Annotated in this window: 94 protein-coding genes, 3 tRNA genes, 3 rRNA genes and 1 other RNA gene (1 of these 101 running past the window's edge); 52 read left to right on the plus strand and 49 right to left on the minus strand. The window is 69.1% G+C overall.

Annotated features, from left to right (window positions below; translation table 11 throughout):
• Positions 1-111: 111 nt before the first annotated feature.
• The gene (locus KF903_RS03755; protein WP_291211195.1) at positions 112-450 is read left to right on the plus strand and encodes a hypothetical protein; all 339 of its coding nucleotides are present in this window, start codon (positions 112-114) and stop codon (positions 448-450) included.
• Between the two features lie 89 nt (positions 451-539).
• Entirely contained in the window at positions 540-941 is a 402-nt protein-coding gene (locus tag KF903_RS03760; protein ID WP_291211198.1) for a GFA family protein, read from the plus strand.
• Between the two features lie 45 nt (positions 942-986).
• Here KF903_RS03760 and KF903_RS03765 read toward each other — a convergent pair whose 3' ends face one another.
• Positions 987-1406 carry a CBS domain-containing protein gene (locus tag KF903_RS03765; RefSeq protein WP_291211201.1) on the minus strand — a complete coding sequence of 140 codons (420 nt, stop codon included), beginning with the start codon at positions 1404-1406 and terminating at the stop codon, positions 987-989.
• A gap of 176 nt (positions 1407-1582) precedes the next feature.
• Between KF903_RS03765 and KF903_RS03770 the strand changes: the two genes are divergently transcribed.
• The 7 genes from KF903_RS03770 to KF903_RS03800 all read left to right on the plus strand — a co-directional run bounded on the left by KF903_RS03770 (position 1583) and on the right by KF903_RS03800 (position 9373).
• Complete coding sequence (locus tag KF903_RS03770; protein ID WP_291211203.1) at positions 1583-2596, plus strand: ATP-binding protein; 1014 nt, start codon at positions 1583-1585, stop codon at positions 2594-2596.
• Complete coding sequence (gene ntrC, locus KF903_RS03775) at positions 2593-4014, plus strand: nitrogen regulation protein NR(I) (RefSeq protein WP_291211205.1); 1422 nt, start codon at positions 2593-2595, stop codon at positions 4012-4014. The genes KF903_RS03770 and ntrC overlap by 4 nt, the downstream gene beginning before the upstream one ends.
• A gap of 103 nt (positions 4015-4117) precedes the next feature.
• Entirely contained in the window at positions 4118-4597 is a 480-nt protein-coding gene (locus tag KF903_RS03780) for a GNAT family N-acetyltransferase (RefSeq protein ID WP_291211207.1), read from the plus strand.
• Between the two features lie 79 nt (positions 4598-4676).
• A complete protein-coding gene (locus KF903_RS03785; RefSeq protein ID WP_291211209.1) occupies positions 4677-5885 on the plus strand; it encodes a class I SAM-dependent methyltransferase in 1209 nt (402 codons plus the stop codon).
• The gene (locus KF903_RS03790; protein WP_291211211.1) at positions 5882-6799 is read left to right on the plus strand and encodes a hypothetical protein; all 918 of its coding nucleotides are present in this window, start codon (positions 5882-5884) and stop codon (positions 6797-6799) included. Before KF903_RS03785 ends, KF903_RS03790 begins: the two co-directional genes overlap by 4 nt.
• A 73-nt stretch (positions 6800-6872) precedes the next feature.
• The gene (locus KF903_RS03795) at positions 6873-8159 is read left to right on the plus strand and encodes an acetyl-CoA C-acetyltransferase (RefSeq protein WP_291211212.1); all 1287 of its coding nucleotides are present in this window, start codon (positions 6873-6875) and stop codon (positions 8157-8159) included.
• A 26-nt stretch (positions 8160-8185) separates the two neighbouring features.
• Positions 8186-9373, plus strand: a complete 1188-nt coding sequence (locus tag KF903_RS03800; protein ID WP_291211214.1) for an RDD family protein — start codon at positions 8186-8188, stop codon at positions 9371-9373.
• A gap of 54 nt (positions 9374-9427) precedes the next feature.
• On the opposite strand, the gene KF903_RS03805 is transcribed toward KF903_RS03800, so the two are convergent.
• From KF903_RS03805 to KF903_RS03830, 6 genes are all read right to left on the minus strand, one after another.
• Positions 9428-10006 (minus strand): YkvA family protein, encoded by a 579-nt coding sequence (locus KF903_RS03805; protein WP_291211216.1) that lies wholly within the window; start codon positions 10004-10006, stop codon positions 9428-9430.
• An 87-nt stretch (positions 10007-10093) separates the two neighbouring features.
• Entirely contained in the window at positions 10094-11938 is a 1845-nt protein-coding gene (locus KF903_RS03810; RefSeq protein ID WP_291211219.1) for a phospholipase D family protein, read from the minus strand.
• Positions 11935-12543 (minus strand): YceI family protein, encoded by a 609-nt coding sequence (locus tag KF903_RS03815; RefSeq protein WP_291211222.1) that lies wholly within the window; start codon positions 12541-12543, stop codon positions 11935-11937. The genes KF903_RS03810 and KF903_RS03815 overlap by 4 nt, the downstream gene beginning before the upstream one ends.
• Positions 12544-12556: 13 nt before the next feature.
• A complete protein-coding gene (locus KF903_RS03820) occupies positions 12557-13036 on the minus strand; it encodes a histidine phosphatase family protein (RefSeq protein WP_291211224.1) in 480 nt (159 codons plus the stop codon).
• Positions 13037-13177: 141 nt separating this feature from the next.
• Positions 13178-13675, minus strand: a complete 498-nt coding sequence (locus KF903_RS03825) for a hypothetical protein (protein WP_291211228.1) — start codon at positions 13673-13675, stop codon at positions 13178-13180.
• 122 nt (positions 13676-13797) lie between these two features.
• Positions 13798-14430, minus strand: coding sequence for a ParA family protein (locus tag KF903_RS03830; RefSeq protein ID WP_291211229.1), 633 nt, complete (start codon positions 14428-14430; stop codon positions 13798-13800).
• Between the two features lie 112 nt (positions 14431-14542).
• On the opposite strand from KF903_RS03830, the gene KF903_RS03835 reads away from it, so the two are divergent.
• On the plus strand, positions 14543-14851 hold the full coding sequence (locus KF903_RS03835) for a hypothetical protein (RefSeq protein ID WP_291211232.1): 309 nt from the start codon (positions 14543-14545) through the stop codon (positions 14849-14851).
• Between the two features lie 221 nt (positions 14852-15072).
• On the opposite strand, the gene KF903_RS03840 is transcribed toward KF903_RS03835, so the two are convergent.
• Together KF903_RS03840 and speE are read right to left on the minus strand one after the other, a co-directional pair.
• Positions 15073-15981 carry an AEC family transporter gene (locus KF903_RS03840; RefSeq protein ID WP_291211235.1) on the minus strand — a complete coding sequence of 303 codons (909 nt, stop codon included), beginning with the start codon at positions 15979-15981 and terminating at the stop codon, positions 15073-15075.
• 108 nt (positions 15982-16089) lie between these two features.
• Entirely contained in the window at positions 16090-16959 is an 870-nt protein-coding gene (speE, locus tag KF903_RS03845; protein ID WP_291211238.1) for a polyamine aminopropyltransferase, read from the minus strand.
• Positions 16960-17072: 113 nt separating this feature from the next.
• Here speE and speA point away from each other — a divergent pair, with 113 nt between their 5' ends.
• The 4 genes from speA to KF903_RS03865 all read left to right on the plus strand — a co-directional run bounded on the left by speA (position 17073) and on the right by KF903_RS03865 (position 22928).
• Positions 17073-18977: an arginine decarboxylase gene (gene speA / locus KF903_RS03850; RefSeq protein WP_291211240.1), complete on the plus strand. Its 1905-nt coding sequence runs from the start codon at positions 17073-17075 to the stop codon at positions 18975-18977.
• A gap of 50 nt (positions 18978-19027) precedes the next feature.
• The gene (locus KF903_RS03855; protein ID WP_291211242.1) at positions 19028-19894 is read left to right on the plus strand and encodes an NAD(P)-dependent oxidoreductase; all 867 of its coding nucleotides are present in this window, start codon (positions 19028-19030) and stop codon (positions 19892-19894) included.
• Positions 19895-19969: 75 nt separating this feature from the next.
• Entirely contained in the window at positions 19970-21277 is a 1308-nt protein-coding gene (locus tag KF903_RS03860; RefSeq protein ID WP_291211244.1) for a PQQ-dependent sugar dehydrogenase, read from the plus strand.
• 121 nt (positions 21278-21398) lie between these two features.
• On the plus strand, positions 21399-22928 hold the full coding sequence (locus KF903_RS03865; RefSeq protein ID WP_291211247.1) for a PQQ-dependent sugar dehydrogenase: 1530 nt from the start codon (positions 21399-21401) through the stop codon (positions 22926-22928).
• 6 nt (positions 22929-22934) lie between these two features.
• Here the strand turns inward: KF903_RS03865 and KF903_RS03870 are convergent, their stop codons facing one another.
• From KF903_RS03870 to radC, 4 genes are all read right to left on the minus strand, one after another.
• Positions 22935-23561, minus strand: a complete 627-nt coding sequence (locus tag KF903_RS03870) for an SPOR domain-containing protein (protein WP_291211250.1) — start codon at positions 23559-23561, stop codon at positions 22935-22937.
• The gene (gene argS, locus KF903_RS03875) at positions 23561-25246 is read right to left on the minus strand and encodes an arginine--tRNA ligase (RefSeq protein WP_291211253.1); all 1686 of its coding nucleotides are present in this window, start codon (positions 25244-25246) and stop codon (positions 23561-23563) included. Before argS ends, KF903_RS03870 begins: the two co-directional genes overlap by 1 nt.
• 100 nt (positions 25247-25346) lie before the next feature.
• On the minus strand, positions 25347-26411 hold the full coding sequence (locus KF903_RS03880) for a hypothetical protein (RefSeq protein ID WP_291211255.1): 1065 nt from the start codon (positions 26409-26411) through the stop codon (positions 25347-25349).
• A 135-nt stretch (positions 26412-26546) separates the two neighbouring features.
• Positions 26547-27209 (minus strand): DNA repair protein RadC, encoded by a 663-nt coding sequence (gene radC / locus KF903_RS03885; protein WP_291211257.1) that lies wholly within the window; start codon positions 27207-27209, stop codon positions 26547-26549.
• 161 nt (positions 27210-27370) lie between these two features.
• On the opposite strand from radC, the gene coaBC reads away from it, so the two are divergent.
• Genes coaBC through KF903_RS03900 form a run of 3 tightly spaced genes read left to right on the plus strand, consistent with a single transcriptional unit; the run spans position 27371 to position 31473 of the window.
• Positions 27371-28588 (plus strand): bifunctional phosphopantothenoylcysteine decarboxylase/phosphopantothenate--cysteine ligase CoaBC, encoded by a 1218-nt coding sequence (coaBC, locus tag KF903_RS03890; RefSeq protein ID WP_291211720.1) that lies wholly within the window; start codon positions 27371-27373, stop codon positions 28586-28588.
• Positions 28585-29040 (plus strand): dUTP diphosphatase, encoded by a 456-nt coding sequence (gene dut / locus KF903_RS03895; RefSeq protein WP_291211258.1) that lies wholly within the window; start codon positions 28585-28587, stop codon positions 29038-29040. The genes coaBC and dut overlap by 4 nt, the downstream gene beginning before the upstream one ends.
• Before the next feature lie 42 nt (positions 29041-29082).
• Positions 29083-31473 carry a phosphomannomutase/phosphoglucomutase gene (locus tag KF903_RS03900; protein WP_291211260.1) on the plus strand — a complete coding sequence of 797 codons (2391 nt, stop codon included), beginning with the start codon at positions 29083-29085 and terminating at the stop codon, positions 31471-31473.
• Between the two features lie 111 nt (positions 31474-31584).
• Here the strand turns inward: KF903_RS03900 and KF903_RS03905 are convergent, their stop codons facing one another.
• Both KF903_RS03905 and pyrE read right to left on the minus strand, forming a co-directional pair.
• Positions 31585-32235, minus strand: a complete 651-nt coding sequence (locus KF903_RS03905; protein WP_291211263.1) for a DUF4124 domain-containing protein — start codon at positions 32233-32235, stop codon at positions 31585-31587.
• Between the two features lie 61 nt (positions 32236-32296).
• The gene (pyrE, locus tag KF903_RS03910; protein ID WP_291211265.1) at positions 32297-32938 is read right to left on the minus strand and encodes an orotate phosphoribosyltransferase; all 642 of its coding nucleotides are present in this window, start codon (positions 32936-32938) and stop codon (positions 32297-32299) included.
• A gap of 157 nt (positions 32939-33095) precedes the next feature.
• Here pyrE and KF903_RS03915 point away from each other — a divergent pair, with 157 nt between their 5' ends.
• Positions 33096-33908: an exodeoxyribonuclease III gene (locus KF903_RS03915; RefSeq protein ID WP_291211268.1), complete on the plus strand. Its 813-nt coding sequence runs from the start codon at positions 33096-33098 to the stop codon at positions 33906-33908.
• A complete protein-coding gene (locus KF903_RS03920; protein WP_291211270.1) occupies positions 33905-35194 on the plus strand; it encodes an MFS transporter in 1290 nt (429 codons plus the stop codon). Before KF903_RS03915 ends, KF903_RS03920 begins: the two co-directional genes overlap by 4 nt.
• On the opposite strand, the gene KF903_RS03925 is transcribed toward KF903_RS03920, so the two are convergent.
• Together KF903_RS03925 and KF903_RS03930 are read right to left on the minus strand one after the other, a co-directional pair.
• Positions 35161-36270 carry an anhydro-N-acetylmuramic acid kinase gene (locus tag KF903_RS03925; protein WP_291211273.1) on the minus strand — a complete coding sequence of 370 codons (1110 nt, stop codon included), beginning with the start codon at positions 36268-36270 and terminating at the stop codon, positions 35161-35163. The genes KF903_RS03920 and KF903_RS03925 overlap by 34 nt on opposite strands.
• A gap of 28 nt (positions 36271-36298) precedes the next feature.
• A complete protein-coding gene (locus KF903_RS03930) occupies positions 36299-37660 on the minus strand; it encodes a peptidoglycan DD-metalloendopeptidase family protein (RefSeq protein WP_291211276.1) in 1362 nt (453 codons plus the stop codon).
• A gap of 254 nt (positions 37661-37914) precedes the next feature.
• Here KF903_RS03930 and tyrS point away from each other — a divergent pair, with 254 nt between their 5' ends.
• From tyrS to KF903_RS03965, 7 genes are all read left to right on the plus strand, one after another.
• Positions 37915-39129: a tyrosine--tRNA ligase gene (gene tyrS / locus KF903_RS03935; RefSeq protein ID WP_291211279.1), complete on the plus strand. Its 1215-nt coding sequence runs from the start codon at positions 37915-37917 to the stop codon at positions 39127-39129.
• A 492-nt stretch (positions 39130-39621) separates the two neighbouring features.
• Positions 39622-41160, plus strand: a 16S ribosomal RNA gene (locus tag KF903_RS03940).
• An 81-nt stretch (positions 41161-41241) separates the two neighbouring features.
• Positions 41242-41317: transfer RNA gene (locus tag KF903_RS03945), tRNA-Ala, on the plus strand.
• Between the two features lie 41 nt (positions 41318-41358).
• Positions 41359-41435 (plus strand) — tRNA-Ile (locus KF903_RS03950).
• A gap of 172 nt (positions 41436-41607) precedes the next feature.
• Positions 41608-44482: ribosomal RNA gene (locus KF903_RS03955) — 23S ribosomal RNA — on the plus strand.
• Between the two features lie 182 nt (positions 44483-44664).
• Positions 44665-44779: ribosomal RNA gene (gene rrf, locus KF903_RS03960) — 5S ribosomal RNA — on the plus strand.
• The 16S, 23S and 5S rRNA genes sit together here with 2 tRNA genes alongside, the layout of an rRNA operon.
• Positions 44780-45123: 344 nt before the next feature.
• Positions 45124-48528, plus strand: coding sequence for an ankyrin repeat domain-containing protein (locus KF903_RS03965; protein ID WP_291211281.1), 3405 nt, complete (start codon positions 45124-45126; stop codon positions 48526-48528).
• Between the two features lie 22 nt (positions 48529-48550).
• Here KF903_RS03965 and KF903_RS03970 read toward each other — a convergent pair whose 3' ends face one another.
• The 3 genes from KF903_RS03970 to KF903_RS03980 are packed head-to-tail and all read right to left on the minus strand — an operon-like array spanning position 48551 to position 52417.
• Entirely contained in the window at positions 48551-49282 is a 732-nt protein-coding gene (locus tag KF903_RS03970; RefSeq protein WP_291211284.1) for an SDR family NAD(P)-dependent oxidoreductase, read from the minus strand.
• Positions 49279-50625: an FAD-binding oxidoreductase gene (locus KF903_RS03975; RefSeq protein WP_291211287.1), complete on the minus strand. Its 1347-nt coding sequence runs from the start codon at positions 50623-50625 to the stop codon at positions 49279-49281. Before KF903_RS03975 ends, KF903_RS03970 begins: the two co-directional genes overlap by 4 nt.
• The gene (locus KF903_RS03980; RefSeq protein WP_291211290.1) at positions 50609-52417 is read right to left on the minus strand and encodes a monovalent cation:proton antiporter-2 (CPA2) family protein; all 1809 of its coding nucleotides are present in this window, start codon (positions 52415-52417) and stop codon (positions 50609-50611) included. Before KF903_RS03980 ends, KF903_RS03975 begins: the two co-directional genes overlap by 17 nt.
• A gap of 119 nt (positions 52418-52536) precedes the next feature.
• Between KF903_RS03980 and KF903_RS03985 the strand changes: the two genes are divergently transcribed.
• The gene (locus tag KF903_RS03985) at positions 52537-52989 is read left to right on the plus strand and encodes a hypothetical protein (protein ID WP_291211292.1); all 453 of its coding nucleotides are present in this window, start codon (positions 52537-52539) and stop codon (positions 52987-52989) included.
• 46 nt (positions 52990-53035) lie between these two features.
• On the opposite strand, the gene KF903_RS03990 is transcribed toward KF903_RS03985, so the two are convergent.
• Together KF903_RS03990 and KF903_RS03995 are read right to left on the minus strand one after the other, a co-directional pair.
• Positions 53036-55267 carry a hypothetical protein gene (locus KF903_RS03990; protein WP_291211294.1) on the minus strand — a complete coding sequence of 744 codons (2232 nt, stop codon included), beginning with the start codon at positions 55265-55267 and terminating at the stop codon, positions 53036-53038.
• A gap of 6 nt (positions 55268-55273) precedes the next feature.
• On the minus strand, positions 55274-56758 hold the full coding sequence (locus tag KF903_RS03995; protein ID WP_291211296.1) for a RimK family protein: 1485 nt from the start codon (positions 56756-56758) through the stop codon (positions 55274-55276).
• 157 nt (positions 56759-56915) lie between these two features.
• Between KF903_RS03995 and KF903_RS04000 the strand changes: the two genes are divergently transcribed.
• The gene (locus tag KF903_RS04000) at positions 56916-57410 is read left to right on the plus strand and encodes a GNAT family N-acetyltransferase (protein WP_291211299.1); all 495 of its coding nucleotides are present in this window, start codon (positions 56916-56918) and stop codon (positions 57408-57410) included.
• Here the strand turns inward: KF903_RS04000 and KF903_RS04005 are convergent.
• Together KF903_RS04005 and KF903_RS04010 are read right to left on the minus strand one after the other, a co-directional pair.
• Positions 57389-57793 (minus strand): YbaN family protein, encoded by a 405-nt coding sequence (locus KF903_RS04005; RefSeq protein ID WP_291211302.1) that lies wholly within the window; start codon positions 57791-57793, stop codon positions 57389-57391. The genes KF903_RS04000 and KF903_RS04005 overlap by 22 nt on opposite strands.
• Positions 57790-58476, minus strand: coding sequence for a hypothetical protein (locus KF903_RS04010; protein WP_291211305.1), 687 nt, complete (start codon positions 58474-58476; stop codon positions 57790-57792). Before KF903_RS04010 ends, KF903_RS04005 begins: the two co-directional genes overlap by 4 nt.
• A 221-nt stretch (positions 58477-58697) precedes the next feature.
• On the opposite strand from KF903_RS04010, the gene dapF reads away from it, so the two are divergent.
• From dapF to KF903_RS04045, 7 genes are all read left to right on the plus strand, one after another.
• The gene (gene dapF / locus KF903_RS04015) at positions 58698-59546 is read left to right on the plus strand and encodes a diaminopimelate epimerase (protein WP_291211307.1); all 849 of its coding nucleotides are present in this window, start codon (positions 58698-58700) and stop codon (positions 59544-59546) included.
• A 55-nt stretch (positions 59547-59601) separates the two neighbouring features.
• Positions 59602-60318: a DUF484 family protein gene (locus KF903_RS04020; RefSeq protein WP_291211310.1), complete on the plus strand. Its 717-nt coding sequence runs from the start codon at positions 59602-59604 to the stop codon at positions 60316-60318.
• Position 60319: 1 nt separating this feature from the next.
• Positions 60320-61219 (plus strand): tyrosine recombinase XerC, encoded by a 900-nt coding sequence (locus KF903_RS04025; RefSeq protein ID WP_291211313.1) that lies wholly within the window; start codon positions 60320-60322, stop codon positions 61217-61219.
• 89 nt (positions 61220-61308) lie between these two features.
• Positions 61309-61842, plus strand: a complete 534-nt coding sequence (hslV, locus tag KF903_RS04030) for an ATP-dependent protease subunit HslV (RefSeq protein ID WP_291211316.1) — start codon at positions 61309-61311, stop codon at positions 61840-61842.
• 136 nt (positions 61843-61978) lie between these two features.
• Positions 61979-63316 carry an ATP-dependent protease ATPase subunit HslU gene (gene hslU, locus KF903_RS04035; protein ID WP_291211319.1) on the plus strand — a complete coding sequence of 446 codons (1338 nt, stop codon included), beginning with the start codon at positions 61979-61981 and terminating at the stop codon, positions 63314-63316.
• A 37-nt stretch (positions 63317-63353) separates the two neighbouring features.
• Positions 63354-63968: a hypothetical protein gene (locus KF903_RS04040; RefSeq protein WP_291211321.1), complete on the plus strand. Its 615-nt coding sequence runs from the start codon at positions 63354-63356 to the stop codon at positions 63966-63968.
• A gap of 25 nt (positions 63969-63993) precedes the next feature.
• Positions 63994-64377 carry a DUF971 domain-containing protein gene (locus KF903_RS04045; protein WP_291211324.1) on the plus strand — a complete coding sequence of 128 codons (384 nt, stop codon included), beginning with the start codon at positions 63994-63996 and terminating at the stop codon, positions 64375-64377.
• A gap of 30 nt (positions 64378-64407) precedes the next feature.
• Here the strand turns inward: KF903_RS04045 and KF903_RS04050 are convergent, their stop codons facing one another.
• The 3 genes from KF903_RS04050 to KF903_RS04060 all read right to left on the minus strand — a co-directional run bounded on the left by KF903_RS04050 (position 64408) and on the right by KF903_RS04060 (position 68831).
• A complete protein-coding gene (locus KF903_RS04050) occupies positions 64408-66324 on the minus strand; it encodes a DUF2207 domain-containing protein (protein WP_291211328.1) in 1917 nt (638 codons plus the stop codon).
• Positions 66321-66857 carry a LemA family protein gene (locus KF903_RS04055; protein WP_291211331.1) on the minus strand — a complete coding sequence of 179 codons (537 nt, stop codon included), beginning with the start codon at positions 66855-66857 and terminating at the stop codon, positions 66321-66323. Before KF903_RS04055 ends, KF903_RS04050 begins: the two co-directional genes overlap by 4 nt.
• A 69-nt stretch (positions 66858-66926) precedes the next feature.
• Positions 66927-68831 (minus strand): DUF2207 domain-containing protein, encoded by a 1905-nt coding sequence (locus KF903_RS04060; RefSeq protein WP_291211334.1) that lies wholly within the window; start codon positions 68829-68831, stop codon positions 66927-66929.
• Between the two features lie 175 nt (positions 68832-69006).
• Between KF903_RS04060 and KF903_RS04065 the strand changes: the two genes are divergently transcribed.
• Positions 69007-70866, plus strand: coding sequence for a M1 family metallopeptidase (locus tag KF903_RS04065; protein ID WP_291211337.1), 1860 nt, complete (start codon positions 69007-69009; stop codon positions 70864-70866).
• A gap of 30 nt (positions 70867-70896) precedes the next feature.
• Here the strand turns inward: KF903_RS04065 and KF903_RS04070 are convergent, their stop codons facing one another.
• Entirely contained in the window at positions 70897-72111 is a 1215-nt protein-coding gene (locus KF903_RS04070) for a metal-dependent hydrolase (RefSeq protein ID WP_291211340.1), read from the minus strand.
• Positions 72112-72185: 74 nt separating this feature from the next.
• Between KF903_RS04070 and gpmI the strand changes: the two genes are divergently transcribed.
• The 4 genes from gpmI to KF903_RS04090 all read left to right on the plus strand — a co-directional run bounded on the left by gpmI (position 72186) and on the right by KF903_RS04090 (position 77315).
• Positions 72186-73712 carry a 2,3-bisphosphoglycerate-independent phosphoglycerate mutase gene (gene gpmI, locus KF903_RS04075; protein WP_291211343.1) on the plus strand — a complete coding sequence of 509 codons (1527 nt, stop codon included), beginning with the start codon at positions 72186-72188 and terminating at the stop codon, positions 73710-73712.
• Positions 73713-73719: 7 nt separating this feature from the next.
• Complete coding sequence (locus KF903_RS04080) at positions 73720-74883, plus strand: peptidoglycan DD-metalloendopeptidase family protein (RefSeq protein ID WP_291211346.1); 1164 nt, start codon at positions 73720-73722, stop codon at positions 74881-74883.
• A 69-nt stretch (positions 74884-74952) separates the two neighbouring features.
• Positions 74953-75843, plus strand: a complete 891-nt coding sequence (locus KF903_RS04085) for a hypothetical protein (RefSeq protein WP_291211349.1) — start codon at positions 74953-74955, stop codon at positions 75841-75843.
• A 110-nt stretch (positions 75844-75953) separates the two neighbouring features.
• Positions 75954-77315 carry a S41 family peptidase gene (locus KF903_RS04090; RefSeq protein WP_291211352.1) on the plus strand — a complete coding sequence of 454 codons (1362 nt, stop codon included), beginning with the start codon at positions 75954-75956 and terminating at the stop codon, positions 77313-77315.
• Positions 77316-77434: 119 nt separating this feature from the next.
• On the opposite strand, the gene KF903_RS04095 is transcribed toward KF903_RS04090, so the two are convergent.
• The 5 genes from KF903_RS04095 to crp all read right to left on the minus strand — a co-directional run bounded on the left by KF903_RS04095 (position 77435) and on the right by crp (position 81983).
• Positions 77435-78118 carry a rhomboid family intramembrane serine protease gene (locus KF903_RS04095; protein ID WP_291211355.1) on the minus strand — a complete coding sequence of 228 codons (684 nt, stop codon included), beginning with the start codon at positions 78116-78118 and terminating at the stop codon, positions 77435-77437.
• Between the two features lie 8 nt (positions 78119-78126).
• Positions 78127-78987 carry a general secretion pathway protein GspB gene (locus tag KF903_RS04100; RefSeq protein WP_291211359.1) on the minus strand — a complete coding sequence of 287 codons (861 nt, stop codon included), beginning with the start codon at positions 78985-78987 and terminating at the stop codon, positions 78127-78129.
• A 20-nt stretch (positions 78988-79007) separates the two neighbouring features.
• Positions 79008-80612, minus strand: coding sequence for an AAA family ATPase (locus KF903_RS04105; protein ID WP_291211362.1), 1605 nt, complete (start codon positions 80610-80612; stop codon positions 79008-79010).
• A 35-nt stretch (positions 80613-80647) separates the two neighbouring features.
• A complete protein-coding gene (locus tag KF903_RS04110) occupies positions 80648-81286 on the minus strand; it encodes a hypothetical protein (RefSeq protein WP_291211363.1) in 639 nt (212 codons plus the stop codon).
• 82 nt (positions 81287-81368) lie between these two features.
• Positions 81369-81983, minus strand: a complete 615-nt coding sequence (crp, locus tag KF903_RS04115; protein ID WP_291211722.1) for a cAMP-activated global transcriptional regulator CRP — start codon at positions 81981-81983, stop codon at positions 81369-81371.
• A gap of 340 nt (positions 81984-82323) precedes the next feature.
• Between crp and speD the strand changes: the two genes are divergently transcribed.
• From speD to KF903_RS04135, 4 genes are all read left to right on the plus strand, one after another.
• Positions 82324-83109 carry an adenosylmethionine decarboxylase gene (gene speD / locus KF903_RS04120; RefSeq protein ID WP_291211366.1) on the plus strand — a complete coding sequence of 262 codons (786 nt, stop codon included), beginning with the start codon at positions 82324-82326 and terminating at the stop codon, positions 83107-83109.
• A 209-nt stretch (positions 83110-83318) separates the two neighbouring features.
• A complete protein-coding gene (gene rplM, locus KF903_RS04125; RefSeq protein WP_291211369.1) occupies positions 83319-83753 on the plus strand; it encodes a 50S ribosomal protein L13 in 435 nt (144 codons plus the stop codon).
• Positions 83754-83820: 67 nt separating this feature from the next.
• Positions 83821-84213, plus strand: coding sequence for a 30S ribosomal protein S9 (gene rpsI / locus KF903_RS04130; RefSeq protein ID WP_291211372.1), 393 nt, complete (start codon positions 83821-83823; stop codon positions 84211-84213).
• A gap of 15 nt (positions 84214-84228) precedes the next feature.
• Positions 84229-84302 (plus strand) — tRNA-Gln (locus KF903_RS04135).
• 495 nt (positions 84303-84797) lie between these two features.
• On the opposite strand, the gene KF903_RS04140 is transcribed toward KF903_RS04135, so the two are convergent.
• The 8 genes from KF903_RS04140 to KF903_RS04175 form a co-directional block, all read right to left on the minus strand.
• Positions 84798-86300, minus strand: coding sequence for a choice-of-anchor Q domain-containing protein (locus KF903_RS04140; protein WP_291211375.1), 1503 nt, complete (start codon positions 86298-86300; stop codon positions 84798-84800).
• Positions 86297-86941 carry a ribose-5-phosphate isomerase RpiA gene (gene rpiA / locus KF903_RS04145; RefSeq protein ID WP_291211378.1) on the minus strand — a complete coding sequence of 215 codons (645 nt, stop codon included), beginning with the start codon at positions 86939-86941 and terminating at the stop codon, positions 86297-86299. Before rpiA ends, KF903_RS04140 begins: the two co-directional genes overlap by 4 nt.
• Entirely contained in the window at positions 86938-87423 is a 486-nt protein-coding gene (locus tag KF903_RS04150; protein WP_291211381.1) for an EVE domain-containing protein, read from the minus strand. The genes rpiA and KF903_RS04150 overlap by 4 nt, the downstream gene beginning before the upstream one ends.
• A 57-nt stretch (positions 87424-87480) precedes the next feature.
• Positions 87481-88095: a 5-formyltetrahydrofolate cyclo-ligase gene (locus KF903_RS04155; RefSeq protein ID WP_291211383.1), complete on the minus strand. Its 615-nt coding sequence runs from the start codon at positions 88093-88095 to the stop codon at positions 87481-87483.
• 127 nt (positions 88096-88222) lie between these two features.
• Positions 88223-88409: non-coding RNA, 6S RNA (ssrS, locus tag KF903_RS04160), on the minus strand.
• 7 nt (positions 88410-88416) lie between these two features.
• Positions 88417-88719 carry a cell division protein ZapA gene (locus KF903_RS04165; protein ID WP_291211386.1) on the minus strand — a complete coding sequence of 101 codons (303 nt, stop codon included), beginning with the start codon at positions 88717-88719 and terminating at the stop codon, positions 88417-88419.
• Positions 88716-88934 carry a TIGR02449 family protein gene (locus KF903_RS04170; RefSeq protein WP_291211388.1) on the minus strand — a complete coding sequence of 73 codons (219 nt, stop codon included), beginning with the start codon at positions 88932-88934 and terminating at the stop codon, positions 88716-88718. Before KF903_RS04170 ends, KF903_RS04165 begins: the two co-directional genes overlap by 4 nt.
• Positions 88935-89035: 101 nt before the next feature.
• Positions 89036-93667: an EAL domain-containing protein gene (locus KF903_RS04175; RefSeq protein WP_291211391.1), complete on the minus strand. Its 4632-nt coding sequence runs from the start codon at positions 93665-93667 to the stop codon at positions 89036-89038.
• Between the two features lie 167 nt (positions 93668-93834).
• On the opposite strand from KF903_RS04175, the gene pepP reads away from it, so the two are divergent.
• From pepP to KF903_RS04195, 4 genes are all read left to right on the plus strand, one after another.
• Positions 93835-95148: a Xaa-Pro aminopeptidase gene (gene pepP / locus KF903_RS04180; protein WP_291211394.1), complete on the plus strand. Its 1314-nt coding sequence runs from the start codon at positions 93835-93837 to the stop codon at positions 95146-95148.
• On the plus strand, positions 95145-96542 hold the full coding sequence (locus tag KF903_RS04185) for an AcvB/VirJ family lysyl-phosphatidylglycerol hydrolase (protein WP_291211397.1): 1398 nt from the start codon (positions 95145-95147) through the stop codon (positions 96540-96542). The genes pepP and KF903_RS04185 overlap by 4 nt, the downstream gene beginning before the upstream one ends.
• A gap of 113 nt (positions 96543-96655) precedes the next feature.
• Positions 96656-97102, plus strand: a complete 447-nt coding sequence (locus tag KF903_RS04190; RefSeq protein ID WP_291211400.1) for an LSm family protein — start codon at positions 96656-96658, stop codon at positions 97100-97102.
• Positions 97103-97127: 25 nt separating this feature from the next.
• A complete protein-coding gene (locus tag KF903_RS04195) occupies positions 97128-98138 on the plus strand; it encodes a DUF2167 domain-containing protein (RefSeq protein WP_291211402.1) in 1011 nt (336 codons plus the stop codon).
• On the opposite strand, the gene mprF is transcribed toward KF903_RS04195, so the two are convergent.
• From mprF to KF903_RS04215, 4 genes are all read right to left on the minus strand, one after another.
• On the minus strand, positions 98135-100753 hold the full coding sequence (gene mprF, locus KF903_RS04200) for a bifunctional lysylphosphatidylglycerol flippase/synthetase MprF (RefSeq protein ID WP_291211404.1): 2619 nt from the start codon (positions 100751-100753) through the stop codon (positions 98135-98137). The genes KF903_RS04195 and mprF overlap by 4 nt on opposite strands.
• A 121-nt stretch (positions 100754-100874) precedes the next feature.
• Positions 100875-102206, minus strand: coding sequence for a Xaa-Pro dipeptidase (gene pepQ, locus KF903_RS04205; RefSeq protein ID WP_291211407.1), 1332 nt, complete (start codon positions 102204-102206; stop codon positions 100875-100877).
• Between the two features lie 112 nt (positions 102207-102318).
• Positions 102319-102852 (minus strand): DUF3016 domain-containing protein, encoded by a 534-nt coding sequence (locus KF903_RS04210; RefSeq protein ID WP_291211410.1) that lies wholly within the window; start codon positions 102850-102852, stop codon positions 102319-102321.
• A gap of 143 nt (positions 102853-102995) precedes the next feature.
• Positions 102996-103649 (minus strand): aspartyl/asparaginyl beta-hydroxylase domain-containing protein, encoded by a 654-nt coding sequence (locus tag KF903_RS04215; protein ID WP_291211413.1) that lies wholly within the window; start codon positions 103647-103649, stop codon positions 102996-102998.
• Positions 103650-103781: 132 nt separating this feature from the next.
• Between KF903_RS04215 and KF903_RS04220 the strand changes: the two genes are divergently transcribed.
• Positions 103782-105596, plus strand: coding sequence for a sulfotransferase (locus tag KF903_RS04220; protein ID WP_291211416.1), 1815 nt, complete (start codon positions 103782-103784; stop codon positions 105594-105596).
• An 82-nt stretch (positions 105597-105678) separates the two neighbouring features.
• On the opposite strand, the gene KF903_RS04225 is transcribed toward KF903_RS04220, so the two are convergent.
• Both KF903_RS04225 and KF903_RS04230 read right to left on the minus strand, forming a co-directional pair.
• On the minus strand, positions 105679-107085 hold the full coding sequence (locus tag KF903_RS04225) for a hypothetical protein (protein WP_291211418.1): 1407 nt from the start codon (positions 107083-107085) through the stop codon (positions 105679-105681).
• A 108-nt stretch (positions 107086-107193) separates the two neighbouring features.
• On the minus strand, positions 107194-108612 hold the full coding sequence (locus KF903_RS04230) for a nicotinate phosphoribosyltransferase (RefSeq protein ID WP_291211420.1): 1419 nt from the start codon (positions 108610-108612) through the stop codon (positions 107194-107196).
• A 339-nt stretch (positions 108613-108951) separates the two neighbouring features.
• Between KF903_RS04230 and KF903_RS04235 the strand changes: the two genes are divergently transcribed.
• From KF903_RS04235 to KF903_RS04245, 3 genes are all read left to right on the plus strand, one after another.
• Positions 108952-109962 carry a hypothetical protein gene (locus tag KF903_RS04235; protein ID WP_291211423.1) on the plus strand — a complete coding sequence of 337 codons (1011 nt, stop codon included), beginning with the start codon at positions 108952-108954 and terminating at the stop codon, positions 109960-109962.
• A gap of 158 nt (positions 109963-110120) precedes the next feature.
• The gene (locus KF903_RS04240) at positions 110121-111116 is read left to right on the plus strand and encodes a DUF2333 family protein (protein WP_291211425.1); all 996 of its coding nucleotides are present in this window, start codon (positions 110121-110123) and stop codon (positions 111114-111116) included.
• 78 nt (positions 111117-111194) lie between these two features.
• Positions 111195-112904, plus strand: coding sequence for a glycosyltransferase family 39 protein (locus tag KF903_RS04245; protein WP_291211428.1), 1710 nt, complete (start codon positions 111195-111197; stop codon positions 112902-112904).
• Between the two features lie 23 nt (positions 112905-112927).
• On the opposite strand, the gene ppa is transcribed toward KF903_RS04245, so the two are convergent.
• Together ppa and KF903_RS04255 are read right to left on the minus strand one after the other, a co-directional pair.
• Positions 112928-113461 carry an inorganic diphosphatase gene (gene ppa / locus KF903_RS04250; protein ID WP_291211431.1) on the minus strand — a complete coding sequence of 178 codons (534 nt, stop codon included), beginning with the start codon at positions 113459-113461 and terminating at the stop codon, positions 112928-112930.
• 99 nt (positions 113462-113560) lie between these two features.
• On the minus strand, positions 113561-114443 hold the end of the coding sequence (locus KF903_RS04255; protein ID WP_291211723.1) for a prolyl oligopeptidase family serine peptidase. The gene runs 1202 nt beyond the window's last position; 883 of the gene's 2085 nt are visible here — the last part of the coding sequence; its start codon lies beyond the right edge, outside the window; the stop codon is at positions 113561-113563.

Raw genomic sequence — 114443 nt, forward strand, 5'->3', positions numbered from 1 at the left:
GCTTGAAGCCGCGCCGCCAGTGGCGTGACGATGGCAGCGCACCGCCGCCGGCGTTCGATGCAGGTGGCGGTGCGCAGGTGAATCCGCGTTGCGAGCCGGCCGCTGCATGCCATGAAGCCAGCCACTGCCCTCGTCCTCATCAAGCTCGTGCACACCACGGCATGGGCGTTCTTTGCCGCGTGCATCCTCGCGCTGCCGTTCGCCGCCGCGGCCGGCCGCTTCGACGTCGCGGCCGTCCTGATCGGGTTCGTGCTGATCGAGATCCTGCTGCTTGCCGGCAATGGCTGGGCCTGTCCGCTCACCGCGGTCGCGGCGCGCTTCACCGGCGATCGCCGCGACAACTTCGACATCTACCTGCCGCGGCTGCTGGCCCGCTACAACAAGCAGGTATTCGGCACGCTGTTCGTCGCGGCGACGCTCTACACTGCCTGGTGCTGGTGGCAGGCCTGAGCGTCGCGACTGCGCGGGGCGCGCTGATCGGCGCGCTGGTGCGGCCCCGACGTCGTCCCGGCGGCATGCGTCCTGACTGGAGGTGCACGATGCTCAAACCCTACCGCGCCAGCTGCCACTGCGGTCGCGTCGCCGTCGAAGTCGACCTCGACCTGGCGCAGCCCAGCTACCGCTGCAACTGCTCGATCTGCCGGCGCACGCGGTTCTGGCCCGCGATCGCGCGTCCCGAGGGGTTCCGGCTCGTTGCCGGTGAGGATGAACTCACGCGCTACACGTTCGGCGCGCACCGCAACCATCACTACTTCTGCCGCCACTGCGGCGTGCGCGTGTTCGGGGTCGGCAACGACACGCCGATCGGCACGATGTACGGCATCAACATCGGTTGCCTCGAGGGCGTGTCGGAGGCCGAACTGGCGCGCATGACGGTGACCTGCGTCGATGGCCTGCACGACCGCTGGGGAGACGTGCCCGAGTTCCACCGGCATCTGTGAGGCGCCGGCGGCGCCGAGCGTCGGCGCCGCCATGCCGGGCTGGCCTCAGGCACCCGCCGCACCCTCGCCGCGCGCGATCTCGATCAGCGCATTGAGTGCGTCGCTGGCGGTGAAGATGCCCAGGAAACGCCCATTGGCCTCGGTGACGATCGCGCTGCCGACCTTGCGTTGGGCCATTGCATAGGCCACCTCGTCGAGCGAGGCGCGCGCCGATACCGTGAGCGGATCGTCGGCCATGATGTCGGACGCGCACACCTGCAGCTTCTCGGCCACGCTGAGGCCGACCACCGCGCGCACGTCACGATCGCTCACCACGCCGACCACGCGCCCGTCGCGCAGGACCGGCAGGTGGCGGATGCCGTGCTGGTCCATGAGCCGGCGCAATTCCTCGATGCCGGTGTCCTCACGCACGGTGATCGGGTCGGGGGTGGTGAACTCTTCCACGGAAACGTCGATGCGCTGCATGTCGGGGCTCCTCGTCTGCGGGGCGAAGGTTGCCGGCGATGGACGGCGCGCCGTGCATCCTCATCGCAGGCATGGGGGCGGCTGGCGGCACAGTCAACGGCGGGCGCTGGCGGTGCGGCCGGCGCCGCGCCACCGCCCGGCGCCCCGCGACACCGCGGTTGCACTAGACTGGTGCAATGAGCGATCCGCGCCGCCCGCCAGCGCACGCCACCAGCGCCTTCGAATCCTGCGCCACGCCGATGGCGCACATCGATGGTGCGTTCATGCTGGGCCGCATCAACGAGGCTCTGTGCGACTGGCTCGGGCTCGACCCGGCCGGCCATCATGCGCTGGCGCTGGCCGCACTCGACGCACAGCCGCCAACCCTGGTCGGCGCCGCGCGCCGCGCGCTCGAGCAGCAACACCGCGTCTGGCTGCGCGAGGCGCGCCTGCGCGGCGCGCTGGCCGACCGCATGGCCGATGCGGTGCTCACGCCGCTGGGCGACGGGCTGCTGCTCGAGGTGCTGCCGGCGACGCCCGAGGCCGCTGCGGGGGCGCGCCTGTCGGAGACGTTGCGCGGTTTTGCCCACGAGGTGCGCGGACCGCTGGCCGGCATGCGCGGCGCCGCGCAGCTGCTGCAGCGCCGCGCCGACACTGCGGCGCAGCGCGAACTGGCCGAGCTCATCATCGTCGAGTCCGACCGCCTTGCCGCGCTCGCGCAGCGCCTGCTCGACAGCGGCGGCAAGCCGCATCTGGCGCCGCACAACGTCCACGAGATCCTCGAACGGGTCGCGGCGCTGGCCAGCGCCGACGATGCGGCGTTGCAGGTACGGCGCGACTACGATCCGAGCCTGCCGCTGGTCTATGTCGCGGCCGATCGCCTGCAACAGGCCCTGCTCAACCTGGCGCGCAACGCGCAGGAAGCGGGCGCGCGCACGCTGGGCTTGCGCACGCGCATCGAGCATGGCCTGCGGCTGGGTGGACAGGCCGCGCGGATGGCGCTGCGCATCGACGTCAGCGACGACGGCTGCGGCGTGCCGGCGGCGCTCGCGGCCAGCGTGTTCGAGCCACTGGTGTCGGGGCGCGCCGACGGCAACGGGCTCGGGCTTGCGATCGCGCGCGAGATCGCGCACGAGCACGGCGGCGAACTCGACTTCGTCAGCCGTCCGGGCGCGACCGCATTCAGCCTGTTGCTGCCGGTCGTGCCATGAAATCCGCACCACCGCCGACCCAGGTGTGGATCGTCGAGGACGATCGCAGTCTGCGCCTCGTGCTGGCCGCGGCGCTGCGCGAGGCCGGCCACGCGGTGCGCGAGTTCGCGACCGCCGAGGCCATGCTCGCGGCCTTGGCCGACGCGGTACCCGACGTCGTGTTCAGCGATGTGCGCATGCCCGGCGCCGACGGACTCGACCTGCTGCAGCGGATCGGCGCACTGGCGCCGCAGCTGGCGGTCATCATGATGAGCGCCTACACCGACATCGCCACCACCGCGGCGGCCTATCGACACGGCGCGTTCGACTACCTGCCCAAGCCGTTCGACCTCGACCAGGCTGTGGCCGCGGTGCGTCGCGCGCTGGCGCGACAGGCAACCCCGCCCGCCGCCGCTGCGGTGGCGCCGCCGCCGCCGGCCCTGCTCGGCCACAGCGCGCCGATGCGTGAGCTGTTCCGCGCGATCGGCCGGGTGGCGGCCAGCGGCCTGGCGGTCCTCATCGTCGGCGAGACCGGCACCGGCAAGGAACTCGTCGCCCGCGCGCTGCATCGCGAAAGCGCACGTGCCGGCGGGCCCTTCGTCGCCCTCAATACCGCCGCAATCCCCGCCGAACTGCTCGAATCGGAGCTGTTCGGCCACGAGGCCGGCGCGTTCACGGGCGCCACCCGGCGCCACGCCGGACGCTTCGAGCAGGCCGCTGGCGGCACGCTGCTGCTCGACGAGATCGGCGACATGCCGCTGTCGCTGCAGACGCGCCTGCTGCGCGTGCTGGCGGCCGGTGAGTTCTACCGTGTCGGCGGCCGCGAACTGCTGCGCGCCGACGTGCGCGTGATCGCCGCCACCCACCAGGATCTCGATGCCCGCGTCGCGCGCGGCGAGTTCCGCGCCGACCTGCTGCACCGGCTCGACGTGGTGCGGCTCGAAGTGCCGCCGCTGCGCGCGCGCGGCGAGGATGTGCCGTTGCTGGCTGCGCGCTTCCTCGCCGACGCATGTGCGCAGTCCGGCATGGCCGGCAAGAGCTTTGCGCCGGCCGCGCTCGAGGTGCTGCGCGCACATCGCTGGCCCGGCAACGTGCGCGAGCTGGAAAACCTGTGCCGCCGCCTGGCCGTACTGTCGAGCGCGCAGCGCATCGAGGCGGAGGAACTGCCTGCGGCGATGACGCGCCGCGGTGGCGACCCCGCCGACGGCACGCGACAGGACTGGGAAGCGGCGCTCGCGACCTGGGCCAGCGCGCAACTGGCCGCGGGCAGCAGCGACCTGCATCGCCATGCGCGCGAGCGTTTCGATGCCGTGCTGCTGCAGGCCGCGCTCGCTGCCCACGGCGGCCACCGCCAGCATGCGGCGCAGGCGCTCGGCCTGGGTCGCAACACGCTCACGCGCAAGCTCGGCAGCAAGCGGCGCCGGCGCGATCGCGAGTAGCGGGCGGCGCGCAAGGCGCCGCACCGATGCCGACGCACCGGCTCGCCAGGCGGCCCGGCTTGCCGCTATCGTCGCGCGCTGCGCCGTCCGCCGGAGTCCGTCCATGGCCAGCCTCATCACGATCCGCGATGCCAGCGAGGGCGATCGCGATTTCCTCGTCCACAGCAATGCCGCGATGGCGCAGGAGACCGAGGCCAAGGTGCTCGATCGGGCGATCCTCGCGCGCGGCGTCGCGGCCCTGCTGGCGGCACCGCAGCGCGGCTTCTATCTCATCGCCGAGCGTGCCGGCGAGCGCGTCGGCTGCCTGCTCGTGACCCACGAATGGAGCGACTGGCGCAACGGCGACTGGTGGTGGCTGCAGAGCGTGTACGTGACACCGCCGGCGCGCCGCAGCGGCGTGTTCCGCGCGCTGTACGCCGAGGTCGAACGCCGCGCACGATGCGCTGCCGAGGTCGTCGGGCTGCGCCTGTACGTGGAGCGCAACAATCGTGCCGCGCAGGCGACCTACGCCGCGCTCGGCATGCGCGACGCAGGCTACGCCATGCTCGAAGCGGCCTGCCCGCGGCCGCCGGCCACCGGCTGAAGCGGGCGCGGCCGGCCGCGCCGCGGTGGCGCCGACGCGGGCTGATACCATCGCCGCTTTCTCCTCGCCGCAACCTGCAATGTCCGACCTGAGCCTGAGCGATGCCAAACTGACGGCGAGCGCTGCCGCTGCGCCGGTGGCACTGACGCTGCGTATCGACGTGCAGGCCGACGTGGTGTTCGACGTCGACGTCTCGCTCGACATCGTCGCCAGCACCGGCACCGCGCCGCCGCTGCACTGGCAACTGGCCGCGGCAGGCTGGGACGTGAGCTGGCTGCCGCGCGGCAGCTACGAGGTCCACGCGCTGGCAGCGCGTCTGGCACTGCCGGAAGGGCGCTACTGGGTCGATGTCGCGCTGTGGCATCGCGTGGCCGGCGAAGCGCTCAAGGCCGGTCAGGTCCGGCTCGAGCTCGTGGTCGGCACGGCGGCGCCCGGTGCCATGGAGTTCTCGTGGCAGCTGCACAGCCTGCCCGGCACGCCGCCGATCGACCGCTTGTCGTGGCGGGCGGGTCCGCAGGGCTGGTTCTTCAAGCACTTCGACCATGCCGCGCGCACCACCGCGAGCTACCTGCTCGGCGACTCGCCGCTGCTCAAGGGGCGCATCCTCGACGTCGGTTGCGGCGACGGGATCACCGACCTGGGGATCGCCTTGCGCTGGCGCCCCACCGAGCTGGTCGGGATCGATCCGTTCCGGGGTTATGAACGACTGCCGCAGGTGCTTGCCCAGACCGCGCTGGCCGGCCTGCCGATGCCGCCGGGTCTGCGTTTCCTCGCCGCCAGCGCCAACGACATCCCGTTCGCCGACGACTACTTCGACGTCGTCATCTCGTGGGGGTCGCTCGAACACATCGTCGGCGGTTACGCGCAGGCATTGGCGCAGATCCGGCGCGTGTTGCGTCCGGGAGGCCTGTTGATGGTGCATCCGGGCCTGTTCTACTCCGATATCGGCAATCACCTCGGGGAATTCCGCTTTGCCCGCGACGAGCCTTACGTGCACCTCAAGCACCCGCACAGCTGGCTGCGCGAGCAGGTGTTGCGCGGTGACATCGAGCGCATCGATCGCTGCGGCGATGACGCCACGCCCGAGCAGTACTGGCAATGGTTCACCGAGCTCAATCCGATCACCGTGACGGCGTTCGAGCGCGAATTGCGCGAGCTCGGTTTCGAACCGTGGCGCGTCGCCCTGCGCACGCACGATCGGGTCGAGTACACGCCGCAGCTGCAGGGCTACTCGTTCGTCGATCTGGCGGTCGGGGAGCTCTACGTGTCGGCATGGAACCGCAAGTGAGCGCGTGGCGCCGGAATCTGCTGGATTGGTGGACCCTGTACCTCGCACCGTGGCTGCCGTCCTGGCTGCCGTGGCGCTGGGCCTATCCCTGCTACCGATGGTTCGCCCGCAGTGCCTGCCTGCATCGCGAGCGGGCGGTGGCCGCGGCCGGGATTGCGCCGCTATACGTGCCCGTCGCCGACCAGCGGGCCTTCATGCACGACTTGCGCACCGTGTGGCTGCTCGATGCGGCGGATCTCGCGCTGTCGCGGCGCGGACCGGTGGATCGGTTGCCCGCGCATGTCACGGTCGAGGGCAGCTGGCCGGCGCGCGGCGGCTTCATTGCGGTCGGGTTCCACCACGCGGCGGCGTTGTGGGCGTTTCACGACCTGCGCCGGCATGGTCACGCCACCACCATGGTGCTGGCGCGTCTGGACGAGCGGGAATTCGGCGCCGACCGCGTGCGCTACCGCTACGCGCGCGACCGCATCGCCGAGCTCGAGCGCGTCGGCGGCGAAGCCTGCATCCACCGCCCGCATGCGCGCGCCAAGCTGCTCGATGCGCTGGCGCGGGGCGTTGCGGTGATCAGTCTCATCGACGTCCCGCCGCGGTTGGCGCCGCGTGGGCAGCAGCCGGTGCAGTTGCTCGGTCAGCCGGCCAGCCTGCCCGTGGGCGCGCTGGAACTGGCCTGCGAGAGCGGGGTGCCGGTGGTGCCGTTCTGGGTCGAGCTCGACCTGCACAGCGGGCGCCGCCGGCTCGTGATCGGCGCCGCGCACGCGCCGGTGGCAATCGACGCACTGCGCGACGCCCTCGCCGCGCTGCTCGATCGGCTGGTCCGTACCCAACCGGCGGCCTGGCACATGTGGCAGGAATGGCCTGCGTGGCTGCAGGCGGCGGCCGCACTGCACGGTACTGCACAGCCGTCCGAGGCGTGATCGTGGTTCCTTAACAAAGCCGGCGGCAAGGGTTAGGCTGTCCGCCAATCAGACGTTCGCAGGAAAGCGCTTCATGGAACAGGTTCCGCGTCGAGTGGGCATCGTTGGCGGGGTACGCATCCCGTTCTGCCGCAACAATACGGCCTATGCCGAGGTCGGCAACTTCGGCATGGCCGTCAAGGTGCTCGGCGCGCTGGTCGAGCGCTTCGGCCTGCATGGGCAGGAACTGGGCGAAGTCGCCTTCGGCGCCGTCATCAAGCATGCTTCCGACTGGAATCTGGCCCGCGAGGCGACGCTGTCCTCGGGCCTGGCGCCGACCACGCCCGGCATCACCACCGCGCGCGCCTGCGGCACCTCGCTCGACAATGCGATCCTCATCGGCAACAAGATCGCGCAGGGGCAGATCGAGGTCGGCATCGCCGGTGGCAGCGACACCACCAGTGACGTGCCGATCGTCTATTCGCGCGCATTGCAACAACGCCTGCTCGCGGTCAACCGCGCCAGGAAGCCGCTCGACAAGCTCAAGGCCGCGCTGCGCGGCTTTTCGCTGGGCCAGCTCAAGCCGTCGTTTCCGGGCGTGGCCGAGCCGCGTACCGGCAAGTCGATGGGTGATCACTGCGAACTCATGGCACGGCAGTGGCAGGTGTCGCGCGAGGACCAGGACCGCCTCGCGCTGACCAGCCACCACAAACTCGCCGCCGCCTACGAGCGCGGCTTCTTCAAGGATCTCGTGGTGCCGTTCCGCGGGGTCGAGCGCGACAACATCCTGCGCCCCGACACCACCATGGAGAAACTCGCCAGCCTCAAGCCGGCGTTCGACAGGAGCTCGGGCAAGGGCACGCTGACCGCCGGCAACTCGACCGCACTGTCCGATGGCGCGGCGGCGGTGCTGCTGGCCAGCGACGAATGGGCGGCGGCCCATGGCCTCAAGGTGCAGGCCTACCTGAGCCATGCGCGCGTGGCGGCGGTCGACTTCGTGCACGGCGAGGGCCTGCTGATGGCGCCGACGATCGCGGTGCCGCGCATGCTGGCCGAGGCGGGCCTCAAGCTGCAGGACTTCGACTTCTACGAGATCCACGAAGCCTTCGCCGCCCAGGTGCTGTGCACGCTGCGCGCGTGGGAGTCGGCCGACTACTGCCGCGAGCGGCTCGGGCTGGCCGAGCCGCTGGGCAGCATCGACCCGGCCCGGCTCAACGTCAACGGCTCGAGCCTGGCCGTTGGTCACCCGTTTGCGGCCACCGGTGCGCGCATCCTCGCCACGCTGGCCAAAATGCTCGAAGATCGCGGTACGGGGCGCGGGCTGGTGTCGATCTGCACCGCAGGTGGCATGGGCGTGACGGCGATCCTGCAACGGCCTTGATGCCGGCGGTGGGCGAGGGGGGACGCATGGCGAGTGGTAGTTATGCACTGGTGCTGACCGGCGAGGTGCTGCCGGCTTTCGATGCGCAGGCGGTGTGGCCGCGGCTGGCGCAGTACTTCCGGCTCGATGCGGCCAAGCTGCAGGCGCAGCTGGTGGCGCGCGCGCCGCTGACGATCAAGCAGGGCGACGACCTGGGCAAGCTGCAGACGCTGGCCGCCGGCATCGGCGCGATCGGTGCCGAGGCCGAGATCTGCGCACCCGACGGCCAGGCCGACCTGTTCGTCGTCCTTGGCGGCAGCGCGCGCGGCCCGATGCCGCGGGTATTTGCCGACGACCGCATCGAGCGCGGCCTGTGGTCGCGCCAGGTGCAGGTGGCGGAAGTGGGAAGCAACGTCTGGCAGGCCTACGCCGAGCGCGCCGACAGCGCGCCGCCGCCGGCGGCGGGCGAACAGGAACCGGCCCGGGCCTTCGACGCCGACGTCGACAACGTGCGCGACACGCTGCGCAGCTATCGTCCGACCGCGACCGCCGACAGCGGCCACAGTCTGGCCGCGACCGCGACCGCGACCACCGACGAGCTCGGTGCGCTGCCGCTGCCGCCGGGTGCGGCGATCCACGCCGGCTTCTGGCGCCGCTGCGCGGCGCTGGGCATCGACAGCGTCATCATCGGCGCGGTGGTTGCCGCGTTGCAGGGCGCGTTCATGGTCGGCTCGCTCGGCATGTTGACTTCGCTGCGCACGGGCGAGGCGGCGATCGGTGCGCTGCTGTCGACCTTCATGTTGCTGTTCACGCTGGTGTTCGTCGGCCAGTGGCTGTATTTCGCGCTGTTCGAGTCGAGCGCGATGCAGGCCACGCCGGGCAAGCGTGCGATGGGTCTCAAGGTGGTGGGCGAGACGGGCCGGCGCATCGGTTTCGGCAAGGCGACCGGGCGCTACTTCGGCAAGATCGTGTCGGGCATGATCTTCAACATCGGCTATCTCATGGCCGGCCTCACCGCGCGCAAGCAGGCCCTGCACGACCTGATGGCGGGCACCCTGGTGGTGTTCCGCGCGGTCGAGCCCGGCAGCCCGCCACCGGCGCAGCGGCCGCCGATGCCCTGGTACGGCTGGATCGTCAACCTGCTGATGTTCGGCCTGCCGTTTGCGATCATCGGCGTGGCGCTGCTGCTGGGCGGGGCCTCGTCGGGACTGCTGTCGGAGCTGTCGACGCACTGATGCGACAAGGGCCGCTTGCGCGGCCCTCGTGTGCGGGTGCCCGGCGGCGGGTGTTCAGGAGCGGAACGAGAACAGCGTGGGCTTCCAACTGCTGCTGCTGTGGTAGCTCTGGCCGCGACGCTTGCGCATGCGATCGATCACCTCGATGCGGCGTGCCTCGGCCCATTCCACACGCTCGGTCCTGAGCGAGGCCGGATCGACGCCGCGCGCGGCGGCCTCGCGGTTGCGGAAGTCGACGAAATCCTCGTAGGCCTCGATTTCGTAGCGCAGTTCGCGCACGCACAGCTCGATCATGATCGCGTCGTCGAGGAAGCCGAGCACCGGCACGTCGTCGGGGATGATGTCCTGCGGATTGGCGAAATAGGTCAGGCAGGCCAGCACGCGCTGCTTGTCCTCGTCGGGCAGCGCGAAGCCCTCGTCGTTGACCATCGCGATCATCTCGTCGAGCTTGTGCAGGCGCTCGGCGATGAAGTCGGGAAGTGCCACATCGCGGCCTGCGCCGAGCAGCTTGCTGGCGGCATCGGCGATCTGCCTGGGCGACAGGTGCCGGGCGTCCGCCTGCGCCTTCTTCATCGCGTCGATGAAATGCTGCAGGTCGGCATCGCCGAGTTCGATGGTGATGGCCAATGCCATGGCGGAACTCCGTGGACAGGAGCGCAAGAGACTATCCAGCCCGGGCCGGGCCCGTCAATCACCGGCGCGGCACAGAACCGGGCGTTGCTAGAGGATGCCGACCAGGCCGGCGCCGAACGCGGTGACGATGCGCGTGTAGATCGTCTTGAGCGGCAGGTCGACTTCGGGAAAGTCGCCGACGTCCTGGTGGCAGGCGTAAAAGCCGGCCGTGCCCGGCGGTGTCGGCACGCAGCCGGGCTTGAGCTCGAAGCTCGATGCGTAGCGGAACGGCCACAGGTCGAACAGCGGCAGCGCCGCCGACACGTCGGCGATCGATTCGTTGAGGCGAGCCAGCATGCCGCTGCGCTGGCGCGGCGCGATCACCCACGCGTTCTGCGGCGCCGCATCGAGCAGGACCGCCGCGCGCACGCGCGCGGCCAGCGCGCGGTCGCTGACGATGAACCCCGACTCGGTGTTGTAGTCGTCCGAGCGTGGATCGAAGTTGTGCGAGCCGATGATCGTGGTGCTGCCGTCGATGACGAGCGACTTGGCGTGCAGGCCCAGGCGCACGCCGCCGCGCTTGAGCGGCGTCTGTGCGTAGCGCCCGTAATGGCCGCGGTTGGCGCCGCCCGACAGCGCATCGTAGTCGGCAACGAACTGCGCCGCATCGGCCGGGAACGGCTTGAACTCGTGGATCTGGAAGCCATAGCGGCGCAGGTAGCGCTTCTTGTACTTGTACGACAGTGCGTAGACGTAGAACGCGTCGGTCGCCGCCAGCGAGTTCGTCGAGACGATCACGCGCACCGGCTCGGGACGCTTGTGCAGGCTACGGAACACGCGTCGCGCCGAGCGACTGAACACGAGGTAGGGTGTTTCCAGCACGACCTCGTCGCGCGCCTGCTGCAGCAGCTCGCCGATGCGAGCCGTGAGTGCGCGCAGCGCCGGGTCGTCGGCGCGCGCGGTCTTGCCCGGCGCGTCGGAAAAGTAATGCACGGTGCCGACCTGCAGTACGCGCCGCGCCAGCGCGGCCAGCGCCGTGGCATCGAGCGCACGCGCGCGCAGGGCCTCGATGCGCGTCATGTCGGTGCCGGCCGGCGCGGCCAGGGCCGGTGCCGGTGCTGCCGCTGCCGCGCGCATGATGCGCGCGTTGACGTCGTTGAGACGGGTCAGCGGTACCGCGCGCGGATGGTTCCAGAAGCGGTCGAACGAGGCCTGCATCTGGGCGCCGGCCTGCGCTCCGGCCACCAGCAGTTCACGGTCGCGGTAATCGAAGCGCTGGTCCCAGTCGAAATAGCGGTTCTCGTAGTTGCGGCCGCCGGCGATGCCGATCGCGCCGTCGATCAGGAACAGCTTGTTGTGCATGCGCTGGTTGAAGCGCGAAAAGCAGCACACGATGCTCGCCGCAAACTCGACCGGTTGCGTCACCGCCTCGTCGAAGGTGGGGTTGTAGAGGCGGAACTCGAGGTTGACGTGGGTGCGCGCGATGCGCGCCAGCCAGTCCACGTCATCGAGTGCGAACAACTGGTCGGCGAGGATGCGCACCTTGACGCCGCGTCGCGCGGCGCGGATCAGCTCGTCGAGCACGAGCCAGCCGGCGTCGTCCTCGGCCCAGATGAAGGTCTGGATGTCGATGCTGTGGCGCGCCGCGCGGATCAGGTGCAGGCGCAGCAGCAGTGCTTCGTTGCCCTGTTCGAGCGCGTCGACGTAGTGCACCGGCGCTGCCTCGGTGCTGGCGGCGCGGGCGCGCTCGGCAAGCTCGACATAGGGCGAGGCCTGCGCGCAGTGGTCGGCGCGCGCGCAGTCCAGGTCACGCGCCTGTTCCTGCGCCACGCGCGCGAGCGCCTGGCGCGCGAGCGGTCGATTGACGCCACAGGCGCCCAGCAGGACACCGAGGACGAGCAGCAACAGGCGTGCCGGTCGACACGGTGCGGGCCAATCCAATGCGGCGCTCATCCCGGTGCCAGCGTCTCGTTGGCGGGCTCGTCCTGCACGTAGATGCGGAAGTCGAGCTCGACCTTGTCGGCGAGCGTGGCCCGGTGGCCGTCCATGCCGAATTGCGAGCGGCGGATGGCGCCATTGACGCGCAGCGGGCAATCGCGCGCCGGGCGGGCACAGTCGGCCGGTAGCAGGTTGAAACGCACTGGCTGCGAGATGCCACGCACCGTGAGCCGGCCCGGCAGCTCGCCACCGCTGTACAGGCGCTGGCGCGCGAAGGCGTCCGAGGCAAAGTCGATCTGCGGGTATTGCGCGACGTCGAAGAACTCGCTCGAACGGGCCAACGCTTCCTGGCGCGGACTGCTCATGCGCAGACTCGCGGCATCGATGTGCGCATCGACCCGCAGCGTGTCGCGGAAACGATCGCGGCGCACCTCGCCGTCGATGCGGCCGAACTCGCCGCTGATGGCGAGCAGCCAGACCACGCGCACGCGAAAGCCGCCGCTGGAACGCTGGGTGTCCAGCCGCACCATGTCGATGGCGCGCTCCTGCGCCGCGGCTTCGCGCCAGGCGCCGGCCGCCACCGCGAGCAGCGCCAGCAGCAGCGTGGCCTTGCGCCTCATCGCCGGTCGTCGCTCAAGGCCACCAGAAGTGGCGCACCGTGGCGGCGCCGGGCTCGATCTCGCCCTGCGGCAGCGTGAGCCACGCCACCGCGCCGGGTGGCATGCCGCGGCCGCCGTCGGAAACGCCGCTGCTCAGCAGCGCGACGAGGGTTTCAAAGCCCGGGTTGTGACCGACCAGCAGCAGGCAGGGCGCCTGGGCGTTCTCGTCGAGTACGCGCAGCAGCGTGGCCGGGGTGGCGTCGTAGATGCGCGCGTCCTCGCGCAGGTCGGTGCAGGCGAGCGCCTGCGCCAGGCATTCGCCGGTGGCACGCGCGCGCTGCGCCGCCGATGTGAGGATGTAGGCCGGCGCGGCGCCATGCTCGCGCAGCCAGGCGCCGGCGGCGGCGGCGGCGGCTTCGCCCGCGCTGGTGAGCGCCCGGGCGGCGTCGCCCTGTCCGGGCGCGGCGTGCTGCGCCTGGGCGTGACGTACAAGGATGATGTCGCGCGTGCTCATGAACCGCTCCGGGGGCTGGCCAGTGGCGATCATGCCGCAATCGGCAGCATCGTGGTCAAGCGGTCGGCTCGGCCCGCTACAGCGGCGCGCGATCGTGCGGGGGCGGGCGGCGCCGCAGCCAGGCGGCGCCGCCCCGTGGGTTCACTGCGCCGGATCGGCGGGGCCCTGGCGTCGACCCTTGCCGGCGCCGCGATGCATCGGCAACAGCGCGTCCGTCGCCACGCTATCGGCGCCATTGGCGAGCTTGTCGAAGCGCCGGAGCTGGCTGGCCTCGAAATCGGCCCTGCTCACCTGGTCGCTGCCGGGCTGGGCGTGGCGTTTGATGAAGCGCTCGGCGCGGCGTTGCGCGCGCTGGCGCGCCGCCGGCGATTGGGCGATCTCGTCGGCCGTGACCACGCCGTCACCATTGCTGTCGAGCTTGGCGAAGCGCGCATCGAGCCAGGCCTGGTATTCGGCGCGGCTGATCCGGCCGTCGTGGTTGGTGTCGATCGCGGCGAGCATCTGCTGGCGCTGCTGGGCACGCTGGCTGGCGCCCGCGGCAGGCTGGCCGGCGGGGTCGGCGGCACTGGCCAGCGTGCTGCCGAGCAGGCAGGCGACGGCGAAGCCGCCGGTGGCGAGAAAACGGGGGGTACGCATCATGTTCGATCTCCGGTTGGGGCCGGAATGGCCTTGCGCAGTTGGAACGCGGCAAGGGCGTCGCGGCTTACCGTGACCGTGCAAAGACAGGCAAATTCGCCGTGAGATCGTGCAAACGCCCGTGCTCAGGCGCTCTTGCGCAGCCAGCGCAGGAGCCGGCTCCAGTCCTCCTGGTGCGAACGCACCTGTTCGGAGTGGTAGTCGAAGATGCTCTTGCCGAGCGCGTTGGCGAGCACGTAGCCCTGGGTGTCGCGCAGCTGCGCGACGAGCGGGAACGACAGGCCCTGCATTTCCTCCACCGCGGCCTGCGAGGCGTTGGTCCAGGGCTTGAGCCGGTTGGCGATCAGGCCGACCGCAGCCTTGCCCTTGCGTACGCGGGCGAGGTCGGCGACTTCGGCGAGAAACGGCGCGGTGGCTTCGAGGTCGATCGCCGACGGCAGGATCGGCACCAGCAGCACGTCGGCGTACTCGAGCCATTCGGCGACCTCGCTGGCCCGGATGCCGGCTGGCGTGTCGATGACGACGCACTCGGCATCGGCCGGCACCTGCCTGGCCCAGTCCCGGCGCAGCCCCGCGATGCCCAGCACCGGATCGGCCTGCAGCGCGCGGCGCTCGCTCCAGTGCAGGCTCGAACCTTGGCGGTCGGCATCGACCAGTACGGTGTTCTTGCCGCCGACCGCGTAGTGGGCGGCGAGGTTGGTCGCGATCGTGCTCTTGCCCGCACCGCCCTTGGAACTTGCAACCAGGACCTTCAGCATGTCGCCTCCGATGGATTGCACCGCGCGCGAAGCCTACACCGCGCGGCGGCGGCGATGAAGCTCAGGGCGCCCGATCCGTCACGCGATCTTCGCAAGCGCGTCGCCTTCGAGGATGTCGAACATTTCGCGCGCGGCGGGATCCCTGGGCGTTGGGCGGCGGTTTCCGGACATCACAGCCGCGGTCGTTGGGCGGGATCGGTTCGACCCATTCGCCGTGGTGCGCGGCGCGGTCGGCGTACGACAGGACACCGTCGTTGGCCCTGAAGCAATCGCCGCTCAGATGGGCGATGCAGCCCTTGTGGAACACGCCGCGGCCGCCGATGTCGATCCGACACCGGCTCCATGCGGCCGAGCGCCGCGTCGGCCCGGTGCCAACGGCCTTGAGCACGTCGAGCCCGGCCTGCGTCGCCAGTGGATGTGAGGTGCGCCGATGCCGTGCTGCGTGATGACTTGCGAACGCATCGCAAAGGACCGTCCGGTGGTGCGATCGCCGGCGCGCGCCTCGCAGGCGAGGGCGCCGGGAAGCGATGCGACGGGCCTGGGCAACAGGGCGAGTTCGGGGCCGGCCGGCCGCCGCATACGGCGCGGCTCGCGCGTGCGCGTCGCGCGCGCAGCGGTCTGCGATCGGCGCGGCGCAGCGCTTCAGCCCGCGAGCAGCCAGTGCCACAGCGGCAGCGTCGCCATCGAAGCGACGAGACCGAAGCCGACCATCGCCGCGGCCAGTTCGGCCTCGAGCCCGGCCAGCGACAGCAGGGCACCGGCGGTGATCATCGGCGGCATCGCGCTCTCGTAGACGGCCGCCGCACGCAGTTCGCCGCCGAGACCGAACAGCGCGCTCAGACCGAGCGCGAGCAGCGGCAGCAGCACGAGCTTGGCGCCGAGGCCATAGACGAGCGGCAGGCGGTGGTGGCCGGGCAGGCGCAGCCGCAACTGCATGCCGCTGGCCAGCGCCACCAATGGCAGCAGGCTGTCGGCCAGCAGTTTCAGCGGCTTGGCGATCGCATCGGGATACTCGTCCGGCATCAGCGTCAGCGCGATGACGAGCGCGATGAACGGCACGAAGCCGACGATGCGGCGCAGGATCGCGCCGACGCTGGGTCGCTCGCCGCCATACAGGCCCAGCGTGATGAGGCCGAACGTCGACAGCATGATGAAGCTGCCGAACTGATCGTAGACGACGGCATAGCGCAGCGCGCCATCGCCGGCCAGCGCCGGCATCAGCGCAAAGCCGAGAAATGAGGTGTTGCCCAGCGGCACCAACAGCAGCAGTGCCGCCGTCACCGCGCGCGGCAACCGTGCGACGCGCGCCAGCGCGAGCGTGAGCGCGGTGCTCGCGACCAGCAACGTCCACGGCACCGCCAGCAGGCCCAGCAGTTCGCGCTCGAAGCGCAGGCGTGGTGCGTAGAGCAGGATCGCCGCGGGCAGGCACACGTAGAGCACGACGAGGTTGAGCGCGTCGGGCGCTGCCGGCGGCACGATGCGGCGCCAGGCCAGCAGCTTGCCGACCACGAGCATGGCGAGGATGAGGCCGAAGGCGGAACTGGCGCTCATGCGATGGGCGAGTGCAGGTGGCGTCGTGCGGCGTGGCTATGGACGGCAGACGCGCGTCGGCGCCGCGGGCTCAATGGCACGCGGCCGCGGCCGGGCCGGCCGGCGCGCTCATTCGCCGAGTGCCTCGCGCATGAATGGCGGCAGCGCCAGTGCCGCCTTGTGCGTTTCCACGCTGTAGTAGCGCGTGTCGAACTGGCGCGTGGCGGCGCCGCGCTCGCGGAAATCGGTCAGGTCGGCCTGCTTGCGCGCCATCGTGCAGCTCCACCAGCCGGTCGGATACACCGGTTGCGGGAAGGTCAGCGTGCGCACCGCCTGGAAGTGCGCCATGCGCATCGCGGTGCGCATCGACTTGATGAGATCCAGGTGCACCAGCGGCGATTCGCTCTGCTGCACGAGGATGCCGCTCGGGCGCAATGCGCGGTGGCAGCTGGCGTAGAAGGCGGCGTTGAACAGCCCTTCGGCGGGGCCGACCGGATCGGTCGAATCGACGATGATGAGGTCGATCGAATCGGGCTCCTGTTCGGCCATGTAGGCGATGCCGTCGATGAACAGCAGTTGCGCGCGCGGATCGTTGTTGGCCGAGCACAGCTCGGGGAAATACTGCTCGGCCAGCCGGGTGACGCGCTCGTCGATCTCGACCTGCACCGCGCGCTCGACCTCCTCGTGCTTGAGCACCTCGCGCAGCGTGCCGCAGTCGCCGCCGCCGATGATGACCACGCGCTTGGCGCGGGCGTGCGTGAACAGCGCCGGGTGCGACATCATCTCGTGGTAGAGGAAGTTGTCGCGGCTGGACACCATCGTGCAGCCGTCGATGACCATGAGCTTGCCCCAGTCGGTGGTGTCGTAGATCTCGATCGACTGGAACGGGGTCTGTTCGGCGTGCAGGCGCGCCGTGACGCGCAGGCCGAAGGCCGAGCCTGCGGGGGCGTGCTGTTCGGTGAACCATTGCGCGTCGGCGGCGGCTCCGGGTGCGGTCATCGTGTGGGTCCTTGGCTGCGGTTGTTCCGGATGCGCCGGGCCGCTGATTGTAGCCGTTCGCCGTGGCGCCGACACGCACGAACGGTCACGCCTCGTTACACTACGCGGCTCGCATGCGCACGCTGGAGACGAGGGTGGCCAATCCGCAGTGGAATCCCGATGCCGCACGCCACGCCTGGGCCGTGCCGCACTGGAGCCAGGGTTATTTCGACGTCGGCGACGACGGCAATCTGGTGGTGCGGCCGCGCCGCGAGCAGGGTCCGGCACTGGCCTTGCCGGCGCTCGTCGATGCGGCGCAGGCCAGTGGCGCGCGCCTGCCGTTGCTGCTGCGCTTCGCCGACATCCTGCACGATCGGCGTGAACGCCTGCAGCGTGCGTTCGCGCAGGCCATCCGCGACTGGGATTACGGCGGTCGCTACACGCTGATCTACCCGATCAAGGTCAACCAGCAGAACAACGTCGCCGGTGCGCTGGCGGCGACCGGCGACGAAGGGTTTGGCCTCGAGGCCGGCTCCAAGCCCGAGCTGATGGCTGTGCTGGCGCTGGCCCAGCCCGGCAGCACGGTGATCTGCAACGGCTACAAGGATCGCCAGTACATCCAGCTCGCGTTGATCGGCCGACGGCTCGGGCTCGAGGTGTTCATCGTCATCGAAAAGCCTTCCGAGCTGCGCCTCGTGATCGAAGAGGCGCGTGTGCTCGGCGTGGATCCGCTGCTGGGCGTGCGCATGCGTCTGAAGAGCCTGGGTGCCGGCAAGTGGCAGAACTCCGGCGGCGACAAGGCCAAGTTCGGCCTCACCCCGCGCCAGCTGCTGACGTTGCTCGACGAACTGGCGGCAGCCGGGCTGTCGCATGCGCTCAAGCTGCTGCACTTCCACATGGGCTCGCAGATGTCCAACGTGCGCGACATCGCCAATGGCATGCGCGAAGCGGTGCGCTATTTCGTCGAGCTGTCGCGCATGGGCCACACGATCACCCACATGGACGTCGGCGGCGGCCTCGGTGTCGACTACGAAGGCACGCGCTCGCGCTCGGATTGCTCGATCAATTACGGCCTGGGCGAATACGCCTCGGCCATCGTCGGCGCGCTGGCCGAGGCCTGTGGCGCGCACGGACTGGCCGCGCCGCGCATCCTCACCGAGTCGGGACGTGCGCTGACCGCGCACCACGCGGTGCTGGTCACCAACGTCAGCGAGGTCGAGCCGGCGCCAACCGGCGCGGTGCCGCCGCTGCGCGCCGACGAGCCGGCCGCGCTGCGCCGGCTGCGCGAGGTGCTGGCCGAGATCGACCGCACGCCGCCGACCGAGTCCTACCATGAAGCCATGTACCAGCTCGCCGAGGGCTACGCGCTGTACACGCATGGCCAGTTGTCGCTGGCCGATCGCGCCAATCTCGATGACCTTTACTACGCGGTGATCCATGCGGTCCGCGCGCGCCTCAAGCCCGACGAGCGCATGCACCGGCAGGCACTGGACGAGATTGCCGAACTGCTGGTCGACAAGTATTTCGTCAATTTTTCGGTGTTCGAATCGATTCCCGACGTGTGGGCGATCGACCAGGTGTTCCCGATCATGCCGATCGAGCGGCTCGACGAGGCCCCCGACCGCCGCGGCGTGATCGCCGACCTCACCTGTGATTCGGATGGCCGCATCGACCGCTACGTCGAAGCCGATGGTCTCGACGTGAGCCTGCCGCTGCATGCGCCGCGCGCCGATGCGGCGTATCGGCTCGGCATCTTCATGGTCGGCGCCTACCAGGAGACGCTGGGCGACATCCACAACCTGTTCGGCGACACCGACGCGGTCAACGTCAAGCTCGATGGCACGGGCTACGAGTTCGAGCACCTGCGCTACGGCGACAGCACCGACCTCATGCTCGACTATGTCGGCTATGACCCGGCCGCGCTGCGCGCGGCATATGCGGCGAAGATCGCCGCTGCCGGGCTCGATGCGACCGCGGCGACGCAGTTGCGCGATGCGCTCGAGGCCGGGCTCACGGCCTATCCCTACCTGGCCGAGTGAGGCGCGCAGCCGCGGCTGGCACTTTTCCCCATTGCATCTGGACGACCGACATGAGCGACATCAAGGCAGGTTTCATCGGCATGGGCGCGATGGGTGTGCCGATGGCCGGGCACCTGGCCCGCGCGGGTCTGCTGGCGGCGGTCTGGAACCGCACGCCGGCCAAGGCCGCCGCCGCCGCGCGCGAGCACGCGGTGGCGGCGCCGGCAACCGTGGCCGACCTCGCGCGCGACTGCAACGTGATCGCGCTGTGCGTGTCGGCCGATCGTGACGTGCTCGAACTCGCCCACGCGATCGCGGCCAGCGCAGCAGCGGGCAGCGTCGTCATCGACCATTCGACGGTGTCGTCGGTCACGGCCAGGGCCGCCCACGAACTGCTCGCCGCGCGTGGCATCGGCTTCATCGACGCGCCGGTGTCGGGCGGCGTGGAAGGCGCCCGCAACGGCAAGCTGTCGGTGATGGCCGGAGGCGATGCCGCCACGCTCGCGCGGGTGCGGCCCGTGCTCGAGTGCTATGCCGCCAAGCTCAACCACATGGGCCCGGTCGGCGCGGGACAGAACACCAAGGCGGTCAACCAGGTGCTCGTCGCCGGCATCGCCCAGGCGGTGTGCGAAGGGCTTGCGCTGTCCGAGCAGCTCGGGCTCGACCCCGCCGTGCTGCTGCCCACGCTCGGCGCCGGTGCGGCCGGCAACTGGTTCCTCGACAAGCGCGGCGCCAGCATGCTCGCCAGCCAGTTCGGCGTCGGCTTCAAGCTGGCCCTGCTGCACAAGGATCTGGGCATCGTGCGCGAGCTGGCCGTGGCGGCCGGCACCGATCGTTCGGTCATCGAAAAATCGCTCGCCGACTACGCTGCGCTGATGGTCCAGGGGCATGGCGACGAGGACATTTCGGCACTGATCCGCCTCAAGCGGCGGCATTGAACTGAGTACGCCGTCGCTGTTTTGGCGGGGCGGTTGGGTGGTACAAAGGCGCATGTCCCTTGGGAGATCGCCACGATGAGCCATCGCCGAAAGGTGTGGGTGCTTGCGGCCGCGCTCGGCGCGGGCGTGGCGCAGGCCGCAATCAGTCCCGCGGACCTGCACCTGGAACGCTGGCCCAATGCGACGACCGTGTTCAACAAGCCGATCGGAGTGCGCCACGCCAACGACGGCAGCGGTCGCGCCTTCGTCCTCGAGAAGTGCGGCAAGATCAAGATCGTCAGCAACGGCAGCGTGCTGACCACGCCGTTCGCGACCATCAGCGTCAATTGCAATGGCAACGAGCAAGGCCTGCTCGGGTTGGCGTTCGATCCGGGCTACGCCAGCAATGGCGAGTTCTATGTTTCCTACACCGCGCCGTCGACGGGACAGCACACGCTGGAGCGCTACACCGTATCGGCCAACCCCGACGTGGCCAATCCGTCCGGCACGCTGATCATGAGCGTCCCCGACATTGCCAGCAATCACAATGGCGGCGATGTGCAGTTCGGCGCCGACGGGTACCTGTACTGGTCGATCGGCGATGGCGGCGTGCAGGGTGATCCCAATGGCTTTGCGCAGTGCACCGGGCGCAAGAAGGCCGACGGCAATCCGGCGAGCTGTTACGACCTGAGCGGCTCCGGCGTCACCTACTACCTGCTCGGCAAGATCCTGCGTCTGGATGTGCATGCCACGACCGCCTCGGCGCAGAACCTGTGCGGCGTGGCGTCGGGCGCTTCGGCTCCCTATGCGATTCCGCCGTCGAACCCGTTCGCCAATGCCGGTGCCCATCCCAATGACTGCGCCGAAGTGTTCAACTGGGGTTACCGCAATCCGTTCCGTTTCAGCTTCGATCGGCAGACCGGCGACATGCTGATCGGCGATGTCGGCCAGGATCGCTACGAGGAAATCGACTTCCAGCCTGCGGGCAGCGCTGGCCAGAACTTCCAGTGGAATGCCTGTGAAGGCTTTCACACCTATCCCGGCAATGCGGCCAATTGCGCGGGACCGGCAGGCAGCGTGCCGCCGAAGATCGAGCTGTCGCATTCGGGTGACGGTGTCTGTGCGGTGATCGGTGGCTATGTCTACCGCGGCCCGATCGGCCCGCTGCGCGGCCAGTACCTGTTCAGCGACAACTGCAGCCGCAAGATCTACGTGGTCGCCAATCCCGCTGCCGCGGTCAGCCCATGGAGCTTCGAGATTCTGCCCGGCGCCCCCGGGATTTCGGCCTATTCGTTTGGTGAAGATGGAGCCGGCAATGTGTTCGTGACGGACGGTGCCGGTCCGATCTTTCGTTTCGCGTCGGACATCATCTTCGCCAACGGTTTCGACGGCGCCGCGCACTGAGCGATAGTCGTGCGGGATGGGCGACCCGCACGACCGGCATGGCTGCCGGCATCGGCGGTGCAGGCAACCGCGTGACGCGTGGGCGGCGCCGGAGCGCGCTGCCGCACGCTCGGAGGCAGGCATGAAGATCGCAAGCGGCAAGGTCCTTTGCGGCGTGGTGCTCGTCGCCGCCGCGACTGGATGGTCGACGATCGGGGTGGCCGATGCGCCCATCGCGCGGCTCACGCGCGTCGCCGCAGGCCTGTCCGGCCCCACGGCCCTGGTCGCGCCCGCGGACGGCAGCGGCCGGCTGTTCATCGTCGAGAACAAACGTGGCGAGGGCCGCGTGCGCATCATCGATGCGCAAGGCAAGCTGCTCGCCGCGCCTTACTACACCCACGCGATCACGGGTGGCCCGGGCAGCGAGCAGGGCATGCTCGGGCTTGCCTTCGATCCGCAGTTCGCGAGCAACGGCACGCTCTACATCACCTACACCGCGCCGGGCAGCGACCCCAGGCTCGGCGACATTGCCGACCAGGTATTGCTCCGCCTCACCGCGCGCAAGCCGGCCAGCAACGTGTTCGCCGGCAGCGAACAGGTGGTGCTGCGCATTCCCGACATCTACTCCAACCACAACGGCGGTGGCATCGCCTTCGGTCCCGACAACGACCTGTACTGGGGCATGGGCGACGGCGGCAGTGGTGGCGATCCGAACAACTTCGCGCAGAACCTGTGGAAGAAGTCGGTCGGCGGCAAGAGCTATTACCTGCTCGGCAAGATGCTGCGCCTGGACGTGCGTACGCCGACCACCTCGGCGGCCGCCAACCAGTGCGGTGCCGCCGCGGGGCAGCCGGCGCAATACTCGATTCCGGCCGACAACCCCTACGCGGGCGCCAGCGACAAGTGCGGCGAGATCTGGCTGTACGGCCTGCGCAATCCGTGGCGCTGGAGCTTCGACCGCCAGACCCATGATCTCGTCATCGGCGACGTCGGCCAGAACGCCTGGGAGGAAATCGATTTCCGCAGCCACGGCTCGACCGCCAGCCGCAACTACGGCTGGAGCCTGTGCGAGGGCAACCACTACTACGCTGCCGGCGGCAGCGGCACCACCTGCCCCGCGACCACCAATACCGTCGCGCCGGTCATCGAAGTCGCCCATGGCGGCAGCTCATGCTCGATCACGGGCGGCTACGTCTACCGCGGGCCGGTTGCCGAGCTGCAGGGCAAGTACCTGTTCTCCGACTATTGCGGCGGCGACATCCGCATCGCCACGCCGGGCGGCGCGTCGTGGAGCTACACCACGCTCGCCGGCGCGCCGACACAGAACGTGTCGAGCTTCGGCGAGGACAGCGTCGGCAATCTTTACGTGGTCGATCTCGGCACCAATGCGGTGTACCGCTTCGACGGTCCTGCCGGCACCACCCACGTGGTGACGCCGCAGGCCGGAGCGGGCGGAAGCCTCACGCCGGGCACGCCGCAGACCGTGCCGCACGGTGCGACCGTGGGCTTCACCGCCACGCCCGCAGCGGGTCATCTCATCGGCACGGTCACCGGCTGCGGCGGGACCTTGGCCGGCAGCCAGTACACCACCGCGCCGGTGACGGCCGATTGCACGGTCAGCGCGAGCTTCACGCTCGATGACCTCATCTTCGCCGACGGGTTCGACGGCTGAGCGCGCTTACTGCCCGCCCTGCTCCTTGAGCGCGATCGCGTTGATGCCATTGTCGGCCAGCGCGCGCTTGGCCGACTCCAGCTCGCTGGCGGTGGCATAGGGGCCCACGCGCACGCGATGCCAGGTCTTGCCGTTGATCGTGACCGGCAGCACCTGGGCGCTGAAGCCGACCAGTGCGAGGCGCGCCTTGGCTTCCTCGGCGCCCTTGGGGTCGGGGTACGAGGCGGTCTGCAGGATGTAACGCCCGCCCGCGCTCGGGCTCGGCGCGGCGCCCGCCGGCAGCGTCGGCGCCGGCGGCGCACCCGCTGCATTGGCGGCACGCGCCTGCTGCTCGGCCTGGGCCTTGGCCGACAGCTCGGCGTCGGGGATGACCACCTCGGCCTCGGGCAACACCTGGTAGAAGTCGTAGTTCTTCTTCGGCTTGGCCTCGGCCACGGGCGGTTCGCTTTCCTTGGGCGCGGTGGCCTGCGCATTGGGCTGCGGGCCGTCCTTCTTGCGCAGCAGCGGCAGCCAGTTGTTGGTCATGAGCAGCGCCATCAGCGCGGCACCGATCACGATGCCGCCGATGAGCCAGGCCCAACCCGGCGAGCCGCCGCCGCCGCGCGTGGCCTGTCGTCCCTTCTTCGCTGCCATCACATGCTCTCCGGCGCCGCAACGCCCAACAGGTCGAGGCCGTTCGCCAGCCCCTGCCGCACCGCGACCGCCAGGGTCAGGCGCGCGTCGCGCAGGTCGGCGTCGTCGACGATGAACTGGCTGGTGTTGTACCAGCCGTGGAAGGCCGCGGCCAGATCGCGCAGCCAGTTGGCGATGAGGTGCGGTTCGAGGCTCGCGCCGGCCGCCTCGACGACTTCGCCCAGTCGCGACAGTTCGGTCAATACGAGCTGCTCGGCCTCGCCGTCGAGCCGCGCGAGCTGGGCCAGGCCATTGGCCTGGTCCCAGCCGAGGCCGCGCTCGCCGAGCTGGCGCAGCACGCTGCACACGCGGGCGTGGGCGTACTGCACGTAGTAGACCGGGTTGTCGTTGGTCTGCGCACGCGCCAGGTCGATGTCGAACACGAGCTGCGAATCGGCCCTGCGCGCGGCGAGAAACCAGCGCGTGGCGTCGCGGCCGACTTCGTCGATGAGATCGCGCAGCGTCACGTAGCTGCCGGCGCGCTTGGACAGCTTGACCTCCTCGCCGCCGCGCATGACCGTGACCATCTGGTGCAGCACGTATTCGGGCCAGCCCTTGGGGATGCCGCAGTCGAGCGCCTGCAGGCCCGCGCGCACGCGCGCCAGCGAGCCGTGGTGGTCGGAGCCCAGTTCGGTGATCGCGCGCTCGTAGCCGCGCTGCCACTTCGAGCGGTGGTAGGCCACGTCCGGCACGAAATAGGTGTAGCTGCCGTCGGACTTGCGCATCACGCGGTCCTTGTCGTCACCGAACTGCGTACTGCGCAACCACAGCGCGCCACCGTCCTCGTAGGTGTGGCCGCGGGCGACGAGCTCGCGCACGGTCTCGTCGACCTTGCCGTCGGCGTACAGCGAGGATTCGAGGAAGTAGACGTCGAAGTGCACGCCGAACGCTGCCAGGTCCTCGTTCTGCTCACGGCGCAGCCAGGCCACCGCGAAGCGGCGGATCGCGTCGAGATCGTGCACGTCGCGCGCGGCCTTGATCGTGTGGCCGTCGACTTCGACGCTGGCGCCGTCGAGGTAGGCCTGCGCCACTTCCTTGATGTACTCGCCGCGATAGCCGTCGTCGGGCCAGCCGGCATCGTCGGGGCCGTTGCCGAGCGCGCGTGCCTGCACCGAGATCGCGAGGTTGTTGATCTGCGCGCCGGCATCGTTGTAGTAGAACTCACGCTTGACCTGCCAGCCGTTGGCGGCAAGCAGGCGCGCGATGCAGTCGCCGAGCGCCGCCGCGCGACCGTGGCCGACATGCAGCGGTCCGGTCGGATTGGCCGATACGAACTCGACACCGGCCGTGTGGCCGGCGCCACCGGCGTTGCGGCCGAAGGCCGCGCCCTGCGCGAGCACTTCGCGCACCTGCGCGTGGTAGGCGGCGGCGCCGAGGAAGAAATTGATGAAGCCGGGGCCGGCGATCTCGACGCGGGCGATGCCGGCGTCGGGTGGCAGCGCGGCCACCAGTGCGGCGGCCAGGTCGCGCGGCTTGCGGCCGGCCGCCTTGGCCAGCAGCAGGGCCACGTTGCAGGCGAAATCGCCATGCTCGCGGTTGCGGGTGCGCTCGATGACGAAGGCGGCCGTCGCGTCGGCCGGCAACTCGCCGGCAGCGCGCAGCGCGTCGATCGCGCGATGGACGAGGTGACGCAGGGAGTCTTTCAAGAGCGGAAATTCGAGGCTTGCGGGACCGCGCATTGTAAGCCCTGCACGGCGTGTCGCGAGTTGCGTTGTGTGACAGCCGCGCGGGCCGGCGGGCGCCGCTTCAGGCGCCGACCTGCTCGACCGTGAGGCGGTAGGCGTCGAGCACCTGCGCGCCGCTGCGTGGCGGCCCCTGCAGCGCGATGCGCGCCCGCAGCCCCATGTTGAGCGCCTTCAGGCGCGGCGCATTGGCCGCCTTGCCGGCAGCGAAGGCGGTGATGCCGGCCTCGGAATTGAAGCGGTGCAGCTCGAAGAAGAAACGGCTCTGGCCATCGCCGAGGAAACTCAGCACCGGCATCGCACTGGCCGCATCGTCGAGCGAGCGTCCAGCCAGCATCTCGCGCTCGCGGCACAGCGCCTCGCCACTTTCGGCAAAGCGCGCGAACGGTTCGGCCACGTTGGCCGTGTCGAGGTCGGCGGCGAGCAACGCCAGCGGCAGTGCCTCGCCGATGCGCGGATCGCCGCGCCAGTCGGGCCGGCGCTGGTCGAGCACCTGCTCCAGCCGCGCCGCCAGCGCGCCGCCGCTGTGCACGAGGTCGGCCGCGTTGAGCGCGGCCTGGCTCGGCAATGGCCGCGCATCGAAGGTGCTGCCGGCGATCGCGAGCTCGAGCGCGATGTACACCCCGGTGTCGTGCTCGGGCGTGAACCCGCAGGTGGCCAGGATGCGCAGGCATTCGGCCCAGCTCGCGCGCTCGTTGGCGCCCACGCCGGCCACCGTGCCTGGCGCTTCGCGCTGGCGCAGGTCGTGGCAGGCGCCGAACAGCAGCAGGGCGCACCAGCCGCGCAGGTCGAACGCGTCGATGCCGGCGCTGGCGATGATGCGGCTGAGGCGCTCGCCGCACAGGTCGAGGATATGGGCTTCGTTGTGGTACGGGTGCAGGTCGCTGCCGAGCTGGCCATGGCGCAGCGCCAGCCGCGCGTAGGCGAGCACGGCGGCGTCCTCGCTGCGCCTGAGCAGGGCCTGTTCGGCGGCGCCGTGGAGCAGCGGCGCCAGCGCGGCGCGCCGCTGCGCAAACAGCGCCTCGAGCGCGCCGACGCGGTCGCCGAGCAGGGCGCGCGCCGCGGCGAGGTCGGGCAGTTGCTGCTCGCACTCGTCGGGCGGGTACTGCTGCGCAAATCCCAGGATCACGAGTGCCGGTCCGTCCCCATCGGGTCCGCGCCGAGTATAGGACAGGGCGCCAGCGGCGCAGGGCACCGGCGGCGTGCACGGTCGACACTGCAAACGTGATCGAGCGCACGCTCGTTGCCGCGTCGCGGTTGCGGCTCAGAGCCAGCCGCGTTGCGCCAGCGAGGTCGGCTCGCCGTGGCCGATCACGAAATGGTCGAGCAGGCGCACGTCCACCAGAGCCAGGCTGTCACGCAGGCGTGCGGTCAGATGGCGATCGGCTGCGCTGGGCTCGGCCACGCCCGAGGGATGGTTGTGGGCTGCAATGACGGCGGCGGCATTGTGAGCCAGGCAGCGCCGCACCACCTCGCGCGGGTGCACGCTGGCGCCGTCGATGGTGCCGCGGAACAGCTCCTCGAACGCGATCACGCGATGGCGGTTGTCGAGGAACAGGCAGGCGAACACCTCGTAGGGATGGCCGGCCAGGCGCGCCTTGAGGTAGCGCGCGCTGTCGTGCGGACTGCCCAGCACGTGCTGCGCGCGCAGTTCGGCTTCGAGGTAGCGCTTGCCGAGCTCGAGCGCCGCGCACAGCCGGCACCAGGCGACCGCGCCCAGGCCGCTGGGACTCGCCGCCGACTCCAGCAGCGCGCGGAGGCCGCCGTGGCGTGCGAGCAGGTCGCGACCGAGCCCCACCGCATCGACGCCGCGGCGGCCGGAACCGATGAAGATCGCCAGCAGCTCGGCGTCCGACAGCGCACCGGCACCGCGCTGACGCAGCTTTTCGCGCGGTCGTTCAGCGCTGGGCCAATCACGGATGCTCATCGGGGTTCGCTCACGGTGGAGAGGGGCGCCGGTGCGGCGCGGCGGCATGTCGATATGCCGGCCATGAGGGCACGATGCGCGCGCCCAATGGCCGCCGCGAGCGGCGGCTGGCGCGAATTTCAGTAAGCTAGCGATCCTTTGTCGTGTACGTGGTTTCCTACATGAACCAGAGCCTGCCCGGCGTGCGCGTCCTGCTCGGTGTCAGCGGCGGTATTGCCGCCTACAAGGCGGCCGAGCTGCTGCGGCGCCTGCGCGATGCGGGTGCGCAGGTGCGCGTGGTGTTGACGGCCAACGCCGAGCGCTTCGTCACCGCGCTGACGTTCCAGGCGCTGTCGGGCAATCCGGTGCGCTCGAGCCTGTGGGACGAAGCCGCCGAAGGCGCGATGGGGCACATCGAGCTGGCGCGCTGGGCCGACCAGGTGCTCATCGCGCCGGCATCGGCCGACTTGCTTGCGCGGTTGGCGCAGGGCCGGGCCGACGACCTGCTCAGCACGCTGTGCCTGGCCACTGCGGCGCCGCTGGCGGTGGCGCCGGCAATGAACCAGCAGATGTGGGCGCATGCGGCAACCCAGGCCAATCTCGCCATCCTGCGCAGTCGTGGCGTGCAGGTGTTCGGACCGGCCGCAGGCAGCCAGGCCTGCGGCGACGTCGGCAGTGGCCGCCTGCTCGAACCGCCCGAGCTGGTGGCGGCGCTGGCCGCGGCGCGCGCGCCGGGCGAGCTGGCCGGCCAGCGCTGGCTCGTCAGCGCCGGACCCACCTATGAGGACATCGATCCAGTGCGGTTCGTCGGCAACCGCAGCTCGGGCCGCATGGGATTTGCGGTCGCGGCGGCGGCACATGCGGCCGGCGCGCAGGTGACGCTGGTCGCCGGGCCGGTGGCCCTGCCCACCCCGCACGGCGTGACCCGCATCGATGTGCGCAGCGCGCGCCAGATGCGCGAGGCCGTGCTGGCCGCCGTCGCCGACAGCGAGGTGTTCGTGTCGGCCGCCGCGGTCGGCGACTTCCGCCCGGCCGCGGTGGCGCCGCACAAGCTCAAGAAGGCCGATGGCGACAGCGGCCTGGAGCTGTCGCTGGTGCAGAACCCCGACATCCTGGCCGAAGTGGCGGCGCGCTCGCCGCGGCCGTTCGTGGTCGGCTTCGCCGCCGAGACCGAACAGGTCGAGGCGCATGCGCGGGCCAAGCTCGAACGCAAGCGACTCGACCTCATTGCCGCCAACGAAGTCGGCCACGAGCTCGGCTTCGAGCGTGACGACAATGCCTTGCTGCTGCTGTGGCCGGGCGGTCGCGAGGCACTGGCGCGCACCGACAAGGGCGCGCTCGCACAGGCGCTGGTTGCCCGCATCGCGCGACTGCGGGCGCCACAAGGAGCGCGGCCATGACCACCATCGCGATGAAGATCCTCGATCCACGGTTGGGGCGCGAGTTTCCGCTGCCGGCGCCGGCTACCGCAGCTTCGGCCGGGGTGGATCTGCGCGCGATGCTCGATGCGCCGCTCGAACTCGCGCCGGGGGCGAGCGCGCTGATACCGAGCGGCATCGCGATCCACATTGCCGATCCCGGCCTGTGCGCGGTGCTGCTGCCGCGTTCGGGACTGGGCCACAAGCATGGCATCGTGCTTGGCAATCTGGTCGGCCTCATCGACGCCGACTACCAGGGGCCGCTGATGATTTCGTGCTGGAACCGCTCGGGCGAGGCATTTACCATCAGCCCCGGGGAGCGTATCGCCCAGCTGGTGATCCTGCCGGTGGTGCGCGCACAGTTCGAGACGGTGGCCGAGTTTCCCGCCAGTGCCCGGGGCGAGGGTGGGTTCGGCAGTTCCGGGCGACATTGAGGTCGGCGCAGGCTGTACGCGCCGCAGCGACGGGGACACCAGATGAGCGACGCCGCCAACACGCCGGAACCAGCCAAGCGCAAGCCATGGCAGCAGGTATCGTGGTCACCGGTGCTGTCGTTCGCGCTGGCCGCCGTGCTGCTCGTGATTGGCCTGTTCGGCCTGTGGCAGGCCTGGCTCGTGTGGCAGGTGCAAAGTGGCATGGCTGCGGCCGACTCGGCGCGCACGCGCGTGATCGGTGCCTTGGCCGAAGTCGTGCGCGGCAAGCAGCAGGCGATCGCGCAGGCGCTGCAGGACCCATCGGTGCAGCAGCCGCTGCGCGAGGCGGACGGCTTCGCGGCCGCGGCCAGCGCACTCAAGCAGCTCGTGCCCGATGCGTTCGACGTGGCGTTCTTCAGCCCCAACCTCGACGAGATCCTCAAGGGTGATCTGCGCGCAATCGGCTATGCCAAGGCCGCCGCGTTGATGCAGGCCAAGATCAACCCGGCCCAGCCGCTGGCCGAGATGCGCCGCGAGAAGGAGGGCAGCGAGCGGCTCATGATCGCGATGCCGGCGCACGTCAATGACCGCGTGGTCGGCTTTGTGGTGGTGGAGGAGTCGTTCCAACCGCTGCTCGACATCTTCGGCCGCGTCGGCGTGCACGATGTGCGCCTGGACCTGCGTCAGGGTGACGGTCGCGGCGACGTGGTGATCGCCAGCAGGGGCGTGTCCGCAGCCTCGACGACCGCGGATCTGGGCGAATCGATCCCGGGCACGCGGCTGCGCATCGGCACCGGCGAGGCCGAGTACTTCCTGCCGCTCACGCGCAACTTCATCGTGCTGCTGCTGGTGGGCCTGCTGGCCACCCTGGCGGGCCTGGCCGCACTGTGGGTACGCCATGTCGGCATGCGCCAGGCGCTGGAGAAGCTGCAGCGTCGGCCCAAGGACGAGGGCGATGCGATCACGCTCGCGCAGGCGATCCGCCAGCAGGCCGCCGATGACGCCGGTGCCGGCGCCAGCGCGCCGGCGACGAGCGTGGTGGCGGCCGCGCCAGCCAAGCCGGCGCAGGGGCCGATCAGTGTCGACCGCAGCATGTTCCGCGCCTACGACATCCGCGGCGTGGTCGGCAAGTCGCTCAGTGCCGAGGTGGCACACCTGATCGGCCGCGCGATCGGCAGCGAGGCGCGCGAGCGCGGACTTGAGGAGATCGTGGTCGGGCGCGACGGCCGCCTGTCGGGACCGGAGCTCGCCGCGGCGCTCATCGACGGCCTGCGCGCGACCGGTCTGCGTGTGTTCGACATCGGCCCGGCGCCGACACCGCTGACCTACTTCGCCTGCTACCACCTGCGCACGGGCTCGGGGGTCTCGTTGACCGGCAGCCACAACCCGCCCGACTACAACGGTTTCAAGATCGTGCTCGGCGGCGAGACGCTGTCGGAGGACGCGATCCAGGACCTGTACCGGCGCATCGAAGCGCAGCGCTTCACCAGCGGCGAGGGCAGCGTGCAGCAGATCGACATCGGCGCCGACTACGTGCAGCGCATCGCCGACGACGTGCAGCTCGGGCGCCGGCTCAAGGTTGTGGTCGATTGCGGCAACGGCATCGCCGGGGCATTCGCGCCCGCCGTGCTGCAGGCGATCGGTGCCGAAGTCACGCCGCTGTACTGCGACGTCGATGGCAACTTCCCCAACCACCACCCCGATCCGTCCGATCCGCACAACCTCGAAGACCTGATTGCGGTGGTCAAGCACGACAAGGCCGATCTGGGCCTGGCCTTCGACGGTGACGGCGACCGCCTCGGCGTGGTCACCGCCAGCGGCGAGGTCATCTATCCCGATCGCCTGCTCATGCTGTTCGCCAGCGACATCCTGCAGCGCAATCCGGGCGCCACCATCATCTACGACGTCAAATGCACTGGCCACCTGGGGCCGCTCATCCTGCAACAGGGCGGCAGCCCGCTGATGTGGCGTACCGGCCACTCGTTGATCAAGGCCAAGATGCGCGAAACCGGCGCCGCGATGGCCGGCGAGATGAGCGGGCACTTCTTCTTCGGCGAGCGCTGGTACGGCTTCGACGATGGCATCTACTCGGCCGCCCGCCTGCTCGAAATCCTCGCTGGCGATCTCGAGGAGCGCAGGCCCGAGGAGATTTTCGCCACCCTGCCCAAGGGCGTGTCCACGCCCGAGCTCAAGATCCCGATGCGCGAGGGCGAACACTATCGATTCATGGAAGCGTTCAAGGACAAGTCACGCTTCGATGGCGCGCGCCTGACCACGATCGACGGCGTGCGTGCCGACTGGTCCGACGGTTGGGGTCTGGTACGCGCGTCCAACACCACGCCGGTGCTGGTGCTGCGCTTCGATGCCGACAACGCGGCCGCACTCGAACGCATCCAGAACGTGTTCCGCCAGCAGATCGTCGCGCTCGACGCTTCGCTCAAGCTGCCGTTCTGAACCGCGGGCGTCGCTGCGCGTCACCGCGTCGCCGCGGCGGCGCAGCCAGCATCCCAAGCGCAAGATGCGCCGCCGACATGACGTTGCCGACGAGCAGGGGCCGCGGCATCCTCAGTGCGATGCCGCGGCACGTGCCGCGGCGCGCTGGGCTTTGATCTCGCGGTAATGGGCGATCTCGGCCTGGAAGCCGGTGACGGTGCTGTCGCGTTCGCGTTCGCGGCGGCGGATGGCCTGCTGCTGCTCTTCCACTTCGGTGCGCAGCGTCGCGAGCTGCTTGGCCTGCGGCGCCGGCAAGGTCTTGCCTGCGCGCTCGAGCTCGGCCGCATGATCGAGCATCTGCGCGAGCGTCTGCTCCTGGGTCCGCAGGCTCATCTTCGAGGTCTTGAGCTCCTGGTCGATCGCGTCGAGCCGATCCTGCTGGGCACGCTTGAGGTCGGTTTCTTCGGGATAGGTCGACAGCATGCGGTCGTCGTCACGCGCCTGCTGTTCGGCCAGGACACGCTCGCTCCTGGCCTTGGCTTCGGCTTCCTTGGCCGCGGCCAGTTCCGCGGCGGTCTTGGCGCGCTCGACGCGCTTGATGACGAGCCCTTGCCCGTTGACGACCTCGTAGCCGAACTTGGCCGCTTCCGGCGGCAGCGCATCGCTGTAATGCAATGCGCCCTCGGCGTCACGCCACTTGTACTGGGTATGACCGGTGCCCGCGGCGTGGGCGAGCGGGGCGGCGATCGCCGCAGCCAGGGCAATGACGAGGGTGGCGCGCATGACGGGATTCCTCCTGCGCCGAGTATAGGTCAGCGCCGACGCCGGCGACGCATGGCGGTCGTCAAATCCCGTAACGGGCGCGGTAGGCGTGCAGGGCCTGGCGGTGCACCGTCAGCTCGGGCCGGGCGTCGGCCCAGGCCAGCAGATCACGCAGGCGCGCGATCGCGATGGTCGGCACGCCATGGTCGCGCGCCAGTTCTTGGGTGGCCGACAGCTCGCCCTGGCCGCGTTCCTCGCGGTCGAGCGCGATGAGCACGCCAGCCACTTGCGCGCCGGCCGCGCGGATCAGCGCCAGCGATTCGCGGATGGCGGTGCCGGCGGTGATGACGTCGTCGACGATGAGCACGCGCCCGCGCAGTGGCGCGCCGACCAGATTGCCGCCCTCGCCGTGGTCCTTGACTTCCTTGCGGTTGTAGGCGAACGGCAGGTCGAGTCCGTGGCGCTGGGCCAGCGCGGCGGCGGTCAGCGCGGCCAGCACGATGCCCTTGTAGGCCGGGCCAAACAGCATGTCGAAGGCCAGGCCGGACTGCACCGCCGCGTCGGCATAGGCCGTGCCGAGCGTGGCCAGCGCAGCGCCCGAGTCGAACAGCCCGGCGTTGAAGAAGTACGGGCTCACACGGCCCGACTTGAGCGTGAACTGGCCGAAGCGCAGCACGTTGCGGGCCACGGCAAGTTCAAGGAAGGCGCGTTGGCTGGGCAGCATCGATCGCAGGCAGAACGTGGGTGAGTGGCCCGGTTGGTGCGGCGCAAGGGTTGCATGGCCGATGCGTGAAGTGCAATGCGCGGCCGCCGCCACCATCCGTTAGGCTTGGCAGCGGCGCCAGCGCGCCAGTCCCTTTCCAACTCGACCTGCCTTGCACATGCGCATCATCTCGTTCAACGCCAACGGTATCCGCTCGGCGGCCAGCAAGGGCTTCTTCGACTGGCTGCAACGGCAGCAGGCCGATGTGGTGTGCGTGCAGGAGACCAAGGCGCAACGCGAGCAGCTCGTCGATCCGTGCTTCCATCCGGCCGATCATCACTGCTTCTACCGCGATGCGAGCACCAGGAAAGGCTATTCGGGCGTGGCGATCTACTCGCGGCGCGAACCCGACGAAGTGCGCACGCAGCTCGGGTGGGCTCCATTCGACGACGAAGGGCGCTACATCGAGGCGCGCTATGGCTCGCTCAGCGTGGTCTCGCTGTACCTTCCGTCGGGATCGTCGGGCGAGCCGCGTCAGGCATTCAAGTTCGAGGTGATGGCGTGGCTGCGGCCGATCCTTGCCGGCTGGCTCGAGTCGGGGCGTGACTACGTGCTGTGCGGCGACTGGAACATCGTGCGCAGCCGGCGTGACATCCGCAACTGGAGTTCCAACCAGAAGAACTCGGGCTGCCTGCCCGACGAGCGCGCCTGGCTCAACGGCCTCGTTGGCATCGACGAGGGCAGCGATGGCACGGCGCCGGCGTCGCCGGGCTGGGTCGATACCTACCGGAGTCTGCACCCACGCGGTGAGGACTACACCTGGTGGAGCCAGCGTGGCGCGGCGCGCGCCAACGACGTTGGCTGGCGCATCGATTACCAGCTCGCCACACCCTCGCTGCGCGCGCGTGCCTGTGCGATCGCGGCCGATGTGCGGTTTTCCGATCACGCACCCTATCGGGTCGACTACGACCACGCCACGGGTGCGGCGTGAGCGTGGCACGCGCAGCCAAGCCATCGATCTGGCAGGCCTTCACGCAGCCGGCGGCGGGGACGATGTTCGTGTTCGGGTTTTCCTCGGGACTGCCGTTCCTGCTGGTCGCCGGCACGCTCGCCTACTGGCTCAAGCAGCACGGCGTGGTCCTCAAGGAGATCACGGTGATCGCCAGCGCCGGCATGTTGTACGCATTCAAGTTCCTGTGGGCGCCGCTGCTCGATCATTGGCAGGTGCCGTGGTTTGCGCGTCTGGGGCGCCGTCGCGGCTGGCTGCTGCTGGCGCAATGCGGCGTGATCGCCGGACTTGTCGCGATGGCGTGGTTGACCCCCGCGCAGCTGGCCCCATTCATCGCGGCGACCGTGTGGGTGGCGTTCTTCGGCGCGACCCAGGACATCGCCGTGGATGCCTATCGCATCGAGATCGCGCCGCCGGACCAGCAGGGCGCGCTCGTGGCCACCTATTCGCTGGGCTATCGCATCGCGCTGATGGTGGCGGGTGCCTTTGCGCTGATTCTGGCCGACCATGTCGCCTGGGCACAGGTCTACCTGCTGCTGGCCGCGATCATGCTGATCCCGATCGGCGCCAACCTGTTCGCGCGCGAGCCCGTTGCCGACCTGCAACCGGCGCTGCCCTGGCGTGTGGCGATGCGGCACGCGCTGGTCGATCCGTTTGCCGACTTCTTCCGCCGTTACGGCATCGTGCTGGCGCTGGTGACGCTGGCTTTCTTGCTGCTGTTCAAGATTCCCGAGCAGGCCACGATCGGCGGCATCATGGGGCCGTTCTATCGCGACATGCAGTTCAGCCAGACCCAGATCGGCGCGATCACCAAGATTTACGGCATCTGGATCGGCATCGCCGGTGCGTTTGTTGGCGGCGCGATGGTGGTGCGCTGGGGTCCGTGGAAGCCGTTGTGCGCAATGGTCCTCCTCTGTGGCAGTTGCAACCTGCTGTACCTGCTGTTGATCGCGCATCCGGGCAACTTGTGGGTGCTGGCGGCGGTGATCTCGGCCGAGAACCTCACACTCGGCATGCTCGGGCCGCCGACCGTGGCGTTCCTGTCGGCGCTGGTCAACCGCGAGCACACGGCCACCCAGTACGCACTGCTGAGCTCGCTCGTGAACCTGCCGGGCAAGCTGCTCGGCATCTTTGCCGGTGGCATTGCCACGGCGGTCGGCTACGGCGCCTATTTCGTGATCACGGTGCTGGCGTTGGTGCCGGCGACCCTGTTGCTGATCTGGCTGTGGCCGCGCTACCGCGACATTGGCAGGGAGGGCGCGGCGTAGATCGCGCCGAGCAGGCGCGCGCCGCGTGCGCCGGTGACGCTGGGCAGGTTGCCGGGCTCGCCAGCCAGACGCGCCCGCGCCAGCCACGCAAAGCCGATCGCTTCGACGTGGTCGGGATCCACGCCGAGCACCTGCGTGGTTTCGATCGCGACGCCGGGCAAGGCACTGCGCAGCGCGGCCATGAGTGCGGTGTTGTGCACGCCGCCGCCGCAGGCGTAGAGCTCGCGCACGTCGGCTGCATGGCGCTGCAGCGCCGCAGCGATCGACTGCGCGGTGAGGGCGAGCAGGGTCGCCTGCACGTCGACCGCGGCGATCGCGGCAGGCAGGCGCGGCTCGAGCCAGCCCAGGTTGAAGTGCTCACGCCCGGTGCTCTTGGGGGCGGGTCGGGCAAACCAGGGGTCGGCGAGCAGTTGCGCGAGCAGTGCAGCATCGACGCGTCCGCTGCGCGCCCAGGCGCCGTGGTCGTCATGCGGCGTGCCGCGGTGGCGCTGCACCCAGGCGTCGAGCAGGCAGTTGGCCGGACCGGTGTCGAAGCCGACCACGGGGCGACCGGGTGCGAGCAGGGTCAGGTTGGCGATGCCGCCGAGATTGAGGATCGCGCGCGGGATCGAGGATGAGGCGAACACTTCGGCGTGCAGGGCAGGCAGCAGCGGCGCGCCCTGGCCGCCGGCAGCAACGTCGGCGCGGCGGAAATCGGCGACCGTGGTGATGCCAGTGCGCTCGGCGATGACGCTGGGATCGCCGATCTGCAGCGTGAAGGGCTGTTCGCCGCCAACGCGGTGGCGCACGGTCTGGCCGTGCGAACCGATTGCGCGCACGCGGCTCGGATCGACTCCGCAGGTACGCAACAAAGCGCTGGCAGCACCGGCAAAGCACGCGCCGATCGCCACGTCGAGGCGGCCGTAGTCGTCGAGCGCGAGCGCGCGATCGGTCTGCGCCAGGCTCAGCACGCGCTCGCGCAAGGTCGCAGGATAAGGAGTGCTGGCGGCAGCAATCACGCGCGGCACGCGGCGCCTGCCGGCGGCGGTGAACTCGACCAGCGCGGCATCGATGCCGTCGGCGCTGGTCCCCGACATCAGGCCCAGGTACAGGCCGGCGTCGCGCTCAATGGCCGACGCGCGCAAGCTGGGTGCCGTCGACGAGTCTGAGCTTGGCCAGCATCGGCGCGGTCGCCGCCTTGAACTGCGCCAGTTCGCCGGCGGGCAGCGGTTCGGGTGGCGGCAGCGTCACCGTGAGCGGGTTGCGGTGGCCGCCATCGACGCGGAACTCATAGTGCAGATGTGGCCCGGTGGCGAGGCCCGTCATGCCGACGTAACCGATCACCTGGCCTTGCGACACATGCTGACCGACCTTGGCGTTGGCGAAGCGCGACATGTGGCCGTAGGCGGTGGTGATGTGCGCGTTGTGCTGGATCATCACGAAGTTGCCGTAGCCCGACTGCCAGCCACGGAACACGATCTTGCCGTCGCCGGCGGCGCGGATCGGCGTGCCGCTGGGCGCCGCGTAGTCCACGCCCTTGTGGGCGCGCATCTTGCCGAGGATCGGGTGCATGCGGCCGGTCGAGAACAGCGAGGAGATGCGCGTGAACTCGACCGGCGTGCGCAGGAACGACTTGCGCAGCGGGCGGCCATCTTCGCTGTAGAACATCGACTCGCCGCGCGCGTTGACGTAGCGCACCGCGGTATAACGCTTGCCGTCGTTGATGAAGGTGGCGGCGATGATGTCGCCGCCGCGCAGCAGTTCGCCATCGCGGTACAGGTCGTCGTAGACCACGCTGAAGCTGTCGCCTTCGCGCAGGTCCTGGGCGAAATCGATGTCGTAGCCGAACGCGTCGGCGAGCTTGAGCACCATCGCGTCGCTGAGCCCGGCGCGCTCACCCGCATAGAACAGCGAACGCGTGACCACGCCATGCGCAATGTGGACGCGGCGCTCGACCGCGCGATCCTCGACCTGTTCGCGGATGCCGTCGGCGGCAAAGTGCAGCACCACGCGGGTGGCGTCACCGCGCTCGAAGCGCATCGCGACCAGCGCGCCGCTGGCGTCGGTGGTGAACGCGAACTGCTGCCCGGGACGAATGCGGCGCAGCGCCGAGGCATCACTCTGCGAGTCGAGTACGCGCTGCAGCGTGGCCGGCGCGAAACCCTGCGCGCGGAAGATGTCCGACAGCGATTGCCCCGGCTGCACGGTCACGATGCGCCAGTCGGGCTCGCTGTCACCGGCATAGGCGCCGATGGCGGCATCGGCCGGCAATTGCGGCAGATCGAGCGCCAGTGTGGTCAGTGCTGTCGGGTCATGGCGGGTGGCGTTGGCGAAACCCGGCGCCACGATGCCGACCAGGGCGCAGACGATGACCGCCACGCCGCCGAGAATCCAGTGCTCGGCGCGCCAGGTCGTCGGTGCGGCCGCGCCCGGCAGGAAAGTCCAGCGCGACACGCGCCGGTAAAAGCGGAAATAGCGACGCTGCATGTGGCGGCGGATCGTGGACCGCCGGGAGTGATGCAGTGTCGGATGCGACGAATTGTCGTTCACGGGCTCGCGGCTCCGGCCAATCGCGCCGTACCATAACGGCCGCCAACAAGTCGCGTCAATGTGAATGGCGACAAGAACTTGCGCGCGATCACGATCTAACGAATTATTAACCACGGCGTGTATCGCGCCATCACCCGCCGCCGCCCGCATGTGTCGATGGAGCGGCGGCTCCACCCGGAATCTCCACCACGATGCCAGACCTGACAGCCACGCTCGACCTCATCGGTCGCGGCGCCGACGAAATCATCAAGCGCGAAGACCTCGAAGCACGCCTCAAGGCCGGGCGACCGCTGCGCATCAAGGCCGGCTTCGATCCCACTGCGCCCGACCTTCATCTCGGCCACACGGTGCTGCTCAACAAGATGCGCCAGTTCCAGGATCTGGGCCATCAGGTCATTTTTCTGATCGGTGACTTCACCGGCATGATCGGCGACCCGACCGGCAAGAATGTGACCCGCCGGCCGCTGTCGCGCGAGGATGTGCTGGCCAATGCACAGACCTACGCCGAGCAGGTGTTCAAGGTGCTCGATCGCGAACGCACCGAGGTGCGCTTCAATTCCGAATGGTTCGGCAACATGAGTGCCGCCGACATGATCCGCCTTGCCGCGCAGCACACGGTTGCGCGCATGCTCGAGCGCGACGACTTCGCCAAGCGCTACGCCGCGCAGCAGTCGATCGCGATCCACGAGTTCCTGTATCCATTGGTGCAGGGCTACGACTCGGTGGCGCTCAAGGCCGATGTCGAGCTCGGCGGCACCGACCAGAAGTTCAACCTGCTGATGGGGCGGGCGCTGCAGGAGCACCACGGCCAGCCGCCGCAGATCGTGTTGACGATGCCGTTGCTGGAAGGGCTCGATGGCGTGCAGAAGATGTCCAAGTCGCTCGGCAACTACATCGGCATCGCCGAGCCGGCCATCGACATCGTCAACAAGGCGATGAAGATCGGCGACGAGCTCATGTGGCGCTGGTATGAGTTGTTGAGCCTGGATCAGTCCAGCGCCGACATCGCGGCGATGCGCCGCGACGTTGCCGCCGGCGTGCTGCATCCGCGCGATGCCAAGCTCGCGCTGGCGCGCGAACTCGCCGCGCGCTTCCACGGCACCGAGGCCGCCGAACAGGCGGTGGCGCAATGGAATGCGCTGGTGCGCGAACAGCGCGTCGACGTCGATCTGCCTTTGCTCGACCTCGCCGCACCGTCACAAGGTCTGCGTCTGGGCCCGCTGTTCGTCGGCGCCCGGCTCGCCGGCAGCAATTCCGAAGTCATGCGCAAGCTCGGCGAGCGCGCACTGCGCATCGATGGCGCCGTGGTCGACGATCGCGAGCTGACCTTCGCGGCGGGCGCCGAACTGTTGCTGCAGGTGGGCAAGCGGTCGTTCGCGCGCGTGCGCCTCGTCGCGGCGCCCTGAGACCAGCGCCGCGCGCCGGCGCAAGCCTCGCGCAACGGTTGCGCGCGAGTTGCATGGCGCTGCATCGACGGCGTTCGGCCGCACGCGATGTGCGGTCGCAAAAAAACTTTGCCGAAGGGTGTTGACGAATCGCCGAACCGATGTAAGATGCGCGCCCCTTCGATGAGACGCCGCGCTGGCCGACCACCGAAGGGCGACACCACAGGCTCCGGCCCGGTGTCGCGGAGCAAAAAAAGTTTGCTCCGGGGTGTTGACGAACAGGAAATTGGTTGTATAGTACCGGGCTCCCTTCGACGAAATGTCTTGGGGCGCGAGGCGAACAAAGCCCCGCAAGTCCATGATCTTTGACAGTGTGCGCAGGTAACTTGTGTGGGCGCCTTGAGGTGGATGAAAGTCCATCGATACATCAAGCGCGTCCAAGCAACGTCAAAGCAGCAAGCTTTACAGTGCTTGGTTCACGCTCGGAAAGTTTGACCGCAAGGTCTGATGTTTTAACTGAAGAGTTTGATCCTGGCTCAGAGTGAACGCTGGCGGCAGGCCTAACACATGCAAGTCGAGCGGCAGCGCGGGGGCAACCCTGGCGGCGAGCGGCGGACGGGTGAGGAATACATCGGAATCTGCCTTGTTGTGGGGAATAACGTAGGGAAACTTACGCTAATACCGCATGAGACCGTAAGGTGAAAGTGGGGGATCGCAAGACCTCACGCGACAAGATGAGCCGATGTCGGATTAGCTAGTTGGTGGGGTAATGGCCTACCAAGGCGACGATCCGTAGCTGGTCTGAGAGGATGATCAGCCACACTGGGACTGAGACACGGCCCAGACTCCTACGGGAGGCAGCAGTGGGGAATATTGGACAATGGGCGCAAGCCTGATCCAGCCATGCCGCGTGGGTGAAGAAGGCCTTCGGGTTGTAAAGCCCTTTTGTTGGGAAAGAAATCCTGTCGGCTAATACCCGGCGGGGATGACGGTACCCAAAGAATAAGCACCGGCTAACTTCGTGCCAGCAGCCGCGGTAATACGAAGGGTGCAAGCGTTACTCGGAATTACTGGGCGTAAAGCGTGCGTAGGCGGTTCGTTAAGTCTGTCGTGAAAGCCCTGGGCTCAACCTGGGAATTGCGATGGATACTGGCGAGCTAGAGTACGGTAGAGGATGGTGGAATTCCCGGTGTAGCGGTGAAATGCGTAGAGATCGGGAGGAACACCAGTGGCGAAGGCGGCCATCTGGACCAGTACTGACGCTGAGGCACGAAAGCGTGGGGAGCAAACAGGATTAGATACCCTGGTAGTCCACGCCCTAAACTATGCGAACTGGATGTTGGGCACACTTAGGTGCTCAGTGTCGAAGCTAACGCGTTAAGTTCGCCGCCTGGGGAGTACGGTCGCAAGACTGAAACTCAAAGGAATTGACGGGGGCCCGCACAAGCGGTGGAGTATGTGGTTTAATTCGATGCAACGCGAAGAACCTTACCTGGCCTTGACATGTCCGGAATCCTGCAGAGATGCGGGAGTGCCTTCGGGAATCGGAACACAGGTGCTGCATGGCTGTCGTCAGCTCGTGTCGTGAGATGTTGGGTTAAGTCCCGCAACGAGCGCAACCCTTGTCCTTAGTTGCCAGCACGTAATGGTGGGAACTCTAAGGAGACTGCCGGTGACAAACCGGAGGAAGGTGGGGATGACGTCAAGTCATCATGGCCCTTACGGCCAGGGCTACACACGTACTACAATGGTCGGTACAGAGGGTCGCAATGCCGCGAGGCGGAGCCAATCCCAGAAAGCCGATCTCAGTCCGGATTGGAGTCTGCAACTCGACTCCATGAAGTCGGAATCGCTAGTAATCGCAGATCAGCATTGCTGCGGTGAATACGTTCCCGGGCCTTGTACACACCGCCCGTCACACCATGGGAGTTGGTTGCTCCAGAAGCAGGTAGTCTAACCGCAAGGGGGACGCTTGCCACGGAGTGGTCAATGACTGGGGTGAAGTCGTAACAAGGTAGCCGTATCGGAAGGTGCGGCTGGATCACCTCCTTTCGAGAACGACTTCACCACCCCAAGGTGCCCACACAAGATACCTGCATCCAGAGACGCGGCACTGCCGCGAGTCCCCTCCAAGGGGCTGTAGCTCAGCTGGGAGAGCACCTGCTTTGCAAGCAGGGGGTCACCGGTTCGATCCCGGTCAGCTCCACCAGGTTCGCCGCATCCGGCTTGGCCGAATGTTTCGACAATACCGGGTCTGTAGCTCAGGTGGTTAGAGCGCACCCCTGATAAGGGTGAGGCCGGTGGTTCGAGTCCTCCCAGACCCACCATTACTCTGGATCGCACACATCACTGTCTTTTTGCGTTGCGACGTTGCAGTGCGCATCGCGTTCTTTGAAAACTTGGGACGTAATCAAGCGTTTTGGTTCTGTCGAACCAGACGTGTCGTTGAGGCAAGTAAGCGAAGCGAGACGATGATTCCGAGGCGACTTGGAGTTATATGGTCAAGCGAATAAGCGCATACGGTGGATGCCTTGGCGGTCAGAGGCGATGAAGGACGTGGCAGCCTGCGAAAAGTTCCGGTGAGCTGGCAACAAGCTTTGACCCGGAAATGTCCGAATGGGGAAACCCACCGCATTAGCGGTATCCCGATCTGAATCTATAGGATCGGGAGGCGAACTCAGGGAACTGAAATATCTAAGTACCTGAAGGAAAAGAAATCAACCGAGATTCCCTCAGTAGCGACGAGCGAACGGGGATTAGCCCAAAAGTCGTGCAAGTTCTAGCGGAACGGTCTGGAAAGGCCGGCCATAGATGGTGATAGCCCAGTAGGCGAAAGGGCTTGTGCGATGAAATTGAGTAGGGCGGGGCACGAGAAACCCTGTCTGAACATGGGGGGACCATCCTCCAAGGCTAAATACTCCTGACCGACCGATAGTGAACCAGTACCGTGAGGGAAAGGCGAAAAGAACCCCGGAGAGGGGAGTGAAATAGAACCTGAAACCGTATGCGTACAAGCAGTCGGAGCCCGCAAGGGTGACGGCGTACCTTTTGTATAATGGGTCAGCGACTTACGTTTTGTGGCAAGCTTAACCGTATAGGGGAGGCGAAGGGAAACCGAGTCTGAATAGGGCGAATAGTCGCAAGGCGTAGACCCGAAACCGGGTGATCTAGCCATGCCCAGGGTGAAGGTGCGGTAACACGCACTGGAGGCCCGAACCCACTCCTGTTGCAAAAGTAGGGGATGAGGTGTGGCTAGGAGTGAAAAGCTAATCGAACCCGGAGATAGCTGGTTCTCCTCGAAAGCTATTTAGGTAGCGCCTCAAGTATCACTGTTGGGGGTAGAGCACTGTTATGGCTAGGGGGTCATCGCGACTTACCAAACCATTGCAAACTCCGAATACCAACACGTGCAAGCTTGGGAGACACACGGCGGGTGCTAACGTCCGTCGTGAAAAGGGAAACAACCCAGACCCGCAGCTAAGGTCCCAAAGTCATGGCTAAGTGGGAAACGATGTGGGAAGGCATAGACAGCCAGGAGGTTGGCTTAGAAGCAGCCATCCTTTAAAGAAAGCGTAATAGCTCACTGGTCGAGTCGGCCTGCGCGGAAGATTTAACGGGGCTAAGCCATGCACCGAAGCTCGGGGTTCACACGCAAGTGTGAGCGGTAGAGGAGCGTTCCGTACGCCTGTGAAGGTGGATCGTAAGGTCTGCTGGAGGTATCGGAAGTGCGAATGCTGACATGAGTAACGATAAAGGGGGTGAAAAGCCCCCTCGCCGAAAGCCCAAGGTTTCCTAGCGCAACGTTAATCGGCGCAGGGTTAGTCGGTCCCTAAGGCGAGGCGGAAACGCGTAGTCGATGGGAATCTGGTTAATATTCCAGAACCGTTCGTGATTGCGATGGAGTGACGGAGAAGGTTAGGTGTACCGGGCGTTGGTTGTCCCGGGGAAAGGCGGTAGGTGTGGATCTTTGGCAAATCCGGGATCCTTTACACCGAGCACCGAGACGAGTCCTTTTGGACGAAGTCACTGATACCACGCTTCCAGGAAAAACTTCTAAGCTTCAGATCACGAAGACCGTACCGTAATCCGACACAGGTAGGCAGGGTGAGAATCCCAAGGCGCTTGAGAGAACTCGGGTGAAGGAACTAGGCAACATAGCACCGTAACTTCGGGAGAAGGTGCGCCCGGAGATGTGGCTACGTGCGTAGCTGAGCATTTCCGGGCCGCAGTGACCAGGCCGCTGCGACTGTTTACCAAAAACACAGCACTCTGCAAACACGAAAGTGGACGTATAGGGTGTGACGCCTGCCCGGTGCCGGAAGGTTAATTGATGGGGTCAGCCGCAAGGCGAAGCTCTTGATCGAAGCCCCGGTAAACGGCGGCCGTAACTATAACGGTCCTAAGGTAGCGAAATTCCTTGTCGGGTAAGTTCCGACCTGCACGAATGGCGTAACGACAGCGGCGCTGTCTCCACCCGAGACTCAGTGAAATTGAAATCGCTGTGAAGATGCAGCGTTCCCGCGGCAAGACGGAAAGACCCCGTGAACCTTTACTATAGCTTTACATTGAACGTTGAGTTCGTCTGTGTAGGATAGGTGGGAGGCTTTGAAGTGTGGGCGCCAGTTCGCATGGAGCCAACCTTGAAATACCACCCTGATGTGCTTGACGTTCTAACCTGGGCCCGTAATCCGGGTCGGGGACCATGTATGGTGGGTAGTTTGACTGGGGCGGTCTCCTCCCAAAGAGTAACGGAGGAGCTCGAAGGTACGCTCAGCGCGGTCGGACATCGCGCACTGTGTGCAAAGGCATAAGCGTGCTTGACTGCAAGATCGACGGATCAAGCAGGTACGAAAGTAGGACTTAGTGATCCGGTGGTTCTGTATGGAAGGGCCATCGCTCAACGGATAAAAGGTACTCCGGGGATAACAGGCTGATACTGCCCAAGAGTTCATATCGACGGCAGTGTTTGGCACCTCGATGTCGGCTCATCACATCCTGGGGCTGTAGCCGGTCCCAAGGGTATGGCTGTTCGCCATTTAAAGTGGTACGCGAGCTGGGTTCAGAACGTCGTGAGACAGTTCGGTCCCTATCTGTCGTGGGCGTTGGAGATTTGAGAGGGGCTGCTCCTAGTACGAGAGGACCGGAGTGGACGATCCCCTGGTGTTCCGGTTGTCACGCCAGTGGCACCGCCGGGTAGCTATGATCGGAAGCGATAACCGCTGAAAGCATCTAAGCGGGAAGCGCGCCTCAAGATGAGATCTCCCGGGGCACAAGCCCCCTAAAGGACCCATGAAGACTACGTGGTTGATAGGTCAGGTGTGTATCGCAGCAATGCCGAGCTAACTGATACTAATGATCCGTGCGGCTTGATCATATAACTCCAAGTTGCTTCCAGGGACGCAAGTCCCCTTCGCGGAAAGCCAAGCTCGTCCCCAAATGGACGCGCCCTCCGCGAACGCAGCCTCAACGAGAGGTCTGGCAAACACAGTCCAACGCTTGAATACGTCCCAAGTCCAAATGCCGAGTCCGCGCACTATGCGCGACTCGCACCAGTTCCCTGGTGACATTAGCGCTGTGGTCCCACCCGATCCCATCTCGAACTCGGAAGTGAAACGCAGTAGCGCCGATGGTAGTGTGGCTTAAGCCATGCAAGAGTAGGTCATCGCCAGGGGCTTCATCCAAGCGCTCTGCCGGAAACGGCAGGGCGCTTTTCTTTGCGCCAAATACCGGCTTGCCAGCGCATCGCTACGGCGACACGAAGGCAGCACCATCGATGGTGCGCGCTCAGTGCCGACGTCATGACGCGCCTGGTACCTTGTTCATGCGTCGCGGCGCCGGCGCACCAACCATTGGTTGCCTGGGCAGTCGCGTGAGTGTTCGCTGGCTGGCGCGCCGATCCCTGCGCCCGGACCGACCATGCCGACGCACCGGTGTCGTCACGCCGCATCGACGCGCACGATCGCGTTGGCTGGCGCTCGGCGCTGCCCGATATACTCGCTGCGGAACAGACCTGACATGAGGGCGCAAATGCGGGCGCGGGCGGGGCAGCGGCGAGCGAGTGCCGGCAGCGTGATCGTCCACTGGTCGGCGGCGTGGCTTTGCTATGCCGTGGCTTGGCATGTCGGCGGCGGTTGGGCCGTGCCTGCGCTGCTGCTCGGCAATGCGCTGATGCTGCAGTGGGCCGCCTATGCATTCGGCTATGCGCGCGCTGGTATCGGCAACCTGGTATGGGCCGCCGCTGGTTATATGTTGCTGTCGGCGGTGTACCTGGGTGTGGTGGCGCTGGCATTGGCTTGGCCGTTGCGCTGGTTGAGCGCACAGGGCAGCCTGAGCGCGGCCTTGCTGCTGTCGCTCGTCATCGTCGTCATGCCGCTGCTGCTGTGGCGCTGCTGGCCCTGGTTCGTGTTGCCGGCGCTCGGCAGCGAGCTGCCCGGCGCGTGGCGGCATCCCGCGGGCGGCGCCGCCGCCAACCTTCAGGCGGTTCTCGGTCAGGCGCGCGAACTGACCCACGACCCTGAAACGTTCTTTCGCCATGGCCTTCCCTCGGGCTTGCTGCTCCTGTTGCTGGTCCTGGTCGCTCTGCTCATGGCGGGCCTGGGTCTGCAGCTCGGCGAGCGCGCCAGAACCGGGCTGCTGATCGCGCATGCGCTGTTCCTCGCGCCGGCGGTGCACTGGCTCATCGTGCGCCATGTCTTGTGCGCCTGGCTGGGCCACCTGCGCGCGCAGCGGCCGACGCCTGACGATGCCGCTGCGCTGGACTCGGAGGGAGCGGACGATGCGGCGCTGCCACCGAATCTCTCCAGCGCGGAGCTCGATGCCGCGCTGCTGGCCGCGCTGCGCAACGCGAACGCGCCTCGGGCGCGGGCGGCGCTCGAGCTCGGCGCCGCGCCCGACGCCCTGGCCACCGCAGACTCGCGCGACCAGCGCACGCCGCTCATGATCGCCGCGACGCTGCCCGACCTGGGTCTGCTGCGCGCACTCATCGAGCATGGCGCCGACGTCAACCGCGTGCATGCGGGCATCACCCCGCTCATCATTGCGGCGCGCGACAGCCACGACGGGCGGCCCGACGCGGTGACGATGCTGCTGGCCAATGGCGCCGACGCCTGTGCGCGCGATGCCGCGGGCAACACGGCGCTGCACCATGCGGCACGCTGCGCCAGTCCGATCATCGCGGCATTGCTGCTCGACACCAAGGTCGACATCGATGCCGTCAACCAAGAAGGCCTGACTGCGCTCGGCGTCGCCGCCGCCGCCGCCAACTGGCCCCTGCTCGGTTTCCTGCTCGAGCATCGCGCTGCCGCCGATGTCGTCGATGCGCGGCCCGCGCTCGGTTGTGCGGCCGGAATCTCCGATGATGATCCGATCGGCGTGCGTCTCCTGCTCAAGCATCGTGCGCGTGTCGATGCGCGCGCGCTCCTCGAGCGCACCGCGCTGATGACCGCCGCACTCGCCGGGCATGCCCGCATCGTCGACGCGCTGCTCGCCGCAGGCGCCGATCCCAATCTCGTCGATCAGCGTGGCACCAGCGCGCTGATGGAGGCCGCGCGCGCCGGTAGCGTGGGCGCGATCCATGCGCTGGGCAAGCGCAAGGCCGAACTCGACCGCCGCGACAGCAGCGGCCGCAGCGCGCTCATGCATGCAGCGCAGTCGCGTCAGGCCGGCGAAGACGCCGTGCGCGCGTTGCTGGCGTTGGGCTGCGATCCCAGCCTCGTCACCGATGGCGGCGAGCGTGCGGTCGATCTGGCTGCCGCGGCCGGGCGCTGGCCGATCGTGGCCCAGCTCGATCCGAGCTACCCGCGACCGAGCTCGCTGGATCTGCCGGCAGGTGGCGACCTGCTCGACCAGCGAGCACACCTTCTCGACGCATTGCGTTTCGGCCACTGGAACGTTGCCGGCGAGTTCGCGCCCCACCTGCGCGGTTGGCCGAGCGCCAGCTGCGCGGCCATGTATTTGGAACTGAGTGCCGATCCCGCACTCGAGGCCGCGCGCTGCTGGCTGCTCAACCAGGGAGTCGACGCGAACGCCGAGCTGGATGGCGCGCCGCTGCTGGACCGCTTGCTCGAGCGCCTGCCGGCCAGCGCGCCGGCCTGTATCGAATACCTGCAGCGAGGCGCTGCGCCGGGCGGCGCCGGCTTGCTCGCGCGCACGCTGCTGGCGACCGCGGCGCGCGGCGATGCAGGGACGCGAACCCTCGCGCATGAGCTGTGGCGACGCGGCGCTGACGCCTTCGGCGGCAGCGGCGACTGTCCCTCGGCGCTGCACGCGGCCCTGCAGGTGGGTGACGACGTGCTCACGACCGCGCTGCTGGCACAGGGCGGCGATCCCAACCTGCGTGACGCGCGCGGCAACACCCCACTGCATCTGGCCGTGGCCCGCGATTCGTCCGCCGCCGTGCGCGCGTTGCTGATGCAGGGTGCCGACCCGAACGTGGCCAATGCCTGTGGCGAGACGCCGCTGGGCCTCGCGCTTGCGCGCGGCAGCGCGCTCGCCCACTGGCTGACTTGGTCGAGCTGGCGCCTGCCATTGCGCCCACTGCGCGGCGAGGACCTCACCGATGCCGCCGCCGTCGGCGATGGCGATGCGGTGGCACGCCTGCTCGAGCTCGGCCTGCCGATCGACGCCACCGACGCGCGTGGCGCCACGGCATTGATCCGCGCCGCCGCCGCCGGCCACGCTGCCCTCGTGGTGCGTCTGCTCGATGCCGGTGCCGATCCCGGTCATCTCGCCCACGGCGGCGTGCACGCGCTCGCCGCCGCCGTCAGTGCGCGCCGCGAGGCCATGGTGCGCACCCTGCTCACCTACGGTGTCGCGCCCGATTTGCCGATCGCCGGCGTCGGCACCGCGCTGACGCTGGCCTGTGCGCTCGGCCAGCCGCGCATCGTCGAGGCGCTGCTCGATGCGGGCGCCGATCCCGACGCGGCCGACCATCAGGGCGGCACGCCGCTGCACGCGACGGCCCAGTATGCGTTCGGTTGCGGCGATGCCGTGATCGCGCGCAGCATCTTCGAGCGCCTGCTGCGCGCCGGCGCCAAACTCGCGGCGTGCAACCGCGGCAATCAGGACACGTTGCTGATCCTGCTCGGCGCCCGTGAGCCGCCGGGCGCGCGCTGCGATGCCGAGGCATTGCGCCTGCTGTGCGACTGGCTGCTCGATCGCGGCGCCACCGCCGACACCCAGGACGCACGCGGCGTCGGCGCCCTGCATGCCTGTGCGCTGCACGGGCTGATCGGCTGCGCGCGGCTGCTCAAGGCGCGCGGCGCGCCACTCGACCAGGTCGATGCATTCGGGCGCAGCGCCGCCGAAGTCGCGGCACTGATCGGCTACGTCGACGTTGCCGCCGTACTCGGCGGCGCGGCCGAGCAGGCCGTGCCCGGTGTGCGCCAGACCTTGCGGCGCCCGGCCAGCGCCCCGGATTGAAACCCCCGCTGCGGAGCCACTGTCACCGGCGCAGGCGGCGCCACGCGAACCACGGCAGGCTGCGCAACAGCAGCGCCACCAGCGCGTAGCGACGTGGCAGGTGGCGCGCGAACGAGCCCTTGCCGAGCCGCCGCACGATGCCCGGCGCGATGCGCGCCGGATCGGTCGCGGCCCACGGCAGCGCCATGCCGAACGTGAGGTTGGTGGCGAGGAAGCCGAGCCGGTACAGCTGCACATGCAGCGCGCCGGGCGCGTGCGCCTGGCGCAGGCTTTCATGCAGCGACTCGAGCGCGCGCTTGGCCGCGGCATAGGCCACGTTCTGGCCGCGCCCGCGCGCTGCGGCGATGCTGCCGAACAACACGATCGTGCCGCGCGTTTCGCGCAGGCTCGGCAGCAGCGCGCCGATGATCGCCAGCGGTGCGTGCAGATTGATCGCCAGCAGTTCGCCGCTCGCGCCCGCGGACAGCGTGAAGTCGTCGTCGCGGCGCGACAGCCCGACCGGCAGCAGCAGGCTCGTCGGCGGCGGCAGTGCGGCCAGCGCGGCGAGGATGCGCGCGCCGGGGTCGACTTCGCGGCCGAGGTCCAATGCGAGCGTGGCCACCTCGACCTCGTGGCGCAGTTGCAGATCGGCAGCGAGCGCGTGCAGGTCGCGGGCGTCGGAAGCGACCAGCAACAGCACTTGCCCGCGGCGCGCGAGTTCGTCGGCCAAGGCACGCCCCAGGCCACTGGAGGCACCGACGACGATCGCGGTCACAGCGCCAGCCTCCGCGTCAGTTCCGAGCGGCAGCGACCATCGGCGTTGTAGCGTGCGAGCGCGAGCCGACGCACCTCGAAGTCGGGCAGCGCCGCGCGCAGCGTGCTCGCATCGAGCGAGGAATCCTTGATCAGGTTCGGGCGACCCTCGTGGGCCAGCGCGAGCTGCGCGAACTGTTCGCAGAATGCGTGTTGCGCCGGCGCCGCGGGTGCCGCCAGATGCAGCGCCAGCGCGATGCCCTTGCCGTCGAAGGCCAGCCCCTGCGCCCGACCATCGAACAGTTTGCTCGACAGCAGCGCGATGCGTGGCCGCGTGCGCGCCACGCACTCGGCCAGCGCGGCGGCGAAGGCCTCGAAGCGCGGGTGCGGGATCAGCCACTGCAGTTCGACCAACCCGGCCTTGCCATAGCCGGCGAAATACCAGCGCGCGTCATTGAGCGGGAACAGCGCCGCCGGCAGCGCGAGCGCCGTCATGCCGGGCTGACACCAGCGTCGGCGCAGCCAGCGGTTGGCGAGCGCGATGCCGCGCGCGTTCCATACCGTCAGCGGCAGCGGCGCGAGCGTCGCCGGCAGATCGCGCGCGGGCGACAGGTCGAAGCGGGGCGGCTCGGCTTCGTCGTCGGCCAGGCCCACGTTGATGACACCGCTGCCGAAGCGCGCCGCCTGGCCATCGTGCCAGCCATACAGCACATGGGCGTTGGCGGCCTCGCGCAACACGCGGGCGCCGTCAGCGAGGTTCGCCACCGCCACCCGGCGCAGCGCGATCGCGCGCGGCGGGCGCGCGAGCCGCAACGTCGCCCGCGTGATCGTGCCGGTGAGGCCCAGGCCGCCGCAGGTGGCCGCGAACAGGTCGGCGTCGTGGTGCGGATCCAGGCTCAGCAGACCGCGACCGGGCACATGCAGCTGCAGTTCCTCGACCAGCGCGCGAAAAGTGCCGTCGCGGGCCGGGTTCTTGCCATGCACGTCGGCGGCGATGCAGCCACCGATCGTGGCCCTTGGATGCCCCGGCGCGATCGGCAGGTACCAGCCACGCGGCAACAGGAAGCGCTGCACGTCGCCGATGCTGGCGCCGGCCTCCACGCACAGCAGCCCGGTGCGGATGTCGAAGGCCAGCAAGCGCTGGAAACCGCGCATGTCCAGGCTCACCGCCTCGTTGCCGAAGCTCGCGGCGACATATGACACGCCAGCGCCGCGCGCTATGCGCGGCATGTCGGCAGGCAAGGCGTCGAGCAGTCGGTAGCGATCGGGCCGTTGCACGCGCACCTGTTGCGCGAACTGGCGATCGAAACTGGCCAGACGCATCTCGCCCACGGCCAGTCCGCGCGGCTCAGCGGATGTCGCCATGGGCGTCTGCCTCCTCGTCGGTATCGGCCTGGAACAACAGCTTGAGCTCCTCGCGCGCTTCCTGCGCACTCTGCAGCAGCGCGGCCGCATCGTCATGCACGAGGTACTGTTCGGCCAGCAACTGCTCGTCGTGGCTGCGGAACCGCGCGACGCGGCTGGCCGCCGTGTCGGCGTCCATGCCCAGTGCCTGCAGCACGTTGCGCGCCACCTCGAGGCTGGACAGGAAAGTCTCGCGCACGATGCCGTCCACGCCCAGGTCCATCAGCTTGAACACGTGCTGGCGATTGCGCGCGCGCGCGAACACCTTGAGTTGCGGGAAATGGCGTTTGAGCAGCCGCGCCGTGCGCAGGTTGGTGTCGATGTCGCCCGTGGTGATGATGAAGATTTCGGCGCGGTCGGCCTGCGCCGCACGCAACAAGTCGAGCCGCGAGGCGTCGCCGAAGTACACCGTGTTGCCGAAGCGGCGCATGAACTCGACCTGCTCGGCATCGGCTTCCAGCGCGGTGAAGGCGATGTGGTTGGCGTTGAGCACGCGCGCCACGATCTGACCCACGCGGCCCATGCCGCCGATGATGACACGCGGCACTGCGGCGTCGATCGCATCGAACTCGCGCGCCGGCTTGGCTTCGCTGGTGCGCGGCACGATCTCACCGGTCAGCCGCACCAGCAGCGGCGTCGCCGCCATCGACAGCGTGATCACGATCACCGCCAGATCGCGCTGCGCGGCGTCGATGAGGCCATTGCCGGCGGCCAGCCCGAACACGACGAAGGCGAACTCGCCGCCCTGCGCCATCAACGCCGACAGGGTCAGCGCCTGGGAGGCTTGCAGGCGCGCCGCAAGCCGCGCGATCAGGTACATCACCACGCCCTTGGTCAGCAGCAGCGCGAGCAGCAGCAGGCCGACCAGACGCGGCTGGTCGAGCGTGCTGCGCAGGTCCAGCGACATGCCGATGCTGACGAAGAACAGCCCGAGCAGCAGGCCGCGGAACGGGTCGATCTGGGCCTCGATCTCGTGGCGATATTCCGAGTCGGCCAGCAGCACACCGGCCAGAAATGCACCGAGCGTGATCGACAGACCGGCCAGCTCCATCAGCAGGCCAATGCCGATCACCACCAGCAGCGCCGTGGCGGTGAAGATTTCCGGCGTGCCCGTTTGCTGGGCCGCGGCACGGAACATCGGCCGCAGCAGGTAGCGGCCGCCAACGATGACGAGCGCGATGATGACCACCGCGCGCAGCGCCGACAGCAGCGCATCGCTGCCATGCACATCGCCGTGGGTGCCGAGGATCGGCACCAGCGCCAGCAGCGGGATCGCGGCCACGTCCTGGAACAGGAGGATTGCAAAGCCGAGTCGCCCGTGCGGGCTGGCCAGTTCCTTGCGCTCGGCCAGCAGCTGCAGGTCGATCGCGGTCGAGCTGATCGCAAGACCCAGGCCCACCACCAGCGCCGCCTTCCAGTCCAGGCCCAACGCCACCGCGATCGCGCCGAGCGCGAGTGAAGTCAGCACCATCTGCAACGTGCCGGCGCCGAATACGTGCCGGCGCATCACCCACAGGCGCTGTGGGCTGAGCTCCAGCCCGATGACGAACAGCATCAGCACGATGCCGAGTTCGGAAATCTGCGCGATCAGCGCGCTGTTGCCGACCAGGCTCATGCCCGACGGCCCGATCAGGAGGCCGGCGCCGAGATAGCCCAGCACTGCGCCGAGCCGCCAGCGCTTGGCCAGCGGCACCGCGATCACGGTGGCCAGCAGCAGAATCAGCGCGTAATGCAGGTAACCGTGGTCTTCCACGCCGGCTCCATCGATCGGTGCGCCAGTATCGCATGCAGGCCGCGCGTACCGCCCTCGCCATCGCAGCCGGTGAGACGTCGGCACGGCAGGCTCACGGCAGCACTCGAAAGGAGAACGCCATGCTGCTTGCCCCGCTGAGCCTGCCTGCCGCCGTGCCGAGTCACCTGCCGCCGGCGCGGCACGCGCTGCGGCGGATCGGCCCCCGATCCCGACGCGCCGCCGCCGCGGGCGCGGGCAGCGCCGCGGCATGGCTGCCGAGCCTGCTGCTGCTGTGGCTGTGCGCCGGATTGGCGAGCGCGGCACTCGCGCCGGGCCTGCTGTGGAGTCGCGGTGGCGGCTGGAGCGCCGCGTTCTGGCTCATCGGCGCGCCGTTGTTCGACCTTGCGTGGCTGGCACGGGCGCGCCTTGCCCGCTGTGGCGTCGCCGCGATGAGCGCGCTGCGGCGGCGCGTGCGCGGTCGGAATGCCGCCGTGCGCCTGCCGCGCCAGCCCCGGACGCGGCCCGGCAGGGCTGCAGCAGCTGCCGCACGCCACCTCGAACGGCCGTTGCCGGCCAACGATCACTCTGCCTGAGCGACGGCGGCGCCTGTGGCGCGAGCGCCCTGCGCGGTGAGGTGTTCTAGTCGGGCCAACCGCGCTCCGGCGCGAGCGTGTCGGCGTCGACGGCGCTGAGGTCGAGCAGGTAATAGTGCTCGTCGTCGATGCGCCGCGCGCCAGGCAGCGCGGCCAGTTGTTGCGCGGCTTCGGCGACTGACGGCGGCACGTGGATCGACCGCGGCTGTTTGACGCCTTCCAGCGGCATCACCAGGTAGCGCACCCCGTCTGCGCGCAGGAACTGGCGGACTGCACGCGGGTCGGCGATGTACCGTGGACGTGAGTAGGAAGCCATCGGCAAGTCCTCGAAGCGTGCCGGCAGCCAGAACTGAGCCGGCGTTTCGGCGACGCCGACGACACGGGTGGTCGGCGGCAATTCGCGCAGGATGGCCGCGATGCGCGCCATGCCGGCGCGTTCGAGCTGCGAGTTGCGCAGCCGGCGCATGCTGCGCGGTGACTGCGACAGGTCGAGGTCGAACGCACGCGTCCCCGGGGTCCACGCCACGCTGGCAAAGCAGTAGGCTGCCTGGAACGCCACGAACAGTGGCAGGCACGCCAATGTGGCCGCGAGCACGCGTGGTCTGGCGGCGAGGTGTCGGAACGCGGCCGTGCCCGCGCAGACGATCGCCGGCAGCAGGGAAAACACGAAATAGTTGCCATCGCCGCCGCGCACCTGGTAGCGATTGCCGATCGCCAGTGCGAGCCCGGTTGCGATCAGCACCCACACCGGCACGTGACTGCGGGCCGGCATCACGGCGCGATGCGATGTCGCGATTGCGGCGGCGCCCGCGATCGCCCACAGCCACAGCCACACGTTGCCGACCCAACTGATGACGATGTGTTCGAGGCGTTGCGGCCGAAACAGCAAGTCGACGAGCAATGTCGGCACGTCGCTCCAGTCCTGCCGGTTCGTCCACGACAGCGTTCCGGCCGGTGCCGCCAGGTCCATGCCCAGCGCGCGCCAGAGGTTGACCAATGGATCGGGGCCGATGGTTGGAACGCCAGCCAGCAGCAGCGTGCGCGCGGCGACGAACATGGCGGCGACGGCGGACAGGGCCAAAACGACCCAGGCCTGTCGCGCCGACTGTTCGGTTTCGTTTGCCTGCGTGGCAGCAGATGAGGCACGCGGCCATGCCGCCAGCGTCGCCAGCAGCACCATGCCGGCGTACGGGATGGCGGTGATCTTGGCGCTGCAGGCCAGCGCGATGCAGGCCATCTGCCACGCCAACGCGGCTGGCGAACGACGGCGTAGTGCATCGAAGCCAAATACCGCGGCAGTGAGTACGAGCAAGGTCGCCAGCATGTCAGGCTTGGCCGAGGCGTTGTCAGCCAGCGCCGGCAGCGTTGCGATCAGCGCCAGTAGCGGCAGGCGCGCACGCTGCGGCGTGTTCCAGCGGCGCATCAGCTCACCGCAGATCAGCAGCAGCGGCAGCAGTAGCACGATGGAAAAGCCGTTTATCGCCACGTGATCCTTGAGCACGTACAGCGACAATGAAAAGACCTCGTAGATCTTCGGAAAATAGTGCACTGGCGAAACCAGGCCGAGTGATTCGTAGACCGAACCGCCCGGCACGAGCACGAACGGGCTGCGCAGGCCGTACCACTGGGTGTCGAATCCGATCGCGGTGGCGGCGCGCGCGAACAGCACCAGCAACCATGCCGCCAGCACACCGCACCAGATGCGGTCGGCGAGCTCGCGTTCGCGCACTGCTTGCCATAGAAAGACGAGCAACGGGCGATGTCCGCCGCCGCAGGCCAGCATGGCCAGTGCGACAGCAAGCCACCCCATCGCGCGCAGCGAACCGATGCCGAGCGCCTGCAAGCTCCACGCGCACACGCTCCACAGCGCGAAACCGGCGACGAAGGCCTGCACATAGCCGAGCGCGGTGCGTGCCGGCGGCACTCGCAACGCGCGTCCCAGCGCCATGCCCACGCCGACCGTGATTTCCAGCTGCAGCAAGTCGAGCCCGACGCCGGCGTCGACGGCGTGCCGGCGCAGGTACAGCGCCGCCGGCAACGCGACCAGCCCGATCAGGGCGCCGCCACGATTGATCGCCAGTCCTGCGGCGAGTAGCGCGGCCAGAGCGAGCGCCTCGATGCCGCCTTGCCAGAATGCCGGCTGGCGCACGTGCCAATCGAACGGGCCCGGGCCGATCAACTGCCAGGCGGGAACGATGATGAATGTCACCGCAGCAACAACGATCGCCGCGCCGGCGACGATGGGCGCCGCAGCGCGTCGATTCGCCTCAATGCTCATTGCACCTCAGTCACGCAGGCCCATGCGCTTGCGCTCCATGCGCCGCAGGAACTCGTCCATGATGCGGCGATACAGGTCTTCGCCGAGGTAGGCGTCCTCGACCCCGGCATCGATCGACGGATTGTCGTTGACCTCGATCACGACCAGGCGGTCGCCGACCTGCTTGAGGTCGACGCCATACAGGCCATCGCCGATCGGTGCGGTGGCTTTCTGCGCCAGCTTGAGCACTTCGGTCGGCACGCCGCGTACCGGTAGCGTCTCGAAGCCGCCGGTCTTGGCGGTGCCCTTGGCGGCGTGGTTGTAGATCTGCCAGTGTCCGCGCGACATGAAGTACTTGCACGCATACAGCGGCTCGCGATTGAGTATGCCGATGCGCCAGTCGAAATCGGTGAACATGAATTCCTGCGCGAGCACGAGTGCGGTGTGCTGGAACAGGTCGTCGGCGGCGCGCTTGAGCGCGTCGGCGTTTTCCACCTTGACGATGCCGCGCGAGAACGAGCCGTCGGGAATCTTGAGCACGATCGGGAAGCCGAGCTGGTCGGGCAGCTCGGCCAGCCGCTTCGGGTCGTCGCGGTACAGGATCTCGGTGCGCGGCGTGGCCAGCTTGCGCGACTTGAGCAGGTCGTGCAGATAGATCTTGTTGGTGCACTTGAGGATCGAGCCGGGATCGTCGATGACGACCATGTCTTCCTTCTCGGCCCGGTTGGCGAAGCGGTAGGTGTGGTTGTCGAGCGCGGTGGTGGCGCGGATGAACAGCGCGTCGTACTCGGCCAGTCGCGCGTAGTCGTTGCGCGTGATGCTGTCGACCTCGATGCCGAGTTCGGCGCCGGCCTCGACGAAGGCCTTGAGCGCACGCTTGTTCGACGGCGGCATTGCTTCCTGGGGATCGACCAGCATCGCGAGGTCGTAGCGGAACTTGCGCCGCGCGCGCGGCTTGCGCCACAGCTTTCTGGAAAACTGGTCGAGCGCCTGCGCGAAGGCGTCTTCCTGCTGGTCCGACAGCGTGTGCAGGCCGGTCGGTTTGATCGCGGCGATTTGCCAGACCCGCTCGCGCTCGAATTCCAGGCGCAGGATCGGGCACGGGAACAGTTCGAACACCTGCCGCGCGAGATCGGCCAACGCCGGATACGAGGTCTCGCCAAAGTAGACGAGGATGCCCAGGTCGGTGGTGTCGCGGCCGCCGGCCGGCAGGAAATTGCCGAGCTTGGCGTTGAGGTCCTCGATGTCCAGGCCGTACAGCGAGCGCCGGCGCAGGTCGTTGATCGCACGCACCGACGGGATCACCTTGTGGCCGCGTGCCTCGGCCAGCAGCGACACGTAGTAGCCGGTGCCCAGGTATTTGTAGCTGCGGCACAGGTTGATGACCTGCACGCGCTCGTCGTCGCGACCGAGCGATTCGCGCAGGTAGTCCTGCGCCGTGACGACGTTGTCGGACGGATAGTAGGAACCCCAGTCCGAGGCTTTCTCGACGACGATGACGAGCCGGCTCATGCGATCGGAACGGGATGGGTCTGGATGGCCGGGGTGGGGGGCGCCAATTGCGCGGCGCGCAGTGTGACACAAGCGCGGCGGCAAGCCGATGAAGCGGCCATGAACGCCGGGGGTCGGCGCGTTGCGCAGGGCGCGACGCACCACTAGGCTGCGCGCCGTGCTTGCCGCCGTCTCTTCCATCTTCGCTGGCGACGACGCCTCGACCGAGGTCAGGGTGCGGCGTGCCACGCGCGACGATCTCGACGCGATCGTGATGCTCGAAAACGCCGCCTTCGACGCCGACCGTGTGAGTCGCCGGCAATGGCGTCACCACCTGGAAAGCCTCAGCGCCGGTGTGCTGCTTGCGATCAGCGAACGCCACGTGGTCGGCGCGATGCTGTTGCTGTTCCGCCGCGGCAGCAAGGTTGCGCGCCTGTACTCGATCGCGGTGGCCAAGGGCCAGCGTGGCCGCGGCATCGGCGCGCGGCTGCTGGTGGCCGCCGAGCGCGCCGCACGCCGGCGCGGCGCCAATGCCCTGCGCCTGGAGGTGCGCTGCGACAACGCCGGCGCACAGCGGCTGTACGAACGGCTCGGCTACCAGCGCTGCGGCTCGCGCCGCGCCTACTACGAGGACGGCGCCGACGCGCTGCGTTACTGCAAGTCGCTGTGCTGAGCAGGCTCCGGCCGGCGCCACAGCCACAGCGCGGTGATGCCCATGATGACGATGCCGGCGATCGCGCCCGGCAGCGGCGTGAAGACGAGCAGCAGCACGCCGCTCAGGCACATCGTTCCCAGCGCGGTCCACTTGGTGCGGCGGGCCACCGTGCCGTGCTGTTGCCAGTTGCGGATGATCGGCCCCATGTGCGGATCGGCCAGCAGCCGCGCGTGCAGGCGCTGCGAGCCGCGCGCGGCCGCAAACGCCGACAGCAGCACGAACGGTACGGTCGGCAGGCCCGGCAGGATCACGCCGAGCACGGCCAGCCCCAGCGCGAGCCAGGCCAGCAGCCACCAGGCCCAGCGCAGGCGCGAGCGTGGCGCCGGCGCGGCATCGCTCATGGCCGGGTCCAACCCTGTGCGCGCAACGCCTGCGCGGTGTGTGCGTCGGCTGCCCGCGCGATGAGGCCGCCGGCCGCCGCCAGCGTCACCTCGTAGCGACCCTGGTCGACCAGTGGCAGATAGGCGCTGCTGCCGTAGTCGGCATCGATCCAGTCCAGCCACTGCGGCCAGCGCTGCGCGAGCTGCCACAGGTCGAAGGCGTGTGGCGTGGACAGCGCGAACACGCTGCGTGGCGCCTCGCGTTCGCGCGCGAGGTCGGTGTAACGGCCGCCGATGCGGTCGAGTTGGTACAGCGCCGGCGCGCCGGCGAGGATCGCGCCGGGCTTCCACTTGATGATGCGCGCATCGAGCTGCCACTGGTCGCCGCCGAGTTCGAGGCTGTGGCGCTCGCCGGCCGGCGTCGTCACCGTCACCGCATAGCGCTGCGGCGCGAGTTGGTGCGCCTCGATGCGCGCGAGCGGCGTTTCGGCCGTCAGCCGCTGGTAGCCGAGCACGGCGCTGCCGACCACTGCAACGAGCGCGGCGCCAAGCGCCAGCAGCAGCGCCCAGACCAGACGATGGCCGGCCGCCAGGCGCCGCCGCGCACGCCAGCGCCGCCGCGCGGCGACCAGTTGCGCCAGCATGCCCAGCGCGAGGACGCCGGCGCCGACGTAGCAGGCAGTCACGAACGGCAACAACGACATGGGCCAAGCATAGCCGCTCGGCAGCGCCGGCGTCGTTATACTGCGCCGGTCTTTCAGCGCCGGATCAGTCCATGTCCTGTCGTATCGCCCGCCTGTGTGTCGTGGCCGTGATCGCGGCGCTGCTCGCCGCCTGCGGCAACAAGGGACCGCTGGTGCGGCCTGGGGCGTCGGCATCGGCCGCGGCGCTCGCGGCGGCCCCGCCGCCCCCGCGCTGAGCGCGCATGGGTCTGCGCTTTGCCAAGATGCACGGCATCGGCAACGACTTCGTCGTGCTCGACTGCCGCGCCGCGCCGCTGACCCTGACCGCCGCGCAGATCCGCAGCCTGGCCGACCGTCATCGCGGCGTCGGCTTCGACCAGCTGCTGACCATCGAACGCAGCCCACAGCCCGATTGCGCGTTCGCCTACGGCGTCTGGAATGCCGATGGTTCGCGCTCGGGGCAGTGCGGCAACGGTTTGCGCTGCGTGGCACGCTGGCTGGCGCGCGAGGGCGTGCTCGGGGTCGGCGTGACGCGGCTGATGAGTCCTTCCGGCGTGGTCGAAGTCGAGCTCGGCGATGACGGCCGCGTCGCCGCCGCGATGGGCGTGCCACGATTCGCGCCGGCCGACATTCCGTTGCTCGCTGCGAGCACGGCCGACAGCTACCGGCTCGATCTGGCTGGCGAGGCGATCGACATCGGTGCGGTATCGATGGGCAATCCGCATGCACTGGTCGAGGTGGCCGACATCGCCGCTGCGCCGGTGGCCACGCTGGGCCCGCGCATCGAGCATTGCGCGCAGTTTCCGCAGCGCTGCAACGTCGGTTTCGTGCAGGTGCTGGGGCGCGATGCGGTCGCGCTGCGGGTGTGGGAGCGCGCTGTCGGCGAGACGCTGGCCTGCGGCAGTGCCGCCTGCGCCGCGGTGGCGATCCTGCGGCGGCGCGGCCGGCTCGATGCGAGCGTGCGCGTGCGTCTGCCGGGTGGCGAACTGCAGATCGACTGGCCCGGCGGCGAGGCGGCGCTGCGCATGAGCGGACCGGCGGCATTCGTGTTCGATGGCGAGCTCGATCCCGACATGCTGGTCGGATCGTGAGCCTGGGCGCCGCTTCGCCTATCATGTGGCGGCGAGGCGCACCGATGAGGAACCCATGAGCGAATTCAGCGTCAAGGACGGATTGAGCGCGATGGATGTGGCCGGCTACCTGCGGCGCCATCCCGATTTCCTGTCGGCGTTTCCCGACATTGCGCTGGCGCTGCAATTGCCGCGCGAACAGGGCAAGGCGGCCTCGCTGGCCAGCTACCAGCTCGACGTGCTGCGCGACAAGAATCGCGAGCTCGGCCGCCGCCTGCACGAACTGGTCGAGATCGCGCACGAGAACGAAGCGCTGATGGTGCGCGTGCACACGCTCACGCTGGCGCTGATGCGTGCCCGCAGCCTGCCCGAAACCGCCACGGCGGTGGTGGCGGCGCTGGCCGAGGATTTCCGCGACCCGCCGGCCTATACCGGCGCCGCGCCCGGCGCCTCGCTGTTCGTGCGCCTGGTGTTGTTCCGCGCCGATCCCGATCTGCCGGCTGCCGACTGGCTCATCGCCGAGCCGGCCGGCAGCGTGGCCTTCCCGGCCTTCGACGAATTCTTCAAGCGCGGCGAACCGCTGTGCGGGCGCCTGCAGCAGGACAAGCTCGACGCGTTGTTCGGCGCGCGTGCCGAGCAGGTGCAATCGGCCGTGTTGCTGCCCATTGGCGTGGGCATGCTTGCGATCGGCAGTACCGATCCGAATCGCTTTCATCCCGGCATGGGCACCGTCTTCCTCAAGCTCATCGGTGAGGCGATCTCCACCGCGGTCGCGCGGTTCCCGCTGACCTGACATGGCCGCGCCGCTGCAGCAGGCCGTCGACGGCTACCTGCAGAAGCTGCGCGTCGAGCGCGGCTGCGCCGCCGGCACACTCGCCAACTACGCGCGAGCACTGGCGCGCCTGCACGAGCGCGCCCAACAGCTTGCGCTCGCCGACTGGTCGCAGGTGCGCGGCGAGCAGTTGCAGGCGCTGCTGGCCGACCTGCACCGGCACGATCTCGCCGCCGGCACGCTGCGCCACACGGCCTCGGCCTGGCGCGGCTTTTTCCGCTACCTCGCCGGCGAAGGCGTGGTCGCGGTCAACCCGGCCCTGGGCCTGCGCACGCCCAAGCTGCGCCGCAAGCTGCCCGAGGTGCTCGACGCCGACGAGATGGGCCAGCTCGTCGAGGTGCCGGGCGATGATGCCGAGGCGGTGCGCGACCGCGCGCTGCTCGAGCTGCTCTATTCGAGCGGGTTGCGCGTGTCGGAGCTGTGCGACGTGCGCTGGCGCGATCTCGACGCGCAGGAAGGCACGCTGCGCGTCACCGGCAAGGGCAGCAAGACGCGCATCGTGCCGGTTGGCGCCAAGGCGCTGGCGGCGCTGGCGGCGCTGCGTGGGCAGGATGGCTGCGGTCCGGACGATCCGCTGGTGCGCGGCGTGCGCGGCCGGCCGCTGAGCCCCAATGGCGTGCGTGCGCGGCTCAAGCGGCGCGCGCAGCAGCAGGGCGTGTGGAAGCGCGTGTATCCGCATCTGTTGCGTCATTCCTGTGCCAGCCACCTGCTCGAATCCTCGGGCGACCTGCGCGCAGTGCAGGAACTGCTCGGCCACGCCGACATCGCCACCACGCAGGTCTACACGCACCTGGATTTCCAGCATCTGGCCAAGGTCTACGACGGCGCCCATCCACGCGCCCACCGCAAACGCGGCGGCTAGGCCGCCGGACCGCAGGCGATTGCTGTCCTGGGCCTTGGATTTGCCGGGCCTGCCCGCACCTCGGACTTTTGCCGCGGAGCCTGCTCACCATGGAAAGTTTCCACGCCACCACGATCGTCTCGGTGCGCCGCGAAGGCCGCATCGTCATTGGCGGCGATGGTCAGGTCACGCTCGGCAACACGGTGATGAAGGCCAATGCGCGCAAGATCCGCCGGCTCGGCAAGGGCGATGTGCTGGCCGGGTTTGCCGGCGCCACGGCCGATGCGTTCACGCTGTTCGAGCTGTTCGAGGCCAAGCTCGACAAGCACGGCGGCAATCTCACCCGCGCCGCGGTCGAGCTGGCCAAGGACTGGCGCACCGATCGCCGGCTGGGTCGGCTCGAAGCGATGCTGGCGGTGGCCGACAAGGAGGCCTCGCTGCTGATCTCGGGCAACGGCGACGTGCTCGAACCCGAGCAGGGCATCCTCGCGATCGGCTCGGGCGGACCCTACGCGCTGGCCGCAGCCAAGGCTCTGCTCGAGGGCACCGGGCTCGATGCCCGCGCCATCGTCGAGCGTGCGCTCAAGATCGCCGGCGACATCTGCATCTACACCAACCACAACGTGACGATCGAAGAGCTGTGATTCGGGATGGGTGATGGGTGAAGGCAGGTCCGTGCCGCGGCTCCCATCCCCCGATTCCGGTTGCGGCTGACCCGCGTCCAATCCCCAGTCCCGAACCCCGAGTCGCCCCTCCCCAACCACCCATCCCGCCACCCCAATGTCCGAACTCACTCCCCGCGAAATCGTCAACGAGCTCGACCGCTACATCATCGGTCAGAACGCAGCCAAGCGCGCCGTGGCGATCGCGCTGCGCAACCGGTGGCGGCGCATGCAGCTCGAACCCGCATTGCGTGACGAAGTCACGCCCAAGAACATCCTCATGATCGGTCCCACCGGCGTGGGCAAGACCGAGATCGCGCGGCGGCTGGCGGCGCTGGCCAATGCGCCGTTCATCAAGGTCGAGGCGACCAAGTTCACCGAGGTCGGTTACGTCGGCAAGGACGTCGAGCAGATCATCCGCGATCTGGCCGACGCCGCGGTCAAGATGACGCGCGAGCAGGCCAAGGCGCGCGTGCGCTCGCAGGCCGAGGACCGTGCCGAGGAGCGCATCCTCGATGCCCTGCTGCCACGGCGGCAGGGCGTGGGCTTCGCCAACGAACCGAGCCTGCCCGATCCGCGCGAGGCCGAAACCCGGCAGAAGCTGCGCAAGCAGTTGCGCGAGGGCGCCCTCGACGCGCGCGAGATCGAGCTCGAGGTGGCGGTCAACGTCGGCGTCGAGATCATGGCGCCGCCGGGCATGGAGGAGATGACCAACCAGTTGCGCGGCATGTTCCAGTCGCTGCAGGGCGGCAAGACGCAGACGCGCAAGCTCACGATCGCGCAGGCGCGACCGCTGCTGGTCGAGGACGAAGCCGGCAAGCTCGTCAACGACGAAGAGATCAAGACCCAGGCGCTGGCCAACGCCGAGCAGAATGGCATCGTGTTCATCGACGAGATCGACAAGGTCGCCCAGCGCGGCGAATGGAGCGGGGCGGGCGTGTCGCGCGAAGGCGTGCAGCGCGACCTGCTGCCGTTGGTCGAGGGCTCGTCGGTGTCGACCAAGTACGGCATCGTCAAGACCGACCACATCCTGTTCATCGCATCGGGCGCGTTCTCGCTGGCCAAGCCGTCCGACCTCGTGCCCGAGTTGCAGGGGCGCTTTCCGATCCGCGTCGAACTGGCCGCGCTCACCGCCGAGGATTTCCGCCGCATCCTGTCCGAGCCGCACCACGCGCTGACCAAGCAGTACGTGGCGCTGCTGGGCACCGAGGGCGTGGCCGTGGAGTTCACTTCCGATGGCATCGAGCGGCTCGCCCAGGTGGCCTTCCAGGTCAACGAGCGCACCGAGAACATCGGCGCGCGGCGCCTGCACACGGTGCTCGAACGCCTGCTCGACGAGATTTCCTACGAAGCGTCCGACCGCAGTGGCCAGCACTACCGCATCGATGCCGCCTATGTCGATGCGCATCTGGCGGCGCTGGTCAAGGACGAGGATCTGTCGCGCTACATTCTTTGAGCTTGCACCCGCCGCCGCACTGTCCGACCATACACACATGAACACGGTTGTGCCCTTCAAGGCGCGCGGCGTGCGCGCCGAGCTGCGCGAGGCCTTCGCGCAGCGCATTCCGCTCCGCATCCGTCGCGAACGCCTGCAACCCGGCGCGATCCATGGCTATGTGGTGGCGCTGTCGCGCGACTTCTGCCTGGTGGCCGAGATCGGCGATACGCTGCGGTTCGACGGCTACGTGGCGCTTGCGATCGCCGACATCAGCGCGCTCGAGGCCGATCCGGCCAAGGAGTTCGTGGAAAAGGCGCTGGCACTGCGCGGCGAGAGCCTGCAGGTGCCGCCGTCGTTCCGGCTCGACGACTGGGCCGCGATCGCGCGCTCGGCGATGGCGCAGGCGCCGTTGATTTCGCTCAACATGGTCGAAGACGAGGAAGGCGAGATCAGCTACGTCGGCCAGCTGGTCGACGTCGAGGCCGACGCGTTGATCCTGCGCGAGATCGACCCCAATGCGCAGTGGTATCCCGACACCGGCGCCTACGAATACGAGGCGCTTGGCTCGATCGGTTTCGGCACCGGCTATCTCGACGCGCTGTGGCAGGTGGCCGGCGCGCCGGGCGATCCGCAGCAACCGCGGGCCTCGTCGCTGCGCGACCACCCCTGAGCACGCGGCTGGCGCCGGCCCGCGCATGAGCACGTTGTTCCCGGTCGACATCGTCCTGCACAAGGTGTCGCAGGTGCTCGAGATCGCGTTCGACAATGGCGAGCGCTTCGAGCTGCCGGCCGAATACCTGCGCACGCATTCGCCGAGTGCCGAAGTGCAGGGGCACGGGCCCGGTCAACAGGTACTCGTCTACGGGCGCAAGTACATCAAGATCATGGCTGTCGAGCCGGTCGGCAACTACGCGCTGCAGCTGCGGTTCGATGATGGCCACGCCAGCGGCATCTATTCCTGGCAATTGCTGGCCGAGCTGGGCCGCAATCACGAGCGCAACTGGCAGGCCTACCTCGGCGCGCTCGAGCAGGCCGGCCGCTCGCGCGAACCGGGCGTGCGCCGCAAGCAAGACGGTTGAGCGCAGCGTCCGCTCGCCGCGGCGGGCGCGTTACCAACCGCCGCCACCACCACCGCCACCGCCGCCGCCCGACGAACCGCCGCCACCGCCGCCCGAGGATGAACCCGGTGCGGTTGAGGACGACGCGATCGCGCCGCCGAACGAAGTGCCCAGATGGCTGGCGAAGCCGTTGAAATCGGCGAGCCCGGAGCCGCGATACCAGCCCGCCGCACCGACGGCGGCCGCCGCTGCCGCGGGGCCGACCGCGGCAGCGAAGCGATCGGTCCAGTTGTTCTCCACCTCCAGCGCGAGCGCCCACGGCAGCATGCGCTCGAATTCGGCGCTGTCGAGCGTCGGCGCCCGCGCCAGCGCCAGCGTGTCGCGCTCGGCCACGCCCAGGTAGCGGCGCAGGCCTTCGATCTGGTCGAGCAGCTTGCGCCCGGCGAGCGTGGGCGCCTTCATCAGCTGCAGGAACAGCAGGTTGGTGGCGAGCAGGGCGAGCACCACGATCGCGAAGGCGACGCCTGCGAACATCACGAGGGCACCGATGCCGACGATCTCACCGATGACGAACGGCGTCGCGAACAGGCTCATCGTCACCGCCGCCGCCATGGCTGCGGCGCGCGCCCCGGGTCTGCCACGACGCACTTCGCCCCAGGCGCGCAGTACGGTCGCGCACAGCGCGAACACGCCCAGGCTCCAGCCGCCGAGCCACACCAGCATGAACAGTGTTCCGGCGCCGTGCCCCGTTTCCTCGATCAGCAACGCTGCGCCGACCACGCTGGCCAGCGTGATCACCGCGCCGAGCACGATCTGTCCGCGATGGGTGTTGAAGTAACGGCCCGCATAGCCGGCCTCCAGGTCCTGCTTGCTGGTCCGGAGTGCGGCCGCGATGCGTTGATGGGCGGAACGTTCGAGCGTGAAGCTGCGTGCGCCGGCTAGCAGGCCGTCGACGAGGTTCTGCTCGCTCGGCGGCAGGGCCACCGCGTTGGCGCGTTCGATGCGGTACGTGCCGCCGTCGTCGTCGATGCGGATCGCGCCGCGCACGGCGGCATCGACGAGATCGGCGGCCGCACAGCGCTCGTCCCAGGCCATGCGCCACACGTAGCGCAGCGCAGCGGGCGTGTGCCCGCCGGGCGGATCGTATTGCGGGATGATCGTGCCGGGCGCGGGATCACGTCCGACCCGGTTCCATTGCACGAGGTACCAGCCGAGCACGAGCAGGAAACCGGCGCCGAGCACGAGCAGCGCGGCGTTGTCGCTGAGCAGCCACGACAGGCGCTGCTGGGCATCGGGCGCGGCGACCACACCCTTCGGAAAGCCGACCACGAGGGTGAGGCCATGGTGCGGCGGCAATGGCGCGGTGGTCGCGAACAGGGCGTGCGATGCGGCGTCGGCCTGCGCGCTCCAGTCATGGCCCTGCGCTCCCTGCGCGCCGGTGTAGGCCGTCAGCTCGAGCTGCCCGGCCGGAATCTGGCCCGGCAGCGTGACGGTCGCGCTGGCGCTGTCGATGGCGAAGTCCCAGCCGTTGCCGGTCACGTTCCAGTACAGCTCGTCGTGGTTGGCAAAGAAACCGAGCTGGCGCGTGGTGTGGTAGGTGAAGGCGTAGACATACGCACCGGGCGCCAGCAGCGCGTCGCTGGCGCCGAAGTACACGCGCACGCCATTGTCGTGACGTTCGCTGCGGAACGGCTCGTCGTGCCCATCGCGGGTCAGCGCCAGCGGCTGGAACTGCACGCGCACGCGATTGCCGAAGCGGTCGCGGTAATCGGTGGGGAAGTCGCGGTAGATGCCGTGCCTGATCTGCAGGCCTTCGGCGCGCACGCGGATCGTCTCGGTGACGCGCATGCCGGCATCGGCCTCGACCACGATGTCGCTGTGGAAATCGAGGATGCGCTCGTCGGCCAGCGCGGGCAGCGCGGCCAGTGCGACCAGGGACACGAGGATCCAGTGCAGCAGACGATTCATGCCGGCGCGTCCTGGGTGGCGTCGGCGCGGTAGAACTCGGCGGCATGGAAACCGGCTGCGCGCGCAACCAGCAATGAGGGAAATGATTCGATGCGGTTGTTGAGGTCGCGCACGCTGCCGTTGTAGTAGCGCCGGGCATATTGCAGATGATCCTCGACTTCGACCAGGTCGTGCTGCAAGGCGCGAAAGCTGTCGCTGGCCTTGAGGTCGGGATAGCGTTCCTGCAAGGCGAGGATGCGATCGATCTGGTGCGCCAGTTCGCCCTCGAGCTGGGCCTTGTCGGCCAGACGCTGCGCGGCGATCGCGCGCGTGCGCAGCTCGGTCACGGTGGTCAACGTGGCGCGCTCGTAGTCGGCATAGCCCTGCACGGCGGCGACCAGTTGCGGCACCAGGTCATGGCGGCGGGTCAGTTGCACGTCGATGTCGCTCCACGCCGCGCGCACCTGGTTGCGGGCGCCGACCAGTTCGTTGAACAGCGCCACGCCGGCCGCGAACACGAAGATCGCCAGTGCCAGCACTACCCAAACCGTCATCCGGATCCTCCCGCGATTGCCGTGATCGGCATGGTAGCGGTGCCGGCCGGCGCCGCGGCAAGCGTGTCGTCACCAGCCGCCGCCGCCACCACCACCACCGCCGCCGCCCGAGGAGCCGCCACCGCCACCACCGCTGCTGCCGCCCGAGGACGAACCCGGCGCCGTCGCCGAGCTGCTGATGGCGCTCGCGAACGAGCTGCCGAGTGCGTCGGCGAACCCGGCCGGCGTCGTGCCCGCGGCGTGCCGCGAGTCGTACCACGACACGCTTGCCATCGCCGCCGCCGCAGCAGCCGGGCCGATCGCCGCGGCCAGCTTGTCGCCCCAGGTCTGCTCCGCCTCCAGCGCGATCGCATACGGCAACAGGCGCTGGTACTGGTCCACGGTCATCGCCGGCTCGCGCGCACGCTGCAGGGCGTCGCGCTCGGCGACGCTCAGGTACAGGCGCAGGCCCATGATTCGATCCACGAGCTTGCGCCCTTCCGGCGTGCGCGCAGCCATCAGGTGCGCCATCGTCACGTAAACGATGGCGATGGCGGCCAGCATCAGCGCGAACGCGGGCGTGGTGGCCTGCGCCACGAACCATGCGGCGGGCACGGCGGCTGCCGCGCAGACAATGACGGCGATGAGATGGCCGCGCGCCTTGTAACCGGCGCGGTGCCGGGTGAGGAAATGACCGGCGCTGCCGGTGGCGATCGCAACGAGCAGCAGGGTGGCGACGGTCGGCACGATCTCCTTTGCGGTGACCGTCAGCGGACTGAGGAACAGCGCCGCGGCCACCGCCGCCAGCAGCAGCAGGCCGCCCAGACAGCCGATGCCGCCGTGGCCACTGAAATTGGCGCTGGCGTAGTTCTCGCGCAGGTACTTGAAGTGGTTGCTGCGCGCCGCGCTGATGACACGATGATTGGAGTTGTCGAGCGTGAGGGTCTGCGCCGTGCCCAACAGCCCGTCGTCGAGCTCCGCCAGCGAGCCGGCATCGCGCCGATCGAGCTCGCCGACGCGATCCACCGCGTAGGTGCCTGCCGCGAGCTGGCGGATGCGCCACACTCCGCGGGTGGCCAGTTCCACGGCGTCGGCCGCAACACAGCGGTCGTCATACTGGCGCATCTGCACGAAGCGCGCCGCAGCCGGCGTCAATCCGGGTGGCGGCGCGTATTGCGCGATGATCGGACCGGCTTCGGGATCGCGCCCGACGCGCAGCCATTGCACGCCCATGAAGGCGCCCAGCAGCAGCAGGCCGATCGCCAGCACCGCTTCGCGCCGGGTGTTGCTGCCGAACCAGCCCAGCCGCTGTTTCCAGTCGGGCGGTGCCACGATGCCCTTGGGAAACGCGAACACGAGTGTCAGACCTTCACCCGGCGCCAGCGTGCGCGAGGTGGCGATGCGGGCGCGCCCGGCCTCGTCGATCGCAGCCTCGTAGTCGCGGCCACGGCTGCCCTGCGCCCCGGTGTAGCCTTCGATCGTGCGCGCGCCGCCGGTGGCGCTGGCCGGCAGCGTCACCACCGCGCTGACCTTGTCGATCGGGAACATCCAGCCGTTGCCGGTGACGTTCCAGTACAGCTCGTCGTGATCGGCGAAAAAGCCGAGCTGGCGCGCGGTACGGTAGCGGAACACGTACTCGTGTTCGCCGGCGGGCAGCAGCACGTCGGGGTTGCCGAACCAGGTGCGCACGCCGTTGGCGACGCGCTCGGCGCGCCAGTGCTCGACCGCCCCGTCGCGGAACACCTCGAACGGCTCGAACGTCACGCGCACCGCGCGCCCGTCGCGATCGCGATAGTCGGTGGGGAAATCGCGATAGATGCCGCGGCGGATGTCACGACCTTCCGAGCGCACGCGAATCGTTTCGGTCACGGTCATGACGCCGTCGGCGGCAATCACGACGTCGTCGCGAAAATCGAGGATGCGTTCTTCCGCCTGCGCGCCTGCGCAGCTGACCAGACCGATCACGCACCAGACCAAGCCCACGAATGCACGCATGACCGCCTCCTGTCCCCCGGCACTCCACGTGCGCTTGATAACACCAGTCCGCCGAAAAGCGAACTGGCGGCCACCGGCGACGCCCTGTTGCAGCACAGCACGCGCGGGCGCAGTGCCGGGCAGCGGCCACGCGCTGGCATAATCAGGCAATCATGTCGTTGTGGAGTCCGCCATCATGTCGCTGTTGCTGCGCGCCGCGTCGCTCGCTGCGCTGAGTGTGCTCGCCATGCCGCTCGCGCATGCCGAAGCCGACACCTTTTCCTACGCCCAACCCGACAAGGTGCGCGTGAAGTCGCTCGCGCTCGACCTGACGGTCGATTTCGCCGCCAGGCAGCTGGCCGGCTCGGCCGAACTGCAGCTCGACTGGCGCGACCGCGCCGCACATGAACTCGTGCTCGACACGCGCGATCTCGTCATCGACCGGATCGAGGCCTGGCGCATCGGCGGGCCGCCGCATGCGGTCAAGTTCGAGCTCGATGCGGCCGATCCGGTGCGTGGCGCGGCGTTGCGCATCGCGCTCGACGGCCCGGCGCCGGCGGTGCGCATCCACTACCACACGCTGCCGCAGGCCTCGGGCCTGCAGTGGATGACGCCGGCACAGACGGCAGGCAAGAAACAGCCGTTCATGTATTCGCAGTCGCAGTCGATCCATGCGCGCAGCTGGGTGCCACTGCAGGACACGCCGGCGGTGCGCTTCACCTACCGCGCGCACGTGGTCGTTCCCAAGGCGCTGCGTGCAGTGATGAGCGCCAACAATGATGCGCGGCACGCGCTCGATGGCGACTACCGGTTCACGATGGACGAGCCGATCCCGTCCTACCTGCTCGCGATCGCGGTCGGTGATCTCGCCGTACGCGAAACCGGCCCGCGCAGTGCGGTGTATGCCGAACCTTCGGTCGTCGAGAAGGCAGCCAAGGAGTTTTCCGACACCGAGAAGATGATCGAGGCCACCGAGAAGCTGTACGGTCCCTATCGCTGGGGTCGCTACGACATCCTCGTGCTGCCACCGAGCTTCCCGTTCGGCGGCATGGAGAACCCGCGCCTGACCTTCGCGACACCGACCGTATTGGTCGGCGACAAGAGCCTGGTGTCGCTGGTCGCGCACGAGCTGGCCCATTCGTGGTCGGGCAATCTCGTCACCAATGCCACCTGGCGCCACATGTGGCTCAACGAGGGCTTCACCAGCTACGTCGAGAACCGCATCGTCGAGGCCGTCTACGGCAAGGAACAGGCCGACGAGGAATTCATCATCGGCGCCGACGAGCTGCGCCGCGAGATCGCGGCGACGCCGCCGGCCACGCAGTGGCTCGTGCCGCAGCTCGACGATGCCGACGATGCGGCATCGGACTTCGCCTACGTCAAGGGCGCCTGGCTGCTGCGCACGCTCGAGGCGCGCTTCGGTCGCGCCGAGTTCGACGCCTACCTGCGCGGCTATTTCGACCACTTCGCGTTCCAGAGCATCACCACCGAACAGATGCTCGATTGGCTCCAGCCCAACCTACTCGACAAGTACCCGGGCAAGATGAGCCTCGACGAGGTCAAGGCCTGGATCTACGGCCCGGGCGTGCCGGCCGACGCGACGGTGCCGGCCTCGCCACGACTCACGGCGATCGCGGCCGCGCGCGCGCAGTGGCTGGCCGGGACGCGCAAGGCGCTCAAGCTCGGCGCCAAGGATTGGAACACGCACGAGTGGATGTATTTCCTCGACGGCCTGCCGACCGATCTCGACGCACGTCACGTGGCCGAGCTCGATGCGGCCTGGCATCTGAACGGCTCGCCCAATGCCGAGATCGCGCGGCGCTGGTACCTGGCCGCAATCCGCGCCGACTACCGTCCCGCGCGCGCGCAGATGGCCAAGTACATGACGCGCATCGGCCGCCGCTATCTCGTCGTGCCGCTGTACGAGGCGCTCGCCAAGACGCCCAACGGCCTTGCCTTCGCGCGCGAGGTCTACGCCAAGGCCAAGCCCGGCTACCACCCGCTGACCCAGGCCAGCATCGAGAAGGTGCTGGCCGGCAAGCCGTCCGGCGACTGAGTCGCGCTCGCCGCGCCGGGCAGTCTGTCGCTACGGGCGCTCGAGCCAGCGGCCCGCCCACGGCACGGCCCGCGGGCAGGGCTGCGCGCCATCGAGATCGATTTCGGCGAAGCCGAGCGCGGCTTCGCGGTCGAAGCGCAGGTCGCCGAGCACGAGCCGCCCATCGCTGCGTGCCAGCCAGGGCACGCGCATGAACTGCAGGGCGGCCCGCGCGCGGCAGTCGCGCTGCGCGGCGGCGCGCAGCGCGCCCAGCGACGAGCGAACCTGCCCGAACCATTGCCGCTGCGCGTCGTCCACGGCCGCCACTGCACTGAGCGGCGCGGTGGTGGCGCCGCGCAGTCCGCGCGCCGGACAGCGTGCGGCCGGCACCCGGTCGGGCAGCAGCGCCACCATCGCACGGCGCGCGATGAGCGCATCGCCCTGCGTCTGCACGAGCAGGGCTTCCCAGCACAGCGGATCGGCCGGCAGCGGCGTCAGCACGATGTCGGCGAGCCTCTCCCGCGGCCAGGTGGTGTCGGCGAAAGCGGTGAGGCGGGCGCGCAGCAGCGCGCCGGCGCCGATGAAACAGGCACTCGCGCCAAGCCACAGCGCCAGCCCGCAGCCGAGTGCGACCGCCGCGCGGCAATGCGCGCCGATCACCAGCAGTGTGCCCGCCGCGGCGGCCAGTGCGAACGCCACGGGCAGGCGCACCAGGCCGCTGCCGAACGCGGCGACCACGATGAGGCCGAGCGCCAACGCGAGCAGCAGCCGTGCGAGCCGGCTGCGCAGCGTGAACAGCAACGGCGTTGCCGCCAGCCACAGCCACGGTTCGACGATGAAGATCGCATCGCCGTAGACCCAGCGATTGTCGAGCGGCCACAACGGATGCACGCCGTAGCTGTTGCTGTAGTCCATCGCCAGATGCAGTGCGGGGCCGAGCACGGCCGCCGCGCCGAGCACGGCCCAGTCGTGCCGGCTCGGCACGAGGTGGCGCCGGCGCAGCCACCACTGCGCCACGCCGGCGAGCAGCAGCGCCGTCGCCAGTGCGATGAGGATCGTGTGCGTGTAGCCGCGATGGTGCAGCAGGTAGTCGAGGCGGTCGTGCCAGCCCGAGTCGAGCAGATCGAGGTCGGGCAGGTTGCTGCCGACGGCGGCCAGCACCACCACGAGGTCGCGTCGTGGCTGCGCCGGCATGTCGCTGCGGCTGAAGCGGGCCAGGCATTCGCCGACGAGCGCGCCGATCAGGGTGTGCGAGATGTTGTCCACCGGTTCGATGATACGGCCCGGCGCGCGCGCAGGGCTTGGGCTAGGATTGCATCTTTGCCGCCATCGATCCGACCGTGGCCAGACCTCGACCCGTACTGCTGCTGATCCTCGATGGCTGGGGCCATCGGGAAGACCCCGTCCACAACGCGCTGGCGCTGGCCGAGCTGCCCAACTGGCGCCGACTGTTGCGCGAGTGTCCGCACACACTCGTCGACACCCATGGCGAACACGTCGGCCTGCCGCAGGGACAGATGGGCAATTCCGAGGTCGGCCACATGAACATCGGCGCCGGCCGCATCGTCTACCAGGACCTGACCCGCATCGACGCGGCGATCGCCGATGGCGATTTTCCGCGCAATGCCGCTCTCGTCGGCGCCTGCGCCGCAGTCAAGGCCAGTGGCGGCACGCTCAACGTGCTGGGCCTGGTTTCGCCCGGTGGCGTCCACAGCAGCGAGGAGCACATCCTGGCGCTGCTCGACCTGGCCGCGCGCGCCGGCGTGGCGCGCATTGCCGTGCATGCCTTCCTCGATGGCCGCGACACGCCGCCGCGCAGCGCACGCGGACCGCTCGAGCGGCTCGTGGCCAAGTGCGCGAGCGTGCCGGGCGCGTTCGTCGCCAGCGTCAGCGGACGCTACTACGCGATGGATCGCGACCAGCGCTGGGAGCGCGTGGCGCTGGCCTGGCAGGCCATCGTCGATGGCACGGCGCCGCACTACACCGATGCGCTGGCTGCACTCGATGCCGCCTACGCGCGCGGCGAGAACGACGAATTCGTCACGCCGGGTGTGGTGGCGCGCGACTGGGCCATGCGCGATGGCGATGCGGTGGTGTTCATGAACTTCCGCGCCGATCGCGCGCGCCAGCTCTCGCACGCATTCGTCGATGCCGGCTTCGACGGCTTCGCGCGCGCACATGCGCCGCGCCTGGCCGCGTTCGTCACCCTGACCGAATACGAGCAGGGCCTGGTTGCCGACAGCGCGATCGCGTTCCCGCCGCAATCGATGCACAACACGCTGGGCGAATACCTGGCCGGGCTCGGCCTGCGCCAGCTGCGCATCGCCGAGACCGAGAAATACGCGCACGTCACGTTCTTCTTCTCGGGCGGACGCGAGGCGCCGTTCGCGGGCGAGGAACGCATTCTCGTGCCGAGTCCCAAGGTCGCCACCTACGACCTCAAGCCCGAGATGAGCTGTCCCGAGCTCACCGACCGGCTCGTCGCCGCGATCGGCTCGGGACGTTTCGACTTCATCGTCTGCAACATCGCCAACCCCGACATGGTTGGCCACACCGGCATCGAGAGCGCCGCGATCGCGGCGGCCGAGGCCGTCGATGCGGCGCTTGGCCGCATCGAGGCCGCGATCCGTGCCGCCGGCGGCGAGATGCTGATCAGCGCCGACCACGGCAACCTCGAGCAGATGGTCGATGACAATGGCGAGCCGCACACGCAGCACACGGTCGGACCGGTGCCGCTCGTCTACGTCGGCCGCAAGGCCCGGCTCAGCCGCGGCGCGCTGCGCGATCTCGCCCCGAGCGTGCTCGCGCTCATGGGCCTGCCGCAGCCGGCGCAGATGAGCGGCCACAGCCTCGTCCGGTTCGACTGAGCCGGGCATGCTGCGTGCGCTCGCCCTGAGCCTGGCGGCGGTCCTGCTGTCGGCCGGCCCGCTCCTCGCCCAGGACGCGCTGCAGGCGCAGCACAAGGCGCAGGAGGCGCAGGCCGTGCAGCGGCTGGAGGCCGTGCGTGCGCAGATCAAGGCGCTCAGCGCGCAGCAGCATGCCGCCAGCGACGCGCGCGACGCCGCCTCGCGCGCGCTGCGCGAGAGGGACCTGGCACTGGCCGCGGTGGCGACGCAACTGCGCACGCTCGACGCGCAACTGGCGGACCAGCAGCGCGAGATCGATGCGCTCGAGCAGGAGCGCGCGCAGCTCGAGCGCCGGCTCGCCGCGCGCAAGCAGGCCTTGGCGCGCCTGCTGCGCTCGGCCTATGCCCTGGGCAATCACGAGGAACTCAAGCTCCTGCTGCAGCAGGACGACGTGGCCGCGGTGGCGCGCGTGCTGGCCTACCACCGTTATTTCCAGCGCGCCCAGCTCGGCCAGATCGACGCACTGCGCAGCCAGATGCAGCGCCTCGTGCAGTTGCAGGATTCGATCCGTGCCGCCAGTGCGGAGCTGTTCGCCACGCGCGATGCGCGCAACGCCGAGAGCGCGCGGCTCGATGCCGAACGCGCCGAGCATGCGCGCCTGGTGGGCGAGCTCGACGCGCGGCTCAAGGCGCAGGGCGCGCAGCTGGCGGGGCTCGATCGCGACGAGGGCGAACTCAAGCGCCTGCTGGAACGCCTGCGCGATGTGTTCGCCGACATTCCCGCGCAGATCCAGGGTGCCGAATCGCTGGCCGCCTTGCGTGGCCGCCTGCGCTGGCCGCTCAGCGGCCGCGTGGTGACGACCTTCGGCGCCAGCGATGCGACCGGACGGCGCAGCAGCGGCGTGCTGCTGGCGGCCAAGGCCGGCACGCCGGTGCAGGCCGTCGCGCGCGGTCGGGTCGCGTTCGCCGACTGGCTGCGCGGCTACGGCCTGGTCATCATCCTCGATCATGGCGATGGCTATCTGAGCCTGTACGGTTGCAACGAAACCCTGCTCAAGGACGTCGGCGACTGGGTCGACGCGGGCGAGGCGATCGCCACCAGCGGCGCCAGCGGCGGTCAGGCCACGCCGGGCCTGTACTTCGAGCTGCGGGTCAATGGTCAGGCGGTCGATCCACGCGGCTGGCTGCGCTGATCGGCGGCGTTGACGGCAGCGGCGGGGCCGGTCGATGCTGTGCCCGGCACGGCTGCGGAGCAGGGCACGATGTCGGCAACGTCATTGTTCACCACCCGGCGCGGCGAGTTCCGTCGCATCTACGGTCAGCTCAGGCGCGATCGCGCGCTGTTCGCGCGCACGCCGATCGTGTTCTGCGAAGGTGATTCGTGGTTCGCCACGCCGCTGGCAATGAACCTGCTCGACTGGCTGGTGTGGCCGGCACCCGAGGATGAGACGCGTGGTGTGCCGCTGTTCGGCGCCGGCGGCCTGTTCTTCCGCGCCGAACACAGTGGCGACCGGGCGCTGCAGATGTTCGATGCGGACGGGGTGCGCGACAAGGTCGATTGGTTCGCCGCCTTCGAGTTCGACCTCGTCCTGCTCAGTGCGGGCGGTAACGACTTCGTCGGTGACTTCCTCGTCGAGCTGTTTGCCGACGTGCGCCGCGCGATGAGCGTCGACGCCGCATTGCAGCGTGTGCGCGCGAGCGGCCGCTACGCGGCCGTGCGCGCTGCGCTGCAGCGCATGATCGCGGCGCTGCAGGCCACCCGCGCCGGCGTGCCGGTGCTTGCCCACAGCTACGACTATCCGCGCCGGCTCGGCGCGCCGGCCGTCCTCAGCCTGCACAACGTCGGCCTCGCCGCGCTCGCGCGCAGCGGACTCGGGCCATGGATCGCGCCGGCGCTGGCCGTGGCGTTGCCTGCCGCGGCCGACCAGCGCGAGTTCGCGCGCAGCCTCATCGACGGCTATGTGGCAGAAGTGCTGGAGCCACTGCGCGCCGACCCCGTCAGCGGCCAGGTGTTCGATTTCGTCGACCTGCGCGGCACGCTCACGCGCGAGGACCAATGGGCCGACGAGATGCACCCGACCAGCGCCGGGTTTGCACTGCTGGCGGCGCGCTTCCGGCGCCAAGCGCGGGCGCGTCTGCAGATCGAGGTCTGAGCCGGCGCCGCGCAGCGCTGCGGCTGGCCGCAGCCGGCGCCGGTGGCGCGGTCGAAGCGGCCCGGCACGCTGGCGTACACTCGCGCCTTGCCCTGTCTGCCGGAACGCCGATGCGCCTGCTGCCCGCCCTCGCCCCGCTCCTTGCCCTGACCTGCACGCTGGCGTTCGCGCAAGCACCGGGCGGACAACCGGCGCCGCCGGCGGCACCGGCGACGCCGGGCGCGGCCACGCCGACCCCGCCGCGGCACCGTGTCGATCTGGCCGACATCCGCATGTTCACGGCCGTGTACAGCCTGATCCAGCAGGCCTATGTCGATGAGGTCGACGACCAGCGGCTCATGCGCGCGGCGATCCACGGCCTGCTGGCCAATCTCGATCCGCACAGCGAGTACCTCGACAAGGAAGCCCTGGAAGGCCTGAACGAGGACACCAGCGGCAGCTACGGCGGGCTCGGACTGGAGGTGATCCAGATCGACGGCAGCCTGCGCGTGGTGGCGCCGATCGACGATACCCCGGCACAGCGCGGCGGCATTCGCGCCGGCGACATCATCGTCAGCATCGACGGCAAGCCGGTGCAGGCCGACGACCTCGACGAGGCCGTCAAGCGCCTGCGCGGCGCGCCCGGCACGGCGGTCACGCTTGGCGTGCTGCACGAGAAGCAGACCGCACCGGTCGACATCGAGCTCGTGCGCGAGGCGATCCACGTGACCAGCGTGCGCGGGCGGCTGCTCGAAGCGGGCTTCGCCTACCTGCGCATCAGCGCATTCCAGGACGAGACCGGCGTGCAGCTGCGCAAGCAGATCGAGCGCCTGGTCGCCGACAACAAGGCGGCGCTGCGCGGCGCCGTGCTCGATCTGCGCAGCAATCCGGGCGGACTCGTCACGGCGGCGGTGGCAACGGCCGACGACTTCCTCGACGGCGGCGTGATCGTCACCACGCGCGGGCGCATCCCGCAGGCCGACACCTCGTTCAGCGCCACGCCGGGCGACCTGCTCGGCGGTGCGCCGCTCGTCGTGCTGGTCGACAACGGCACGGCCTCTGCGGCCGAGATCGTCGCCGGTGCGCTCAAGGACAACCACCGCGCCCTGCTCATGGGCCGGCGCACGTTCGGCAAGGGCTCGGTGCAGACCGTGTTGCCGATCGACGCCGAGCATGCGGTCAAGCTCACCACCGCGCGCTATTACACGCCCAGCGGAGCCTCGATCCAGGCCGAAGGCATCCAGCCCGACATCACGCTGGCCGACCTGAGTCTCAGCGCGCGTGACGGCGAGCGGGCCGTGTCGTTCGGCGAGCGCGACCTGCGCAACCACCTCAAGGGCAGCGCGGAAGGCGATGCCGAACCAGCCGCGACGGCACCGGCCGCAGCCGGCGTGCCGCGCGACTACGCACTCAACGAGGCGCTCAACGTGCTCAAGGCGCTGGCCCTGCGGCCACCGGCAGCGACGCCCGCAGCGGTACCAGCCAGGAACTGAGCGGTGACGGCGCAGGCCGTGCGTCGAGCGTTCGCGGCGCGCCGATTCGAGCCGGGCGCAGTCGCCACCTCGTCACGTCGGCGGGCGTCGACCGCGAAGCCGCCGCGCCGCCGCAGCGCTCACTGCCTCAGCCGGCGCGCAATAGCCGGCCGCGCCAGCAGTGCCAGCACGATGCCAATGAGGAAACCGGTGACGTGGGTCCACCAGGCCACCGCGCCGAAGGCCGGGCCGACATAGGTGAACAGCAGTTGCAGTGCGGCCCAGAAGCCGATCAGCAGCATCGCCGGCACACGCACGAATTCGAGGAACATGCCCAGTGGCAGCACGAGGCCGAGCCGCGCGCGCGGAAACAGGCCCAGGTAGGCGCCGACCACCGCCGACACCGCGCCGCTGGACCCGATGATCGGCGCGCTGGTCCCGGGCATCATCCAGGCGCCGAACAGGTTGGCGAGGGTGCCGCCGGCCACGAACAGCACGAAGAAGCGCAGCGAGCCGAGCACGCGTTCGGCCGGCACGCCAAACACGATGAGGAACAGCAGGTTGCCGGTCAGATGCAACCAGTCGGCGTGGATGAAGATCGCCGTTACCAGGCGCGCCGCACGCAGTTCCAGCAGTTGTTGCAGCCACGGCGCCTGCGCATCGAGCAGCGTCGCCGGCACCGTGCCCCAGCGCAGGATCGTCGCGCTGCGCTGGTCGGGTGGCAGCGTGGTCAGCCACAGGAATACCACCACGCAGGCGGCGACCACGAACAGCGTGGCCCAGGGTGGGCCACCGCGACGCCGGCTCGGCAACTGCACGAACATCGGCGGCGTCAGCGCCCGTCGCGCGGGAACGTGAAGCTGTGCCCCCTGAAGTCGAGCACCATGCCGTCGCTGCTGATCTGCTTGAGCGTCACGCCGTCGGCGACCTGATCGCCCTCACCATGACGCTCGCCATTGATCACCACGAAGCGGTCGGCGGGCGCCGGCGCGTAGACGTGCATCGTCACATTCAGTGCCGGCAGGTCCTTGCGCACCGCGTACGGCAATTCCCACACCGAGGGGTAGGCGGGCGCGGCTGCGGCTGCGGCCGGCGCGGGCGGCGGTGAAGCCGGTGCCGGTGCCGGTGCTGGTTTCGGTGCTGGTGCTGGTGCCGATGCGACGGGGGCGCTGGCCGCTGGCAGCGGCGACGCCGGGCCGGCCGGCTCGGGGCGGTCGTGCACCGCACCGGGGCCTTCGACGACGGGCGCCTGCGCCGGCAGCGCGGCGGGAAGCGTCACCGAACCCGGTCGATCATCGGGTCGCGTGACCGGCAGTACCGGCGCGGCGGTCGGCGCCGGTGCGGCGGCAGGTGGCGGCGTGACCGCCACCGCGCCACCGATCTTGCCGTGGGGCGCCGGCGCGGCGCTGGCGGCAGGCCTGGGCGGTGGCGCCGCGGTTGGCGGGGTTGGTGCGGCGGGCGTCGCCGCGCCAGTCGGCGCTGCCGCGCCGGGCCTGGCGACGGGTGTGGGCACCGGTGCCGGCGTCCGCGACAGCCACCAGCCGACGCCGAGCGCCGCGGCGATCGCCAGCGCCAGCAGCGGCAGCAGGTTGCGGCGCCGCCGCGCCAGCACGATCGGCGTGCCGAGAGTGGGCGCTTCGCCGAGGCGGCGCTGCTGCTCCGACTTCTTGAGGGCTTCCAGTATCAACGACATGAACGATCCAGGTTGAAAAGTCAGTCCATCGTGCGCGACAGATGCGGGCCGTCGTCGTCGAGTGAGGACAGTGCGAACAGCGTCTCCGGTCCGATGATGCCATCGGCACGGATGCCGTAGGCCTGCTGCAGCTTTTCGACGCGGGCCTGCATCGCGGCATCGAAGCTGGCCGTCGGCGTGGCCCCGGCGCCGCCATCGAAAGTCTTGAGGTGATCGAGGGCCCAGGGCACGCCGGGACCGTTGGCACCGCGTTCGAGCCGCGCCGGCACATTGTCGGGCACGCGCCACAGCACGGTGAACGCGCCGTCCCAGAACTGGGCGAGCGCGGCGCGCGAGACTTCGTGGCGCTGGCCGGCGAGATCGATGCGCACGCGATCCTTGCCCACGCCCTGCAGCACGACGTGGGTCTCGTGCGGAGCCTTGCCGACCAGCAGGATCAGTGGCCGGTCGAAGCGCGCGAGCTGGTCGAGCGAGGCGCGGCCGCGCAGGCAGGCCAGGCCTGGTGCGATCAGCGCCGGACAACGTGCCGCGTCGCGCACCGACACGCGCTCGGCATCGACATGCCAACGCGACAGCAGCTGGGTGAACGCAAACAAGGCCGTGTCGGACTCACCGGCGAGCGCCGTGCGCAGGGCCTCGCTGTCATCGTCGGTCGGTGCCGGCGCCGGCACCGGTCGGGCCGGTTCGGGTTCGGCGACGAAGCCGGGCGGCGCTGCGCGGTGCTGCCAAGCCCAGGTGACGGCGGCGCCAGCCAGCGCGAGCACGACCAATGCCGCCCAGGCGCCATGCCGGCGCAGCCAGTAGCGCGCATGGCCGGGCAGGGCCTCGTCGGCGGCGCGATCGACGAGGCGCTCGCCGAGATTGGCCTGCTCGCGCGCGTAACCGGCCATCAGCGCACGGTCGGCGATGATGTTGATGAGGCGCGGAATGCCACCCGAACGGCGGTACAGCGCCTTGAGGCCGAGCCGCGAGAACGGCTGGCGCGCGCAGCCGGCGACGGCCATGCGATGGCGCACGTAGGCCTCGGTTTCGGCCGTGTCGAGCGGCGTGAGGTGGTAGCGCGCGGTGATGCGCTGGGCGAGCTGGCGCAGCTCGGGGCGGTCGAGCAGCTCGCGCAGCTCGGGCTGGCCGAGCAGGATGATCTGCAGCAGCTTCTGGGTCGGCGTCTCGAGGTTGGTGAGCAGGCGGACCTGCTCCAGCGATTCGGTCGACAGGTTCTGTGCCTCGTCGACGATGAGCACGACGCGCAGCCCCTGCGCGTAGGCGTCGAGCAGGAAGGCGTTGAGGCTGTCGGTCAGTGCCTTGAGGCTGCCTTGCCGGCCGGTGATGTCGAGCTTGAGCTCTTCGCAGACCGCTTCGACCAGTTCCACTGGCGACAGCTTGGGATTGAGCACGAGCGCGACGCGCGTGTTGTCGGGCAATTGCTCCAGCAGCAGGCGGCACAGCGTGGTCTTGCCGGTGCCGACTTCGCCCGTGAGCTGGACGAAGCCGCCGCTGCCACCCTTGCCGATGCCGTAGAGCAGATGCGCGAGCGCATCCCGGTGGCGATCCGAGAGGAATACGTAGCGCGGATCGGGCGTGATCGAGAACGGCGCCTCGCGCAGCCCGTAATACTCCAGATACATGCGGGCATGTTAGCAGGCCGCGTGCGCGCGCCTGTTCAGCGCACGTGAAATCCACGCGCGTGCCGCGGCGTCGAGGCCTCGTCGGCAAACAGCGCCATGGCGGTGGCAGCGACCTGGCGCGTGTCGTGCCAGGCGTAGCCGGCGACGCCGAGCGTACCGGCCACGGGCAGCCAGCGGGCGACACCACGCCCGACGGCGCGGCCCGACAGCGTCACGCCGATGCCGGTGGCGATGCGCTCGAGCACGCGCAGCGGCACGTCGCGGATCAGCAGCCGCGTGCCGACCTCGGCGGTCAGGCCGCGCAGCGCCTGGGCGGCGGCATGGCGGAACAGGCAGTAGAGCATGTGCGAGCGCGTCAGCTCGGCGTGGCGGCCGTAGGCGCCGGCGATGTCGGCCACGAGCTGGCGCTGGATGTGCCAGATGACGGCAAGTTCAGGTGCGATCGTGAGCCAGCCCAGCGGTCCGGGCGGCAGGGCCAAGGTGCCGGCGGCGAACGCGGCCTTGCCGGCGGCCGTGCGCGCCAGCGCCTGCGCCCGCCCGTGCGGGCCGGCGTGGGCCGCTTCGGCGCTGGCCGGAATGCGCGCGGCCAGGTCGAGAACCGTGCGCGTGAGCCGCGCGCCCGGCTCGTTGCCGGCCGGGTCGTTGTCGCGCGGGGCGCGAGCGGGGTGTTTCATGCGGTGACCGGGTGGCTGCAGGAGCGCCCGATGGTCGGCGCGCCAAGCTGTACGTTGGCTGGCCGCGCGGCCAGCCCAGCGCTCAGTGCGAACCGAGCACGACGATGGTCTTGCCGCTCACGCTGACCATGCCCTGCTCCTCAAGCTGCTTGAGCACGCGACCGACCATCTCGCGCGAGCAGCCGACGATGCGGCTGATTTCCTGGCGCGAGATGCGGATCTGCTTGCCGTCGGGGTGGGTGACCGCGTCGGGTTCCTCGATGAGGTCGAGCAGGGTCTTGGCCACGCGCTCGGTCACGTCCATGAAGGCCAGGCGGCTGACCTTGCGCGAGGTGTGCAGCAGACGGTTGGTGAGCTGGGAGCCGATCGCGAACAGGATCTTGGGACATTCCTCGCGCAACGGACCCTCGAACAGCGCGAACATGCGTTCGTAGCTGATTTCGGCCAGTTCGCAGGGGGTGCGCGTGCGCACCATGACCTCGCGGCGCGGGGTTTCCACGAACAGGCCCATCTCGCCGATGAACTCGCCGCGGTTGAGGTAGGCCAGGATCAGTTCGTTGCCGGCCTCGTCCTCTGACGACACCGTGAGCGAGCCATCGATCACGTAGTAGAGGATGTTGGCCGAATCGCCGGGGCGGATGATCGCGGTCTTGCTGGCATAGCGACGGCGATGGCAGGCGCCCAGGAAGCGCTCCATCGCCGCGCGGTCGGGCACCAGGATCGATGGTGCCTGCACGCGGTTGACCTCGCGCTGCAGCGTGTAGCGGAAATCGGTGATCTTGCCTTGTGCTTCCACAGGGACCCCTACTGCAATGGGTGCAGACGTGACGGTCGCCGCGGAACATGCGGCAAGGCCGCAATGTGCGAGCCCGCTGCGACCGGATGCGGCCTAGTATTGCAAATTGCGACCGGGGTCGCAGCAATCGGCGCCGGGTGGCGCTGGACTGTGCGGTTTCATCGTGGCGGTGCATGCTCCATAATCCGCGCCCCGCGGCGTGCAAACCGCGGCTGCTTCGTCGTCCGTTGGGGGTTTCGCCGTGGTCAAGCCGATTCCGCGCCTGCAGCTGCAGGGTTTCAACAACCTCACCAAGGCGCTGAGTTTCAACATCTACGACATCTGTTATGCGGTGTCGGAGGACCAGCGTCGCCGCTACATCGAGTACATCGACGAGCAGTACGACGCCGACCGCCTGACCCAGATCCTCAGCGACGTGGCCGAGATCATCGGCGCCAACATCCTCAATATCGCGCGCCAGGACTACGATCCGCAGGGTGCGTCGGTGACGATCCTCATCTCCGAGCATCCGATCGTCGACAAGCTCGGCAAGGACATGATCTCCGACGCGGTGGTGACGCATCTGGACAAGAGCCACATCACGGTCCACACCTACCCGGAGACCCACCCGCACAACGGTATCGCCACGTTCCGAGCCGACATCGACGTGGCGACGTGCGGGGTGATTTCGCCACTCAAGGCGCTCAATTACCTCATCGACAGCTTCGAATCCGACATCGTCACGATGGACTACCGCGTGCGCGGCTTCACGCGTGACGTGCGCGGGCGCAAGCACTACATCGACCACAAGATCAATTCGATCCAGGACTACCTGGCCAAGCACATCCGCCAGAAGTACGAGATGTTCGACGTCAACGTGTATCAGGAAAACATGTTCCACACCAAGATGCACGTGAAGGACTTCGACCTCGATACCTACCTGTTCGAGGCGCACGCCGACGATCTCTCGTTCAAGGACCGCCAGCGCATCGAGCAGCTGCTGCGCCGCGAGATCGAGGAGCTGTTCCACGGCCGCAACCTGACCTGAGGGCGGCCCCGGCATGGCGGCCGGCCGGCGGTCTTGGGCGGGCCCAGCCACGAAAGTCGCTGGCACTGGCGCCGGACGGTCGGGTTCGTGCTACCATGCGCGGCTCACGACAGGTAACGCGGTTGTCACGCGCCGACTCTTCGGCTATTCTCCCGCGCCCTCGATTTCGACTGCCCCGGTCATCCCGGGCCCAGCAGGGTATTACGGATATGAACACGATCAGCGCCAAGGCAGACGGCGTCAAACGCGATTGGTATGTGGTCGACGCCACCGGCAAGACCCTCGGTCGCCTGTGCACCGAACTGGCCCATCGCCTGCGCGGCAAGCACAAGACCGTCTACACCCCGCACGTCGACACCGGCGATTACCTCGTCGTGGTCAATGCGGAGAAGATCGCGGTGACCGGCAAGAAGCTCGATGACAAGAACTATCATCGCTTCACCGGCTACATCGGCAACCTCAAGACGACCTCGCTCAAGGACATGCTGGCGACGCATCCCGAGCGAGTGATCGAGATCGGCGTCAAGGGCATGCTGCCCAAGAATCCGCTCGGTCGCGCGATGTACCGCAAGCTCAAGGTCTACGCCGGGCCGAACCATCCGCACGCGGCGCAGCAGCCGCAGGCGCTCGACATCAAGGCGTGATCACTGCCCCGCGTGCGATGCCAGCGGCTCGCATGCGGACCAACAGAACCGACAGACGAACTCGACTATGGCTACCCAGCAGAATTACGGCACCGGCCGTCGCAAGTCCTCCGCAGCACGCGTCTTCCTGCGCAAGGGCAGCGGCGCCATCACGGTCAATGGCAAGGCACTCGATGAGTTCTTTGGCCGCGAGACCTCGCGCATGATCGTGCGCCAGCCACTCGAGCTGACCCAGAGCCAGGACAAGTTCGACGTGCTCGTCACGGTCGCCGGCGGCGGCATGACCGGCCAGGCCGGCGCGATCCGCCTCGGCATCGCCCGCGCGCTGGTCGAGTACGACGAAACGCTCAAGACACCGCTGCGCAAGGCCGGCTTCATGACGCGCGATGCGCGCGAGGTCGAGCGCAAGAAGGTCGGCCTGCACAAGGCCCGTCGCGCGACCCAGTACTCCAAGCGCTGACGTCCAACGCTCCGTTGGGGGATCGTCTAATGGTAGGACAACGGACTCTGACTCCGTTTATCTAGGTTCGAATCCTAGTCCCCCAGCCACGAATGCCAAGCCCCGCCTCGCGCGGGGCTTTGCATTCGTGGCTGGGGGACTGGTCCGATGCGGAACCTGTGTTCGACAAAATCGCCGGGAGCGATTTTGGACAGCGCGCAGCGCTGGCCCCGGAGCGCGCAGCGCGCAGGGGTGAGCCCCAGGGATGGGGCGAGCAATCCTGGTCCCGGCCCGGTCCGGCCCGGCCCGGCCAAGCCCCGCCTCGCGCGGGGCTTTGCATTCGTGGCTGGGGGACTGGTCCGATGCGGAACCTGTGTTCGACAAATCGCCGGGAGCGATTTTGGCCAGCGCGCAGCGCTGGCCCCGGAGCGCGCAGCGCGCAGGGGTGAGCCCCAGGGATGGGGCGACACGGTCATCCTCGTTTGTGCAGCGGGGCTGTGCGCGCCGCGCCCGTGCCGCGCTGCGATTTCCGGGCCGGTGTCGTGCGGCCAGTCCGTACCGCGCCCAACGATCGCCGCGGCGCCGCGGCCGAGCAGTGGCTGCGTTCAGTGCATCCGCCGCTGTCGCCAGCGCACCGCGAGCAGCAGGCCCAGCGCGAGCAGGCCAAGCGCCCAGCGCGACAGCATCGGTACTGCCGCGCGCGAGCCCGGTCCGCTCCCGCCCTGCCATTCGTAGGCGCCGATGTCGGGCGCGTGGCCCCAGTTGCGTACGAATGGATCGCCGCGCTGGTCGTTGGCGAGACCGAGGGCATTGCTGCCGGCATCGATGGCCGGGCTACCCGCGCGCAGCGCATGGGTTCGAGTGCGGCCGCCGTTGGACGCCAACGGCTGCAGCAGCGGATCGGATGCGAGCGTGCCGGCTGGCAAGGTGAGCAGAGGCGAGGCCGAGGCGAGCACGTTGCCGATGCCGCCGATCGCCACGCTCTGCGGCAGGGCGCCGTAGCGGTTGTCGCGGTTGCCGACATCGCTGGAATTGCCGAACACGATGCTGCTGCGGAAATTGCTGCCAGGCGCGTTGAGCCACACGCCGCCACCGTCGAGGGCCGAACGATTGCCGGTCACGGTGCTGTTGTCGAGCTGCAGCGCGGCCGGCCAGCGCATGAACAACCCGCCTGCGATGTCATGGCGTGCGAGGTTGCCCGACACCGTGGAGTTGATCATCGCCAGCGGGTTGAAAGTCGCGATGCCACCTGCGCGGCCGTCGCTGATGTTGCTGTCGATGGTCGAGCTGGTGATCGTGCCGCCGGTCACCGCAACGATGGCGCCGCCGATGTCGTAACTGGTGAAACCGGGATTGGGCTGATGGTCGGCCAGGTTCGCGCTGATCGTGCTGTTGTCGAGCTGCAGCGCATAGACGAAGGCCGCGCCACCGAAGGCCGCCGTTCCCGCGGCGGCATGCATGCCGCGGGCATGGTTGCCGACAATCGTGGTGTTGCCGAGCGTCAGCGAATAGGCGTACAGCGCGCCACCGTAACTGCCGATGCCGACCGCATAGCAGTCGCGCACCACGCTGTCGTACAGCTCAAGGTAGCCCGCCGAGGCGATGCAGCCGCCGCCAGAGACATGGAACTGCTCGGCGCGAGCGCTGCCACGGCGCAGCGTGAATCCCTTCAGGCGCAGCGTGCCGCCGCGCGGGTGGATGAACAGGCGATCGGCGGCATTGCCGTCGATCGCCAGCCGGTTCGCACCCGGGCCGACCAGTTCGAGGTCGTCGAGCCTGACCTCGATCGCGCCGGTCGTCAGCGTGATCGACGAGCAGTGCAAAGCGCTGAGGTCGATCGTGTCGCCACTGGCTGCCGCGGCAACCGCATCTCGCAGGCTGCCAGGGCCATCATCGTTGCAGTTGGCGACCGGATGTGTCGCCAGGGGGCGGCTGGCGCCAGCGTGCGGCGCGGCCTCGCGCGGCGCCGGCAGGGTCGGGAAGATGCGACGCGCGGCGTCGCCACGCAGCCGGATCCAGCTGGTGTCGACCGGCGATGCGGCCAGCGCCTGCACGCTGGCCGTCGCCAGCGCGGCGAGCGTGGCGGCATGCAGCGGCCGTCGCGTCACGGCATCACCTCGTCGCCGATCAGCACCACGTCGGCGCGCCGCGCCGCGAACAGGCCGACCGTGACCACGCCGGCGATCTGGTTGAGCTCGGCTTCCAGTGCCAGTGGCGCGCTGATGCGCAGGTTGTGCACATCGAGGATCCAGTTGCCGTTGTCGGTGACCACACCATCGCGCCACACCGGTTGACCGCCGCGCCGGACCAGCTCGCGCGCGACGTGGCTGCGCGCCATCGGGATCACCTCGATCGGCAGCGGGAAGCGGCCCAGCACCTCGACCCGCTTGCTGGCGTCGATCACGCACACGAACCTGCGCGATGCGGCGGCGACGATCTTCTCGCGCGTGAGCGCGGCGCCACCGCCCTTGATCAGGCACTTGGCGCCATCGCATTCGTCGGCACCGTCGACGTACAACGGCAATTCGCCGGTGGCGTTGAGATCGAGCACTTCGATGCCGTGCGCGCGCAGGCGCTGGCTCGACCATTCCGAACTCGACACCGCGCCGGCGATGTCGTGGCGACGCTCGGCCAGGGCATCGATGAAATGGGCCACGGTGGAGCCGGTGCCGACGCCGACGATCATGCCCGGTTCGACATAGCGCATCGCGGCGCGGGCGGCGCGACGTTTTGCCTCGTCCTGGTTCATGCGTGGCGGGTTCCTCGCTGCTGTCGTGATGAGGCCATGCCGAGCACGATGTCCCACTGGGCACGCGTGAACGGCAGGATCGAAAGCCGGTTGCCCCGCTGCAGCAGCGCGCAGCCGGCCAGGCGTGGCTCGTTGCGCAGCCGCGCCAGCGTGACCGGCTGCGCGAACTTTTGTTCGAACTCGACGTCGACCAGCACCCAGCGCGGCTGCGCGTGCGTGCTGCGGGCGTCGAAGTACTCGCTGTCGCGCTCGAACTGGCTCGGGTCCGGGTAGGCCGCGCTCGCCACGCGCGCGATCCCGACCACGCCCGGCTCGGCGCAGCTGGAGTGGTAGAACAGCACCGGATCGCCGATCTGCATGTCGTCGCGCATGAAGTTGCGCGCCTGGTGGTTGCGCACGCCGGTCCAGGGTTCCCGACCGACGCGCGCGAGATCGTCGATCGAGAACACATCCGGTTCGCTCTTCATGAGCCAATGACGCATCGACAATTCGCCCCGCGGTGCGGAAGCGGTGACTTTAGCAGCCCGCGGTGCCCGTCTTCACCCGGCCGCGGCGCAGCGGATGAGTTCGCGCTCGGTCGCGACGTAATCGAGCCGCACGTCCCAGGCTTGCGCCGCGAGTGCGGGCAGTTCCTGCAACGCGTAGCCGATGCCGACGAGAAGCGGGCGGGCAGCTGCGGCACGCTCGCGCAGGAAGGCGAAGCTGCGGTCGTAATAGCCGCCGCCGAAGCCGAGCCGGTGGCCGTGGCGGTCGAAACCGAGCAGCGGTACGAGCACGATGTCGAGTTCGGGCGCCGGCACCATCTGCTCGGCGGCGCAAACCGGCTCGGGGATGCCAAAGCGATTGGTTGCCAGCGGTGCGCCGACCTGCCATGGCGCGAACCACAACTGGCGGTGCGGGCGCACCACCGGCAGGTACCAGTGCTGACCGCGCGCATGGACGCCGCCGGGCAGCGCGGCCAGCGGCAATTCACCATCGGTGGCCCAGTAGCCTGCGATGCGCGGCGCGGTGAGGAACCCGGGTATCCGCTCGATCTGCGCCACCAGCGCTTGGGCGGCGGCCACCCGCTCGCCCGCGCTGAGGGCCGCGCGCTGCGCGCGCAGGTCCCGACGCAAGGCGTCACGCGCGGTCGCGGTTGCGGAGGCGCGAGTCATGCGCGGCGGTTGGCGGGGGGGGGCGGCGAGCGGTGGTGCGCCTGCGCGCGCTGCCGCCGAACGGCGCCGCGATCATGCGCCACCGCGCTGCGCGTGGCGGCGCTCATCGACGAGCGCAAGAAAGAAGATGTCCTCCACCGGAGCCGGTGCGCATCAAACGACCTTGATCCTGAGGGATCAGGTGGGAGGGCCGACGTCGCCTGCAGGCTTTCCGCTCGGGGCGGACTTGCACAATGGCGGCGTGGAGCCGACCCGGGTCGTTCATAGGAACAAGGCAATATGTAAGAGTGCGCTGCCGGGAACCGTAGAGGACATCCGCGGCTATTGTAGTGACGGCGCGAAGGCGCGTTCAAGCTTGAGATTGAGCGCATGCAGTTTTTCTGCCAACGCCTGCTCGCTGCTGCTGACACGCGCCTGCGTCTCCAGCAGCTCGTGGCAGATGTTGAGCGCGGCGAGGATCGCGATGCGATCGACACCGGCCGTGCGCGCGGAGCTGCGCATCTCGCGCATGCGCTCGTCGAGATGCCGTGCCGCAGCAACCAGCCCGGCGCGGTCGGCATCGCTGCAGGCGACGTGGAACTCACGGTCGAGGATCACCACCTTGACGGGTTCGCCTTCGCTCATGCCTGGTTCTGCTCCAGTGATTTGAGCCGCGCGATCATCGCTTCGACGCGCGAGCGCGCCTGTTCGTTGCGCGCGAGCAACTGTGCGCGCTCGTTGGCGAGCTGTTCCTGGCTGGCGCGCAGGCTGCGGTTTTCTTCCTGCAGGCTGCGACACAGCCCGAGCAGGCGATCGATGCGCTCGTCGATTGCGGACAGGTTGTGATCGAGCGTCGCCATGCGGGCCAATATAGCGGGATTCGTGCGCGGGAGACAGCCGGCGACAGGTCCGCAACGGTCCGCGATGGGCGCCGGCGGCAGCGGTCCGGCGCGGGATGGCCTCAGCGGCCGATCGGGCCGGCATCGACACCGCGCTCGCGGCGCCGGCGCTCATGTTCGCGCACGAAGGGCAGGCACAGTTCGGGCAGCATCGGCTCGGCCAGCCAGTGACCCTGGATCTCGTCGCAATCCTGGCGCCGCAGGTAGTCGACCTGCGCGACCTGCTCGACGCCTTCGGCGATGACGTTGAGGGCGAGTGAATGGGCCATCGCGATGACGGTGGCCGTGATCGCCTCATCGTCGGGGTCGGTGGTCAGGTCGCCGACGAATTCCTTGTCGATCTTGAGGGCGTCGATCGGCAACCGCTTGAGGTAGCTCAACGACGAATAGCCGGTGCCGAAGTCGTCGATCGCCAGGCTCACGCCGACCGCCTTGAGGCGGCGCAGCGTGGTGATCGACTGCTCGGCATTGGCCATGACGATGCTTTCGGTCAGTTCCAGCTCGAGCTGCGCCGGCGCGACGTCGTGCGCTGCCAGCATGTCGCTCAGGCGCCGCACGAGATCGGCGTGCAGCAATTGCGCCACCGACAGGTTGATCGACAGCGTGATGTCGACCAGACCCTCGGCGCGCCAGCGCGCGAGCTGGCGGCAGGCCTGCTCGATGACCCAGTCGCCGATATCGACGATCAGCCCGGTTTCCTCGGCGATCGGGATGAACACGCCCGGCGCGATGTCACCCAGTTCGGCATTGTGCCAGCGCAGCAGCGCCTCGAAGCCGCTGATGCGATCGTCGTGCAGCGACATCTTGGGTTGGTAGCGCAGGTGGAATTCGTTGCGCTCGAGCGCCCTGCGCAATGCGGCCACCGTCATCGCGCGCAGGCGCGCGGCGGCGTCCATCGCTTCGACGTACACCATCCAGGTGTGCCGGCCGCGTTCCTTGGCCTGGTACATCGCGGTGTCGGCGTACTTGAGCAGATCGTTGGCGGTCTGGCCGTGGTCGGGATGCAGGCTGATGCCGATCGATGGCGAGATCACCACTTCCTGGCCGTTGTCGAGCTCGAGCGGCTCTTCGAACGCGGCGAGGATCTTGCTGGCCACCACCTCGGCGTCGGCGCCGCTTTCGAGGTCCTCGAGCACGACCGTGAACTCGTCGCCACCGATGCGCGCGACCGAATCGTTGCCGCGCACGATGTGGCGCAGGCGCGCGCCCGCGGCGCGCAGCAGCGAGTCGCCGGCGGCGTGGCCCATCGAGTCGTTGACATGCTTGAAGCGGTCGAGGTCGAGAAACAGCACTGCCAGCTTGCGCTGGCCGCGCTGCGCGCGCCCGATGCCCTGGTGGATGCGCTCGAGCAGCAGCGAGCGGTTGGGTAGGCCGGTCAGCGCGTCGTAGTTGGCCAGGTAGCGCAGCTCCTGTTCGGCGCGCTTGCGGTCGGTGATGTCGCTGATGACGCCGACGTAGTGCGTGCGCGTACCCGTCGCGTCGCGTACCTCACTGACCTCGCACCAGCTCAGGAACTCCTCACCGGTCTTGCGCCGCTGCCACAGTTCGCCGTGCCACTGCCCCGTCGCCTCCAATGTGGTGCGCAACTGCTGGTAGATCTCGCTTGGATGGCGCGCGCAGTCGAGCACCGCGATCGACTGGCCTTCGACTTCGGCCTGGGTCCAGCCGGTGATGCGCGTGAACGCCGGGTTGACCATCGTGACGCGGAAGTCGAGGTCGTTGACGACCACCGCCTCGCCCATGCTGCGCAGGATTTCGTGCGAGATACGGCGCTCTTGCGCGGCGATGCGCTCGGCGGTGATGTCGCGCGTGGTGCCGCACATGCGCAGCGGGCGGCCGCTGGCGTCGCGCTCGACGATGCGGCCGCGGGCGAGAATCCAGCGCCACTCGTGGCCGTCGCCGCGCCTGAAGCGCAGGCGGTATTCGGCTTCGTAGCTCTGGGTATCGCCACGTGCGTGGTTGTCCAGGCGCTGCTCGGTCAGCGCCAGATCGTCGGGGTGTACGCGTTCGCGGAACCAGTCGCGGAATGGCTTGTCGGTGTGGACGTCGTCGCCGGTGGACAGCGGGTGCGAGCCGGTCAGCACGATGTGGTCGCGGCTCATGTCCCAGTCCCAGAAATCATCGCCCGAGCCCCACAGCGCCAGTCGCAGCCGATCCTCACGGTCGCGCAGGTCGTGGTGGTGCAGCAGTTCCTCGCGGCGACGTTGTCGCTGCCAGCGCCATGCCAGGGCGGCCACGCCGAGTGCGGCCAACAGGTAACCCAGCCGCGCCGGCGCGCTTTCCCACCACGGCGGCAACACCTCGAGCTCGACCGCCGCCAGTTGCGGACTCCAGTAGCCATCGCGATTGGTGCCGCGCACGTGAAATACGTAATGGCCCGGTTCGAGGTTGGTGTAGGTGGCGTCATGCCGCGTGCCGGCCTCGCTCCAGCGCGTGTCGAAGCCTTCGAGTTGGTAGGCGAAACGGTTGCGCTCGGGCGCGGCGTAGTCGAGTGCGGCGAATTCGAAGCGCACCACGTGCTCGCCGGCAGCCATTCGCACCGTTCCGTCGGCGGGCTGCACGATCGCCTCGTTGGCGCCGACGCGCACCGCAGTGACCACCACGGGTGCAGCCGCGCGATCGCTGCCGATGGCGTCGGGTTGGAACAGGTTGATGCCGTCGCTGCCGCCGAAGGCGAACTCGCCATCGCGCAGCACCGTGCTGGCGCCGGGATTGAACGCGGTGCCCTGCACGCCCTGGGTAATGCCGTAGTCGTGCCAGCTGTTGGTGGCCGGATCGAACGAGGCCATGCCGCGATTGGTGCCCAACCACAGGCGCCCGCGACCGTCCTCCTCGATCGAGTAGATCGCGCTGGCCCGATCATTGCCCTGCGGCCAGTGCGAAAAGCGCGCCTGACCGCCATCGTGGCCGTCGAATCGGTTGAGGCCGCTGGCCGTACCCACCCACAGCTCACCGCGCGCCGATTCGTGGAGCGCCAGCACCGTACTGGCCGACAACGAATTGGGATCGCCGGCCACGTAGGTCGACACCTGCACCTTGCCGCTGACGGGATCGATCAGCGACAGGCCCTCGACGGTGCCGGCCCACAACCGGCCCTGGCGATCCTCGTGCACCGCGAACACGGTGTTGCTGCCCAGGTCCGACTCCGCGTTCGGCTGCGCGCGATTGTGCCGCCAGCGCGTCCACTGCCCACTGGCGCTGTCGTAGCGCGCCAACCCGCCGCGCAGTGTGCCGACCCACAGGCGACCATTGGCGCCGGTGGCCAGGCAATAGGGGCGTGCCGCCGCCAGCCCGCCCGCTGCGCCGCCAGCATCGTCGAGCAGGGACAGGCTGGACGCGCGCGGATCGAACAGGCCAAGTCCGCGGTCGGTGGCCAGCCACAGGCGCGCGTCGGGCGCCTGCGCGATCGCGGCCACATCGGGCATCCCCTGCAGATCATGGCTGCCGTCTGCGGCGACCAGTTTGATGCGCTCGATGGCCTCGAACTGGTTGCGCTCGGGCAGGTAGTGCTTGAGTCCGCTCGCCAGGCCGACCCACAGCGCGCCGTCGGCATCGCCAGCCAGCGCCTGCACGTTGTTGCCGTCGGGCGCCGCCACGCTGGCCGCGCGATCGAACAGATAACGGAAGGGCGCCCCGGCCATGTCGGTGCGCACCAGTCCACGGTTGTGGGTGCCGATCCACAGCAGACCGGAGCGGTCGGGCATGAGCGTGGTGATGTTGGCGTCGGGCAATCGCCCTGGCCCCATCGGGTCGGGACGCGACCAATGGACGTGGTCGCGCGCCGCGTCGAAGATCGCGATGCCGTGGCCCGCCACGCCAAGCCACAGTCGCTGCTGCGCGTCGGCGGCGATGGCCGTCACCGCGTAGGCGCCGTCAGTCGGCCACAGCCGCCGCGCGTCGCCGTGCGCGTCGATTCCGTACAAACCGTCGCTGGTGCCGATGCGCACCTGGCCACTGCCATCGACGATGACGCTGCTGGTCGCATGCAGCTGGGCGGCAGCGACATGTTGCGCCTGCGCGGTGCCGGCCTGCACGCGCCACAGGCCATTGGTGGCCGCGACCCATACGCTGCCGTCACCCGCGCGGGCCATGCCGCGCACCAGTGGCGGCGCTCCGGCGCCTTCGGTCAGCGACCAGCGCTGGCGTACGGCGTCAGTGTCGCCATCCACCAGCACGATGCCCTGCTCGGTGCTGATCCACATCCCGTCATGTTGGTCGGCGAGCAGGCCACTGGCGGTGCGCGGCACCGGCTCTGCCAGCGCGACCACATCCAGGGTTTGCCGGCCCGGGCTCAGCCGCAACAGGCCCAGGTCGTAGGTGCCGACCCACAACCGATGGCGCGCATCCTCCGCCAGTGCGCTGATCGGGCTGCGCAGCGGACCGTCGCGGCCGCTGACCTGCGCATAGTCGACGAAGTCGTAGCCGTCGTAGCGTTGCAGCTTGCTGTCGCCGCCGATCCACACGTAACCCGCGTGGTCCTGCAGCAGGACGTTGACCATGCTTTCGGCCAGGCCCTGCTCGATACCGATCGTGCGGTAGTAGAACCTGCGCAGCACCGCATCGTGGGTCGACGTCGCCGCCTGCGTCTGCGCCAGCGCGAGCAGTGGCGCCAGGCCCGCCACGAGCAGCGCGCCGCGCCACGACCAGCGCGCGGCGGGTCGGAGTGGAGGCAGCGCGGGGAGTGGCGCGTACACGGTCGGCCTGCGGCGAAAGGTGGTCCGAGTGTAGGCAAACGTTGCCGGACGCGCCACGCACGGCGTGCAATGGCGCAGCCCCGCTGCCCGGCGGCGCGGCACTGGTGGTAGATTGCGCGCGGCACAATGCGCTGCCGATCACCCGCGACCATCGCCATCCGCAGCCCATGATCCAGCCCAGCGAGTACGCCCGCCGCCGCAAGCAGCTCATGCGCATGGCCGGTGGTGACGCCATCGTCATCGTGGCAGCGGCGCCCGAGCGCGTGCGCAACAACGATGCGCATTACCCCTATCGGCAAGACAGCGACTTCCACTATCTGACGGGTTTTCCCGAAGCCGAAGCCGTGCTCGCGCTGGTGCCGGGGCGCGCCGCCGGCGAGGTGATCCTGTTCTGCCGTGAACGCGATGCCGAGCGCGAGCGCTGGGATGGCGCTCGCGCCGGTACCGAAGGCGCCGTCAGCCGGTACCAGATGGACGATGCGTTCCCGATCGACGACATCGACGACATCCTGCCCGGCCTCATCGAGGGCCGCGAGCGCGTCTACTACCACTTCGGTCGTGATGTCGACTTCGACCTGCGCCTGATCTCGTGGATCAACCGCCTGCGCGCGCAGGTGCGCCATGGCATGCGCCCGCCGCACGAATTCGTCGCGCTGTCGCACCTGTTGCACGACCTGCGGCTGTACAAGTCACGCGCCGAGCTGCGCCTGATGACGCGCGCGGCCCAGATCGCCGCCGCCGCCCACGTGCGCGCGATGCAGACCACGCAACCGGGCCAGAACGAGCACGAGGTCGAGGCCGAACTGCTGCATGTGCTGCGCAAGCATGGCGCCGTGCCCAGCTACGAGCCGATCGTTGGCGGTGGCGCCAATGCCTGCGTGCTGCACTATCGCGCCAACAACGCGGCGCTGCGCGACGGCGATCTGCTGCTGATCGACGCCGGTGCCGAGTTCCAGTGCTATGCCTCGGACATCACGCGCACGTTCCCGGTCAATGGCCGGTTTTCGCCGGCGCAGCGCGCGCTGTACGAGCTCGTGCTCGACGCGCAGCATGCGGCCATCGACCAGGTGCGCGCCGGTTTCGCCTTCGACGCCTACCACGAAGCGGCCGTGCGCGTGCTCACGCGCGGCCTGATCAGGCTCGGCCTGCTCAAGGGCACGCTCGAGCGCAACCTGCGCGAGCAGACCTATCGCCAGTTCTACATGCACAAGACCGGCCACTGGCTCGGCCTGGACGTGCACGACGTCGGTGACTACCGCATCGACGGCGAGTTCCGCCAGCTCGAGGCCGGCATGGTCGTCACCGTCGAGCCGGGCCTCTACATCGCGCCCGACGCCCGCGGCGTGCCGGCCCGGTATCGTGGCATTGGCATCCGCATCGAGGACGACGTGGTGGTCACCGATGGCGCGCCCTTGGTCATCTCGGCCGACGTGCCGAGCGACGTCGACGCCATCGAGGCGCTGATGGCCGCCGGCCGATGAAGCCCTGGCGCAGCCTCGTGCGCTGGCTGGCGGCCGGCGCGCTGGTTGCCGTGGCCGGCGCCGCGGCGGCCGCATCGACCACGGTCGACTACGGCCTGTTCGGCACGCTGCATCTGTCGCGGCCGGCCACGCCGGCCACGCGCATGCTGCTGCTGTTCGCCGACGGTACGGGCTGGAGCGCGCGCGACGACATGCTCGGCGCGGCGTTCGCGCGCGCCGGCGCGCTGGTGGTGGGCATCGACACGCGCGCCTACCTCGCGCGCATGGAGTCGATCAAGGACGCCTGTTCGTATCCGGCTGGCCACGTCGAGGAAGTCGCGCACTGGATCGCGCGCCACGAAGGCCTGGCCAGCTACAGCGCACCGCTGCTGGTAGGCGATGGTGCCGGTGCGAGCTTTGCCTACGCGGTGGCGATGCAGGCGCCGGCCGGCACCTTCGAGGGTCTGGTCACGCTCGGCTGGCGCAGCGCGCTGCACCTGCCCAAGCCGATCTGCGCGGGCGATGCCGGCGCGATGACGCGCGCCGACGGCGCGGCCGGCTATCGCATCATGCCGGTGGCGAGGCCGGCGCTGCCGTGGTGGCCGCGGCCGTTCGCCAACGGCGCGACGATCGATGGCCTCGGTGCTCCGCTGGCGCGGCTGCGCCGCTGGCTCGGCGCGCTGTGGCCGCCGCTGGCGCAGCGTCCGCCTGCGGTCGCGGCGCAAGACCTGTACCGGGACTGGCGTGCGCGCCAGGATGCCGCGACGCCAGCCCTGCCCGACGACGTCGCCGACCTGCCGCTCACCGAGGTCGAGCCGGTCGGCGACGCCAGTGCGCGCATTGTCATCATGCTGACCGGCGACGGCGGCTGGGCCGGCCTCGACCGCGGCGTGGCGCAGGCGCTGGCGGCCCGCGGCATGCGCGTGATCGGCCTGTCGACGCTCAAGTTCTTCTGGCACACGCAGACGCCACAGGCCAGCGCCGACGCCGTCGCGCGCGTGATGGCGCACTACGCCCGCGGCCACGACGATGCACGATTCGTGCTGGTGGGTTATTCCTTCGGCGCCAGCCTCGTGCCGGTGGTGCTCAATCGCCTGCCGCCGGCGCTGCGCTCGCGCGTCGACCTCGGCGTGATGATCTCACCCGACGACAGCGCCGTGTTCGAGATCCATGTCGGTGACTGGTTCGGCTCGACCCGGCACGAGGGCGCCTTGCCGCTCGGGCCCGAACTCGACCGCAACACCACGCCGCTGCTGTGCGTGCAGGGCGCCGACGAGGACGACAGCTACTGCCGCAAGCCGCTGCCGGCCAATGTGCGCCAGGCCAGCCTGCCGGGCGGTCACCACTACGATGGCGACTACGCGGCCCTGGGCGACCTGATCGCGCGCCGGGCCAGTGCCGGCCAAACGCCATAGCGTGCCTGCCGGCACAGCATCGAGGGTGCGTCCTGGGCTAGGATGAAGGTCGGTACAGGGGCAGTGTGGCCGCGACCGCCAACCAAGGCGCGCCACCTGCGAAAGGGGGCGTCGTGAAGCGACTGCAGACGATGAGCCTGTTGGCAGGCGTGCTGGGCGTTGCGCCCGCGTGGGCGTTGCCGCCGACGCCGCAGCAGGACGAGGCGCGCATCGAGGAGATCATGCTGGCCGAGGCGGTCGCCGCGCGCGATGCGCAGGCCGACACGGCCGCCGCGGCAGCAGATGTGCCGGTGATCGCGGCAGCGGCACCGGCGGCAGCGGGCAGCGAGGCGGGCTGGCTTGCCGCCAGCCACGCCGACACCGCCGATACGCTGGGCTTCGACGATCTCAAGGCGCGCATCGGCAAGCGCGTGACCATCATCACCAGCAACGAACGGCAGCATCGCGGCACGGTGGTCGCGGTCGATGCGCGCGAGGTGCAGTTGTCGGTGCGTCGCGCCGGTGGTGTCGCCACCTATGCGCTGCCGCGTGACCAGATCCAGCGCATCGAGTCCCAGTGAGGTCGTGATGACGTTGTCCCTGCCCATGTTGCTCCTGCTGCTGGCCTGCGGTCTGGGCCTGTACCTGTACGGCATTGCGCTGGTCTGGCGGCGCGACCGCTTGACCGCCGTGTTCGCGTTGCTGCTGCCGCCGCTGGGCCTGTTCGCGCTCGCCAAGTACTGGGGTGAACGTGCCAACAACCCGCGTTGGTACCTGCTCGGCGGCCTCGTGCTGCTGGCGCTGGCCGGCGGGCTGTTTGGCTGGCACGTGCTGGCCACCCAGCAGCGCGAGGAAGCCGACTGGCTGCGCTCGCACGATGCCGACGAGGCGAGGCGGGTGGCCAGCGCGAGGGCGCGGCGCGCACGCGCGCTGACCAGCCTCGTGCGCAGCCAAGGCAAGGTCGAGATCGCCGGCGCCGCCACCGGCATCACGGTGCCGCAGCATTTCCGTTTCATCGATCGCAGCGAACTCGAGCGCGCGTTTGCCGGCACGAGCGATGCGCCGGCCGCCGACACGATCGGCTGGTTCGTGCACGAACGCGTCGACCTCACCGCGGCCAACGCCTGGTACGTGCGCGTGACCTGGCGCGGCGACGGCTATGTCGCTGCGCGCGGCCTCGCCAGCGTCGACACCGCCACCCTGCTGGCCGCGATGCGGCGCCTGCGCCAGCCCGACCCGACCGCGACGCAGGAGCAGGAGCAAACGCCGCAGGCGCATGGGTTTGCCGACTTGCCGACGTTCGATCCGCAGACTGCGCGCGCCACTTGGGTGGTGGCGCTGGCGCGGCCGCGCAGTGAAGACCAGGTACTCGAGTGTCAGGCCGTGCAACTGGGGCGCAAGGGCCTGGTGTTGTTCACGATCGAGAACATGGCCGCCGCGCGCGCCGAGCTGTGCCTGCGCAGCGTGCGCCTGTTGGCCGCAAATGTGTACTTCGGCGTGGGCCAATCGCATGCCGAGCACTCGCGCATGCTCGACCGCAACGCGCCCTACGGGCTGGCCGAGCTCATCACCGGCGAGTACGTGGACAAGCTGCGGCAGGCGCAGGCGCGTCCCTAGTCGCGCAGCAGGCGACGGTAGCCGCCGGCGACCAGCGCCGCGATGTCGACCAGCAGCGACGGCACCCACACGCCGCGCGGATAGGCGAGGTAGGCGCCGGTCCACTGCGGCTGGAACTTGTCCTTGTAGTGGCGCAGCCCTTGGTAGTTGTAGAAGCGCCCGCCGTAGCGGAAGGCGAGCGCGGCGAGGCGCTCGTTGAGTCGCGCATAGGGGTTGTCGCCGACCGACGACAGCGGCGCCATGCCGAGGCTGAAGCGTTCGTGGCCGGCATCGCGGGCCCACTGCATGATGCGCGCGAACAGGAAATCCATCGTGCCGCGCGGCGCATCGTCGAGATGGCGCATGAGGTCGATGCTCGCCGTGCCATCGGGACCGTAGGGCGGCAGCACGTTGGCGAATGCAATGATCCGGCCGGCCTGGCGCACCAGTGCGAGCGGGCTCCAGGCCAGGTAATCGAGGTCGAAGCGACCCAGTGAAAAACCCTTTTCCTGCATGCCCTTGGCCGCGAGCCAGGCATCGGAGACCTGTTCGACCTGGGCCATCAGCATGGTGTCGAACGGTGGCTCGACGAGCTCGAACTCGAGTTGCTCGCGGGTCGAACGATTGACCGCCTGCCGCAGGTCCTCCCAGCGCTTGCCGGCCAGCGTGAACTCGGCCAGCGTGATCGTGGCGAGTTCGCCGAGCTTGAACAGGTCGAAGCCGAGGTCGTGATACAGCGACAGGTGCGGTTCGAGCACTTCGTAGAACACCGGCTTGCGGCCCTGACCGTCGGCGTACTGGCGAAAGTCGAGGATCGCGCGCCGGATCGCGCGCTCCGGGCCGCAGGGTGAGCCGAGCGCCACGAGCCGGTCACGGATCGCGGCGCAGGCCACCACCGCGCCACGATCGGCCGACCAGAACAGCGCCTTGTCGCGCATGAACGACAGATGGCCGAATTCGCCGCCGCCGTGCTCGCGGTAGATCTGCCGCGCGCGTTCGAGCTCGGCGCGATCGGGCAGGGCGAGGCTGGGGCGGCGCACCGCGAACGATTGCCAGATGAGGTAGATCAGCACACCGAGCGCGGCCGCGAGCAGGCCGCGCGCGAGACGCGAGGCGTGCTCGCCGTGGCCGAAGTACCACAGATCGAAACTGTCGTCGCCGAGCACCTGGGCGATGCCGACGGCGAAGAATGCGAGCACGACGACGCTGAGGCCGGCCAACCACGCCGCCGTCGTCATCGACGACAGGCTCATCGCGCGCTGGGTGAACTCGCGCTTGCGCGCGCGCAGCAGCACGGCGATCGCGAGCAGGAACAGCGCCTCGCCGAAATGCAGGCCCTTGGTCACCGCGAGGATCGCGCCGAGGATCAGCAGCGGCTGGGCGAGTCGGTAGGCCACGCGCAGGCGGCCGTCGATGCCGCGGCCCAGGCCCAGCAGCAGCACGCCGGTGAGGATCGACAGCCAGTACGAGCCTTCCACTGCCGCCAGCGGCAGCACCGCACGTACCACCACGACATGTTCGTGCACCGCCGGGATTGCCGCCGAGGCCAGCAGCACGAGGCCGGCGCCGAAGGTCAGTACGGCCAGCACATGCACGCCCAGACCGGCCAGCAGGCTGCCCGGCAGGCCCAGCACCGCGAACAGCGGATGGGTGCGCAGGCGCGCCGTCATGCGCGCGACGCCGGGCAATTGACCGACCAGCAGTCCGGAGCCGACGTACAGGCCGGCCAGCAGCGGCAACAGGTAGTACAGCACGCGGAACAGGAACAGCCCCGACAGCACCGCGGCGTTGTCGTAGCCACCGCTGGTGAGGGCCAGCAGCATGAGGCCGTCGAACACGCCGAAGCCACCCGGGATCAGGCTCAGCAGGCCCAGCGCCTGCGCCAGCGCGAAGCTGCCGAGCAGCGGTCCGGGCTTGACGTGGGCACCCGACAGATACAGGCAGCCATACAGCACGGCCGCGCTCAGCAACCAGTCGAGAAAGGACAGCGCCGCCAGGGCGAGCTTGAGCCGCAGTGGCGGCAGGCCGCTGCCCGCGGGCAACCAGCGCATCAGGCGCCGCCGCCCGCTCAGCACGAAGAAGGCCGGCAGGTAGCAGGCCGCGGCGGCCAGCACCAGCATCGCCAGCCAATGGGTGGTGGTCGTGGCCGTGATCGGTCGCGAGCCGAGCGCCAGCGTGATGATGATGAGCACCGACAGGCCCAGCGGCAGCGACAGCACCTGCAGGCCGACCAGTGCCGCACCGCGCGCCAGTTCGATGCCGCGCGCGGTCAGGCCGAGCAGGCGCACGCCCGAACCGAGCGTGCCGTACAGGTTGAGCGTATTGGCGAGCGCATTGGCGACGAAACCGAGCCGCAGCACGTCGCGCGCGCCGATCGGCAGGCCCAGCCAGCGCGCGATGACGAGATCGATGCTGCCCGTGAACGCCACCGCGGCCAATGCCAGCAGCGCGACGCCGAGCGCCGGCAAGGTCGGTACCTGCAGCAGGGCCCGCTGCAGTTGCGGCAGGTCGAGTTGCCCGGCTTCGCGCCACGCCAGCACCGCGACCACGCCAAGAAACGTGAGCGGCACGAGCCAGCGCAAATGGGCGCGCCAAGGGTGGGTCGGCGCGCGGGGAGTGGATTCGTCGCTGGTCATGGCGGGCGGTGGCGGCTGCGGATCGATGCTGGCGCGAGCCGCTCGGGCGCACGCGGCCTTGCGACCGGGCCACGTCGCCGCCCGGCGCTGCGCCGACGGCGGTCGCGCCCGGGACGGGTTGCTAGGTCAACTGCGCAAAAGCCTCGCGCGTGAGGTTCTCCGGTGCACCGGCGGTGCAGGCCACGTCGTCCTCGATGCGGATGCCGCCGTAGCGGCGGAACGCGTCCACGCGCGTCCAGTCGACCTCGCCGGCCAGCGGCCCTTCGCGCAGCTTCGCCAGCAGCAGGTCGATGAAATACAGGCCCGGCTCGATCGTCATCACCATGCCCGGCTCGAGCGCGCGCGTCATGCGCAGGTACGGATGGCCTGCCGGACGCGGCAGCGTGCCGCCGTTTTCGCTGGCCTGAAAGCCGGCCACATCATGCACCTGCAGGCCGATCGGGTGACCCAGTCCATGCGGGAAGAAGGTGGACGACAGGCCCGATTCGACTGCCGACTCGGCGCTCATGCGGATGAAGCCATGCTCGCGCAGCACGCCGGCGAGCACGTGGTGCGCATGCAGGTGCAGGTCGGGATAGCTCTGCCCAGCGCGTACCCTGGCGCAAAAGCCCTGTTGCGCCGCGTCGACGGCCGCGACCAGTGCCGCGAACTCGCCGGCGCCGTCGGCGGCGTAGGTGCGCGTGATGTCGCTGGCGTAGCCATGGAAGCTCGCGCCGGCGTCGATCAGGAACGAATGCATCTGTGCCGGCGGTGCGTGGGCCAGGTCGGTGTAATGCAGGATCGCGCCATGCTGGTTGAGCGCGATGATGTTGCCGTAAGGCAGCTCGTTGTCGGTCTGGCGCGCACTGGCCAGGTAGGCCATGTGGATGTCGAATTCGCCCTTGCCGGCGCGGAAGGCCAGCTCCGCCGCGCGGTGCGCGCGCGCGCCGATGCGGCTGGCGATGCGCATCATTGCCAGCTCGTAGGGCGTCTTGTACGAGCGCTGCCAGTGCAGGTAGTCGAGCACGGCCTGCGGGTTGTTCGGTGCAAAGCCGTCGAGTGCGACGTTGGGTTCACCCAGGACTGCGCAGCGTGCCGCGACAGGCAGGTGGGCGCGCGCCTGGGCGGCCTCATGGATGATCGTGATCTCGAACGAATCGACCCAGTAGCCGGCCGGCGCGGCCGGCACCACATGCCAGTAGTCGTGCGGCTGCAGGTAGATCAGGTGCGGCTTGCGCCCAGGGCTGCAGACCAGCCACGAACCCGGTGCGCGCGTGACCGGCAGCCAGTGCTTGAAGTGCGGGTTGGTGACGAACGGGTAGTCGCGGTCGTCGAGGAACTGGAAGTGCGTCTGCCCGGCGGCGACCACGAGGTGGTCGAACCCGGCGCGGGCAAGGATCGCCTCGGCGCGCGCCTGCAGCGTGGCGAGGTGATCGACATACAAGGGGCGCAGGTCGGGGTGCTGGGGATCCATCGTGATCGCTCGCAGGGACGAACGCGCATTGTGCCGCGCGCCGCGGCGGCTGGCGATGCGCCGCGCGGCATGCGACGCATCGCCGGGTGGCGCCGCCGCGCCGCCGGCCGGCTCAGCGGCGCGGCGGCTTGTCGACGCCGCGACGCAACCAGTCGTCGAGGAGGCGCTTCTCGTAGCGCAGCGGGTCGTTGTTCTCGAACGGCACGCCGCGGTCGAGGTAGGCGAGGTCGGTGAGCGTGCGATCGCCCTGCGCGAGGATCGTGCCGTCGGCGTTGCGCAACTGGAAATGCAGCTTGATCATCGGCGGGTAGATCGTGGTCAGCATGCGGATCTGGCTCATGCGCGGACCACGCCACGGCTCACACTGGCCGGCGCGCTGGATGTCAGTGATCGTGACCTCGAGGGTCTGGCCTGACTTGAGCAGGTTGCGGGCGCGCGCCTGCGCATAGCGCGCGAGCTGGCCCAGCCATTCCTCGGGTGCGACCGCGCTGTGGCACTGGTCGGTGCGCGTGTCGGTGAATTTGGCCGGATCGGTCCAGTCGACCTTGACCGTGACATGGGTCGGCCTGGGCGGCGGGGTACTGGCGCAGGCGGCGAGCAGGCCGCTCGCGAGCAGGCAGGACAACAGCGGAATCGAAAGTCTCATGGCGGGCCTCCTGGTGCGGGCATCGTGCACCCGCACGGTCATGCTGACAACGACGGCGGGCCCGGGGTGCGAACCGCGTACAGGATCCGCTCATGCAGGCGCGGCGCTTTGGTTGCCGGCGGCGAGCCGACCGCACGGCGTTTCTAGAGGTCGCTGGCGTTGGAGGCCGCGATGAGGTGCTCGCGCACCTCGGGACGATCGACGCCAAGCTCGCGCTCCCCATCGAGCAGCAGCGCCACCAGCGCATCACTGGGCAGGAAGTCGCAGATCAGGTGCGTGCGCGGCAATGCCGGATCGGCGTTCCATACCGCGTGCAGCGTGGAGTTGTTGAGCACCCACACCTCGCCGGCGGCCATGTTGTAGCTCAGTCCGTCGCAGTACACCCATACCTGCGGATGGGTGACGACGGGAATGTGGATGCGGATCGTCTGCGCGAAGTAGGCCGGCAGATCGGTGTGCGGCAGGATGACCTGGCCACCCGGCAACGTCGCCAGCAGGCAGCGCATCGGCTGCGCCGGGATGATCGAATGGATGAACTCGCGGGCGTAGGGCAGGCGCGCCAGCACGTCGCGGTCGACGATCGGCCGATCGCCCTCGGCCGGGGCGTGCCCGCGCAGAAACACCGCGCTGGCCGGGTTGTGCACACGGATGCGCCCGCCGCGCGTGTCTTGGCCCAGTTCCGGCAGGGCGCTGACTTCGGCATGCAGGCGTGCATGGTCGCAGGGCAGTCGCAGGCGCACGCAGCGCCCGATCAGACGCTGCTTGTCGAGGAACGGTTGACCGGGAATGGCAAGCATGGCGGGACCGGGGCGAGGACAGGGCGATGTTAGCGCGCTGGTGGTGGCACGGTCCGGCGATCGATTCGATGCCCGCGGTGGGATCGGCTATCGTTGTGGTTTCGCGCCGTTGCGACAACCAGTGCCAGTGCCATGAAACTTCCGGTCCCGTTCATCCAGTTGCCCCTGCGGTTCGATGCCGCCGCGCTCGCCGCCGAAGTCGCCACCTTCGACGAATCGCTGTGGCAACCCCACCCCAACGGTATTCCGGGCAACAGCGCGTTGCCGCTCATCACGGTGAATGGCGATCCCGCGCGTGGCGATGCGCTGCAGGGACCGATGCGCCCGACCCCGATCCTCGAGCGCAGCCCGTATTTTCTCAAGGTGCTGGGCAGTCTCGAGGCCGTGCTCGGCCGCTGCCGCCTGATGCGTCTGTCGGGCCATGCCGAAGTCGACCTGCACGTGGATTCGGATTACTACTGGCATGAACGCGTGCGTGTGCATGTGCCGATCCTGACCCAGCCCACCGTGCGCTTCACCGCCGGCGAGCACACCATCAACATGGCGGCCGGCGAGTGCTGGATCTTCGACACCTGGTTGCTGCACCACGTCCTCAACGACCAGGACCACCAGCGCATCCACCTCGTCGCCGACACCGTCGGCGGCGCGGCATTCTGGGATCTCGTCAATCAGGGTCGGCCGCATGCGGCGCCGCGCGAGGGCTGGGAGCCGCGGTTCGTCGCACCCGGTGGCGCCACGCCGCCGCTGATGTTCGAAAACGTCAACAGCCAGTCGCCGATGAGTTATTGGGAGCTGCGCGATCTCGTGCAATTCATCCTCAACGAGGCGCAACCACAGCCGCGCATGGGTCCGGCCGCCGAACTGTGCGGCGTGTTCGTGCGCAACTGGCAGACGCTGTGGTTTCGCCATGGCAGCGCCGCCGAGGGCATGGACGAATACGCCGCGCATCTGGCCGGATTCCTCGCTCGCCTGGCGCAGGTCGGCCATGGCCTGACGCTGCGCAATGGTGCCGACCTCGTGGCCGCGATGAACGGCATCCTGCGTCGCGCCGCGCGACCGGCCGATGCGCAGGTCGATCTCGGTGAGGAGCGCGCGCGGCAGCCGGCATCGCGTCCGACCACGGCGCTGATCGAACGGCCGGTATTCATCGTCTCGCCGCCGCGCTCGGGCTCGTCGCTGCTGTTCGAGACACTGGCCCACGCGCCGGGGCTGCACACGATCGGCGGCGAGAGCCACGGCGTGATCGAGGGCATTGCGGCGCTCGACACCCGCCAGCGCGACCACGAATCCAATCGACTGCTCGCTGACGACGCCACGCCGATGATCGCCGAACAGTTGCGCGCGCGATTTCGCGCCGCCGCCTTCGATCGCGACCGCAAGCCGCCGATGGGCGCGTTCCGTCTGCTGGAAAAGACGCCGAAGAACGCGCTGCGCATTCCATTCTTCAATCGCATCTTTCCCGATGCCTTGTTCATCTACCTTTATCGCGACCCGCGCCAGGTGCTGGCGAGCATGCTCGAGGCCTGGGAATCGGGCGGCTTCCGGACCTACCGCGACCTGCCGGGCTGGACTGGCCTGCCGTGGTCGCTGCTGCTGACGCCGGGCTGGCGCGAGCTCAACGGCGCGTCACTGGGCGACATCGTCGCCGCGCAGTGGCAGACCACGACCGAGCTTCTGCTCGACGATCTCGAAGCGCTGCCGCGCGAGCGCGTGGCGGTGGCGCGCTATGACGCGCTGCTGACCGATCCGCTGGCCGAAGTGCGGCGCCTGTGCGAGTTTGCCGGCCTGACCTGGGACCGCCAGTTCGAGCACGGCCTGCCGCTCGCCAACCACACGGTGTCGGCGCCGCATCCGGACAAGTGGCGCAGGCGCGAAGCCGTGATCGCGCCGTTGCTGCCGCGCCTCGAGGCCACGCTGCAGCGCGCAGCCGCGTTCGCGCGGCGCTGACCGGCGCGGCGTCGCTCGCGCTTGCGCGTGCCGGCGTCCGCTGCGGATGTGGTTGGCGACAAACGCCGCCCGCGGCTGCGCGCTACTCGAAACCCGCATCGAGCAGGCCGTCGGCACGCAGGCGGATGGCGACGAACTCGTCTTGGTCGTAGCCGCTGCGAGCCGAGCCGACCGCGATGAGACGCTGGTCGTGCCAGCGGATCGCGGCGATCGTGTCGAAGTTGCCGGAGCCGTCGGCGAGGTCGATCGGGCCGATGAAGCGGCCATTGCCGGCGTTGCCGAAGCCGGTATCGAGGCGGCCGTCAGGCCACAGGCGCGTCGCCGCCAGATCGAAGCCGCCGTTGCTTCCCGGCGCGCGCGAATGACCGGCTGCAACGATGCGGCCATCGGGTTGGATGGCGAGAGCCGTGCAGGCGTCATCGGGCGGCATGCCGCTGCGGAACGCGATCCGGCGCAGGCCGGTGCCGTCGAATCCGCTGTCGATGTTGCCGTCGGCATCGATGCGCGCGAGCGCGAACCTGGACTCGAGAACTGGTGGCGAGCTCGGTGTGATCACCACGTGGCTGCCGCCGATGACGAGACCATCGGCGGCGTCCAGCGCCAGTGCCGCAGCATTGAGCGTCCCCGTCGTCGGCACCAGGCGCGCGCCGCCGTCGCCAAACGTGGTGTCGAGCTGCCCCGACGTGAGCAGGCGCGCGGCGGCGAACGTTCCCACGCCATCAAGGGTTGGCGTAGGCAGTTCCGATGTCGCCGCGACGACGATGCGGCCCTGGGTGTCGATTTTCACGTCACCCACGGTGTTGTATGAGGCGCGACCTGCAAGCTCGTCGAAACGCGTGATGCTGACCGCGCCACCGCTACCGAAACTCGTGTCACGACTGCCATCGACCTGCCAGCGCGCCACGGAAAGACCCCGGCCGGCGATGTTGATCGGTGCCAGTGTGACGATCCGACCCAGATCATCGACCGTGGCGGCGAGGCGTCCCAAGCGGAAGCTGAAGCCCACTGGCGCGGGCAGGTCCACGCAGTCGCCTTCGACCGTGCCGTTGGCATCGACGTGACACAGCCACAGCCTGCTCACGTTGTCGACCACACCGGTGGCCAGCAGATGCACGCTGCCGTCGGCGGCCCCGATCAGCGCGGCAAGCCTTGGCACCAGAACGCCGGGTGCAACCGTGACCAGGGTCTTGCCGCCGTCACCGAATGCCATGTCGCGTTGGCCATTCGCGTCGAGGCGCACGAGTGACAATGCCGTCGGCAGGCCCGATGCATGGGCCGATGTGCCGCCGACCAGCAGGCCACCGTCGGGCATGGTCAGCATGGCGCTGGCGCTATCGATCGAAATTGCAGGGTTGGCGACGACGTCGATCACGCTGAGGCCCGGCGCATGGTTGCCGAAGCGGGCGTCGTAGACGCCATCACCGGCGACGGCCAGAGTGGCCAGACTCGACAACATCAAGGTCGCAAAGGCGTTGCGTTGCAATTGCATGGCTGTGCTCGCTGTCGTGGGACCGGAAGGTCGCCGGTGCTTGCCTGTCATACGCGCAACGGCCACCGATCCCGCAACGTCGCGCGCCCGCGCACGATCGGCAGCAAGTCAGCCCGCGCTGCGGGCACGCACCTGGGCAAAGCTCCACTCGCGTACGAGTTCGCCGTCCTCCCAGACCGTCGCGAGGGCGTCCTCCCAACCCGGTCCGAGCGCTTTGGCGTCGGCGCTGATCGCCTCGCCGGGCAGCACCACGGTCTTGAAGGTGCCGTACTCGCGATGCCGGGCCAGCGTCAGGCGCCCGCGCTTGGAAGCCTTGCCGTGATCGGTCACCGGGTCCTTGTAGACATCCACCCAGCGGCCGTCGACCTTGGCCGCCGAGCACTTCAGCGCGAACTTCTGGGTGTCGCGGTTGAGCTTCTGCAGCAAGGCACCACCCATGCCGAAGGCGAGATTCTCGGCCGAATAGCCGGCGCGCGTGATGCGCTCGAGGATCAGGCGGATCGAGTCCGGGTTGACGCCGTCGCCCTGGATCACGCGCACGTGTTTGAGCACGCGGTAGCCCTTGGCGTTCACGCTGCTGCCGAAGGCGGCGTTGAGCTTGCTCAGCGTCTGGTGGACGATGTCGGCGGGATCGCCCGAGTCGGGACGGACGACCACGGTGGCGCCGCTCGCGATCACCTCCTCGCGCAACGCGCCGCCCCACATCGCCTCGATCGCGTGGAACAGGTCGTAGCTGTCGGCGACGCAGGCGAAGACGGCGCCGGGCTTGCCGAACTGGCGCAGCATGTTGCGGTAGGCCTCGAGTTCGCCCTCGCGTCCCCAGGCAGTGATCGTGCTGTGTTCGGCGGCAGGGATGGAGAAGCCGGCCATCGGTTCGCCGTACCAGCGTCTCGCGCCGAGGATGCCGAGCACGGTGTCGGTGCCCTGGAAATTGACCAGATGCGCCATGCCGCCGAGCGCCGCCGATTCGGCGCTGGACACGCCGCGCGCGCCGAAATCATGCAGCTTGAACGCAAGTTCGGTCGCCGGATTGTCGCAGGTCCTGGCCAGGAACTCGCCGATCACCTGCTTGACGTGCCAGCTGACGGTGGCGACCGTGATCGGATACCACACGCGCAGCAGCAGCGTCTCTAGATACGAGGGCAGCCAGCAGCAGCGCTCGTCGGTGCTCTCGAGCGTCATCAGGGCCTGGTGCGTCGGCACCACCGTGCCTTCGGCCACGGCGCGGATGCGCAGCGGGAGGCGGCCACCGTGCTGCGTGAGGATGTGGCGCCAGCCCTCCGCATTGAAGGGCTCGCCGTGCGCGGCCCAGAACTCGGCCGCCTCGGCGATCATCGCCGCGGTGATGGGCGTGGCGAGATAGTCCTTGAGGATCGCCTGCAGGCCGAAGAACAACGTGCGCTCGTACTCGCCGCCGCGGCTTTCGAGATAGAAGAAGCCGGCCTGCGTGCCGGGCGGGTACTGGAGCCAATGGCTCGCCTTGTAGCTGTCGGTGTTGAGGATCAGGTTGTGGGCAATCGGATGCATGGCACTGTCGTCGGCTGCGGGATCGGCTGCGGCCCGATGCGCTTGACGTCGGCATCGGTGCCGGAACGGTCATCGATGAGGCGGTGGCGCTCCGCTGGCGCAGCGTCGATGGCCGTGGCTACGGCCGATGCGGCACCACCTGCAATGGCCGGCGTGGTGGTGGCGGGAGCGGGTCGTTGCCCACGATGATCGGACGTCACGTTGCCCGATCCGCGCGCGTCCGGCAATCTTCACCGGCTGTGGTGGTCGACGGCGCAGGACGCATCGAGCCTGCGGCGGTGGTCGCTTCGGCCCCGTGCGATCGGATCATGGCAAGGCAGGCGCGCAATGGCAGCAAGCATGCAAACCCGGTGGCGCTGGCAGTTGCTCGCGCTGGTGATCTGCGTGGCACTGCTGGCCGGTTGCCGGCAGGCACCGGCGCTGAGCGGCGGCATGTTCAGCTCCGGCGGCAGGTATTTTGCCTACATCTACATGGTGATCTGGATCCACAGCTACCAGCGCACCGGCGGCAGGACCGTGTCCTCGGGCTCGTTCCGCTCGTACCTGCAGGTGATCGACACCGACAGCGGACGCAAGCTGCTGGAGCGACCGCTGCGGCCCGATTGTGGTTACCCGCGCATCGGCGACCTCAACGCATCCCATGTGCTCGTCACCTGCATGGCGGCAGGGCGCGACACCCGGGACAGGCCGGCGCCGTTCGTGTTCGACCTCGCCACCGGCAAGGTCCGCGTGGACAGCAGGACCGTGGCCGAGCGCAATCCCGGCGGCTTGCTCGGTGGGGCCGACTCGACCTTCCGCGATCCGGCTGCGCCGGAGGCGTTCATTGTCGAGGGCAAGGACGGGCGCAACTACCGGCTCGACCCGACCAGCGGTATGGCGACCGTCACGAGTGGTGAGCTGGTGCGACTCGAATCGGGAATCAGCGGCTTCTACCAGGCCTGTCACCTGCCCGCCGGGCTGCACGAGAGTGGCGGAACCCGGCGCCACATCGAGCGCGACAAGGCGCTGCGCTCGCAGGACGATTTCCTCGATCCGCAGTACCTGTGCGTGGACAGTGGCCAACGCGACTCGCTGGCCGCGGCCACCGACATCGATGGCGGCCTGCTCGTGCTGTCGCGCACGAGCACCCAGGATGCGCAGGACAAGCAGCTCACGCTGCTCGACCGGACGACGCTGAAGACGCGCTGGAGCACGCCGCTGCCGCAGCCGCGCGGGGATTGGGCGGGCCGTTTCGACAGCGAGAAATTCGCCCGCCGCGGGCAGCATGTGCTGGTCGCCAATGCCTCGCAGCTGCTCGACATCGACCTCGCCAGCGGCCGGATCCTGCGCAACACCGCGCTCGTGGACTGAGGCGTGCGTGCCGGGCGCGGCGCGCCCGTGGCGCCTGGCGTGCGGGCCGGCGTGCCGACTGCGCGCACCGGTTCCGGGGCCGCGCCGCGAGGCGCGGCAGGCGCCGAACGTCGCGGCTTGCGCTATCGTGGCACGGCAGCAGTCATGGAGTCGTCGCGATGAAGTCGTGGTGGTGGCGTGGGGCCGGTGTCGTGTTGCTCGTCTACGTGGCGGGCGTGCTCGCACTCATGTGGTGGTGGGACTACGAGCCGCCGCATTTCGACGTGGCCGCCAACGCGCGCGAGGTCACGGGCGAACTGGGCTCCGCATCGCGCGCCGTTACCGGCAGCGTGACCACGGCTGCGCTGATCACGAGCGCGCAGACGCTGCTCGACAAGCGCGGCGGTTATCTCAGCAACGACCGCCTGCCGCCCGGCGTGCTGATGGACAACGTGCCGAACTGGGAGTTTGGCGTGCTGACCGCAACGCGCGACCTTGCCCGCGCGCTGCGCAACGACCTGAGCCGCTCGCAGACGCAATCGGTCGAGGATGCGGACCTGCAGGAGGCCGATCCGCTGTTCAGCTCACCCAACGACCGCTGGCTGCTGCCGAGCTCGGAAAGCCAATACCGCAAGGCGATCGGGCACCTGCGCGCGTATCTGGCGCGGCTGGTCGGAGGCGGGCAGGGCACGGCGCAGTTCTACGCGCGCGCCGACAACCTCGCCGACTATCTGCAGGTGGCGTCGGCGCGACTGGGTTCGCTGTCGCAGCGACTGTCGGCGGCGGCCGGGCAGGTGCGGCTCGACACCACGCTCGCGGGCGATCCGCATGCGCAGCAGTCCAGTGCGACGCCGCCCGAGCAATTCGTGCGCACGCCGTGGACCAAGATCGACGACAACTTCTACGAGGCGCGTGGGTATGCCTGGGCGCTGCGTGAGCAGCTCGAGGCGATGCGCATCGATTTCGCGCCGATCCTGGCCAGCAAGAACGCCACCGTGAGCCTCGAGCAGATCATCCGCGAGCTCGAGGAATCGCAGCGCGCCCTCGGCAGCCCGGTCGTGCTCAACGGCCGGCCGTTCGGCTTCTTTGCCAACCACTCGCTGGTGATGGCCAACTACATCTCACGCGCCAACGCCGCCATGATCGATCTGCGCGAGTTGCTCAAGCGCGGCTGAGCCGGACCCGCGCCGGCCGGGTCCGCGCGCGACAAGGTGGGCGCGCCATGCCAAGATGCGCGCTTTCGTCGGCCAGCCATGCCCGTGACACCCCTGTGCGCCCCAGCTCCCGCGTGGCAACGCGACGACGCCCTGCCGCTGCTCGCCGCCTTCGCGCTGCTGCTGCCGATGGTGCTGTTGATGCCGGCGCTGCCGATCGACGAGACGCGCTACCTCGCCGTGGCCTGGGAGATGCGCCAGAGCGGCGACTTCCTCGTGCCGCATCTCAATGGCGCGACCTATGCGCACAAGCCACCGCTCCTGTTCTGGCTCATCAATGCCGGCTGGCTCGTCACCGGCGTGCAGGCCTGGACCGCGCGGGCGATGACGCTGGCCTGTTCGTTGGCAAGCCTTGCGCTCATGCATCGACTGGCCTGGCGCCTGAGCGGCTCGGTCGCGGTGGCGCGGCTGGCGACCTGGTTGCTGGCCGGCACGCTGTACTTTGGGCTGTTCGCCAACGCGATCATGTTCGACGTGCCGCTCGCCACCTGCGTGCTGCTGGCGCTGCTCGGCGTCTGCGACCTCGTCGCCGGGCGCATGCGTCGCGGCGTGCTGGTGACCGGCGCGGCGATCGGTCTGGGCATTCTCGTCAAGGGCCCGGTCATGCTGCTCGACATCGCCTGCGTCGCGCTGCTGGCGCCGTGGTGGAGCCTGGGTCGGCTCGACGGTCGCCGCGCGGCGTATTTCGGCGCGCTCGGCGTCGCGCTGCTGCTCGGTGCCGCGATCGCCCTGGCGTGGGCGATCCCGGCGGCGCTGCATGGCGGCGAGGATTACGCGCGTGCGATCTTCCTCAAGCAGACGCTCGATCGCATCCAGGGCGTCAAGGGCACCAGCGCGCACGGCCGGCCGTGGTGGTGGTACCTGGCGGTGTTTCCGCTCATGGTGCTGCCGTGGCCGCTCGTGGTGCGCGGCGGAATCGGCGCGTTGCGCGCGCGCCTGCGCGAGCTGCAGCTCGATGTGCTGGATTGGCGCTGGCCCGCGGCGCTCTGCGGTCGCGCTTCGGCCGCGTGGCGTTGCGGCATCGCCTGGCTGGTGCCGACCTTCGTCGTGTTCTCGCTCGTCAGCGGCAAGCAGCCGCACTACCTGCTGCCGCTGATCCCGGCGCTGGCACTGCTGATCGCGCTGGGCCTGGAGTCCGCGCAATTGCGCTTGCGCGGCGGCCTGTTCGGCGCCGTGCTCGTGCTGCTCGGGCTCGGTGTCGCCTCGCTGCGACTGTGGCCGCTCGGCCGCACGGCGCAGGCCTACGCCGATCTGATCGCGCCGTGGTGGGGCCTGGCCGTGATCGTGCTCGGCGGCGTGCTGCTGGGCTGGCGCCGACGCCTGCCGTTAGCGCTGCCGGTGGTGGTGACGCTGGCGCTCGCGCTCGTCATCAAGCTCGTGATCGTGCAGGGCCCAGGTGCGCGCTACGACATCACGCCGATGGCGCAGCGCATTGCCGACCTGCAGGCGCAGGGACATCCGGTGGCGAATCTGGGTTGGCATCACGGCGTCTACGAGTTTGCCGCGCGCCTGCACGAGCCGGTGCCGGCCTTCGATACGGTGGCCGATTTCGCCGTCTGGGCGCAGCAGCATCCCGATGCCTACGTGGCGACGTTCTACCGCCAGTTCCGTTTCCGCGCCAAACCCGTGTTCACGCAGCCGTTCCGCGGCGGCGAGGTGTCGCTGTGGAAAGCCGGCGATGCACTCGCCTCGGGCATCGACCCGAGCCTGTCGCATGCGGCCGACGAGGCGGATGCGGGCGAGGACTGAGCAGTGGCCGGCGTGAGCGGCGCTCAGTGCGCGCTCGCGTAGCGTGCCACGCCGGCTTCGATCTCACGCTTGGCGGCGGCGGCGTCGGCCCAGCCTTCGAGCTTCACCCACTTGCCCTGTTCGAGATCCTTGTAGTGCTCGAAGAAGTGGCCGATGCGTTCGAGCCAGTGGCCCGAGACCTGGCTGATGTCGCTGATGTGGGCATAACCGGCAAAGGTGCGGTGGTGCGGCACCACGATGAGCTTCTCGTCGGCGCCGGCCTCGTCGGTCATGCGCAACATGCCGACCGGCAGGCAGCGGATGACCGAGCCGGGCACGAGCGGCAGCGGCAGGATCACCAGCGCGTCGAGCGGATCGCCATCGCCGCCGAGCGTGCGCGGCACATAGCCGTAGTTGCACGGGTAGCGCATCGGTGTCGACAGCACGCGATCGACGAAGATCGCGCCACTGGCCTTGTCGACCTCGTACTTGACTGGCTCGGCGTCCTTGGGGATCTCGATGATGACGTTGATTTCGTCGGGTACGCGCCCACCGGCGCTGACTCGGTCGAGGGACATGTTCACTCCATCGCGATGGCCGCGCCGGCGCCATGCGCCCGCGCGAGGGGCGCGCAGCATACTGCATGCACGTCCAACCTGCCGCGCGCGACCGTGCAGTCAGTGCCTGCCGCCACCGAGCTGCTGCCACAGGAAGCCGTAGCTGAGCGCCCACATCGAAGCCGACTGGCGGGCATCGGCGGCCGCGCCGTGGCCGCCTTCGCGGTTCTCGTAGAACCACACCTTGGCGTAGCCCATGTCCTCCATGCGCGCCGCCATCTTGCGCGCCTGCACGGGACCGACACGGTCGTCGCTGGTGGCGGTGTAGAACAGCACCGGCGGGTAATCCTGGCCGGGTCTGAGGTTCTCGTAGGGCGAGAAGGTCCTGATCCAGTTCCATTCCTCGGGCTTGTCGGGGTCACCGTACTCGGCGATCCACGAGGCGCCGGCCGACAGATGGGTGTAGCGCTTCATGTCGAGCAGCGGCACCTGGCAGACGATCGCGCCGAAGTGCTGCGGGTCGAGCGTGAGCATGTTGCCCATGAGCAAGCCACCATTGCTGCCACCCATCGCGCCCAGACGCGCGCGCGAGGTGACGCCGCGCCGCACGAGGTCGTCGGCCACCGCGACGAAGTCCTCGTAGGCGCGCAGGCGGTTGGCCTTGAGTGCGGCCTGGTGCCAGCGCGGGCCGTATTCGCCGCCGCCGCGGATGTTGGCGAGCACGTAGACGCCACCCTTGTCCAGCCATTGCTGGCCAACCACGCCGTTGTAGCGCGGCTGCAGCGACACCTCGAAGCCGCCGTAGCCGTACAGCAACGTCGGGTTGGAGCCATCGAGCTTGAGCGCCTTGCGCGCGAGCTGGAAATACGGCACGCGGGTGCCATCCTTCGAGGTCACGAAGAACTGCTGCGCCTGGTAGGCGTCGGCGTCGAAGAAGGCGGGCGCGCGCTTGAGCAACCGCGCGGTGCCGCGGCCGAGCGTGCCCAGCGACAGCGTGTCGGGT

Origin of the sequence: Dokdonella sp., from assembly GCF_019634845.1 — a bacterium.
Classification (GTDB): Bacteria; Pseudomonadota; Gammaproteobacteria; order Xanthomonadales; family Rhodanobacteraceae; genus Dokdonella_A.

Excerpts from the sequence above, each read along its gene's own strand:
- KF903_RS03755 (WP_291211195.1), top strand. The coding sequence starts at position 112 with ATGAAGCCAGCCACTGCCCTCGTCCTCATCAAGCTCGTGCACACCACG.
- KF903_RS03760 (WP_291211198.1), top strand. The coding sequence starts at position 540 with ATGCTCAAACCCTACCGCGCCAGCTGCCACTGCGGTCGCGTCGCCGTC.
- KF903_RS03765 (WP_291211201.1), bottom strand. The coding sequence starts at position 1,406 with ATGCAGCGCATCGACGTTTCCGTGGAAGAGTTCACCACCCCCGACCCG.
- KF903_RS03770 (WP_291211203.1), top strand. The coding sequence starts at position 1,583 with ATGAGCGATCCGCGCCGCCCGCCAGCGCACGCCACCAGCGCCTTCGAA.
- ntrC (WP_291211205.1), top strand. The coding sequence starts at position 2,593 with ATGAAATCCGCACCACCGCCGACCCAGGTGTGGATCGTCGAGGACGAT.
- KF903_RS03780 (WP_291211207.1), top strand. The coding sequence starts at position 4,118 with ATGGCCAGCCTCATCACGATCCGCGATGCCAGCGAGGGCGATCGCGAT.
- KF903_RS03785 (WP_291211209.1), top strand. The coding sequence starts at position 4,677 with ATGTCCGACCTGAGCCTGAGCGATGCCAAACTGACGGCGAGCGCTGCC.
- KF903_RS03795 (WP_291211212.1), top strand. The coding sequence starts at position 6,873 with ATGGAACAGGTTCCGCGTCGAGTGGGCATCGTTGGCGGGGTACGCATC.
- KF903_RS03800 (WP_291211214.1), top strand. The coding sequence starts at position 8,186 with ATGGCGAGTGGTAGTTATGCACTGGTGCTGACCGGCGAGGTGCTGCCG.
- KF903_RS03805 (WP_291211216.1), bottom strand. The coding sequence starts at position 10,006 with ATGGCATTGGCCATCACCATCGAACTCGGCGATGCCGACCTGCAGCAT.
- KF903_RS03810 (WP_291211219.1), bottom strand. The coding sequence starts at position 11,938 with ATGAGCGCCGCATTGGATTGGCCCGCACCGTGTCGACCGGCACGCCTG.
- KF903_RS03815 (WP_291211222.1), bottom strand. The coding sequence starts at position 12,543 with ATGAGGCGCAAGGCCACGCTGCTGCTGGCGCTGCTCGCGGTGGCGGCC.
- KF903_RS03820 (WP_291211224.1), bottom strand. The coding sequence starts at position 13,036 with ATGAGCACGCGCGACATCATCCTTGTACGTCACGCCCAGGCGCAGCAC.
- KF903_RS03825 (WP_291211228.1), bottom strand. The coding sequence starts at position 13,675 with ATGATGCGTACCCCCCGTTTTCTCGCCACCGGCGGCTTCGCCGTCGCC.
- KF903_RS03830 (WP_291211229.1), bottom strand. The coding sequence starts at position 14,430 with ATGCTGAAGGTCCTGGTTGCAAGTTCCAAGGGCGGTGCGGGCAAGAGC.
- KF903_RS03835 (WP_291211232.1), top strand. The coding sequence starts at position 14,543 with ATGTCGAACATTTCGCGCGCGGCGGGATCCCTGGGCGTTGGGCGGCGG.
- KF903_RS03840 (WP_291211235.1), bottom strand. The coding sequence starts at position 15,981 with ATGAGCGCCAGTTCCGCCTTCGGCCTCATCCTCGCCATGCTCGTGGTC.
- speE (WP_291211238.1), bottom strand. The coding sequence starts at position 16,959 with ATGACCGCACCCGGAGCCGCCGCCGACGCGCAATGGTTCACCGAACAG.
- speA (WP_291211240.1), top strand. The coding sequence starts at position 17,073 with ATGCGCACGCTGGAGACGAGGGTGGCCAATCCGCAGTGGAATCCCGAT.
- KF903_RS03855 (WP_291211242.1), top strand. The coding sequence starts at position 19,028 with ATGAGCGACATCAAGGCAGGTTTCATCGGCATGGGCGCGATGGGTGTG.
- KF903_RS03860 (WP_291211244.1), top strand. The coding sequence starts at position 19,970 with ATGAGCCATCGCCGAAAGGTGTGGGTGCTTGCGGCCGCGCTCGGCGCG.
- KF903_RS03865 (WP_291211247.1), top strand. The coding sequence starts at position 21,399 with ATGAAGATCGCAAGCGGCAAGGTCCTTTGCGGCGTGGTGCTCGTCGCC.
- KF903_RS03870 (WP_291211250.1), bottom strand. The coding sequence starts at position 23,561 with ATGGCAGCGAAGAAGGGACGACAGGCCACGCGCGGCGGCGGCGGCTCG.
- radC (WP_291211257.1), bottom strand. The coding sequence starts at position 27,209 with ATGAGCATCCGTGATTGGCCCAGCGCTGAACGACCGCGCGAAAAGCTG.
- coaBC (WP_291211720.1), top strand. The coding sequence starts at position 27,371 with ATGAACCAGAGCCTGCCCGGCGTGCGCGTCCTGCTCGGTGTCAGCGGC.
- dut (WP_291211258.1), top strand. The coding sequence starts at position 28,585 with ATGACCACCATCGCGATGAAGATCCTCGATCCACGGTTGGGGCGCGAG.
- KF903_RS03900 (WP_291211260.1), top strand. The coding sequence starts at position 29,083 with ATGAGCGACGCCGCCAACACGCCGGAACCAGCCAAGCGCAAGCCATGG.
- KF903_RS03905 (WP_291211263.1), bottom strand. The coding sequence starts at position 32,235 with ATGCGCGCCACCCTCGTCATTGCCCTGGCTGCGGCGATCGCCGCCCCG.
- pyrE (WP_291211265.1), bottom strand. The coding sequence starts at position 32,938 with ATGCTGCCCAGCCAACGCGCCTTCCTTGAACTTGCCGTGGCCCGCAAC.
- KF903_RS03915 (WP_291211268.1), top strand. The coding sequence starts at position 33,096 with ATGCGCATCATCTCGTTCAACGCCAACGGTATCCGCTCGGCGGCCAGC.
- KF903_RS03925 (WP_291211273.1), bottom strand. The coding sequence starts at position 36,270 with ATGTCGGGGACCAGCGCCGACGGCATCGATGCCGCGCTGGTCGAGTTC.
- KF903_RS03930 (WP_291211276.1), bottom strand. The coding sequence starts at position 37,660 with ATGCAGCGTCGCTATTTCCGCTTTTACCGGCGCGTGTCGCGCTGGACT.
- tyrS (WP_291211279.1), top strand. The coding sequence starts at position 37,915 with ATGCCAGACCTGACAGCCACGCTCGACCTCATCGGTCGCGGCGCCGAC.
- KF903_RS03965 (WP_291211281.1), top strand. The coding sequence starts at position 45,124 with ATGAGGGCGCAAATGCGGGCGCGGGCGGGGCAGCGGCGAGCGAGTGCC.
- KF903_RS03975 (WP_291211287.1), bottom strand. The coding sequence starts at position 50,625 with ATGGCGACATCCGCTGAGCCGCGCGGACTGGCCGTGGGCGAGATGCGT.
- KF903_RS03985 (WP_291211292.1), top strand. The coding sequence starts at position 52,537 with ATGCTGCTTGCCCCGCTGAGCCTGCCTGCCGCCGTGCCGAGTCACCTG.
- KF903_RS03990 (WP_291211294.1), bottom strand. The coding sequence starts at position 55,267 with ATGAGCATTGAGGCGAATCGACGCGCTGCGGCGCCCATCGTCGCCGGC.
- KF903_RS03995 (WP_291211296.1), bottom strand. The coding sequence starts at position 56,758 with ATGAGCCGGCTCGTCATCGTCGTCGAGAAAGCCTCGGACTGGGGTTCC.
- KF903_RS04005 (WP_291211302.1), bottom strand. The coding sequence starts at position 57,793 with ATGAGCGATGCCGCGCCGGCGCCACGCTCGCGCCTGCGCTGGGCCTGG.
- KF903_RS04010 (WP_291211305.1), bottom strand. The coding sequence starts at position 58,476 with ATGTCGTTGTTGCCGTTCGTGACTGCCTGCTACGTCGGCGCCGGCGTC.
- dapF (WP_291211307.1), top strand. The coding sequence starts at position 58,698 with ATGGGTCTGCGCTTTGCCAAGATGCACGGCATCGGCAACGACTTCGTC.
- KF903_RS04020 (WP_291211310.1), top strand. The coding sequence starts at position 59,602 with ATGAGCGAATTCAGCGTCAAGGACGGATTGAGCGCGATGGATGTGGCC.
- KF903_RS04025 (WP_291211313.1), top strand. The coding sequence starts at position 60,320 with ATGGCCGCGCCGCTGCAGCAGGCCGTCGACGGCTACCTGCAGAAGCTG.
- hslV (WP_291211316.1), top strand. The coding sequence starts at position 61,309 with ATGGAAAGTTTCCACGCCACCACGATCGTCTCGGTGCGCCGCGAAGGC.
- hslU (WP_291211319.1), top strand. The coding sequence starts at position 61,979 with ATGTCCGAACTCACTCCCCGCGAAATCGTCAACGAGCTCGACCGCTAC.
- KF903_RS04040 (WP_291211321.1), top strand. The coding sequence starts at position 63,354 with ATGAACACGGTTGTGCCCTTCAAGGCGCGCGGCGTGCGCGCCGAGCTG.
- KF903_RS04045 (WP_291211324.1), top strand. The coding sequence starts at position 63,994 with ATGAGCACGTTGTTCCCGGTCGACATCGTCCTGCACAAGGTGTCGCAG.
- KF903_RS04050 (WP_291211328.1), bottom strand. The coding sequence starts at position 66,324 with ATGAATCGTCTGCTGCACTGGATCCTCGTGTCCCTGGTCGCACTGGCC.
- KF903_RS04055 (WP_291211331.1), bottom strand. The coding sequence starts at position 66,857 with ATGACGGTTTGGGTAGTGCTGGCACTGGCGATCTTCGTGTTCGCGGCC.
- KF903_RS04060 (WP_291211334.1), bottom strand. The coding sequence starts at position 68,831 with ATGCGTGCATTCGTGGGCTTGGTCTGGTGCGTGATCGGTCTGGTCAGC.
- KF903_RS04065 (WP_291211337.1), top strand. The coding sequence starts at position 69,007 with ATGTCGCTGTTGCTGCGCGCCGCGTCGCTCGCTGCGCTGAGTGTGCTC.
- KF903_RS04080 (WP_291211346.1), top strand. The coding sequence starts at position 73,720 with ATGCTGCGTGCGCTCGCCCTGAGCCTGGCGGCGGTCCTGCTGTCGGCC.
- KF903_RS04085 (WP_291211349.1), top strand. The coding sequence starts at position 74,953 with ATGTCGGCAACGTCATTGTTCACCACCCGGCGCGGCGAGTTCCGTCGC.
- KF903_RS04090 (WP_291211352.1), top strand. The coding sequence starts at position 75,954 with ATGCGCCTGCTGCCCGCCCTCGCCCCGCTCCTTGCCCTGACCTGCACG.
- KF903_RS04095 (WP_291211355.1), bottom strand. The coding sequence starts at position 78,118 with ATGTTCGTGCAGTTGCCGAGCCGGCGTCGCGGTGGCCCACCCTGGGCC.
- KF903_RS04100 (WP_291211359.1), bottom strand. The coding sequence starts at position 78,987 with ATGTCGTTGATACTGGAAGCCCTCAAGAAGTCGGAGCAGCAGCGCCGC.
- KF903_RS04105 (WP_291211362.1), bottom strand. The coding sequence starts at position 80,612 with ATGTATCTGGAGTATTACGGGCTGCGCGAGGCGCCGTTCTCGATCACG.
- KF903_RS04110 (WP_291211363.1), bottom strand. The coding sequence starts at position 81,286 with ATGAAACACCCCGCTCGCGCCCCGCGCGACAACGACCCGGCCGGCAAC.
- crp (WP_291211722.1), bottom strand. The coding sequence starts at position 81,983 with ATGGAGCGCTTCCTGGGCGCCTGCCATCGCCGTCGCTATGCCAGCAAG.
- rplM (WP_291211369.1), top strand. The coding sequence starts at position 83,319 with ATGAACACGATCAGCGCCAAGGCAGACGGCGTCAAACGCGATTGGTAT.
- rpsI (WP_291211372.1), top strand. The coding sequence starts at position 83,821 with ATGGCTACCCAGCAGAATTACGGCACCGGCCGTCGCAAGTCCTCCGCA.
- rpiA (WP_291211378.1), bottom strand. The coding sequence starts at position 86,941 with ATGAACCAGGACGAGGCAAAACGTCGCGCCGCCCGCGCCGCGATGCGC.
- KF903_RS04150 (WP_291211381.1), bottom strand. The coding sequence starts at position 87,423 with ATGCGTCATTGGCTCATGAAGAGCGAACCGGATGTGTTCTCGATCGAC.
- KF903_RS04155 (WP_291211383.1), bottom strand. The coding sequence starts at position 88,095 with ATGACTCGCGCCTCCGCAACCGCGACCGCGCGTGACGCCTTGCGTCGG.
- KF903_RS04165 (WP_291211386.1), bottom strand. The coding sequence starts at position 88,719 with ATGAGCGAAGGCGAACCCGTCAAGGTGGTGATCCTCGACCGTGAGTTC.
- KF903_RS04170 (WP_291211388.1), bottom strand. The coding sequence starts at position 88,934 with ATGGCGACGCTCGATCACAACCTGTCCGCAATCGACGAGCGCATCGAT.
- pepP (WP_291211394.1), top strand. The coding sequence starts at position 93,835 with ATGATCCAGCCCAGCGAGTACGCCCGCCGCCGCAAGCAGCTCATGCGC.
- KF903_RS04185 (WP_291211397.1), top strand. The coding sequence starts at position 95,145 with ATGAAGCCCTGGCGCAGCCTCGTGCGCTGGCTGGCGGCCGGCGCGCTG.
- KF903_RS04195 (WP_291211402.1), top strand. The coding sequence starts at position 97,128 with ATGTTGCTCCTGCTGCTGGCCTGCGGTCTGGGCCTGTACCTGTACGGC.
- mprF (WP_291211404.1), bottom strand. The coding sequence starts at position 100,753 with ATGACCAGCGACGAATCCACTCCCCGCGCGCCGACCCACCCTTGGCGC.
- pepQ (WP_291211407.1), bottom strand. The coding sequence starts at position 102,206 with ATGGATCCCCAGCACCCCGACCTGCGCCCCTTGTATGTCGATCACCTC.
- KF903_RS04210 (WP_291211410.1), bottom strand. The coding sequence starts at position 102,852 with ATGAGACTTTCGATTCCGCTGTTGTCCTGCCTGCTCGCGAGCGGCCTG.
- KF903_RS04215 (WP_291211413.1), bottom strand. The coding sequence starts at position 103,649 with ATGCTTGCCATTCCCGGTCAACCGTTCCTCGACAAGCAGCGTCTGATC.
- KF903_RS04220 (WP_291211416.1), top strand. The coding sequence starts at position 103,782 with ATGAAACTTCCGGTCCCGTTCATCCAGTTGCCCCTGCGGTTCGATGCC.
- KF903_RS04225 (WP_291211418.1), bottom strand. The coding sequence starts at position 107,085 with ATGCAATTGCAACGCAACGCCTTTGCGACCTTGATGTTGTCGAGTCTG.
- KF903_RS04230 (WP_291211420.1), bottom strand. The coding sequence starts at position 108,612 with ATGCATCCGATTGCCCACAACCTGATCCTCAACACCGACAGCTACAAG.
- KF903_RS04235 (WP_291211423.1), top strand. The coding sequence starts at position 108,952 with ATGCAAACCCGGTGGCGCTGGCAGTTGCTCGCGCTGGTGATCTGCGTG.
- KF903_RS04240 (WP_291211425.1), top strand. The coding sequence starts at position 110,121 with ATGAAGTCGTGGTGGTGGCGTGGGGCCGGTGTCGTGTTGCTCGTCTAC.
- KF903_RS04245 (WP_291211428.1), top strand. The coding sequence starts at position 111,195 with ATGCCCGTGACACCCCTGTGCGCCCCAGCTCCCGCGTGGCAACGCGAC.
- ppa (WP_291211431.1), bottom strand. The coding sequence starts at position 113,461 with ATGTCCCTCGACCGAGTCAGCGCCGGTGGGCGCGTACCCGACGAAATC.